This window comes from Actinopolymorpha singaporensis, assembly GCF_900104745.1.
GTDB lineage: Bacteria > Actinomycetota > Actinomycetes > Propionibacteriales > Actinopolymorphaceae > Actinopolymorpha > Actinopolymorpha singaporensis.
Map to the genome: position 1 here is coordinate 4,511,060 of NZ_LT629732.1, position 112,671 is coordinate 4,623,730.

A 112,671-nucleotide genomic window follows, 5' to 3' on the forward strand; every position below is an offset into this window, starting at 1 on the left:
CTGCACCGCAGCGAGGTCGACATCGTGGCCGCCGGCATCAACCACCAGACGTGGTACATCAAGGCTCAGTGGCGCGGCATCGACATGATCCCGAAGATGCTGGAGCTGTTCGAGGGGCACCCGACGTACCCGCAGACGGAGAAGGTCCGCATCGACGTGCTGCGCCGCTTCGGCTACTACAGCACCGAGTCCAACGGCCACCTGTCGGAGTACGTCCCGTGGTACCGCAAGCGGACCGACGAGATCTCGCGGTGGATCGATCTGTCCAGCTGGATCAACGGCGAGACCGGCGGCTACCTCCGGGTGTGCACCGAGGGGCGGAACTGGTTCGAGACCGACTTCCCGAACTGGATGAAGGAGGACCCCAAGCCGATCACCGCCCAGGACCGCAGCGAGGAGCACGGCTCGTACATCATCGAGGCGCTGGAGACCGGACGCGTCTACCGCGGCCACTTCAACGTGCCGAACGACGGCGTGATCACCAACCTGCCGCAGGGCAGCGTGGTGGAGGTGCCGGGCTACGTCGACCGCAACGGCATCAACATCCCCGTCGTCGGTGACCTGCCGATGGCATGTGCGGCCACCTGCGCGGCCAGCATCCGGGTGCAGGAGATGGCCAAGGAGGCGGCGGTGCACGCCGACACCACCCTGCTCAAGCAGGCGATGCTGCACGACCCGCTGGTCGGCGCGGTCTGCGACCCCGAGGAGGTGTGGCAGATGACCGACGAGATGCTCGTGGAGCAGGCGCGGTGGCTGCCGCAGTTCGCCGAGGAGATCCCGGCGGCCCGGGAACGCCTGGCCACCGCCGAACGCGACGGCACGCGGGTCAAGACCGTCACCACCGAGGGCGCGGCCCGGCTGCACACCAAGACCGTGGAGGAGATGGCCGCGGACCGGGAGGCCGCGCGGTCCAACGCCGCCGCCGCCGACAAGGCGGGCATGACGAAGACCGGCTGACCTCGCCGGTCGGGCGTCGGGACCTCGGGTGAGGCGGGAGAGGTTACGGCGACTCCCGGCCGGTTGTCGGTGCTGACCTCTAGGGTCAGCCCAACGGCCGGCCGGGAGTTGCGACGGCGGCTTCCGACAGATTCTCTGGAGGCATCCATGCCCGACGTTCACCCTGGCGCGGCACGCCGCGTGGTTCTGCTGGTTGGCACGACCAAGGGGGCCTTCTTCCTGCACTCCGACGAGCACCGTCAGGACTGGACGCTCACCGGCCCACACCTGGGCGGCTGGGAGGTCTTCAGCCTGCTCGGCGACTCCCGACAGGGCCGCCGGCGGATCTTCGCGGGCACCCACCACCAGTCCGGAGGCGCCACGATCCAGGTGAGCGACGATCTGGGCGCCTCCTGGCGCCCGGTCGAGGAGGGGCCGCGGTTCACCCCGCTGGGCGACTTCGACTGGGAGAAGGGACGGTGGATCCCCAACCAGCCGGGCACGCAGCGGGAGTGGCGGCTCAACCGCTTCTGGCAGCTCGTCCAGGGTCACGACTCCCAGCCGGACACGGTGTTCGCCGGGTCGGAGGAGGCGGCGTTGTTCGTCAGTCACGACGCCGGCGAGCACTGGAAGGAGCTGTCCGGGCTGACCGCACACCCCACCCGGCCCGACTGGGGACCCGGTGCGGCCGGCATGGGCCTGCACACGATCCTGGTCCACCCCGACAACCCCGACCGGATGTGGGTGGCGGCATCGGCGGTCGGGGTGTTCCGAACCGACGACGCCGGCGCGACCTGGCAGACCTGCAACGCGGGGCTGGACCGCCAGCCGGTGGCCGGCAGATCTGCGGAGATCGGCTACTGCGCCCACAAGATCGTGCTCGACCCCGACGATCCGGAGGTCCTCTACATGCAGGACCACGGCGGCGTCAACAAGTCGGTCGACGGTGGCGACAGCTGGTTCCCCATCGAAAAGGGCCTCGGCGCCGAGGGAGACGAGCGGTTCGGCTTCCCGATGGCCGTCGCCCGCAGCGGGGAGCTCTACATCTTCCCGTTGAAGAACAGCGAGCACCGGGTCGCTCGGGACGGCCGGATGATGGTCTACCGCTCCGACGACCGAGGCGAGTCCTGGCAACCGGTCCCGGGCGACTTCGCGGCCACCACCAGCTATGTCAACGTCCTGCGTGACGGCATGGCCGTCGACTCGCTGGAGCCGCACGGCCTCTACTTCGGCACCAGCTCCGGCGACCTCTTCTACTCCCTCGACCGCGGCACCAGCTGGTCCGCGATCGAAGGGCGCTTCCCCCGCATCACCTGTGTCAAGACCTGGTTGCTGCCGGCATGACGACCACCGAGCAGCCAACCCGGCGCGACGCATCGGCCGGAGGGGCCGAGATCACGGTGCGAGTGCCGTCCCTTCTGCGCGACTGTACCGGCGACCGGACGCGGTTTCCGCTCACCGCCGGCACGCTCGCGGAGGCGGTCGAGGCGCTGCTGACCACCTTCCCTCTTCTGCGCCTGCACCTCGTGGACGAGCAACACCGCCTGCGTCCGCACGTACTCATCTACTTCAACGGCGACAACATCGCCTTCCTCGACCAGTCGGACGTCCGGCTCGCACCTGGTGACGAGCTGACCGTGCTGCAGAACGTCTCCGGGGGCTGACATGGCAGGCGTGCCGTCCAGTTCCCCGGTCAACACCGACGCCGCCCCGGTCCCTGACCAGGGCGGCACGGTCGTGCTGCTGGTGGGGACCACCAAGGGTGCCTTCGTGTTCTGCGCCGACCGCGGCCGGATGTCGTGGCGGTGCCTGGGGCCGCTCCTGCCCGGGTGGCAAATCTACGACCTGACGATGCTGCCCACCACCGGCCGGCTGTTGGCCGCGACCAACCACCAGGCCTACGGACCCACCGTGCGGGTGAGCGACGACTTCGGCGCCGGCTGGCGTCCGGTGCAGGAGAGCCCGCGATTTCCGGACGGAGGTGGGCGTAGCGTCCGGGAGATTTGGCGGTTCGGCGGCCCGGAGCGCGGCCCGGGCACGCGCTTGTACGCCGGCACCGCAGACGCCGGGCTGTTCACCTCCGGCGACGAAGGCGAGTCCTGGACGCTCGTGGAGAGCCTGGACGCGCACCCGACGCGGCCCTTCTGGGACGTGCCCGCCACCGCCGGCAGTCTGCACAGCGTGGTGCTGGACCCCGCCGATCCCCGTCGGATGTGGGTGGGTGTCGCCGGCGCAGGCGTGTTCGGCTCCGTGGACGGCGGCGCCACCTGGGAGCCGCGCAACTACGGCCTGCCACCCGCACCGCCCGGACACCCCCATCCGGAGGTGGGCCGGCACGTGCACAAGCTCGCGATCGACCCGACGCCGCCGCACCCGCTCTACCTCCAGCACCGCGGCGCCGTCTCGACGTCGACCGACGGTGGGCATTCCTGGCGGCCCGTGCCCGGGAGACTCCCTGGCGCGTTCGGCTTCCCGCTCGCCGTCGACCGACACGGAGCCCTCTACGTCGCGCCGCTGGCGGGTCCGGCCGAACGCTACATGCCAGACGGCCGGCTCGGGCTGTACCGCTCGACCGATGCCGGGACGACCTGGACCGAATGCCGGCAGGGGCTTCCGGCGACACCGCAGTACGTTTCCGTCCTCCGCGACGCGGTCGCGGTCGACGACCTCGACCCGGTGGGGGTCTACTTCGGCACCACGTCAGGAGAGCTCTACGCCTCCGCCGACGGTGGCGACACCTGGCGGCGGACACCCGGACAGTTCACCCGGGTCACCAGTGTGCGAGCCCGTGTGCTCGACCCCGGTGCCGCCACGTGGTTCGACGCCGAGGCCCTCACCGACCGGCTCGGCGCCGGCACGCCCTGAGCGGGCATGGAGCAACCACCCACCCGGGGGGCTCCCACCACCCACCCAGGGGGCTCCCACCAAGCCGGCTAGGGACCGTCCGGGCCAGCTGCGGGGCGGGGCCGGGCACACGCGGCGACAAGGGCGCGCCGCGCGGCGTGCTCGAGCCGGCGCAGCGCCCGCCGCCGGGAGTCGGCTTCGTACGCCGACGCCGAGCCGCCCTCATCGACCAAAGCGAGCTCGCAGACCAGCAGGCACCGCCGGGCCCGGGTGGCCAGCGCCTCCGCGCGCGGGGCGTATCCGGGCGGCAGCCCGTCGCGGGAACGGCTGCCCACCTCGCGCAGGTCTGTCAGCGCCTCGGCCATCTCCGGCCGCCACCGGGCGACGTCGAGGTCGGCGAGGGTGTCAATCACCTCTTGCAGGGTGTGCGCGAGCTCCAGGGAGGCGTCGCCGAATCCCTCCGGAGGCGCGGGCGTCGCGGCGTACACGCGCCACTGGACGCCGGCCCCGATCACATGCGGCACCAGGCCGAGGCCCGCGCCCTCGCACACGACCGCCTCGCCCGCCTCGATCGCCGCCTCGGTGAACGCGGGCGGGCCGGCCAGCCCGAGCGGGTCGCCGGGCACCGGCAGGGCGGGGGAGACGGCCCGGGTGCCGAGGTTGCGCAGCGTGCCCAGCGACAGCAACAGCGGCACCGGCTCGTCCTGACCCGGCAGGCCGATGACGTGGTGGGCGGCGTCGTCGGCCCGGACGGCCTCGTCGGCCTCGTCCAGGCTGGTCGCGCCGAGCAACCAGGAGTTGGCCCAGGTCGCCAGCCGGACCGCGCGGGGCACCATCGACATGGTCGACATGGGTTCCAGCGTAGGGTCCCGCTCCGACAGGCGCGGACCGGTGGAGGCCGGGCGGTGACGCCCTGATCCGCACGCGAGCACGGCGGCGTCGTGCCGTAGGTTGTGCACCCATGGGGTCTGTACTCGAGCTCACCGACGTCACGATCACCCGTAACGGCACCAAGCTTCTCGACGCGGTGACCTGGTCCGTCGAGGACACCGACCGGTGGGTGGTGCTCGGTCCCAACGGTGCCGGCAAGACGACTCTGCTGCAGATCGCCTCCGCCCGGATGCACCCCACCAGCGGCACCGCGACCATCCTCGGGGAGACCCTGGGGCGGGTCGACGTGTTCGAGCTGCGTCCCCGTATCGGGCTCACCAGCGCGGCGATCGCCGACCGGATCCCCCGGCACGAACGCGTCGACGACGTTGTGGTGTCGGCCTCCTACGCCGTGCTCGGCCGCTGGCGGGAGGCCTACGACGACGTCGACCACGAACGCGCCCGGCAGCTGCTCGCCTGGCTCGGTGTGGGTGAGTACGCCGACCGCACGTTCGGCACTCTGTCCGAAGGCGAACGCAAGCGGGTGCAGATCGCCCGGGCCCTGATGACCGACCCCGAGCTGCTCCTGATGGACGAGCCCGCGGCGGGTCTGGACCTCGGTGGGCGGGAGGCGCTCGTGCGCACCCTCGACGAGATCGCCTCGGACGACTTCGCCCCGGCCACGGTGCTGGTCACCCACCACGTCGAGGAGATCCCGCCGAGCTTCACCCACGTCCTGCTGCTGCGCGGCGGCACCGTGGTGGCCGCCGGCCCGATCAGGGAGACGCTCACCTCCGCGGCGTTGTCGGAGACGTTCGGCCTGCCGCTGAAGGTGGTCCGCTCCGACGACCGGTGGACCGCGCGAGCTGGCCGCTGATCTGCGGGTTGTCCACAATTTGTGACCTGCCGGTGGGCAGAAGAAGGCCGTGATCGCATAGGTTTTGACTATGGGCAACCTGCTCGCCTGGATCAGCGAACACCTGTGGGTGGCGTGGGCGGTGCTCGCGGTGGCGCTGGCGGCCGTCGAGCTGCTCACGCTCGACCTGGTGTTCTTGATGGTGGCCGCGGGGGCGGCCGCCGGGGCGCTGACGGCCCTGGTCGGCGGCGGGCCGGTCATCTCGGTGGTGGTCGCCATCGTCGTGGCGATGGGAATGCTCGCGGCGGTACGCCCGGTCGCGCTCCGGCACCTCAAGGAGGCGCCGACGATCCGCACGGGTATATCCGCCCTGGTGGGCAAGACGGGTGTGGTCGTCGAAGAAGTCAACTCCCACGGTGGGAGAGTCAAAATCGGGGGAGAGGTCTGGTCGGCTCGTCCGTACGACGAGCATTCGACGATCGAACCCGGCAAGTCCGTCGACGTTCTCTCGATCGAGGGCGTCACCGCGTACGTCCATGAATCGGAGCAGCCGTGGCACCTCTGATCTTCTTTCTGGTATTAGCGATCCTCGTGGTCGTCGTCCTGGCCAGGTCGGTCCGGATCATCCCGCAGGCGCGGGCCGGCATCGTCGAGCGCCTGGGCCGGTTCGCCCGCACCCTGGGGCCCGGCCTGTCGATCATCGTCCCGTTCGTCGACAAGGTGCGATACACCATCGACCTGCGTGAGCAGGTGGTCTCGTTCCCGCCGCAGCCGGTGATCACCGAGGACAACCTCGTCGTCTCCATCGACACGGTGATCTACTTCCAGGTGACCGACCCGGTGGCCGCGACCTACGAGATCGCCAACTACATCCAGGCGATCGAACAGCTCACCATGACCACCCTGCGCAACATCGTCGGTGGCATGGACCTCGAGCGGACCCTGACCAGCCGCGAGCAGATCAACACCGAGCTGCGCGGCGTCCTCGACGAGGCCACCGGCAAGTGGGGTGTCCGGGTCAACCGCGTCGAGCTGAAGGGCATCGACCCGCCGCCCTCCATCCAGGACTCGATGGAGAAGCAGATGCGCGCCGACCGCGACAAGCGGGCCGCGGTCCTCACCGCGGAGGGCGTCCGCCAGTCGGCGATTCTCACCGCCGAGGGTGAGAAGCAGAGCGCGATCCTCACCGCCGAGGGTGAGAAGCAGTCGCAGATCCTGCGTGCACAGGCGCAGCGGGAGTCGCAGATCCTGCGGGCCCAGGGTGAGGCACAGGCCATCGAGACGGTGTTCAACGCCATCCACGAAGGCGAGCCCGACCAGCGCCTGCTGTCCTACCAGTACCTCCAGATGCTGCCGAAGATCGCCCAGGGCGACGCGAACAAGCTGTGGATCGTCCCCAGCGAGATCGGCAAGGCGCTGGAGGGCATCGGCTCGATGGTCGGCAAGTTCGCCGAGGAGGGTGAGACCCCGCCGGCACGTCCGGCCGACGGCATCCGCCGCCGCACGCCCAGACCCGAGGTCACCGCGGCGGCGGTCGAGGCCGAGGAGGCCACCGACACCGCCCTGCAGGACGCGGAGTCGGAGGTGCAGGCGGCGATCGCCGCTGCCGAGGACGCGGCCAAGGGCGGCCTGGGCGGGCGGCGCCAGCAGGAGACCGGGACCAACGGGGATTCGGCGGGACCGGCGCAGCCGGCCGCGCAGGAGCCCCGGCCGGAGTGAGCGAACTCGGATACCTCGCCGTCTTTCTCGCGGGGGCGGCCGCCGGCACGATCAACGCCATCGTCGGGTCGGGAACGCTGATCACGTTCCCGACCCTGATCGCGTTCGGGATCCCGCCGGTCACCGCCAACGTCTCCAACACCGTCGGGCTCGCCCCGGGATCGGCCGCGGCCGCCTGGGGCTACCGCGCCGAGCTCGCAGGGCAACGCGCCCGGCTGATCCGGCTGGGCTCGATGTCCGTGCTCGGTGCGGTCACCGGCGCGATCCTGCTGCTGGTGCTCCCCCCGAGCGCGTTCGACATGATCGTGCCGGTCCTGGTGGGCCTCGGCGTCCTGCTGGTGATCCTGCAGCCGTGGCTGTCGCGGTGGCTCGCCGACCGCCGCAAGGAGCCGGTGCACCGCCACCACGGCGGCTGGCTGCTGATGGTGGCGATCTACCTGACCGGCGTCTACGGCGGCTACTTCGGCGCCGCCCAGGGCGTGCTGCTGATGGCCATCCTCGGGATCGGGCTGGACGAGGCACTGCAGCGGGCGAACGCCGCCAAGAACGTCCTTGCCGGCCTCGCCAACGCCGTCGCGGCGGTCTACTTCATCTTCGTCGCGCACGTGGCCTGGATCCCTGCCCTGCTGATCGCCGCGGGTTCCATTCTCGGTGGTCTGTTCGGCGCCCGGGTGGGGCGCAGGCTGTCGCCGATGCTGCTGCGCGGCGTGATCGTCGCTGTCGGCGTGATCGCGATCGTCATGCTGCTGCGCCGGTAGTCCGCCGGCGACGTCGGGCGACCGCCGTTCTCGTTGGCTTCCGGGACGGCCGCGAACCCGATAGCGTTCGGGACGAGTGTCCAGCGAATGGGGGAGCGGTCATGACGGACATCGAGGACCGGCCGGCCCGGTCACGGCTCACGCTCACCGGGGTCAGCTCGCGTGCGTGGGAGCACCCCGCCGACCGCGGTGCTCTGGTCGCCGTCCGCCAGCTCAAGGGCTTCGACGTCGTACTCCGCAAACTGTCCGGCCTGATCAACGAACGCGCACTGCGGCTGATCTTCCTCGGCTCCGCGGTGCGCGCGGGCGACCGGCAGTTCCCCAAGGTGTACAGGGTGTACGCCGAGGCCGCTGCCACGCTCGACGTGCGGGAGCTGCCGGAGCTGTACGTCATGACCGGGCCGATGCCCAACGCCATGTGCATCGGGCTGGACAAACCGTTCATCGTCGTCAACAGCGGGCTGATCGACCTCCTGGACGAGGAGGAGCTGCGGTTCGTCCTCGGCCACGAGCTCGGGCACGCCCAGAGCGGCCACGCGCTCTACCAGTCGGTGCTGGTGTTCCTGATCCGGCTCAGCGGTGCGATCGCCTGGATGCCGCTCGGGGTTCTCGGCCTGCGAGCGATCATCGCGGCCCTGATGGAATGGTCGCGCAAGGCGGAGTTGTCAGGGGACCGGGCCGGTCTGCTGGCCTGCCAGGACCCGGCCGCCGCGCTGCGCACCCACATGAAGCTCGCCTCCGGTGGGCACCTCGAAGACGTCGACGCCACCGCGTTCCTCGCCCAGGCGGCGGAGTACGACGCCAGCGGCGACCTGCGCGACAGCGTCCTCAAACTGCTGCTCCTGGAGGCCCGCAGCCACCCGTTCCTCGCCGTCCGCGCGGCCGAGCTGCGGCACTGGGTGGACCACGGTGAGTACCGCCGCATCCTCGACGGCGACTACCCCCGGCGCGAGGACGACGCCAACGCCCGGATGAGCGACGAGGCCCGCCGGGCGGCCGACTCCTACCGCGAGGCCTTCGCCCGGTCCCAGGACCCGCTGGCGAAGGTCTTCGCCGACCTGGGCGGCGCGGTCGACGGCGTACGCGACAAGGTGAACACCTGGTTCGGAAACCGGTCCGGCTCGAGCTGACCGCCGCCCCGGACGCCCCTCGGCGGCATGGGTGCGCGGCCGGTGGCAAGGTCAGGTTGGCAGCCCGAGGTCGTCCAGCACCTCCGCACCGGGCAACCCGGCGAGCGCCCGGCCCGGAACCAGCAGCTTCGACCGGCGCAGGCCGCTGCCCACGACGACGCCCGCCGACTCGGCCACCCGCCGGTCCACGAGCACCGGCCAGTCCGCGGGCAGCCCGAACGCGGTGATCCCGCCGTACTCCATGCCGGTGCGGGCCACCGCGTCGTCCATCGGCGCGAACGACGCCTTGCGCGCGTCCAGCCGACGCCGGACCACACCGTTGACGTCCGCCCGGGTGGTGGCGAGGACCATGCACGCGGCGTAGCGGGTCTCGCCCCCGCGTTTCCCCGCGATGATCACGCAGTTGGCGGAGGCGTCCAGCGCCACGTCGTACGCCGCGCAGAAGGCAGCCGTGTCGGCGAGTTCGGGATCGATCTCGGCGACCTGGAACTCACCGGCTGGTATGTCGGAGTGGTCCCACTCACGGATGGCAGCGGTGACCGGTGGGGCCAGCAGGTCGGTTCGGTCGAGCGCGGGCACGGCCTTCAGCGTGCCGAACGCGGAGGGGGTGCTCATCGTCCTCATTGTGCCGTCAGCGGCTCCGCACGGTCCGCATCGACCCGGCATCGACCCGGCATCGACCCGGCATCGGGTGGATTCCCTCCGCGGCGGGGACGTGGAGGACCGCAGCTGTCCTGCACGGGTCGTACGGTCAGGCGATGAGCCCGCGAACGGAGTACGACTCGTGACGGCCGCCCTCAAGGTCAGCCGGGTCCAGGCGGTCGCCCACCGGCTGAGGGCACACCATCTGGTCGACCGGATGCCCGCCGGCAGCTACGTCGAGGCCGCTCGGTACGGCCTGCAGGACTCCGCCCCGCGGGCGGCACTGCTGTCACTGCATGCTCGGGTGGACGCCTGCGAGCCGACCGCGTGGGAGGCCGCCGGGTTGCTGCAGACCTACAGCCCGCGGATGGCCGTCCACGTCCTGCCGGCCGCGGACTTCGGCGTGTTCACCGTCGGGCGGGTACCCGACGATCCGGCCCTCAGGCGGGAGGTCGAGGAGGCCGCGGACGAGGCCTGCCGGGTGCTGGCGGGCGAGCCGGTGCGAGGGACCCGCCTGTCGCGGGACGAGGGTCGGCAGGTGCGGGTCGGCGCGGCCAGTGGGCGGATCGCCGTCCGGTGGGACACCCGGTCGCTCACGGTGCGGGAGATCGCCGCACCGGACATCGACCCCGCCGTGGCTCGGGCCGAGCTCGCCCGGCGGCACCTGCACGCCTTCGGGCCGACGACACCGCGGACGTTCGCGTGGTGGGCGGGGATGCACCCACATGGCGCCCGGCAGGTGTGGCGGCAGTTGGCCGGCGAACTGCTTCCGGTCGACTTCGAGGGTCAGCCGGCGTGGATCCTGGCCGAGGACGAACACGCGGTACGCCAGGCCGGGGAGGTACGCGGGGTGCGGCTGCTGCCGGCGGAGGACCTCGGGCTGCTCGGCGCGGACCGGGCAGGGCTGTTCGTGGGCCCGGCGGCGCATCGCAAGGCCACGTCGTACGACTGGTACCACCCCAACGGCATACTGGTCGACGGTCGGCTCGCCGGGCAGTGGGGACGGCGCGGTGGCCGGGTCGAGATCGGCCTGGACCGCGCGCTCGCCGGGGCGGTGCGGGACGCCGTGGCCGCCGAGGCGCTGTCGATGCCCGTACCCGGCGCCTCGATGCGGGTGGAGTTCCTCGACCGCTAGCACCGCCCCGCCCCGGCCCTGGCCGGCCCCGCCCCGGCCCTGGCCGGCCCTGCCCGGTGCCCATGCCTTCTCCCGTTCGCGAGGATCCCGGAGACAGCGGCGACCTACGCCTATGCCTGTACCTATACCGACCGGTATGGCTAGTCGGCTGCTAACCTGGCGCGGGTAAACCGATCGGTTTAGTCGAGGGAGCGGTGCATGCGACAGCCACCCATGGCCGGGCCGGCGACGGCGACGGCGACGGACCATCGGCGCCGGAGCGAAACAGGCAGAACGGACGGCGCGATCGGCCTCGCCGCGGCCGGCATGTCCTTGATCGCGGTCTGTTACGGTCTGGCCCGGTTCGCCTACGGCCTGTTCGTGCCCACCTTCCGTGCCGAGTTCCACCTCGGCGCGGCCACCGCAGGAGCAGTGGCCGCCGGCAGCTACGCCGGCTACTGCGTGGCCATCGTCGTCGCCACCGCCGCCACCTCACGATGGGGCGCGCGGCCCGTCGCGGTCGTGGCCGGAGCATGCGCCACGGCCGGCACGGCGGTCATCGCCGCGGCACCCGGGACCCTCGTGCTCGCCTTCGGTGTCGTCCTCGCCGGGGCGAGCACCGGGCTCGCCTCGCCTCCCATGGCCGAGGCCGTCGCCCGGTCCGCGCCACCGAGCCTGGAGCCGCGGCTGCAGACCGTGGTCAACGCGGGCACCGGCCTCGGCGTGCTCGTCTCCGGGCCGGTCGCGCTGCTGTTCACTGCGAGCTGGCGGTGGGCCTGGGCGGCGTTCTCCGCCGTCGCGCTCGCGGTCACGCTGTGGGTGTGGCTCGCCGTCCCGCGGCGCGCCCGCGCCGCAGGCAGCCCGGCCGCATCTGCCGGCACGGCGTACGACAGTGACCGGGGTGAGGCGCGCCCGTCCCCGATCCGCATCCCCCGCGGCAGCTGGCGCCTTCTCGCCGCGGCCTTCTCGATGGGACTGGCCAGCGCGGCCACCTGGACGTTCGGCCGCGACCTCGTCACCACCGCCGGCAACAGCGCCCTCACCGGCGTGACCATGTGGATCGCCCTCGGTGCCGCCGGGCTCCTCGGCGCCTTCGCCGGAGACCTCGTCACCCGGATGGGGCCGGCGCGTTGCTGGACCATCGGGATGCTGACGCTGGGTGTGGCCACGGCCGTGCTGGCCCTCGCCGCGAGCAGCGCGGTCGTCGCCGTCACGGTCGGCGCCGCCTTCGGCGCTGTCTACATCGCGCTCAGCGGACTGCTGCTGCTCTGGGGTACGCGCGTCGTTCCCCGGCGGCCCGTGGTCGGTGTCGGCGCGGCGTTCCTGCTCCTGGCCCTCGGACAGGCAGTCGGCGCGCCGCTTCTCGGCGCCGTCGCCGACGCGGTCACGCTGCCCGGCGCCTTCGTGGTCGCCGCCGCAGCCGCCGTGCTCGGTGCCGGGGTCAGGCCGCGACGCCTCCCGGGGTGACCCCACGTCCTCAGTGAGCGTCCTGCGCCGGCGCCGCGTACCACCGCCACCGGTCGAGTTTCGCCCGGCCCGGCAGGGAGGTCCTTCCGGTGGCCCACAGCATCGCCGCCCACGGATCCTCGCCCTGCTCCACGTCGGGAAACAGCCTGGTCAGGACCCGGGCACACAGGTCCGGGTCGGGCCGCCACGCCAGCCCCAGCCCTGCGGTCACGTCGTACATGTGCACAAGCACCTCGACGATGCCCATCGCAGCGAACCCCTCCGGATCGGAGAGCCCGAAGATGTGGTGCGCGCGCACCGTCGACGGGACCGTCTTCACCATTGCCGCCAGGAACGCACCGCTCGCCTCCAGCACCTGCACCAGGCCGGCGTTACCTCCTTGCGGATCGGCGAAGACGGTGTTGGCCGGCCCGCCCGGGCGCCGCCGCTCACACACGAACGGCACGTGGGTGTCGCGCGGAGGCCGGCGCGGTCCGAGCTGTGCGGCGTAGGCGAACAGATCGTCCGCGACGTGCTCGACGGTCTCCCAGCAGGTCCACTCCAGGTCACCAGCCGGCATCTGCCAGTCCTGTCCCTCGGCCTGTGCGAGAGTGTCCGCCGCGTACGCCACCACGGTCTCCACGTCGGCCGCACTGATGATGGGTCCCACGTTCGTTGTCAACCTCTCCTTGCCGTCGGTCAGTCGGTGGTCGGAATGTGGGGAGCCTGTGGCGGGCCGGCGAGGAACTCCCGGGCGCCGCGCAGTCGGGTACGAAGAAGTCCCTGGGTACGCCGGCAGTCCAGCCGCACGTCGAGCGGCCCGGGAACCGGCAGGTCTGCCCGCAGCCCAGTCGGCAGCAGCGAGGGGTCCAGTCCGTCCCGCGCGGCAACCAGGCGTCCCAGCTCGTACCTGCTGATCGGGTCGGAGCCGGCGACGTGGACGACTCCGGCGTGGCCGGAGCCAGCGAGTTCGAGCAGAGCTGCCGCCAGGTCGCCCACGTGCACCGGGCACCGCACGTCGTCGGTGAACAGCACGCCTTCGTGCACACCGGTCGCGACGGCGTGCACGAACGCCTCGTGCTCGGACGTCTCGTCGCCGAGGATCAGCGAGGTCCGCGCCACCAGGGCGGCCGGGTCGATCGCGGCGACCGCCGTCTCGGCGGCCGCCTTCGCCGCTCCGTACGGCGTCAGCGGGTCGGGAACGGCGTCCTCGGGGTAGGAGGCCGCGGCTCCGGAGAACACCGCGTCGCTGGACACGTGCACCAGCCGGGCGCCGACCCGGGCAGCGGCAAGGGCCACGTGCGCCGCGCCGTCGGCGTTCGTGCGCCAGTCCGCCTTGGCGTACGCGGCGTTCAGCACGAGGCCCGGCCGTACGTCGGCGACCAGGGCGGCGACGTCCTCACGGCGCCGGATGTCCACCGCGCGCCACCCGACGCCGGACAGGTCGCCGGCCCGGCTGACACCCGGGACCGCCGTGCGCCGGGTCGAGTGCGTGGCGACCACCTCGTGGACGGCGGCCACACCCTGGCGTACGAGCTCGGCGCCCAGGTAGCCGGTGCCGCCGACGACCAGGATCCGGGTCATGTCGTCCGCCAATCGTCGGTGAGTTCGGAGATGCGTTCGGGATGCCCCAGGTCCAACTGGTCGCAGACGTTCTCCGCACGGAGCCCGACGACCGCGGCGCGCACGTCCATCGGCCGGCCCGTCCGGCGTTCGTAGGCGTCGGCCAGCCGGTGCAGGAGATCCGGCGACCCGCCGGCGAAGTACCGCAGGTCTGCGGTCGGCCGGCCGCGGGCCACACAGGAGAAGTCCCACACACCGGTGAGTACGCCGACCGGCGCGTCGAGCACGAAGTTGCCGCCGTGGAAGTCGTTGTGCAGCAGTACGTCCGGACCGGGAACGCCGCCGTCCTCCCAGGCGCGGGCGTACTCCTCGATCAGCGCCTCGACCGGCGGCCGGGCCGCGCGGGGCATGAGGTGCAGGTGCGCGGCGAGGCGTTCGCTCACCGGCCCCTCCGCAGGCTCCGGACCTGTCGCCGGCCGCGTTCCCTCCGGCGACCCCCACGCCGCCGGAATGGCGAGCTCGGCGATCCGGGCGGGGGAGAGGCAGGTGTGCATCGCGGCGAGGAAGTCCGCCAGCGAGGAGGTCAGACGGTCGCGCTCCGCGGAGGAGGCCCGCTCGTAGGCAGCAGGGTCGAACGTCGCACCGGTCAGCCTCCGGTACGCCGCGACCCTCGTCCGGCGTCCGGTCCAGACCACCTCGGGGACGGGAACCGGCAACCGGCCGGCGACCGCGGCCAGGATCGCCAGCTCCCGCTCGAAGTCCACGCCCGGGCGAGGGAAGCGCAGGATCCAGCCGTCGCGGGTCTCCAGCACGAGGTTCTCCCAGCCCGTCCGCAGCACCGCGCCGGTCAGGTCGACGTCCTCCCGGCCCTCCGCGGCGGCCAGCGCCAGCAGGTCGGCCAGGCTGTGTTCGGCTTCGGGAATCGTCATGACAGCAGGGAGGACGGCCGGCTCACACGCCGACGGTTCCGTCGATCCCCTCGCGGAGGAGGTCGGCGTGGCCGCTGTGCCGGGCGTACTCGTGGATCATGTGCAACATCACCAGGCGCAACGAAACGTCCTCGCCCCAGCGCGGGTTGTGCACCACGACGTCGAGGGACTCGGCGGCCGCCTCGATCCGGCGGGAGTGCTCGACCTCGGCCTGCCAGGCCTCGAACGCCTCCGAGCGGGTGGAGCCGCTCGCGTCGTAGGCCACCTGGAAGTCGCCCCCGGCGGACCAGACCAGCGGAACGTCCTCGCCGTCGATCACCCGGCGAAACCACGCACGCTCGACCTCGGCCATATGGCGCACCAGCCCCAGCAGGGACAGCGTGGACGGCGGCATCGACTGCCGGCGCAGCTCCTCGTCGGTCAGCCCCTCGCACTTCATCGCGATCGTGCCGCGGTGGAAGTCGAGGAAGGCGCGCAGCATCTCCCGCTCGCCGGCGATCATGGGCGGGTCGGGGCGTTCGATCGTCACCGGGGCATCCTCTCCTCCGGCGACCGGGCGTTGCAAACGGGTCCGGCCCGATCAGGGCGCCAGGCGGTCACTCCCCGAGCCAGAGGCAGAACGGGTGCCCGTCCGGATCCAGGCACACGCGTACGTCGTCCTGGGGCTGGTGGTCTGCGAACGCCGCTCCACACGCGGCGGCGTGCGCCGCCGCGCCGGCCAGGTCGTCGACCCTGATCTCCAGGTGCATCATCATCTGCTGCTCGGTGGGGGTGGACGGCCACACCGGGCGGACGTAGGCCCGGTCGTACTCGAACGACAACGCCACACCGCCGGCCGGGTTGGCAAGCCTGACCCAGTGCGGCTCCTCGGCCGTGATCTCCCAGCCCAGCAGCCGGTGGTAGAAGCGGGCCAGCCCGGGAGGGTCCGGAGTGGCGAGGTTGACGGTGGTCAGGGTCAGCTCGGCCATGGTGCCTCCCTCGTCCAGGTCGACTGCCGCGGCCTGGGCCGGGGCGGCCGAACATCGTGCGCCACGAGGTCTACGCCCTCACCGGTCCTTCGTGCAAGAGGGGCTGCGGTGCCCGGGCCGGTCACCGATGCCGGCGGCCCGCAGCCGCTGGTACACCTCGGGCCACTCCGGGCCGACCTGCTCGCCGGCACGAGCAGTACTGCCACCGCTGCCGACGGCCCGGTCCTTGAACCCGCTGGAGGTGGACACGCACACCACAGGGCCGCCCAGGTCCGGCGAACTCCCCATGGCCCGGAGAGCACGCAACCCGGCCAGCCCCGCGGCGGCGGACAGCTCGGCCCACAGGCCGGTGCGCGCGAGCTCGGCCTGTGCCGCTGTCAACTGCTCGTTGTCGACCAGGACGACGCGCCCGCCGCTCTCGCGCACCGCCACCACGCCGCGGTAGCCGCCGACGGAACAGGCGATGCCGTACGCATCCGTCGGACCGACGTCGACGTGGGCGGCCGGAACGCCGTCCCGCAACGCCCGGGCCAGCGGGCCGCCCGCCGCCGGTTCGCACGCGTACATCACCGGAACGCGGTCGGTGACCCCGAGCCGGCGTAGCTCGGTGAAGCCCTTCCACACCCCGAAGAGCAGTTCGGCGTACCCGGTGGGTGCGAACACCGCCGCCGGGATCCCGACGTCGGCATGGATCTCGTACGCGATGGTCTTGTAACCCTCGGGCCCGAACGCGTGACCGGTGTGTGTCAACGTCAGGTTGCTCACCGGGTGCAGACCGAACTCCTCCACCACGCGGCGCACCAACGGCCACCGCGCTGCCACCGGTACCGGCAGCACCACCGCGCCGTAGGCGTGCAGGAACGCGTCCACGGCAGGCGGGAGATCCTCCCCGGTGAACACCACGCACCGCAGCCCGGCCCGGGCCGCGTACGCCGCCGCCGACGCGCCGTGGTTCCCGCTCGAGGCGACGACCACGCCCGGTGCGCCGAGCCGGGCCGCCGCGCTGACCGCGACCCGGTTGTACCGGTCCTTGTGGCTCCACGTCGGATTGCGCGACTCGTCCTTCATCCAGACGCCGGGTTCCAACTCCACCAGAGGTGTACCGCCCTCACCGAGGCCGGGCACGTCGAGCGGGGGGAGTAGCGGCGCCCACCGGTCCAGCCCGGCGGACCGGGACGGCGAGGCGCCGGGGGAGAAGAGGCCGCGGGGCGCCTGGTCGTAGGCGTAGTCAACCTCGACCGGACAGGCGATCTCCTCGGTGCTCGTCCGCGGGCACCCGCTGGTCAGTGGCGGCCACAGCGGGTACGTGACGTCCGGGTCACCCAGGGAGCGCTGGCAGGTCGCCAGGCTCACCGCGTCAGCTGCTGGAGCCGATGTTGTCAGGTCCACGCCGCCCGAGCGTACGCGGAACCTCCGACGTCAGCGCCGGGTGAGTGTGTGCCACAGCCTCGCCGTGCTCCGCCACCGTCCCCACGCGACCAATGCCGAAAGGACCAGCAGCCCCACCGGCAGGACGACGCTGCCGCCGGCGACGGCCACCGTCACGACGGCCGCCCCGACCATCAGCGCCACGAACGCCAGCCCGGCCAGGCCCGCCAGCGGCGGAACGAGCAACGCCACCGCGCCGAGAAGCTCCAGAACACCAATGACATAACGGAACCAGTCGCCGAACCCGATTCTGTCGAACGTCGCGACGACCATCGGGTCCCCGCCGAACTTGCCCAGGGCGGCGAGGACGAACGCCAGCGCGGTGACGACCTGAACGACCCACAGGCCGACGTTGACGGCTCGGCCGGTGGACGCGGGTGATGCGGTGGCAGTGCGATTCGTGCCCCGCCGGGAGATGGATTCGGACATCGTGAGTGGCCCTCCTGTGCTCGTCCGGGGCCCGTCATGGGGCCTCGTCTTCGGTCTCGCCATGGGAGCCATTCCACGGCAGACGGCACAGGTACCGACAGGGCTGGGCGTCGGTTCGGCGTACGACGAAAGGAGCCTCCGCGAGCCCCGCGACCGACTTTCGTAGGTTCGCGGCTCGCGGCGGGCCGGATCAGCGGCTCATCGCGGTCTCCCGCTGGATACGGGACAGCTTCTCCGGGTTGCGCACGTAGTAGAACGCGGTCACCAGGCCGTCCTCGACACGCACCGACAAGATGCCGTCGATCTGGCCGTCCAGCCGGGTGAGCAGTGCCGGGCCGCCGTTGACCTGGACCAGTTCGGCCGACATCTGGGCGCCGAACTTGCGCATCCCGCCGATGAACAGGCGGGCCACCTTCTCGGCCCCGACGACCGGCCGCAGGACGGCCTGCTTGATCCCGCCGCCGTCGCCCATCGCGACGACGTTCGGTGCGAGCTGGTCCAGCAGGCCCCGCAGGTCGCCGGTCTCCACCGCGAGCTTGAACGCCTCCAGAGCACGGCGGGCCTGGCCGGCGGACACCGACTCACGCGGTCGGCGGGCGGCCACGTGTGCCCGCGCCCGGTGAGCGATCTGCCGGACGGCGACCGGGGTCTTGTCCACGGCGTCGGCGATCTCGTCGTACTCCACGTCGAACACCTCGCGCAGCACGAACACCGCCCGCTCGGTCGGCGTGAGGGTCTCCAGCACCAGCAGCATCGCCGTCGACACGCTCTCGGCCAGCTCGACGTCCTCGGCCACGTCAGGCGCGGTCAGCAGCGGCTCGGGCAGCCAGGGGCCGACGTAGGACTCCTTGCGCCGGCCGAGGGTACGCAGGTGGTTCAGCGCCTGCCGGGTGGTGATCCGGACGAGATACGCCCGCGGCTCCCGCACCGTGTCCGGGTCGACGCCCACCCAGCGCAGCCACGTCTCCTGCAGGACGTCCTCGGCGTCGGCGGCCGAGCCGAGCATCTCGTAGGCGATGGTGAAGAGGAGGTTCCGGTGAGTGACGAACGCCTCGGTGAGCCGGCTGGTCCGGCCCTCGTCAGCCGCTGACGATCGCGACGAGTCCGTCGTTCGCTCACTCATGGCCGGCTCCTCTGTTCGGTCTGTTCGGTCTGTTCCGTCGCTGTAACTGTTCGGTCGCGGTCCACCGCGGCACACCCACACGATGCCGCTGCGGACCATCCTGTGACACCCGCGGCGCGTGGCGTACGTCACATCCAGCCTTTCCAGCCGGGGAGATCCGGCACGGACGTCGATCCAATGTCACAAACGGCCCGGTTCCTGCGACGTAGGGGAACACCTGCCCACGAACCCCGGAGCCTGATCATGAACGAACACAGCACGCACCAGAAGATCGCTCTCGTCACCGGCGCCAACAAGGGGATCGGCGCCGCGGTCGCCGAGCAGCTCGCCGCGCTCGGGATGACGGTCCTGATCGGCGCCAGGAACCAACAGCGTGGCGAGGAAGCCGCCGCACGGGTGCGTGCGGCGGGTGGCGACGCGCGTGCGGTCACGCTGGACGTCACCGACCCTGCCACCATCCGCGAGACAGCGAAGCTGGTCGACGACCTCCTCGGCCACCTGGACGTGTTGGTCAACAACGCCGCCATCACCGGCTCCGGTCAGGTCTCGCCGGAGAACGCCGTCGACCAGACCCCGAGCACGGTCGACCTGGACATGGTCCGTTCGGTGTTCGAGACCAACGTCTTCGGGGTGATCGCGGTGACCAATGCGATGCTCCCGCTGCTGCGGCGCTCACCGGCACCGCGCATCGTCAACCTCAGCAGCGGTGTCGCATCCCTCACCATCGCCGGCGACCCGAACGGGCCGCTGGCGGGACTTCCGGCCTCGGCCGCGTACGCACCGTCCAAAACCGCTCTGAACGCGCTGACAGTCCAGTACGCCAACGAACTGCGCAAGGACGGCATTCTCGTCAACATCGCCGACCCCGGCTACGTCGACACCGACATCAACAATCACCAGGGGTATCTCACGCCCGCGCAGGCAGCCGCGGTCGTGGTGCGCCTGGCCACCCTCGGAGCGGGCGGACCCACCGGCGGCTTCTTCAACGAGGACGGCCCGTTGCCCTGGTAGTGGGCGCCGAGCGCGGCCCGAGTCGCCGGGTGGCGTACGTCACCCGGCAGCGCCGTCACACACCTCGGCCCGCCGGGGTCTTGTGGTTGTCCAGTACGCAGAACCCATCGCCGCAAGGGAGAACGAAGTGACGGAACCCCGGCTCAACCTGTTCGAGAACGAGATCGGCGCGAGGTTCGCCAAGCGGTTCGCGAACGCCGGCATGGTGGTCATGCAGTCCTCGTTGCCGCACGCCACCCAGGAGCTCGTGTCGTTGCGGGCCAGCCAGATCAACGGTTGCGGCTGGTGCATCGACATGCACACCAAGGAGGCGGCCGCCGCCGGTGAGACCGCGGTACGGCTCCACCTGGTGGCCGCGTGGCGGGAGTCCACGGTGTTCAGCGAGGCCGAGCGGGCCGCTCTGGCGTTCGCCGAGGAGGGCACGCGGCTCGCCGACGCCTACCAGGGCGTGTCCGACGACACCTGGGCCCAGGTGCGCAAGCACTACGACGACGACCAGATCGCCGCGCTGGTCTGCCTCGTCGCCCTGATCAACGCCGCCAACCGGATGGCCGTGATCGTGCACCAGCAGGGTGGTTCGTACGAACCAGGGATGTTCACCGCCGCGATGAGCTGATCGGCGGAAAGTCGGCCCGGCTCGGGGTCACCCGAACCGAGCCGGGCCGACGATCGGGGAAGGGGTCCGGAAGCGCGGGACCCCTTCGTCAGTCCCGGCCGCGCTTCGGGGTCTGCCCGGCGACCCCGTGCCGAAGCGGTGTGCCGGAGTCGGCGCCCGTGCCAGGCTCCACCTGGGACCCACCCGCCGGGGCGCCGGTCTGTTCGGGGCGTACGTCCTGACCACCCTCACTGGGGGAAGCACCGCTGTGCAGCTGCTCGATCCGCGCCTCCAGCACCGTGATCACGGGCAGCCGGTTCCCGTGCTCGCGCTCGTAGTCCAACAGGGTGCCGATCTCGTCGGCACTCAGCGAACGGATGCGGTGTTGCAGGCTTCCCTCTGGCAGGTGGTCGTAGTCGGGCAGCGGCAACGCCTCCCGGTCGGCATGAGCATCCTCCCTGTGCGTACTCGCGTACTTACCTCGATGCTTCTTCGCGTCTGCGGTTCCGCCTACCCGTCGAGAGCGTCGGTACTCGTGGGATAGCGCGCGGGGAGCCGACACGACGCTTGGTGAGAGTCGCAGGGACGTATCGGCAGTGTTCGCCTCGTCTGCCAAACTGCTCAAGTGATCGTCAGACTCGCACGGGAGGAGGACCTCCCTGGCTTTCTCGGGCTGGCGGCACAGGTCGAGCACTGGTTCGGGCCGATGGTCGACAACCCCGGTTTTCACAGAGCCCTGGACAAGCACATTCGTCAGTCCGCCGCGCTCGTCGCCGCCGATTCGGGGCCCAATCTTCTCGGCGGCCTGCTCTTTGGTGCGACGCCACCGACCTACCACATCCACTGGCTCGTCGTCTCCGAACAGGCGCGCGGGATGGGCGTCGGTCGTGCGCTGATGTCGGACGCTACACGTAGGTTCGTGCATGGTCCGGGCAGCATCGAGGTGGTCACCTTTGGATCCGATCACCCGGGCGCCGTTGCCAGTGGCGCACGCGTCTTCTACGAATCCCTCGGTTTCACACCGGCCGAGGCCGCCGACCCCGGCCCGGAAGGTGGTTCCCGGCAGGTCTATCGCCGGGCCAGCACCTGACTCCGGCGACGTTGCACCGGCCACAACGTCTAGCGCACCGTGTAGCTGAGCCGGTAGTGGGCGCCCCGCCGCTTGAAGGTCAGGATGCCCCCGTCCCTGCGCGGCTTGAGTTTGTGCTGACCGAGGTAGTCGTCACTGTCCGGATCGTCCTTCTCGTACAGCCTGACGCGGGCGTTGCCGGTGAACTGGACGGTCTTCCTGATCCGCTTGCGCTCGCCCTGTTCGATGTCGATCGTCCTGCCCACCTTGCTGCCCTCGACGACGACGGCGATCTCGTCGTCGCCGAAGAAGTCCTGCTGCTTCTTCGAGTGCAGCGTGCCCAGCCTCAGCGTGCCACCGGGAATTCCGGTCAGTTCGCCGAGCCGTGCCGTGTGCGTTCCCGGGATGACGTTCTTCGCCCTGCGTCCGCTGGTGCCGTCGAACTCGTACGACCCGGACTCGAAGTTCAGGTACACCCTCCCGCCAGGGGTGACGGCGATGCCCTGCGCCATCGTCGGGGCGCGGAAGCAGCGTGGCGAGGCCCTGTCGAGGTTGGTCTCCGCCGCGTTGGTCACGTAGAGGTTGCTGCGCCTGTCGCGTCCGCTGGAGGTGCTGAACAGGAACCGGTTGCCAGTCTTGGCGACGCCCTGGGTAGAGGCCGGGGTCTCCCATCGAAGACCCCGGTTGGTGCCGGGCTTGGGATCGAGTGTCAACTTCCCGTTGCTCTGGATGGTGTAGCGGTACATCCAGTCGCGGTAGCCGTGGAAGTTGAACCTGCCCGCGTAGAGGTGGCGGCCGTCGGCGGTGAGGAAGGAGGCGCCGTAGACCGTCGTCTGCGCGTCGTGGTCCAGGCTTCCGCCTCCTGCCCTCAGCTCGGCGCGCAGCGCGTCCAGCCGGTAGGAGCTGACGGTGTGCCGGCTCCCGTTCTTCGGCCCGTCGACGAAGAGCCACCGGCCGTTGAGGCCGAGGGCGCCGGCGTGGGTCGGGCCCAGTGCCACGATGCCGACGACCTTGCCCGGCTCACGGGGGTCCAGACCGATCAGGTGCCCGTTCGCGTCGCCCTGGTCGTGGGCGGAGACCAGAAGCAGGTCGTCGCCCTTGCCGTTCCAGTCGCCCCACCAGGCGACGCCCTGCGGGGTGTGGCGGCGCAGTTCCTCGTGCGGGACGGTCGGCCCAGGGGAGAACCTGCGGTCGTACAGGTAGGAGGCGGACGGGCCGTCGTACAGGCGTGCGGTCCTGCCGCTGGAGTCCTTCTCGCACCGGATGGTCGTCGAGGCCACGGTGGGTGGCGGTGGCTTGTCCCCGGCCACAGCTCGCGGCTCCGTCGCAGTGGGGCGCCGGGGCCCGGCGGCTTTCGCGGGCTCCGGCCCGGCGCCGCCGACCACCGCGGAGGCCACCACCAAGGCGGCCGAACCGAGTGCCGCCGCGGCCCTGCTCGGATGCTTGCTCACGATCAATCGCTCCCCGTCAGATTCGATTGCTCGATCCGTACGAAGCTAACACGATTGCCCGAATTGCCGCATTTTGCAGGCCGGGCGGCCGCGCCGTCGCGCCTATCCGAGTTGGTCGCGGCGGCGCTTCAGGTACGCGATCTCGGCGCTGTTGCCCGCCAGTTCGATGGCCCTGTCGTACGCCCCCCGCGAGTCCCGGCCGCGGCCCAGCCGGCGCAGCAGGTCCGCGCGGGTCGCGTGGTAGGCGTGGTAGCCGGCCAGCCTGTCCGCGAGCCGGTCGACGGCCGCCAGCGCCACCTCCGGACCGTCGAGCTCGGCGACCGCGATGGCCCGGTTGAGCGCGACGATCGGGGACCGGTCGATCCGGACCAGCTGGTCGTAGAGAGCGACGACCTGGGACCAGTCGGTGTCCCGCGCGTCCCTGGCGTAGGTGTGCACCGCGTTGATCGCCGCCAGGATCTGGTAGCGACCCGGGGCCACCCCGGCGGCCGCGGCGGCCAGGCGCTCGCGTACCAGCCGATGCCCCTCGGCGATGAGCGCGGCGTCCCAGGCTCCACGGTCCTGCTCGGCGAGGGAGACCAGTTCACCGCTCGCCGAGACCCGGGCGGTGCGGCGGGCCTCGGTGAGGAGCATCAGCGCCAGCAGGCCGGCCACCTCACCGTCGTCGGGCAGGAGGACCCGGATCAGGCGGGTGAGCCGGATCGCCTCGGCGGTCAGGTCGTGGCGTACCGGATCGGAGTCCGGGCCGGTCGCCAGGTAGCCCTCGTTGAAGACCAGGAAGAGGACGGCGAGTACGCCGGACACGCGAGCCGGAAGGTCCTCCGCGGACGGCACGCGGTAGGGGATGCGGGCAGCCTTGATCTTCGCCTTCGCCCGGGTGATCCGCTGCCCCATGGCGGCCTCCTGCACCAGGAAGGCCCGGGCGATCTCGGGCACCGTCAGCCCGCCGACCATGCGCAGCGTCAGCGCCACCCGGGCCTCCATCGCCAGCGCCGGGTGACAGCAGGTGAAGACCAGCCGAAGACGCTCGTCGTCGATGGCGCCCAGAGGCTCGGGCGGGTCGTCGTCGGACAGCATCCGAGCCTCCCTCTGCTTGTCGTCGCGCTTGTTCTCACGCCGGATCCGGTCGATGGCCTTGCGGTTGGCGGTGGTGGTCAGCCAGGCACCGGGATTGGGGGGTACGCCGTCGACCGGCCACCGCTCGACGGCCGTCGCGAACGCCTCGGCAGCCGCCTCCTCGGCGATGTCGAGGTCACCGAAACGCCTGGTGAGAGAGGCGACCACCCGTGCCCATTCCTCGCGATGGGCCCGGGTGATCGCCTCCTGTACGCCGCCCGTGGTCACAGGAACGGCCGCACCTCGACCTTCCGGTTGCACGCCTTCGAGCCCGCGGCGGCGAGCTTGAGCGCCACGTCGAGGTCCGGGGCCTCCATGATCCAGAAGCCGGCGAGGTGCTCCTTGGCCTCCAGAAACGGGCCGTCGGTGACCAGCGCCTCCTCGCCGCGGTTGTCGATGACGGTGGCGGCGCTGGGGGACGCGAGGCCACCGGCGAAGACCCAGTGGCCCTCGGCGCGGAGACCGTCGTTGAACTCGTCGATGGCGGCCATCTCGTCGGAGGTGGCAAGGCCGGCGGTGTCGTCGATCACGGAAACGAGGTACTGCATGCCGGAATCATCCCCTGCGGTTGTGGGCGCCCGTCGTGAGCAGCCGTTCACCCTTGCTACGAACGTCTGCGCCCCGATCCGACACCGTCTCCCGGACTGCTTTCAGGAACCTTCTGGTGCGAACTCCCGGGAAGCGGCTCGTGAGCGATCCGAGACCGACGTTATCCGGCTTCGGCCGGAACGCGCGCCGGGCCCGCTCGAGCCGGTGGGCCTGCTCCGCCCTGATCAGGTCCGGGGTCAACCGTGTACTGAAAATGATGTGCCTCACCTCGGTGGTTCTGGCGCCTCTCGTAGGCGGCCTCGCACCATTGCGACGAACATCCCGGGCGGGATTCGACACGTCTCCCCGGACTTTCAGGGACCGGGCTGGTGAAGAGGGGTCGGTGACGGGGGAGAGGCGGGCAGATCTCACGTTCATGGGCGTCCATGACGCGTCATGGCGTACTTCTGCGTTATGCGACGTGGATGGTCGCTCGGCCCGGACGGTGCGGGATGGCTGGACGTCGCGCTCGGCCACGAAGAAGACGGAGGCAGTGATGTCGTGTCGGCGCGGCCACGAGGGTTCCGCCAGGCGCGGCGTACGTGGGCGTCCACGTACGCCGGTGAGTGCCCACGCCAGCAGGGATTTCGCATCCGAGCGCGAGGCTCGGGCAGAGGAGAGGGTCGGGGCACCAGCGTCCGTCGGTTGACATAATGTTCATTATCGGCGTTCTACCAGGATGGCTCAGGACGGCCGAGAGGGGCTCCGGACGACGGGCCCGGAGCGCTCCATGCAGCACCCGAGCTTCGCACTGCCGGCTCTCCACTTCGGCAGACCGCGCCGTACGTTCCGCCCGTGTTTCCCTGCGTGCTTCCGCTGACGACGCCTGCCGCCTGTGCGTTCGAGTCGTCCGTACACGAACGCCGACGGACGGGCCGTGGACAGGACTCACCGGATTTGGCCCGGGTTCGGCGGCGTCGGCGGTGCGGCCCCGGCGAAGGCGCCGAACCCCGGCCTCGGCGGGCCCCCGCCTGCAGACCACGCGGATCATGGCCGCCAGCGACTTGGTGACGCCGCGTAGCGACAACGCATCCGAGGCGGCGCCAGGCATGCCCGTGACGGAATGTCGAGGGCGGAGATCGGACCGTCACACGATCGAATTCATGTCGTGTAATAGCACTTACACGACATGGTAGGTTCTGGGCCATGAGTGAGCCGAAATCGGTGTCGACAGTGACCGTGCACGATGCCGTGCTGGAGTATCTCGAGGTGCTCGAGCGGCGCGTCATGCGTTCCCAGCTCAGCCCCGCCACTCTGCACGCCTACCGCCGTGACCTCATCGACTTCACCACTCTCCTGGGCCCCGACACGGTGCTCGACTCCATCGAGGCCGACCAACTGGAAGTCGCGTTGACGGCCATCGCCAGGGCGCCCGATCGCCGTTACACGAAGGGCCTGAAGATCGCCGAGGACGGCTCCACTCCCCCAGGTCGCGGCCAGCACCTGCTGGCGCGCTGGTTCGCCGCCGTACGCGGGCTGTTTCGCTGGGCCACCGACAAGGGTTACGTCCAGGTCGATCCCACCACCCGGGTGGCCGCGCCGCGTACGCCGCGGAGGGCTGCCGGTTCCCGGCTCGGGCTTCGGGTCGACGAGGCGCTGGTGCTGCGGGCTTCGCCGAGCCGACGGGCACAGGAACCCCTGCGCGCCGACCAGAAGCTGTCCGTCCGCGACGAGGCGATCCTGCGGCTCCTGGTCGAGTCGGGCCCACGGGTGTCGGAGCTGTGCGGCGCCAACCGCAGCGACATCCGGTTGCACGAGGAAACCCGCACGCCGGTTCTGCACGTACGCGGAAAGGGCGGCAAGACTCGCGACCTGCCGCTGTCGCCGGCGACCTTCAGGACCATCGAGAGGTACCTCGCCGAGGAGCGTCCGCCGCCCCCGCAGCCGACGTCCCTGGACCGCGCGGAGCGCATCAGGGTCGAGGACGCGGCCAGCGCGTTGTTCGTCTCCGTACGCGGGAAGCGGCTCTGTCCACGTGATCTCCAGCGGATGGTCGAGCGCTACACCAAGGGGTACCTCGGCCGCCGGGCGACACCGCACGCTCTTCGGCACACCGCGCTGACCGTGCTGGCCCGGGCCGGGGTGGACATCGCGACGGTCGCCCAGATCGCCGGCCACTCCAGTCTGGCCACGACGTCTGTCTACATGGACGAATCGATGAGTGCCGCTGCCGAGGCCATCGACAGCTCGCCCCTCGCCGCCGACTGAGGAGGCGGTGGGTCACGTGCGGCACCCTTGGCGAACGCCGTGTCCGAGGCCGGAACCCGGCGTTCGCCAAGGGCGGTCGACTCAGGCCGCCGTGTCCCAGGCGAACCCGTCGGGGTCGGTGAACGGCCCCGCGTCGGTGCCGATGACGATACGGTGCGAGCCGGAGCCGTCCGGATCCACGCCGACGTCCTTGGCCGCGGCCTTACGCCCGTAGAGCGCCAGCTTGACCGACGAGGAGGAGCCGTCGAACTCGACGTACTTCCTGCCGAAGCTCCGGCTCACTGTCAAACCGTGGTTGACATAGAATTCCTTGCTGGCCTTGACGTCTCCCACGCCGAGCAGCAACACGATGTCGTCGACGTCTCTGGTGACCGGGCCGGTGTCCTTCTTCGCCGAGGTCGCGACCTTCCAGATCGTGCCGTCCGGCGCCTGGACGACTCCCCCGTAACCCCAGAAGCTCTTCGTGGCGGGCTTGAGCGTCGTGGCGCCCGCCTCCACGGCGGTGCCGATCAGGCTGTCGACGGTGCCCGGTTGGGACACCACCAGCGACAGCGCGCACCCGCGGAAGCCGGCCGTCGGAGCGTCGCCGGCGCGAGTGCGGATCGTGTCGCCCAGCCCGAAAGCCTTGTCGTAGAAGGCGTTCGCCGCGTCGGGGTCGGGTGCCTCGATGATGATCGACCTGATGGCTGCCATGTCAGCGAACCTCCTGGATGCGGACCATGTTGCCCGCGGGGTCCCGGAAGGCGCAGTCGCGTACGCCGTACGGCTGGTCGGTCGGCTCCTGGACGACCTCCACGTCGCCCGACTGGATCTTCTCGAACGTGCCGTCGAGATCCTTGGTTGCCAGCAGGATCCAGCCGTAGGTGCCCTTGGCCATCATCTCCGAGACGGTGCGGCGCTCGTCCTCGGTGATGCCCGGGTCGGCGAACGGCGGCGCCAGCAGGATCGAGGTCTCGGGCTGACCGGGCGGGCCGACGGTGATCCAGCGCATGGTGCCCTGTCCGACGTCCTGGCGGACCTCGAAGCCGAGCCGGTCGCGGTAGAAGGCCAGGGAGGCCTCCGGGTCCTCGTGCGGGAGGACGCTGGTGTGAATGGTGATGTCCATGTCAGTCACGCTAACTACGGCTCCACCAGCCGTGCTTCTTGATTCCTGATCGGTCTGGTCACCTGTTTTGCGACACACGCCGGCAGCTGCGCACTCCCCTGTGCCGCCGCGCGTTTGTAGACGCTGGGCGGCATACCGACAAGTTCTGCGAATCGGGTACTGAAGGTGCCCAGCGACGCGCAGCCGACCGCGAAGCACACCTCGGTGACGCTGAGATCACCGCGCCGCAGGAGTGCCATCGCCCGCTCGATGCGCCGGGTCATCAGATAGCCGTACGGCGACTCTCCGTAGGCCTGCCGGAACTGCCGGCTCAGGTGTCCGGCGGACATGTGCACGCCACGGGCGAGCGCCTCGACGTCCAGTGGCTGGGCGTACTCGCGGTCGATCCGGTCGCGGACGCGGCGGAGCAGGGCGAGGTCGCGCAGGCGCTGCTCGGACGGGGTGTTGCTCACGTTCGAGATCCTGCCATGCCGGGCCGCGCCGGGCGGCTCCACGTCGGCGTCACCAGCCCGGTCGGGTGCCCGGTTCGCCAGGCTCGGGCCGCTTTGCCCGGCCGGGCTGTCAGGGGGCGAAGAGCCGGGACGGCCGCTTGGGGAACAACGCGTTCACCAACGGCCCGGCCTCACCGCCGGTGCCGACGTCTGGGTAGGCGGTACGGAGCTCGTCCAGCGACGCGTGCCCGAACAGCGACCGCAGGAACACCAGCGGCGGGAAGCCGGCCCGCGGAGTCCGGTCGTGCCGGCCTGCCGGGCCCTGGTCGCGTACGTCGCCGAGCCGGCCGTCGGTGAAGGTCAGTCGTACGGCGGTGCGGTAGAAGTCGAGCAGCAGGTCGCCGTCGTAGCCGGCCACTGACGATTCCGCCAGCCGGCGTTCGAGAACGGGGGCGATCCGGCGCAGCACAGCGGGCAGGTCCGGCACCCGGACGTACCACGCGTACGGCGGCTGCTGCCGGGGTTCGTACTCGTGCGGGATCACCTGGTAGAACGGATGGTCGCGGCCGAGTTCGAAGACGAGTCTGGTGATCGGCTCGTCGTCCGGTGTGAGCTTGTCCGCGGAGAGGTTCACCAGCGCCCGCACAAGTGAGGGCCGAATTCGGGCCAGGTTGGTGCCGGGGGTGAATTCCATCAGGGCGACCCGGAAATGCGTGCCGCTCCCCTGCGCCACCACCAGCCCGCAGAACTCTCCCGTGCCGGACTCGACAATCCGTACGCGGACAAAGCCCAGCATGGCGTCGGGTTCGTTCTCCGCGTCGATGTTGTACGTCCAGAAGCGTTCATCCAGCCGGGAGACCACCAGACTCCCCCGCTGGCTCTGCTCGTAACAGGCGATCAGCGCGGGAACGTCTTCCCTGGTTGCCTTCCGCAGCCGGTACGGCTCGGCCTCGCCGTCCTTCGCCTTCGGCAGCAGCGAGACCGGGACGGTGACGCTGCCGCCGAGATCGACGGCGTACTCGTAACCGAACTGCCGGTAGAAGTTGGGAATCCCGGTGATCGACTGGACGAGTTTGCCGTCGTGTTCGCACCGGTCGTGGATGGCGCCGAAAAGCGTTCGGACAAGTCCTCGCCGACGGTAATCCGGGTCCGCGGCGACGATTTCCGGTCGGCCCACCGGGAGCGAAACGCCGTCGTAGGTCCATTCCTCGTGCTGGTAACACGCACAGGCGACGAACCTCTTCCGGTCGGCGCGGGTGTCCTCGACCACGATGTAGTCGTGGGGCCCGAGCAGGGGATGGTCGCCGCGCATGTGGCGGCGCACCATGTTCATCAGGAACGCGTTGGGCGGGCCGTCGTCGTTGTCGCGGAACACCGCGCCGGCGAGGTCCGCGATCGCGTCTGTGTCCGCGGGTGTCGACCAGCGCAGCACCAGGCCGTCACCCAGGTCGCGGCGGAGGTCGCCGGTGGGGTCGCCGGTGGTGTCGTCGGTTCGTACGGTCGAAGTCATCGCCGCCGACACTAGGGCCGCGAGACGGTGCGGGCCACCCCTTATCCGCGCGGCCGTCGCGCGGAGATCCTTACCGTCAGACGCCCACGTCGCGGGGCGGGTCCTCCCAGCGGCCGGCGAGGATTTCCGGGAACAGCTCGGGCAGCCGGCGGGGCGCGAACACGGCCGCGTCGGCGGGACCGGCCTCCAGGTCGCCCCGGCTCCACCACCGGTAGGCCTGGTGGCCGTCACGCGCCGACCACGGGTCTCCGATGGCGTGGATCGCCGGAGTGTTGGGCGCGCGGTAGACGAAGAACTGCTCGCGTTGGTCCAGCAGGTCCCCGTCGCTCCCAGTTCCCTCGCCGCGCTCGACGACGGCCGCACGCGGGTCCTCCGTGCCGCCGACAGGGACGACGTGCCGGCGGGTCCACACCGGACCCCGGATGCGGTCGGGGTCGACCTCGAGACCGGTCTCCTCCCGCAGTTCGCGGGCAGCCGCCTCCAGCGCCGACTCCCCCGCCTCGACGCCTCCCCCGGGACAGAACCAGAACCCGTCCCCTGGACCGGGTCCGGGGTGTGCGTGGAAGAGGAGGAGCCGGTCCAGCGGGTCGACGACCAGCAGGCGCACGGCAGAACGTATGCGGGATCCGGGCACGTGCCGAACGATATAACCGAGATCAACTTCTTCCGAATTCCGTCCGCCGCCGGACGTGGCTCGACACCCGCGGTGCAGCCGTCGAGGATGGGCGGCACGCCGCGCCCGGTCGGGCCGGCCCGGGCCGGCGGCTGGAGTGTCGGCTGGGCGGCCGAGTAGGACGGGAAGGAGCAGGTGCGGTGACCAACCCGGTGTTCGTGCTCGACGCCGTGCGTACGCCGATCGGCCGGTACGCCGGAGGGCTGGCCGACGTACGCCCGGACGACCTCGCCGCCCACGTCGTCGGCGAACTCGTCCACCGCAACCCTGGACTGGACCCGGCACGCGTCGACGACGTGGTGTTCGGTGCCGCCAACGGCGCGGGCGAGGACAACCGCAACGTCGCCCGGATGGCTGTGCTGCTGGCGGGGCTGCCGAGTTCGGTGCCCGGCGTCACCGTCAACCGGCTGTGCGGCTCGGGGATGGAGGCGGTGATGGCGGCCAGCCGCACCATCGCCACCGGTGAGGCGTCCCTGTGCGTCGCGGGCGGGGTGGAGTCGATGAGCCGCGCGCCGTGGGTGATGCCCAAGCCCGAGCGGGGTTTCCCGCGTGAGTCGCAGACGCTGCACTCGACGACGCTGGGCTGGCGCATGGTCAACCCGGCGATGCCGCCCGAGTGGACCGTGTCGCTGGGTGAGGCCACCGAGGCGCTGGCGGGCGAGTACGGCATCTCGCGGGCGGCGCAGGACGCGTTCGCCGTAGGAAGTCACCGGCGGGCCGCCGCCGCGTGGGCGGCCGGGGAGTTCGCCGAGGAGGTGGTGGCCGTGCCCGGCTGTGACCTGGACCGCGACGAGAGCGTCCGTCCGGACACCTCGGTGGAGGCCCTCGCCGCGCTGCGGCCGGCGTTCCGCCCGGACGGGTCGGTCACGGCGGGCAACTCCTCTCCCCTGAACGACGGGGCGGCGGCGCTCTTGCTCGGCGACCGGGACGCGGCCCGCTCGATCGGGGTGGAACCGCTGGCCCGGGTGGTGTCCCGGGGCGTCGCCGCGGTCGAGCCGCAGTTGTTCGGTATCGGCCCGGTGCGCGCCGCCGAACAGGCGCTGGCCCGGGCCGGACTCGGCTGGGCCGACCTGGACGTGGTGGAGCTGAACGAGGCGTTCGCCGCCCAGGTGCTGGCGTGCCTGGCGCATTGGCCCGATCTCGACCCCGAGATCGTCAACCCGCGCGGCGGTGCCGTCGCCCTCGGGCACCCGCTCGGGGCCTCGGGTGCGCGGATCGTCGCCTCGCTGGCCTGGCAGTTGCGCCGTCGCGGCGGCGGGCGCGGCCTCGCCGCCCTGTGCATCGGGGTCGGGCAGGGACTCGCGGTCGTCCTCGAGGCCTGACTCTCGGCCCCTTCCGGATTAGTCAGGGTTGACTATATCCAGCCGGTTAGTCGATCCTGACCAAGTGAAGAAACGCAAGGTCAACAATCTGCTGGCGCTGGCCGTGTTGTCGTACCTCACCCAGCGGCCGATGCATCCGTACGAGCTGAGCAGGTCCCTGCGCGACAACGGCGACGACCGCAGCATCAAGTTCACCCACGCCTCGCTCTACATGGTGGTCGGTCAGCTCGCCAGGGCCGGGTTCGTCACCGAGCACGAGACCACCCGCGAGGGCGGGCGCCCCGAGCGGACGGTCTACGCCCTCACCGACGCCGGGCGGGAGGAGCTGCACGACTGGATGCGCGAGCTGGTCGGGGAACCGAGCCACGAGTACCCCCAGTTCGTCGCCGCACTCTCCCTGATCGCGGCCCTGCCGCCGCAGGAAGTGCTCGACCTGCTCGACCACCGTCTCGCCCGCCTTGCCGAACAACGGGCCGAGATTCGCGAGCTGGTCGACCGGGCGGTCGCGGGTGGCGTCCACCCGCTGTTCCTGGTCGAGGAGGAGTACCGCCTCGCGCTCCTGGACGCCGAGGCCGAGTTCGTACGGGACTTCGTTCGGCGCATCACCGATCCCGAGGCCGGCTGGGGGCCCCTGTGGGCGACCTTCCACGACCGGACGGGCGATCTCGAGGAAAGGCAGAACTCATGACACCTCCCCGTACCGCTCTGGTCATCGGCGCCGGCATTGCCGGTCCCGCGGTGGCCATGGCACTGCAGAAGGCGGGCATCGAACCCGTCGTGTACGAAGCGCACCCCTCCGGCGCCGACGACCTCGGTGTCTTCCTCACCCTCGGCTCCAACGGTGTGCACGCACTGCGGGTGCTCGACGCGGCCGAACCCGTGCTGGCGCTGGGCTTCCCCACGCCGGGCGTCACCCTGCGCAATCACCGGGGCAGGCGGCTGGGCAGCAGCCGCATCGGGGTGCCACTGGCAGACGGCACCACCAGCCAGACCCTCAGGCGGGCCGATCTCTACCGCGTGCTCCGCGAGATCGCCGTGGCCCGGGGTGTCCGATTCGAGTACGGCCGGCGGCTGGTCGCGGCGCACGACACCGGTGACGCCGTGCACGCGGAGTTCGCCGACGGCAGTGAGACGTACGGCGACGTCCTCGTCGGCTGCGACGGCATCAACTCGACCGTGCGGACGATCATCGACCCGGCGGCTCCGGCGCCCACCTACACCGGGCTGGTCGGCACCGGCGGCTACGCGCGCGGTGTCGCGGTGGACGTGGAGCCCGGAAGCTACGAGATGGTGTTCGGCCGGCGGGCGTTCTTCGGCTACGCCCTGGAGCCGGGCGGTGAGGTGTGGTGGTTCGCCAACCTGCCCCGGCCGCACGAACCGGCACGGAGTGAGCTCGAGGCGACCACGGAGTCGCGGTGGCGGGAGGAACTCGAGTCGGCCTTCGCCGCAGACCGCGGTCCGCTGCTCCCGCTGGTCCGGGCCACGCCGCGGTTGCTGGGCACCGGCCCGATCCACTCGATGCCGCATCTGCCCCTCTGGCATCGGGGCCGGATGGTCGTGGTGGGCGACGCCTCGCACGCGCCCTCGCCGACGTCCGGCCAGGGTGCCTCGCTCGCCGTCGAGGACGCGGTGGTGCTGGCGAGGTGCCTGCGCGACCTGCCGGATCCGGTGGCGGCGCTGCGGGAGTTCGAGCAGGCCAGGCGGCCCCGGGTCGAGCGGATCATCGCGCAGGCGGCCCGCGTCAACAACGCCAAGGCGCCGGGACCGGTCGGCCGGGTCGTCCGGGACGCGATGTTGCCGCTGGTCCTCCGGCTGACCGCGGACAGCAAGGCGCTACGCGAGTCCTACGGGTATCGCGTGGAGTGGGCGGCTCCGGCGACGACGGCGGGCTTTGGGGGTGGTGCCTGAGAAGGTGTCCCGGCGTCGAGGGGCGACAGCTTGCCCTCAACCATGGTTGGGGTTCTAGCGTCGCCCTCGTCGACCTCCGTACGACGTCGACGTCTGCCCCCGGCAGACGATGCGCGGGCCACCGAGGTGAAGGGACCAAGCGGGCATGGACATGGAGACCACCGCGTGGATGTCGCTGTACCACGCGATGAACGCCGAGGACGAACGCCGGCCGTTCTCCCGTGCGACCCTGCGGCGGATCGGCCGGTTCGCCGCGCCGCACCGTGCCCAGCTCACGAAGTTCCTGATGCTGAGTGTCGTGACCGCGGTCCTGACCGTGGCGACCCCGGTGCTGGCCGGGCGGGTCCTGGACGCGATCGTGGAACGCTCCTCCCTGCGGGTGGTTCTCACCCTGGCCGCGGTGATCGCGGTCATCGCCGTCGCCGAGGCAGGGCTCGGGATCCTCACCCGGCTGCTGTCCGCCCGCATCGGCGAGGGACTGATCCTCGACCTGCGCACGGCCGTGTTCGACCACGTTCAGCGGATGCCGGTCGCGTTCTTCACCCGCACCCGGACCGGCGCGCTGGTGAGCCGGCTCAACAACGACGTGCTCGGCGCGCAGCGTGCCTTCAGCGACACGCTGTCCGGGGTGGTGAGCAACCTCGTCACCCTGGTCCTCACCCTCGCGGTGATGGTCGGGCTGTCCTGGCAGGTGACCGTCCTCGCGCTGGTGCTGCTGCCGATCTTCGTGGTGCCGGCGCGGCGGATGGGCAACCGGCTGGCCCGGCTGGAGCGCGAGGCGGCCAACCACAACTCCGCGATGAGCACCCAGATGACCGAGCGCTTCTCCGCGCCCGGTGCCACACTGGTCAAGCTGTTCGGGCGGCCCGACAACGAGTCCGCCGAGTTCGCGGTGCGTGCCCGGCGGGTGCGCGACATCGGCGTGCGCAGCGCGATGGTGCAGTGGGTCTTCATCGCCGCGCTCACACTGGTCTCCGCGCTGGCCCTGGCGCTGGTCTACGGGCTCGGCGGCTACTACGCCCTCGCCGGCTCGCTCGATCCCGGCGACGTGGTGGCGCTGGCGCTGCTGCTCACCAGGCTGTACGCCCCGCTGACCGCGCTGGCCAGCGCCCGGGTGGAGGTGATGAGCGCGCTGGTCAGCTTCGAGCGGGTCTTCGAGGTGCTCGACCTGGCGCCGCTGATCGACCAGAAGCCGGACGCCGTACGCGTCCCGGACGGGCCGGTGTCGGTGGAGTTCGAGCATGTCCGGTTCGCCTACCCGGCCGCCGACAAGGTCTCCCTGGCATCGCTGGAGGAGGTCGCGAAGCTGGACGCGCGCGGCGGTGAGGAGGTGCTGCACGACGTGTCGTTCCGGGTCGAGCCGGGCGCCATGGTCGCGCTGGTGGGCTCCTCCGGTGCGGGAAAGTCCACCATCGCTTCGCTGATCCCCCGGCTGTACGACGTGGACGGGGGCGCGGTACGGCTGTCCGGCGTCGACGTACGCGACCTGACCTTCGATTCGCTGCGGGAAACGATCGGAATGGTCACCCAGGACGGCCACCTGTTCCACGAGTCGCTGCGGGCCAACCTCCTGCTCGCCCGGCCGGAGGCCGGCGACGACGAGCTGTGGGAGGCGCTGCGCCGGGCTCGGCTGGACGACCTGGTGGCAAGCCTGCCCGAGGGCCTGGACACGGTGGTCGGCGAACGCGGCTACCGGCTGTCCGGGGGCGAACGCCAGCGGCTGACCATCGCCCGGCTGCTGCTCGCCCAGCCGCGGGTGGTGATCCTGGACGAGGCGACCGCCCACCTCGACTCCACCTCCGAGGCCGCCGTACAGGCCGCGCTCGGTGAGGCGCTGGCCGACCGCACCGCCGTGGTCATCGCGCACCGGCTGTCCACGGTCCGGGCCGCGGACCTGATCCTGGTGCTCGAAGCCGGCCGGGTGGTCGAACGCGGCACCCACCACGAGCTGCTCGGCCGCGGCGGCCGCTACGCCGAGCTGCACCGTACACAGTTCGACGTCGAGGAGAGCGCCGCCGACGACGACCCCGCCGGCGGCCCCACCGGCGGCCCCGTGACCGTCTCGCCGGAGCCGTCCACGGCGGCGAGCGTCGCGACCCCAGCCGGGTAGTGTCGGCGCCATGCCGACTGCACCCCGTCCCGAGCAGCGTCCCTTCGTCCACCGCCACCACGGTGACGAGCGGGTCGACGAGTACGCCTGGCTGCGCGACCGGGAGGACCCGGCCGTGCTCGCCCACCTGAAGGCCGAGAACGCCCATACCGAGGAATCCCTCGCACATCTGGCCGGCCTGCGCGAGGAGCTGTTCGAGGAGTACCGCTCGCGGATCAAGGAGACCGACGAGGACGTCCCGGCCCGCGACGGCGCGTGGGAGTACTTCACCCGCACCCAGGAGGGCAAGCAGTACCCACTCTTCGTGCGGCAGCCGGTCGGTGGGGTCGACGGGGACAGCGCCGGAGCCGGTGACCGGGAGGAGGTGCTGCTGGACTGCAACGAGGCGGCCGAGGGCACCGACTACTTCGCGCTGGGTGCGTTCGCGGTCTCGCCGAGCGGCCATCTGCTCGCCTACTCGGTGGACACCGACGGCAGCGAGGAGTTCCGGATGCGGGTGAAGGACCTCCGCACCGGCGAGCACCTGCCCGACACGATCAGCCCCACGGGGTACGGCGCGGCCTGGTCGGCAGACGAAGGTTTCCTCTTCTACACCACCCTCGACCCGGCCCACCGGCCGTGGAAGCTGTGGCGGCACCGGCTGGGCACCGACCAGTCCGAGGACGTGCTGATCTTCACCGAGGAGGACGAGTCGTTCTACCTCGGCATCTCCCGGACCCGCTCACGGGAGTGGCTGGTGCTGGACCTGCACGCCACCGAGTCCAGCGAGGTGCACGTCCTGCCCACCGACGACCCCGAAGGACAGTGGCGCCTCGTCGCCGCGCGCCGGCCCGGCGTGGAGTACTCCCTGGAGCATCACACCGACCGGTTCCTGTTCGTCACCAACGACCAGGGCCCGGACTTCCGCCTGGCCCAGGCGCCGGTGGAGGACCCCAGCCCGGAACGCTGGACGGACGTGATCCCGCACCAGGAAGGTGTTCGGATCGTGTCGGTCGACGCCTTCACCGACCACCTGGTGGTGGCGTTGCGGGCCGACGGGCGCACCGAACTCGATGTGATCACCGTCGCCGACGCCGAGCGCCGCCGGATGATCTTCGAGGAGCCGATCTACACCGTCGACGTCGGCACCAACCGGGAGTTCGACACCACCACACTGCGGATCGACTACACCTCGCTGACCACGCCGAACTCCGTCATCGACGTCGACCTGGCCACCGACGCGCGCCGGCTGCGCAAACGGCAGCCGGTGCTGAACGTCGACCTCGACCGGTACCAGTCGACCCGGGAGTGGGCCACTGCCCCGGACGGGACCAAGGTGCCGATCTCGCTGGTGTGGCGCGACGACCGTCCCGAGGGCGGGCCCGTGCTGCTGTACGGCTACGGATCGTACGAACACTCGATGGACCCGTGGTTCTCCACCCTGCGGCTGTCGCTGCTGGACCGGGGTGTGGCGTTTGCCATCGCGCATGTGCGCGGCGGCGGTGAGCTCGGCCGGTCGTGGTACGAACACGGCAAGCGGCTGGAGAAGGCCAACACCTTCACCGACTTCGTGGCCGCCGCCGACTACCTCGTGGACAACGGCTGGACCACCCGGGACGGACTGGCGATCCGGGGCGGGTCGGCGGGCGGGCTGCTGGTCGGTGCTGTGCTGAACCTCCGGCCGGACCTGTGCGCCGCGGCGGTGGCGGAGGTGCCGTTCGTGGACGCGCTCACCACCATCCTCGACCCGTCGCTGCCGTTGACGGTGCGGGAGTGGGACGAGTGGGGAAACCCGGTGGCCGACCCGCGGGTGTACGCCGCGATGAAGGCGTACTCGCCCTTCGACAACGTCTCGGCCAGCCGCTACCCCGCGATCTACGCCACCGCCGGGCTGAACGACCCGCGGGTGAGCTACTGGGAGCCGGCGAAGTGGGTCGCCCGGCTGCGTGACCGGATGACCGGTGGCGGACCGGTGCTGCTGAAGACCGAACTCGGCGCCGGCCACGGCGGTCCTTCGGGCAGGTACGACGCCTGGCGGGACGAGGCGCAGGTGCACGCGTTCGTCCTCGACCAGGTGGGCGTCGCGAAGACGTCCGCGTAGGCGCCGAGGGCGTCCCGCGTAGGCCAGGCCTGGTCGATTTAGCCCTTGCGGGGTCCGCGCGGAGGTAACCTCCCGCCAACCGCGAGGAGGTGGCCGCATGGACCCCGACGTACACCGGTCCCTGGTCTGGTGCAAGGACGCCGGCGCTGAGCTCGCCGAGGTGAAGCTGGCGCGCGGGCACCTGTCCGCGGTCGGTTCGGCGATCGGGGCGGACCCGGTGCCGTATCGGCTGGAGTACGCCCTCACCACCGGCGACGACTACGCCACGTCGTCGCTGCGGGTGCACGCGTTCGGCGTCGGCTGGCGTCGGGTGCTGGAGCTGCGCCGCGACGGCGCCGGCCGCTGGGAGATCTTCGCCGACGCCGAAGGACACCTGGACGCACCGCCGCCCGGTGGCCAGGCAACCCGCTACACCGAAGCGCTGGACTGCGACCTGGGGTTGTCCCCGCTCACCAACACCATGCCGGTGCGGCGGCACGGGCTGCTCACCGGAGGTGGCCCGGTCGAGCTGCTGACGGCGTGGGTGTCGGTGCCCGACCTGTCGGTACGCCCGAGCCGGCAGCGCTACACCCACGTACGTGCCGATGGTGACGGCGTGGTGGTCCGCCTCGACAGCGACGACTTCACCGCCGACATCACCTTCGACCGGGACGGCCTGGTCGTCGACTACCCGGGAATCGCCCGCCGTGTCGGCCCTGCCGAGACGACGGCGGCCAGCATCGAACTCGCCGGCCGGGCGCACCTCACCAGCAGCGCTCGGCCGGGCGACGAGCCGGACGGCGCCACCGGCGACGTCCTCGCGGCGACCTAGGTTCTGTTGTCAGGACGGACGGACCGGCTGCCGAGCTAGTTGGTGCCGCTCTGCGGGCCGGGCGCCGGCATGTGACGCTGGTTCCCGCGCGGGTTCCCGCGGAGGTTCGCGCGCTGCCCGAGATCGGCCAGGTCGACGATCCGGACGGCGGTCGAGGTGTCGCCGCTGACAGTGGCGACGACAGCGACCTGCTGGCCCTTACCGATCGACCCGATGCCTTCCCGGCGCGCGTCGACTCTGGTCCTGGCGTCGACGACATAGGAGTGGGTGTAGCCGTCCGTGCTCTTCACCGTGATCGCGGTGGAGCTGACCGACTCGACGCTGCCTCGCTGGATGGCGACGGTCCGGTGGCCTCCGCCCGGCTTGGCGACGACGAACTCACCGTGCAGGGCCCGGCCGGCCAGCCCGATGCCTCCGGGCCCGAACCGCTCGGCCCCGAACCGGTCAGGCCCGAACCGGTCAGGCCCGCCCAGCCGGCCGGGGTGCCGCGAGGTGCCGCGTTCCCTCGGTGCCGGCACCGCGGTCGGTTTACCTGTCGGCGTGGCGGTGGGCGTGGCGGTGGGCGTGGCCCGCGGCTGCGCGGCGACCTTGGCGTGGGGGCCGGAGTCGTTGTCGGCAAGCGCGATGCCGCCCACCACGAGCCCGGAGACGGTCGCCGCGACGACGGCCACCCCGACCACAGTGGTCCGACTGACAGTGCGTCCTGCAGGGCTCATGCTCAGCTCCGTTCGTCGGGCGGCTCTGGCCACCTGTCCGTACGCCGGCCGTGCGGCGACAGCCGCGCGGAACAGCACACCAGTGATCGCGCACCAGTATCGGTTCCGAACCTGGGAAACACCTGAAGAAAACCTGGGAGTTGCCGATGCGGCATGCTGGGCAGTCATGCGTTCGGTGTACCTGTCCCACGTCGGCTGCTGGGTCCGCTACCTCGACCTGCCCGGCGACTCCCCCGGCCGCGACGGCGCCGGTTCGTCGAATGCCTCCGGTCCACCCAACGCCTCCGGATCCCGGGATGCCACCGATTTCCCGGACCCGTTGTTCGTCTACGTCGCGGGCCTCGGAGCGGCCACCTCCGCCGACTTCCCGCACGTGGCGACTCACCCGGCACTGCGGCGTCATCGGTCGCTGCTGGTCGACCTGGTGGGCACCGGATGGAGCGACCAGGCCGACTCCGAGCGGTTCGGATACACCGTGGAGGACCATGCCGACGCGGTCGCCGCGGTCCTCGACGCCGACGGCGTCAGGGGCGCCACAGTTGTCGGCCACAGCCTCGGCGGTTCGGTGGCCATCGCGCTCGCCCACCGCCGGCCCGAACTCGTGGGCACCCTGGTCGCCTGCGAACCCAATCTCGACCCCGGCGTGGGAGACCTCAGCGCACACGTCGCCGCCCAGACCGAGGAAGCGTTCGTCCGCCGCGGCTACGACGCCCTGCGCGCGGTCGTCGCCCGGGACGAACACGCCGCCGGCAAGTCGGTGCTCCACGCCACCACCGGACGCTGGACGGCGGTCGGGATGCACCGTACGTCGGTGTCGATGCTGGCCGACCGCGATCCGACGTTCCGTACGCAGTTCGCACAGGCGACCATGCCGCGGGCCTTGCTGGTCGGCGAGCGGACCACCGACGTGGACCTGACCGGATTGGAGCCGGCCGGTGTGGCCGTGCACGTCGTGCCGAGCGCCGGTCACGTGATGACGTACGACAATCCCGCCGGCTTCGCCGCCACCATCGCGGCAGCGGTCGAGCAGGCTCACTGAGCCTCCGTTCCGCGTACGTCCCATGAGGGCTTCGGCGCGGGGAGCATCCGGCCCAGGCGGGCGAGCGGGGACACCGCCATCAGCGCCGGAGACAGCAGCATGCCGGCGGCCGTCACCAGCAGGCTGGTGCGCAGGTCCCAGCGTTCGGCGAGGAAACCGCCGAGCAGGGAGCCGAGAGGTGTCAGCCCCATGCCCACGAACGTGATCGTGGCGGCCGCGCGGCCCTGCAGCGCGGCCGGGGTCACGGCCTGCCGGACGGCCATCACGGTGACGTTCACCAGCTGCCCGAAGGCTCCGAAGACGAAGTTGACCGCGAGCAGTACGGCGACCGTCGCCGACGACGAGCCGTGCAGCGCCGGCACAGCGAGGAACGCGCCGTCCCCGAGCGCTGCCGCGGCGACGAGTACGACGCCGTATCCGAACCGGCGCGGGAGGCGCGCGGCCAGCAGGGCGCCCACGAGCGCGCCCGGACCGACGGCCGCGAGGGTCAGCCCTACGGCGGTTCCGGACAGGTGCAGCACCCGCGGCACGAACAACAGGTAGCCGGTCATCGTCGCCGCCAGCCAGAACTGGAAAGCGGCCGAGGCGAGGCACACCGTCCGCAGCGAGGAGTCGGCGGCGACGAAACGGAGGCCTTCCCCGATCCGCCGCCAGACCGGTTCGCGGGTGCCGGTGCGCTCGCCTGTACGCCCGCCGGTGTCCTCGCCGGTGCGGTCCGGCAGCTGTTCGCGGTGCCGGATCCCCCGGATCGACAGACAGGACACGGCGAAGAACGCCGCGCTGGTCGCGGCGCCGACCGGGACGGACAGCAGCGACACCATGGCGCCGCCGAGGGCGGGCCCACCGATCTGAGCGGCCGAGCGGCTGCCCTCGAGCGCGCTGTTGCCCCACACCAGCTGGTCGCGGCGGGCCAGCCGGGCCAGCGCCGTCTGGTAGGCGACGTCGAAGAACACCGACAGGGCGCCCACGGCGAACGCGACGACGACCAGCGCCGGCAGGCCGAGGAGACCGAGCAGGCCCGCGACCGCGGCGGCGCCCAGCGCCATGGCGCGGCCGGCGTCGGTGGCCACCATCACCGTTCGGGTGCGCCACCGGTCCACCCATGCACCGGCTACGAGGGAGAACAGCAGGATCGGCGCCTGGCCCACCGCGCGGAGCAGGCCCAGCTGGCCCGGGTCGGCATGCAAGGTCAGCACGGCGATCAGCGGCAGGAGCATCAGGGCCGAGTGTTCGCCGAGCTGGGAGGCGGCCTGCCCGGCCCAGAGCCGGCGGAAGTCCCGGTCGCGCCACAGATCCGGCGTACCGGAGGAGCCGGCAGCGGTCGCGGACGGAGTGGCTGGGATGGGAGGAGTGGTTGGGGTGGGTGGAGTGGTTGGGGTGGGTGGAGTGGCTGGGGTGGGTGGAGTGGCTGGGGTGGACGGCACGGGCGGGAACCCCTCGGAGTGAGATGACAGGCCCGGTGACCGGCACGCGAAACGCGCCGGTGGTTTCGGGCAGCGGCGGATTCGCTGTGCCGCGCGTCAGGGGCAGCACGCGATGACAGGCCGAGTACGGCCCAGGAGGTCAACGCGTGCTCGAACGACCGGGCATGTTCGCAGCTCCTCGGGGGTTCACTTCTGTCCGGGACCCTAACCCGGGCGGGCCGGATGGGGAAAGGCCGTTTCCGCCGTCCGGCGCCCCTTCTCCGCCGGACGAACGCCTGTCAACTGCCGCTTGCGGCGTGGTGGTCGTCCCACCAGGGGCCCAGCGCCTGCGCGACGGCGACGAACCGGCGGTAGGCGTCGGCGAGCACCGCCTGCCGGGCGGGATCGGGCACGTGCCGGCGCACGATCCGTACGGTCTGCGCGGTCTCGGCCAGCGAGGAGTACCACCCGACGCCGAGCGCCGCCAGCAGCGCCGCGCCCCGAGCACCCAGCTCCGTGCCGGCGGCGACCTCGATCTCGAGGTCCAGGGCGTCGGCGAACATCTGTGACCACACCGCGCTGCGTGCCGCGCCACCGGACAGCCGGGCGACGTCGGCCAGCGCGAAGCGTTCCCGCAGCGCGTCCACGTGCACCCGGTGGCCGAGCACCACGCCCTCCAGCAGGCCGCGGACGAGGTCGCCGCGGGTGTGCCAGCCGCGTACGCCGAGGAACGCCGCGCTGGCGGTCTCGCCGTACGGCGAGCCGTACAGGAACGGGTGGTAGACCAGCTGGCTCGGACCGGCGAGCGCGTCGGCGGCCTCGCGTTCCAGCGTGGCGTACCCATCATCGGTCCCGGGCACGCCGAACGCCGTGCGCCACCAGTCGAGGTTGGTGGCCGAGGAGGCGGAGGTGGACATCGCCAGCCAGCGTCCCGGTTCGACGAACGTACGCGCCTGCCAGCGTTCGTCCACCACGACGTCGGCGCTGACCACCTGGTTGATGCTGAACGTCCCGGCGACCAGGCTGAGCAGCCCGGGTTCGACCGCGCCGAGCCCCACTGCTGTGCCGTCCACGTCGTGCGCCCCGGTGACGACCGGCGTGCCGGCGGCCAGGCCGGTGGCGGCCGCACCGGCGGCGTTCACCTCCCCCGCGACCGCGGCGCTGGGCAGCAGCGGCGGCAGCCGGTCGGCCAGGCCGAGCCCGCCGGGACCACCCAGCTCACCCAGCCCGTACAGGTCGAGTGCCTCGGGCGCGTAGTCCTGGGTACGCACGGAGGTGAACGCGCAGCTGGCCTCGCTGGGGTCGGTGGCGATCGCGCCGGTGAGGCGGTAGCGCAACCAGTCCTTGCAGAACAGCACCCAGCGCGTGCGGTCGAGCACGTCCGGGTCGTGCCGGGCGAACCACGCCAGCAGCGTGGACGGCGAACCCGCGTACGGCACCTGCCCGGTCAGCTCCAGGGCGCGGGCCCACACCGGGCCGGCGCGCCAGTCCCGCAGCACGTCGTGCGCGCGGGTGTCCATCGCGGTGACCGCCGGGCGCACCGGACGGCCCGCCCCGTCGAGGAGGTACAGCCCGTCGTTGTGGCCGACGATGCCGACCGCGCCCACGCGGGCACCATTCACCCCGGCGGCAGTCAGCGCCGCGCCGATCGCGGCGACGGTCGCCGTCCACACCTCGTCGAGGTCGCGTTCGACCCAGTTCGGCCGCGGGCTGTGCACCCGGACCCGGGCGGTCCCGGCGCCGAGTTCGCGGCCCTCGCGGTCGAAGACACACGCCTTGGTGACGGTCTGCCCGGCGTCAACCCCGAGTAGCAGGTCGGCTGCCCCGCCCCTCGTCGCGGTCACCGGGTCAGGCCCAGCCGAGCGCGGACGCGTTCACCGCCGACGCCACCTGCCCGGTGCGGTGCAGTTCGGCGATCGCCTCGGCCACCAGCCGGGCCGAGCGGGTGTTGGTGGTGTGGGTCTCCCCACCGAAGTGCGTGGTGAGCGTGACGTTGTCCAGGGAACGCCAGGGACTGTCGGGCGGCAGCGGCTCGCTGTCGTACACGTCCAGTCCGGCACCGGCGATCCGGCCCTCGGCCAGCGCGTCGTACAGCGCGTCGTGGTCGACCAGGCGGGCGCGGGAGGTGTTGACGAAGTACGCGGTCGGCTTCATCAGCGCGAACTGCGCGGCACCGACGAACCGCTCGGTCTCCGGGGTGAGCCGGGCCAGCACGTGCACGAAGTCGGACTCGGCGAAGACTGTGTCAAGGTCCACCCGGGTGGCGTCGTGCGCGGCGAGTACGTCGTCGTCGACGTACGGGTCGGCGACCAGCAGCCGCACGCCGAACCCGCGCAGCCGCCGGGCCAGCTCCCGGCCCACGTGGCCGAACCCCACCAGGCCGACGGTGCTGCCGCCGATCTCGGTGCCCGGCCCGCCGAAGTCCTTGCGCCACCCGCCGGCCTTCACCGACGCGTCGGCGCGGGCCACGCTGCGGCCCTCGCTGATCATCAGGCCGATGGCGAGTTCGGCCACGCCGGAGGCGTTGCGGCCGGCGATCGGCACCACCGCGATGCCGCGGGCGGTGGCCGCCTCGATGTCGACGTTCTCCAGTCCGGCCCGGGCCACCACGACCGCGCGCAGGTCGGGGCCCGCGTCCAGCACCGCGGCGGGCACCGGCGCGAAGTGCAGCGCCAGTGCCTGCGCGTCACCCACTGCGGCGACGATCTCGGCGGGCACCGGTACGACGCCGGGCCCTTCCTTCTCCATCCGCTGCTGGGCGGCGTGCTGGTCGGCCTTCCCACCGGACCAGTCGACGGTACGGACGCCCGCGGGGTCCAGGCCAGCCCCGGCGAGGGCCTCGACGTAGGCGGAGGCCGGGATGTAGTGGTCGCCGATCACGAGTGTGCGCACGTCCGGAACCTACCCGACCACGACCGGCCGGCTCTGCTCACCCGTGATCAGCGGAGCACACCGGAGCACGCTCACCCGAGCACGACCAGCGCGCGGTCGTCGTCTGTGACCGGGCCGGCCAGGCTGCGCGGGCTGCGCACAGCCGCGGTGCCCCACGCCACCGCCTCGCGCAACCGGTGGGCGGGGGGACCGTCCACCGCGAGGAAGCCGGCCAGCAGGTTGTCCCCCGCCCCGACGGTGCTGGCGACCCGAACGGGCTTGCCCGCCCGGGCGCGCAGCGGCGGCCCGCCCCCGACCAGCACCGCACCCTCCTCACCGAGGCTCACCAGGACGTCGGCGCCGGAGGTACGGCGTACCTTCGCCGCGGCGGTGAGCACGTCGCCGAGGGTGGACAGGGTGTCGCCGGTGAGTTCGGCGAGCTCCTCCCGGTTGGGCTTGACCAGCGCCGGCCGCCCGGCCAGTCCCTTCCGCAGCGCCGCGCCGCTGGAGTCCAGTGCGAACCGCCCGCCGGCCAGGCGTACCCGTTCGGCGAGGTCGGCGTAGAAGTCGTCGGAAACCCCGCGCGGCAACGTGCCCGCGCCGACCACCCAGTCGCCGCGGCCGAGGTGGGTGAGCACGGCCTCCGCGAGCGCCTCGGCCTCGCCCCAGCTGAGGATGGGACCCGGCTCGTTGACCTTGGTGACGACACCGTCGGGGGTGCGCAGGGAGATGTTGACCCGGACCGGCTCGGTCACGGGCACGCCGACGTACGCCACCGACTCCTCCTCCAGCAGCCGGCGCAACTGGTCGCCCTCGGTGCCGCCGATGGGCAGGACCGCGCGCGACCGGACGCCGTTGGCTGCCAGCGCACGGGTGACGTTGACGCCCTTGCCGCTCGGCTCGACGTGCGCACCGGTCGCGCGGTTGACCGCACCGGAAACCAGGGAGGTGACGTCCAGAGTGCGGTCCACACTCGGGTTGGGGGTCACGGTGACGATCACGGCACTCACGCCCGCACCACGGTGGGCCCGGCCGCCTCGACCTCGGCGACCGCGTCCTCACCGAGCTCGGTGCCGGTGACCACCACGTCGAAGTCCGCCAGGTCGGCGAACCGGCAGAAGCTGGTACGGCCGAACTTCGAGTGGTCGGCGAGCAGCACCCGCCGCTTGCCCGCCGCCACCATCGCCGCCTTCACCGCCGCCTCGGTCGGCAACGGCGTGCTCAGCCCGTGGCTCGCGGTCACACCGTTGGTGCCGAGGAACGCCACCTCCACCGACAGCTCCTCCAACTGCCGCCGGGCCCAGTCGTCGACGGTGGCGTAGGTGCGCCCGCGGACCAGACCGCCGAGACTCCACACCGACAGCCGGGGCCGGTCGGCGAGCAACGTGGCGATCGGCAGCGAGTTGGTCACCACCGTGAGCTCGCGGTCGGTGGGCAGCAGGCGGGCCAGCGCCTCCGGGGTGGAGCCGCTGTCGAGGAGCACCGCGCCCTCGGCGGGGAGCTGGTCCAGGGCCGCCCGGGCGATCCGCGCCTTCTCCTCGCGCTGTTGTTCGCGGCGGGTGGCGAGCCGGGGTTCGTAGCCGAGCCGCTCCACCGGGATCGCGCCGCCGTGTACCCGTCGGAGCAGGCCCTGGCGTTCGAGCACGGTGAGGTCGCGCCGCACGGTCTCCTGGGTGACCTTCAGCGCGTCGGCCAGCCCCGCCACCTCGACCCGCCCGCGCGCCCGGGCGCGGGTGAGGATCTCGAACTGGCGCTCCTCGGCGTACATCCCGGCTGCCCGACCGAGCCCGAGTCTGTCCGGTCGGTTGTCCGCCTCGACCATCACCCGCCGAGCATGCCGGAAACCTCGGCACCTCCACAAGGGTAGTCCATGTGGTTTCCGGCCCGGACTCCTGTGGTTGTGTGGGTTGTCAGCTTGACTTGGATACGAACCCGGGTGGATGGTCGGTGGACCTGCCCGTACTACGGAGGTTCGGACATGAGCGGAGCCACCCACAGATCCAGCAGGAGAGCCGAACCGGGGGCCGGCCCACCTCCCGCCGCCGTCGGCACCACCCGCCGGACCCTGCTCCGCGGCCTCGCCGGCGCGGCCGGCGCCGGGCTCACCGGAGCCGCGCTGTCCGGCTGCTCCTCACCCAAGGACGTCGCCCGTGCCTCCACGAGCGATCCGTGGCGGCAGTTCGCCGGGACCACGCTCAACTTCATCTCCGAGAACACCGCGCCCACCGCGGCCATCGCCGCCAACCTCGCGCCGTTCACCGAACTCACCGGCATCCGGGTCAACATCGTGACGCTGGAGCTCACCGCGCTGGTGCAGAAGGTCGCCCTCGACCTGGCCTCGGGCCAGTCGCAGTACCAGATCATCTACGCCGACCCCTACCAGGTGCTCGCGCCGTACTCCAAGGGCCTGGTCGACCTCCGCGAGCTGGCGGCGGACTCCTCGGTCCCCCACCTGACCGGCGGGTTCGGCGACTTCATCCCCACCCAGCTGGAGGCGGCGGGCAAGTTCGAGGACCGCGACAAGGTCTTCGCCCTGCCCTACGACTGCCCGACGATGATCTGGCACTACCGCAAGGACCTGTTCGACAAGCACCACGACGCGATGTCGAACGACCTGGGCTTCGACCCCACCCCGAGCGCGGACACCACCTGGGACCAGTACGCCGCGATCGCGAAATGGTTCAACGACAAGACCGACGACATCCCGTACGGCACCGGCCACCAGGCCAAGCAGCACGACTCGCTGATGTGCGACTTCTCCAACGTGTTGTGGTCCTACGGCGGCGACTACTTCGACAACGGCAAGGCGGTCGGCAGCCTGGGCACCACCGACCCCGGCAGGTGCCGGCTGGGCAGTGACGAGGCAGCCGAGGCGGCCGCGTTCTACGACCGGCTGCTGGCCTCCGCCGACCCGGCGTCGCGCACGTGGGACTGGGACGGCGTCGGCGCGGCCTTCCGGGCCGGCCGGATCGCGATGTGCCCCAACTGGCACGAGTTCGCCGCCAGCAACGAGGCCACCATGCCGGGCAAGGTCGGCTACGCCCGGCTGCCGAAGGGGCCGGCCCGTTCGGCCAGCCACTACGGCGGCACCGGCATCGGCATCAGCGCCAACACCCTGCCCAACGAACGCCGGGCCGCGTGGCTGTTCACAGTGTGGGCGACCGCGCCGCGCACCCAGCTCGCCAACCTCAAGAGCAGGGCCGGCGGCGGGACACCCACCCGTACCTCGGTCTATGAGCTGCCGGAGGTGCGCAAGGCGGAGAAGCGGCCGTCGGCGATGCCCAACATGCTCACCGCGAACGCCGTCGACGAGGCGTGGAAACCGGCCAACATCGGCCTGCGGCCGAAGATCCCGATGTGGAACGAATGTGACACCGCCATCTACACCCAGTTGTCACGCATGCTGCTCGGCGACGCCAAACCGGCGGAGGCGATGCGCGACACCGCCGACCGGATCGACCGGATCGTTGCCCGAGGGTGGGTGAGCTGACGATGAGCGACACCCTCACCGGCGTCTCCGAGAGCGGCGCCCAGCGCACCGGCCGGCGCCGATCCCGGCTTGCCTTCGAGGGCCGGCTGATGGCGCCCGGCGTCATCCTGCTGGCCGCCCTGTCGATCGTGCCGTTCCTCGCGATCATCTGGATGAACTTCTCCCAGGTACGCCTGCTCGGCGGGGTCGCCACCAGCTGGGTCGGTCTCGACAACTGGGCGCGGTTCTTCACCGACGTCGACATGGCCGCCACCTGGCTGCGGACGGCCGCGTTCTTCCTCCTCACCGTCGGCCTGGAGATGGTCGGCGGGGTGGTGCTCGCGCTGTGCCTGTGGCGGGTGGTGCGCGGCCGCAATCTCGTCCTCAGCCTGCTCCTGCTGCCGATGTTCGTGGCACCGGTCGTGGTCGGCCTGCTCGGCAGGTTCCTCACCGACTCCACGTTCGGCCTGTACGCCTGGCTGCTGCGCGGCGCCGGCTACACCGGCGACATCCTCGGCGGGAAGTACTCCGCGTTCGCCGCCGTGGTGGCGATGGACGTGTGGGAGTGGACGCCGCTGATCGCGCTGATCACCCTGGCCGGGCTGTCCTCGGTGCCGCTGTCGGTGCGCGAGGCGGCCGCGATCGACGGGGCGAGCGGCTGGAAGTCGCTGCGCCACATCGTTCTGCCGTCCATCTCCAACGTGTTGCTGGTGGCGCTGCTGATCAGGTCCATGGACGCCATCCGCTACTTCGACATCATCTGGGTCACCACCAACGGCGGCCCGGCCGACGCCACCAAGACGGTGCCGGTGCGGCTGTACGAAACGGCGTTCCGGTTCTTCGACCTCGGGTACGCCGCGACGATCGGCCTGGTGATGCTCGCGGTCTCGATCGCGATCGCCCGGACCTTCGTCCGGCTCCTCGACCAGAAGGGACTCACCCGATGAGCGCCACCGCCCCCACCAGCCCACTGGAGCGGGGCACCAAGAGCTCCCGCACGCTCGCCTGGGTGCTGCTCGCGGTCGGCCTGGTGTGGACGCTCGTGCCGCTGGTGTGGATGCTGTCGTCGTCGCTGAAGTCCAAGGCGGACGTGACCTCGGGTACGCCGAAGTTCTTCTTCGCCCCCACCCTGGACAACTACCGCAACCTGTTCTCCGGCGCCAACGACCTCACGCCGTACCTCCTGCACAGCATCGTCGCGGGCGGTGTGTCGGCCGTGCTCGCCGTGGCGCTCGGCGCCCTCGCCGGGTACGGCCTGTCCCGCACCCGGATGCGCGGCCGCCGGCACCTGTCGTTCTGGATCATCTCCACCCGGATGGCGCCGATCGCGGCCGTCGTGCTCCCGCTGTTCCTGATCTTCCGGCAGCTCGACCTGATCGACTCGGTGTTCGGGCTGGTGCTGGCCTACCTCACCTTCGACCTGCCGTTCGCCATCTGGCTGATGAGCGCGTTCTTCGCCGACGTGCCACCCTCGCTGGAGGAGTCGGCGCTGGTCGCCGGCTGCTCGCGCTGGCAGGCGTTCTGGCGGGTGGTGCTGCCGCTGACCAAGGCCGGACTGGTGACGACGTTCGTGCTGTGCCTGGTGTTCGCGTGGAACGACTACGCGTTCGCGCTGGTGTTCAGCGGCCCCAACTCCCAGACGCTGCCGATCGCGGCGAGCCAGCTGGTGACACAGACCGGCATCGACTGGGGCCAGCTGTGCGCGATCGGTACGTTCGTGGTGGTCCCGATGATGCTGGCGGGGCTCGCCGTGCGCCGGTGGCTGGTCACCGGGCTGACGCTCGGCGCCGTCACCGGAGAATGAGCCGGAACTGAGAGGGAGTACGACGATGGGCGAAGCGGTTCCCCCGACCATGCGGGCCGCGGTCCTGCGTTCGGTGAAGGACCTCGCCGTGGAGGAGCGGCCGGTCCCGACGCCGGGTCCGCGCGAGGTGCTGATCCAGGTGCGCTCGGTGGGCACCTGCGGTTCCGACGTCCACTACTACGAACACGGCCGGATCGGCGACTTCGTCGTCCGCGCGCCGCTGGTCCTCGGGCACGAGGCGAGCGGGGTCGTGGTGGGGCGCGGCTCCGCCGCCACCCGGCACGAGGTCGGGCAGCGGGTGTCACTGGAACCGGGCGTGCCCTGCTTCACCTGCGCGCAGTGCCGCGCGGGCCGTTACAACCTCTGCCCGGACATGCGGTTCTTCGCTACTCCGCCGATCGACGGGGCGTTCTGCGAGTACGTCGTCCTGCACGAGGAGTTCGCCCACCCGGTGCCCGACACGCTGTCCGACGACGCGGCAGCGCTGCTGGAGCCGCTGTCGGTCGGGGTGTGGAGCTCGCAGAAGGCGAGGGTCGGCCCGGGCACCCGGGTGCTCGTCACCGGTGCCGGGCCAATCGGCCTGGTCGCCCTGCAGGCCGCACGCGCGTTCGGGGCCACCGAGGTGGTGGTCACCGACGTACGCGCCCAACGGCTGGAGACCGCGCGGGCGCTCGGCGCGACCACGGTGAACGTGAACGAGACCTCCCTCGCCGACGCCGGTGTCGAGGCGGACGTGCTGATCGAGTGCTCCGGGTTCCCGTCCGCGATCGGCGAGGCGATCCGGCGGGTGCGCCCAGCCGGCCGGGTGGTGCTGGTCGGCATGGGCGGGGACGAGATCCCGCTGCCGCTGGCGCACGTGCAGAACCGCGAGATCGAGGTGACCGGGACGTTCCGGTACGCCAACACCTGGCCGACCGCGATCGCGCTGGCCGCCGGCGGCGAGGTCGACCTGGACCGGCTGGCCACCCACCACTTCGGGCTGGCCGGCACCGAGCAGGCGCTCACCGCCCTGGCCCGCGACGAGAGCACCATCAAGGCCATGGTCCACCCGTCCCAACCCGAGAAGGAGTCCCGGTGAAAGCCGCCGTCATCAGTGCACCCGGTGAGGTCAGTGTCGAGAGTGTTCCGGACCCCACCCCGGGACCGCGCGACGTGGTGGTCAAGGTCGCCGCGTGCGGGATCTGCGGCACCGACCTGCACATCCTGGAAGGCGAGTTCGCCCCTACTCTGCCGGTGGTGCCCGGCCACGAGTTCGCCGGCGAGGTGGTCGCGGTGGGTGCCGACGTCACCGAGTTCGCCACCGGTGACCAGGTGGCGGTCGACCCGTCCCTGCACTGCGGGGAGTGCCACTACTGCCGCCGGGCACGGGGGAACCTCTGCGAGAACTGGGCCGCGATCGGGGTGACGACCGCCGGTGGCGCGGCCGAGTACGCCCTCGCCCCGGTGAAGAACTGCTACCGGCTGCCCGACAGCGTCCGGACCGGCGACGCCGCGCTGATCGAGCCGCTGTCGTGCGCGGTCCGCGGGTTCGACGTACTCCCCCGCGTCCTCGCCGACCACTACCTCATCTACGGCGCCGGCACGATGGGCCTGATGATGATGGAACTCGCCAAGCGGGCCGGAGCGGGCAGTGTCAACGTCGTCGACCTCAACCCCAAGCGCCTGGAGACCGCCCGCGAACTCGGCTGCTCGGCAACGGCCACCAGCGCCGACGAACTCGCCGAGGGGTTCCCGCGCGGCTGGGACGTCGTGGTCGACTGCACCGGGGTCGCGGCCGCGATCTCCGACGGGCTGTCGCGGGTCGGGCGGGGCGGGACGTTCCTGCAGTTCGGGGTGGCCGCCTACGACGCACGGGTGCAGATCGAGCCGTACAAGATCTACAACCAGGAGATCACGATCACGGGTTCGATGGCGGTGCTGCACAGCTTCGAACGCGCCGGCGACCTGTTCGTCAACGGCGCCCTGCGGCCGGACGTGATGATAAGCGACCGCTTCCCGCTGGCCGACTACGCCGCCGCGCTCGAGCAGTTCAAGGCAGGCGTGGGGCGCAAGATCCAGGTCGTCCCCTGAGCCGTCTGCCCTGACGGGCCCGGCGTTTCGCAGGCTCGGCGTTTCACCGGCTCATACGCCACGGAGGTCCCGGCACCCCTCGGTGGGATGCCGGGACCTCCGTCGTTGCGGTCCCCTACGTCCGGGCCACTCGCCGGCCTGTGCGCCTGGTCCGCGTCACTTCGCGGGGCTCACGGTGTCGTTTGCGCAGCGCAGCACCGGCCGCCCGCTGACCTCCGCCACGTCCACCGGCCTGGTGAGCCCGCTGATCCGGAACGTGTGCGACTCTCCCGGCAGCAACGTGACCAGCATGTCGTCCACGCCGGCGGCCGGGTCGAGCCGGTCGGCGAACAACGCGAGGTCGCGCACCAGCGTCCGCGCCGTCACGGTCACCCGGGTCGCCGGGCCGTCGGCGGTGACCTCGACGTCCCACTCCGGTGCGGGGTAGGCCAGGTCCTTGTCCGCGGCGAAGAACCACGTCGTACGCCGGTCGCCCGCGACGACCAGGACGTACTCCCGGGACGGGTCGGTCGTGGTGGCGACGTCGACCGGCACCCGCACCGACGCCGTGGCCGCCGGGTCGACGCTCACCGAGGTCGACCAGTGTGCGAGCACCTCGCCGGTGAACGTACGGCGCTCGACCGCGAGGTCGGTCCGCCACACTCCGCCGGCCCGGGCGCCGTTGTCCCCGCCTGTCAGGCCCTCGTTGACAAGGAACACCGTCAGGCCCTCCGGGCGAGGCTGGACGGTGACCAGCCGCGGGTCGTACACCTTGCGCAGCGCGTACCACAGCGGCTTGGGCCGGGCGTCCCCGTCGACGGCCGCCCAGGAGGTGACCGGCCAGCAGTCGTTGATCTGCCACACGACCGTGCCCATGCAGCGTCCCCGGTGGGAGCGGTAGTGCTCGATCCCCACCGTGAGCGCACGGGCCTGGTTGAGCTGGGTGGACCAGTGCCAGTCCTCGACGTCGGCCGGCTCGGGGAAGTGCGGCGTGAGGCCGCGGGCGAGCTTGGCGTTGCCGTCGGTGGCCTTCTGGTGGCTGAGTACGCCGGGAGAGTCGGCCGCCAGCGGGTCGTCGTGCACCGCGCGGGTCAGCGTGGCCCAGGTGGGCGGGCCCTGCCAGCCGAACTCGGCCACGAACCGCGGCACGTAGGTGCGGTAGACGGAGTAGTCGACCTGGTTCCACACGTCCCAGACGTGCTTGCAGCCGTGCTCGTCGGTGTTGGGGTGGCGGTCCATGGAGCCGGAGTACGGGCTGCCCGGCCAGTACGGCCGGCTCGGGTCGGTCTCACCGACCACCCTCGGCAACAGGTCGAGGTAGTAGCCCGCGCCCCAGGTGCGGTCGCCGACCTTCGGCTGCCAGCCCCAGTCGAACCACGCCCAGATGTTCTCGTTGTTGCCGTTCCAGAGCACCAGGCTCGGGTGCGGCATCAGCCGGGCGACGTTCTCGCGGGCCTCGGCCTCCACCTCCTCCGCGATCGGCGACTCCTCCGGGTAGGCCGCGCAGGCGAACAGGAAGTCCTGCCAGACGAGGATGCCGAGCTCGTCGGCGGCGTCGTAGAAGGTGTCCTGCTCGTACAGGCCACCGCCCCACACCCGCAGCAGGTCGATGTGGGCGTCCTTGGCCTGCTGGAGCCGGGCGCGGTAGCGGGCGGCGTCGACGCGGGACGGGAAGCAGTCGTCGGGGATCCAGTTGGCGCCGCGGGCGAAGACCGGCACGCCGTTGACGACGAGGGTGAACGCCGAACCGGCCTCGGGGTCCGCGGCGTCGTCGGGTTCGGTGTCAAGCTGCACCTGACGGAACCCGACGCGGCGCGACCAGCCGTCCAGCGTGCCTTCGGAGCCGCCGGAGAGTTCGACCGCCAGGTCGTACAGCGGTTGTTCGCCGTGCCCGTGCGGCCACCACAGCCTGGGGTTGTCGACGCTCAGCTCCACCTCGGCGCTGGTGGCGCCGGCCGGAACCTCCACCTCCGCCCGGGATCCCGCCACGCTCGCGGTCAGCGTCAAGCCAGCCTTGACGCCACCGCCGGCGGCACCGCTGTCGCCGTCGCTGCCTGCCAACGCGGGACCGGCGTACTCCACGTCGGCCAGCACCCGCACCCGGCCGGCGGTCGCGACGTCGCGCTGCTCACCCAGGTCGACGTCCACCACGGGACGGACCCGGGCCAGCCGTGCGCCGCTCCAGCTGTGCAGGCCGATCGACTTCCAGATGCCCGCGGTGACCAGCACCGGGCCCCAGTCCCAGCCGAAGTTGCAGGCCATCTTGCGGATGAAGTTGAACGGCTCCGGGGTCGCGGAGTTGGGGCCCGGCAGGTCGCCGAGCTCGTCCCGCAGCCGTTCGGCGTACGCCTGGGCCGACGCGAACGTCACCACCAGCTCGTTGCGGCCCTCCCGCAGCCTGCCGCCGACGTCGAACCGGTAGGAGCGGTGCATGTTCTGGGTGGTGGCCACCACCTCGCCGTTCAGCTCGACGGTGGCCACGGTGTCCAGCCCGTCGCAGACCAGGTCGACGCGGTCCGAGCCGTCCGGCGTCCAGTCGAAGGAGGTGGCGTAGCGCCAGCAGGCCCGGCCGATCCAGGCCAGGTCGTACTCGTTGCGGTCGAGGTAGGGGTCTGGGATCAGGTCCGCCGCGAGCAGGTCGGTGTGCACACAGCCCGGTACCGTCGCCGGCACCACCGCGTCCGCGACCTCGCGCGGAACGCCGTCGGCCTCCCCCACCACCTGCAGCGTCCAACCCTCGTGCAGCTCTCGCCACTGACTCATCCGCGAATCCTCCTGCCCGCTACACCGGTCCTGGCCGACGGCCCGTCGACCCGGATGACCTCGAGGCCGCAACCGAACGGTCCTCGTCGACCGGCCGGAGATCGACCGCTCTTACCTTCCCGCATCCGGGCCGTGAAGTCGTCACCGGGCGAGCCCCCTTGCGCCGCGGACATCGGTCAGCGCACTATTGTGCCAAGTGCTCGGTACAAACGAGTCCGGTACTCACCGGCTCGGCGCGAACGGGGTTCGACGATGGGTTCCAGGGGACTGGCGGAGCTGGTGATCTACGGCGCCGTCGTGGCCGTGGTAGGCGTACTCGCCTGGAAGTTGGTCATTCGGGTCGGCCCGGTGCAGGGCTTGGTGATGCTGCAGCGGTGGGGCATCGCCGAGCCGACCCGGGAGCAGGGCGAGGCCGCCGCGGACTACCTGCGCGAGCGGCGCCGGCTCTGTCTGCTCGTCCTGATCGCGCTCGCGATCCTGCTGTCGATCGTCTACCGGCTCGCAGGTCAGGGTTCGATCGGCGAGTCTCCGGTCGTGCTGGGCGCGCTGCTGGGCACCCTGCTGGTCGGTGAACTCGTCGCGGCCCTGCGCCGCCCGGCGTCCACCGCCCGGGTCGCCACCCTGGTGCCGCGGCGGCTGCCCGACCTGGGGCCATGGGCATGGCTCGCCGCCTCCGCCGGTCTGTTCGTACTCGCCGTCCTGTGTGTCGTTCCCGCACTCGCCGCGCAGGCGTGGGTGGACGACGTACGCGCGTGGGTCGCCCGCCACCTGGCCACCGGAACGTCGGTCCTGCTCGTACTCGGACTCTCCGCCACGTTGACGGACCGGATCATCGTGCTGGTCAGGACGGATCCGCCGGCCGGTCTCGGCTTCCCGGTCCTCGACTCCTGGCTGGTGTCGACCTGGTCGGCCGTCAACACGATCGGCATCATCTACCCGCTCCTCGGCCTGGCCGTCTGGTGTGCGCTCGTCGCGCCGTGGCGGCGGCAGCGGTTGGTGGAGGCCACCCGGTGAGCTCCTCCTCAGGTCCGGTCGCGCGGATCACCGTCGACGTGGCCGGGGGCGTCGCGCCCTGGCGGCAGGTACGCGACCAGATCCTCGGCCTGGTCGAACGCGGCCAGCTCCCGATCGGCGCCCGGCTGCCCGCGATCCGCCAGCTCGCCACCGACCTCGGCATCGCCCCTGGCACGGTCGCCCGCGCCTACAGGGAACTGGAGGGCGAGGGCATCCTGGCCACGGCCCGCCGGCACGGGACGGTGGTCGCCGCCGCTCCGGCCGGCGCGGCCGACCCGCTGCGGTCGGCGGCACAGGAGTACGTCGACACCGCGCGCTCCCTCGGCGCCGACGCCCGTACCGCGACGGCCATGGTGCAGCGGCTCTTCGATCGGCCAGACTGATCGACATGCCGACCGGAGCGCCCCAGTCCGAACTCTCCCAGGCCGAACTCTCCCAGGCCGAACTCTCCCAGGCCGAACTCTCCCAGGCCGAACTGTCCCAGGCCGAACTGTCCCAGGCCGACGTCCGAGCCGACGCGCGACCCGACGCCGAACACAGGGCCGGAGTCAGCGCCCAGCTGAAGGCCGAACTGGATGCAGAGCTCGACGCGTTGCCGGGCCGGGCGTCGGTGTGGTTCGGCCGGCCCGGCCAGGCACCGGCGTACGTCCGGGAACCCGACGCCACCCACTACGCCGCCAGCACCATGAAGGTCGCGGTGCTGGCGGCGGCGTACCGGCTGGCCGACGAGGGCCTGCTCGACCTGGACGAGCAGGTGCCGGTGCACGACGACTTCGAGTCCGCGACCGGCGACGGCACCAGCTACCACGCCACCGCCGACTACGACAGCGATCCCGAACCCTGGGCGCTTCTCGGCCGGTCGGCCGGCCTGCGCTGGCTGGCCCGGCGGATGATCGTACGATCCAGCAACCTCGCCACCAACCTCGTTCTGGAGCGGGTGGGGCTGCCGGCCGTGGCCGCGGCGTGGGCGACCGCAGGGGCGCGGTCCTCGGTGGTGGCCCGCGGAATCCAGGACTACGGCGCCGAGCAGGCCGGCCTGTCCAACCTGGTGACCGCCGCCGACCTCGCCGGCCTGTTCACCGCCCTCTACGACGGAACCCTCGCCTCTGCCCCGGCGTGCGCGCAGATGCTGACCGTGCTGCTCGGCCAGGAGGTGACCCAGGACGTCGTACGCGGACTGCCTCCCGGCACGCCGGTGGCCCACAAGAACGGCTGGGTGGAGGGGATCCGGCACAGCGCGGCGCTGGTGCTGCCCGGGGACGCGCCCCCCTACGTCCTGGTGACGTGTGTGAGTGCCGACCTCGACGAGGACGCCGGTTGTGCCGTGGTCGCACGCGTAGCCGCCGCCACGTGGAAGGTTCGGGCGGATGCCGGTACCTCCGAAACCGGCGCGGCGTCCCCCGTTCCCCGCGATTGATAACTCACTGTTACCGAATCTCTGAAAAATGTCACGGAAAGTCTTGCGCGCGATCGCGTGCTGTTGGTAGTCGTATGAACACCTGAAGTGTGCGTGAGTGTCGACGGAGGAGGGAGCCGCCGACATCCACCACGACCGGCAGGTGGCACGGTCGCCGAAACCCCGGGCGGCGCCGGGCCGCCTGGGTTTCCGGGTGCGCGCGTGACTGCGGGAGGACGAAACACCGGTGACGCCACACGAGGACGGCCCGCCTGAGGTGCGCTCACGACTGCTGCGGCCTCAAACCCGGCCCGGGGGTTGGTTCCGGTCCCCGGACTCGCTCCGACTTCCGGGGAGGTGCTGACTGTGTACCCACCCGACGACGCGGTATTCGCCCGAATCGATGTGGTGTTCACCCGAATCGCCACCCGGATGGGCGCCGAGTTGCGGGCAGCTGCCCGGCCCCGGCTCCGGACCGCCCAGACCGAGGTGCCCGGCCCGCGCGGGCTGGCCCGGTCGGCGGTGGACCCGCGGGCGGGTTCGGGACGGGGTTCGCCGGGGGCCGCCGAGAACGGCTTCTGGGTCAGGCAGTCCACCGGGGACGACCCGGCCGAGGAACCCCCACCAGGTGAGACCCTTCGGCAGTGGGTACGCCGCCACTGCGCCGGCGGCGCGGGCGTACCCGCCGACCTGGCCGTGATGATGGCCCGCCGCCTGGTCGCTGTCGTCGGCGCCGCCCACCGGGCCGGTTGCCCGCTGGGCGACCTGTCACCGGACCGGTTCGTGGTGCACGTCGACGGCTCGCTGACGGTCTCGGATCCGTCGGTGCCGACCACCTCCGCGTCGACCTCCTCTACGTCGACCGCACGTCTCGCGTACTCCGCGCCTGGCCGCGACGCGGCGTCGCACGGTCTGGCTTCCGTCGCCGGGGACCTCTACGGCTTGGGCTGCCTGTTCTTCCTGCTCGCCACCGGCACCGATCCGCTGCTTCCGCCCGACGACCCCGACGCCGCGCTCCACCGGTGCCATCGCGACCGGCTGGCGGCCTGGCTGGCGGTGATCGCACCGTACGGCGACACGGCCCGGCTGTTCGCACCGGCGATCGGTGAACTGCTCGCCCCGCACCCCGCCGACCGATGCGACCTCGCGGCACTCGAGCGCCTGCTCTGCGACGCCGTGCCCGAGCCGTCCGTGCCGGCGGCCATGCCGACGCCTGGTGCCCCGGTGAACGGCCAGCCGAGCGGGGAGGATCTCCTCGCCGACGGCCTCGACCATCTCACCGTGCGGATGTGCCCCGACGGCGACCGGCTGTGGGTCACCGGCGCCGAGGGAACCCGCACCGACCCGTGCGACGTCCAGCACGGCGCCGCCGGAGTCCTCGCCGTACTCCTGCGTGCACACGGCCACGGGGCCTCCTTCGACCTCGCACCCGTCACGCTGGACGCCGCCGCACGCAAGGCCGCCGGCTGGCTGGCCGAGCGGGCGGAAGGTGCCGGCCGGATCGGCCCGGCGCTGCCGGGCCTGTACTCCGGACGGGCCGGAGTGGCCTGGGTGCTGGCCGAGGCGGCGGCCGTCCTCGGTGAACCCCCGCTCTTCGGCCAGGCTGAGCGGCTGGCTCTGCGGTTGCCGACCAGTTGGCCGACCGCCGACGTCGCGCACGGACTGGCCGGGGCAGCCCTGACCCACCTGCACCTGGCGGCGCTCACCTGTGACGACGCCAGGCCGACCGTGCGCGACACTCGCTTCGGTGCGCGTGCCGCCGCCTACGCCCAGGCTCTGTGGTCGGCGGCCGAGCCCGGGCCGCACGGTCCCACCTGGCCCGCCCGGGTCTCCTCCACCGGTCCCGAACCCGCCTGCGGGCCGTACGGCTTCGCCCACGGCGTCGCCGGCATCGGGTACACCCTGCTCGCCCTGGGTACGGCGCTGGGCGACTCGGCGGCGCTCACCCTGGCGGGCGAGGCGGGCGACGCGCTGTGCCGGGCGGCGCACACCGACGAGGACGGCGCCGCCTGGTGGCCGGCCGGTCCGCACGAGGCGGGCTGGCGGCCGCACTGGTGCAGCGGGTCCTCCGGCGTGGGCACGTTCCTGCTCCGGTTGTACGCCGTCACCGGTGAGCAGCGCTTCGCCGAGTACGCCCGTGCGGCCGCCGGCGCCGCCTACCGCGCCCGGTGGACGGCATCGCCGGTCGCCTGCCACGGCCTCGCCGGGGACGGGGAGTTCCTGCTGGACGCGGCCGAGCTTCTCGACGACCCCACCTACCGCGCCTGGGCGGAGGACCTCGTGCCGCTGCTCGCGGCCCGGCACTGCCGGCGCGGCGGCAAGGCGCTCGTCGCCGACGACACGCTGACCGGTGTGGTCGCCGACTACAACGTCGGCCTGGCCGGGGTGCTGGCCTTCCTCACCCGGCTGCGCTACGGCGGACGGCGGATGTTCCTGGTCGACGAACTGCTGGTGGAGGACCACCTCTGGGGACGCCCCGCCCGGCGGTGACGCGCTCCGTGCGCCGCCGGTCGCCGCGGCTGCGGTGATGTCACGGGCACGGCGGGTTCACCGTCTGACGGGTGTACTCACCGACATACGCACCGACGTAGACCAGGAGGAGCCCAGACCATGGCCGAGACATCCTCGAGCACCGTGGAGGCGCCGTTCGCGCGGTTCGCCCGGCAGCGCACGGTCGTGCTGACCACCTTCCGGCGCGACGGCACCCCCGTACCCACGGCGGTCCATGTCGTCGTCGACGGGCCACACGCCTACTTCCGTACCTACTCCGCGGCGGGGAAGGCCAAGCGGCTGCGCCGCGACCCCCGGGTGGAGATCGCGCCGTCCACCGCGGGCGGGCGGCCGACGGGGCCGGCGGTCGACGCCACCGCCCGGCTGCTCGGCGAGGCGGAGGCCAGGCCCGTTCGCCGGCTGCTGCGCCGCAAGTACCCCCTGCTGCAGGGGGTCGCGGTGCCGGTGTTCCACCGCCTCGCCCGATACCGCACGCTGCACTACGAGCTGAGCAGGACCGAGTAGGGCGACCTGGCCGGGCCGGATTCGTGGAGCAGATGTCGCGTGCCTGCCGGCGATCTGGTCTGCTGGGCCATGTGGGTGACCCCGAGCACGGGTGGCCGGACGCCCCGGCCGAACTCGCCGAGCTGCAGGCCGAACTCGGCGCCCGCTCCCCCGTGCCCTGGCGGCCGCCGACGGACCGGCCGACCCGGATCGGCGGCTGCTTCTGCTGCTTCCCGCGCGGGGTGGAGGGCTTCGGCGAGCGCGGTGATCCGCTGTGGGTCGCGGCGGTGACGTATGAGGAGAGGCGTCGGCTCGCCTCGGTCGTGCGCACCGACCGGGCCCGCGCCCCCTACGTCGCCGGGCTGCTGGCCATGCGGGAGGGCCCCGCACTGGCGGCCGCGGTGGCGGAGCTCACCGTCGCTCCGGAGGTCCTGCTGGTGAACGCCACCGGGCGCGACCATCCTCGCGCGGCCGGCCTGGCGTACCACCTCGGCGCGGCCCTGGACCTGCCGACCGTCGGAGTCACGCACCGGCCGCTGCTCGCCACCGGCGACTGGCCCGCGGACGCTCCGGGGGCCGCCGCCACGTTGACGCTGTCGGGCACTCCGGTCGGCGCGTGGGTACGCACCCGTGCCGGTCGCCGTCCTCTGGTCGCGCACGCCGGCTGGCGGACCGACCCCGGCACCGCCGTCGAGGTCGTACGACTGGCCACCGGAACCGCCCGAACCCCCGTACCGCTGCGGGAGGCGCGCCGACTCGCCCGGCGCGCCCGGGCACTACGGTGACGTGCATGCCCGCTCCGGATCTTTCCGTCTCCGCGACGTCGGCCGTCCGGGTCGCCGCCACCGTGTTGTGGACCGGCCCCGACGCGCACCGCGAGATCGACGCCCCGATCGTGGCCGCCGTACCCGACCCGCGTGCCTGGGCAGCGGGTCTGGACGTACCGGCCCGACGCGACCTGGACAACCGGGTGCTCACCCAGCTCCTGGCCGGCGAACCGGTGGACGTACTCGAGGAGCGCGGCGACTGGCTGCGGGTGGTCGCGCCCTGGCAGCCCTCCGACCTGGACCCGCGCGGCTACCCGGGCTGGGTGCCCCGTGCCCACGTGGCGCCGGCCGCGGCACCGGCGCGCAGGGAGGCCGCGGTCACCGTCGAGGCCGTACGCCTGGAGCCGGACCCGGGACGCCGCGGAGACGACCTGCCCGCCGAACTCACCTACGCCACGATCCTTCCCGTACTCGCCGAGACCGGCGACGCACAGCACACCGAGCACACCGGATCCGGTGAGGCCGCACCCGGCGCGCGGGTGCGGGTGGCGCTGCCCGGCGGCAGTTCCGGCTGGGTGGACGCGCGGGCCTGTGCGGTCCGGCCGACCGGCGACGGCAGGCCGGTGCGGCCCGAGGCCGTGCTCGCACAGGCACGCCGGTTCGTGGGGCTGCCCTACCTGTGGGGCGGGATGTCGGCATTCGGGCTGGACTGTTCGGGACTGGTGCACATCGCGTTCCGGGCGCTCGGCCGGATCGTCCCTCGCGACGCCCACGACCAGGCCGAGGCGGCCGGGCGGGTCCCGGTGGGCGAGGCCCGGCCGGGCGACCTGTACTTCTTCGCCCGGCCGGAGAAGTCGATCCACCACGTGGGGTTCGCGGCAGGGCAACCGGGTTCGGACGGCGTACTCCTGCACGCGCCTGGTACCGGCGAGCAGGTCCGGGAGGAGCAGTTGAACGCCGACCGGCGGGCGACCCTGGTCGACCTCGCCGGCCGACTGGCCGACTGAGCCGGCCCACCGAACCAGGTCGCGGACCTCCCGGCCCGCGGTCAGTCGGCGGACCGGGAGCTGCGGGCCGGCTCCTCCTGCTTGCGGCGCTCGGTCTGCCGGCTCTTCATCAGGCTGGCCACCGTGGTCACCAGCAACGTGCCGACGATCACCGACAGGGACACGGCGATGCCGATGTCGGGTACGGAGTGCATCGGCTCGCCGCCGTTCAGGAACGGCAGGTTGTTCTCGTGCAGCGCGTGCAGGATGAGCTTGACGCCGATGAAGCCGAGGATGACCGCGAGCCCGATCGGCAGGTAGACCAGCCGGGTGACCAGCCCGCCGATCAGGAAGTACAGCTGGCGCAGCCCCATCAGCGCGAAGACGTTCGCCGCGAAGACGAGGTAGGGCTCCTTGGTCAGGCCGTAGATGGCGGGGATGGAGTCCAGCGCGAACAGCAGGTCGGTGGTGCCGAGCGCGATCATCACCATCAGCATCGGCGTGACCAGGCGCCTGCCGTTCTCCACCAGGGTGAGCTTCACGCCGTTGTACTGGTCGGTCGCCGGGAGGTGGTTCTTCGCCCAGCGGATCAGCGCGTTCTCCTTGTAGTCGGAGTCGTGGTCGTTGCCGCTGCGGACGAACTGGATGGCGGTGTAGATCAGGATGGCGCCGAAGATGTAGAAGACCCAGGCGAACGCGTTGATCGCCGCGGCGCCGAGCGCGATGAAGATACCGCGCATGATCAGCGCCAGGATGATGCCGATCAGCAGGGCGGTCTGCTGGTATGCCCTGGGTACGCCGAACCTGGTGAGGATGACCAGGAAGACGAAGAGGTTGTCGATCGACAGGCTGTACTCGGTGATCCACCCGGCGAAGAACTCCCCGGCGTACTGCCCGCCTGCGAAGAAGAAGACGCCTATCCCGAAGAGCACCGCCAGCCCGACGTACATCCCGATCCAGGTGGTGCACTCGCGCATCGACGGCTCGTGCGGCCGGCGGCCGATCACCAGGACGTCGACGAGGAGGATGGCGACCAGGACGCCGATGGTGGCGAACCAGACCCAGGGGTGGACAGTCACGCGCTGAACCTCCGAGAGAAGTGACGATTGCTCCCTCGGAGGTCTCTTCCGCCCGGATTGCGGGCCGACGGCACCGGGCAGGTCGACGCGGAGGCCGTACTGACCGTGATGACGATGCCGCCGCGAAGGAATACTCCCCTCACGATGCGCCCCCATTGTCACGTACCCGCGGCGATCAGGCCAACCGGGGTACGGGAAGCACCTCGGGATGTGTCGCGAAGTGGGTGCCCGCTTCACGGCACACCTAAAGTGGGGCCATGACGCCCACCGTGCTCGAACTGGACCTGACCGTTCCCCTGCTGGAGGCGCCGCCGCAGGACGCCATCGGCGCGGTGCTGCACCGGCGCCGGCCGTTGCTGCGGGATCTGGTCGAGGGGCTTCGGCTGGCGGCGTACGACCCCTCGGTGACCGGGCTGGTCGCCCACGTGGGCGGTCAGGGGCCGACGTTCGCACAGGTACAGGAGTTGCGGGCGGCGGTGCGCGTGTTCGCCGACGCGGGCAAGCCGACGGTCGCCTGGTCGGAGACCTACGGCGAGTTCGGTCCGGGGACGCTTCCCTACTATCTCGCGTCGGCGTTCGACCAGGTGTGGCTGCAGCCGTCCGGTGACGTCGGCCTGACCGGCATCATGGCGGAGGCCGTCTTCGTCAAGGACGCCTTGACAAAGCTCGGTGTAGTGCCGGAGATGTCGCGCCGGCACGAGTACAAGAACGCCGCGGACACCTTCCTGGCAACGCAGATGAGCGATGCGCACAGGGAGGCGGCCGGGCGGCTGGCGGCCTCGGCGATGGAGCAGGTCGTCGAGGGAGTCAGCACCCACCGGAAGCTCGCGTCCACGCAGGTGCGCGAGCTGGTCGACCGTTCGCCGCTGTCGGCGAAGGACGCGCTTGCCGCCGGGCTGGTCGACAGGTTGGGCTACCGCGACGAGGTGTACACCGAGCTGCGCAAGCGACTCGGGGAGGTCACCTTCCGCTACGTCCAGCGTTACCGCCAGGCCCGCCAGCGGGAGCCCCGCCAGGCGCTGAGCAGGCTCCAGCGCTCCCCCGGCGTCGCCGTCGTGTACGGGACCGGGCCCATCCACCTCGGCCGGTCCAGCCGCCGAGGTCTCAGCTCCACCTCGATCGGCTCCGACACCGTGACCGGGGCGCTGCGGTCCGCCGCCGCCGACCCGAAGGTCCGCGCGGTGGTCCTGCGCGTGGACAGCCCCGGCGGCTCCTACGTCGCCTCCGACGCGGTACGCCGGGAGGTCGTCCGGCTCCGGGAGGCGGGCAAGCCCGTGGTGGTGTCGATGGGCACGGTCGCGGCCTCCGGCGGGTACTTCGTGTCGATGGCGGCCGACAGCCTCGTCGCCCAGCCGGGCACCCTCACCGGGTCGATCGGGGTGTTCGGGGGAAAGGCGGTCGTCCGCGACATGCTCGACCGGGTGGGCATCGCCCGGGACGGAGTGGCCGAGGGCCGCAACGCCGCGATGTTCTCCGCGTACCACCGCTTCACCGCCGACGAGTGGCGCCGGCTGGAGGAGTGGCTGGACCAGGTGTACGACGACTTCACCGCCAAGGTCGCCGCCGACCGCGGCCTGTCGCGAGAGCACGTGGAGAAGGCCGCCCGGGGCCGGGTGTGGACTGGTGCCGACGCCCGCGAGCGCGGCCTGGTCGACGAGTTGGGCGGGTTCGAACGCGCCGTGGAGATCGCCTGTGCCCGGGTCGGCATCGGGCGGGAGGAGGCCACGCTGCGGTTCCCCGCCCGCGTCGGCGTGGTCGAACGCCTGCGCGGGCCGGAGTCCAGCGAGCGCGCCGCGGCCAGTGCCGGTCTGGGTTCCGGCCTGGGGTTGCCGGCGGCGTCCGGCCCGGCCCGGATGCTCGCCGAGCTGACGTCGGCGCTCGGCCTCGGCCACGCCGGGGTGCTGACCGCGCCGGTGCTGTGGGAGCTGCGCTGACTCCGCCGCGTTGCGCTGAGTGCCGAGAATGCGGAGCTGCGCTGAGGAACGCCGTGCGTGGTGGACCCCGCTCGGTGATCGTCCGCCCGGTGATCGTCCGGTCGCGGCGTTCGGGGTGACCCGTGCGCGGCCCGGCCCCGCCCGTCAGGAAGGATGGCGGGTATGGCTACCCGCTCCGACCTCCGTAATGTCGCGATCATCGCCCACGTCGACCACGGAAAAACCACCCTCGTCGACTCGATGCTCTGGCAGTCCGGGGTGTTCCGGGACAACCAGGACGTAGCCGAACGAGTCATGGACTCGATGGACCTCGAACGCGAGAAGGGCATCACCATCCTCGCGAAGAACACCGCGGTCCGCTGGCAGACCCCCGACGGTCCGGTGACGCTGAACATCGTCGACACCCCGGGCCACGCCGACTTCGGCGGCGAGGTCGAACGCGCCCTGGAGATGGTCGACGGCGTGCTGCTGCTGGTCGACGCGTCGGAGGGCCCGCTCCCCCAGACCCGGTTCGTCCTGCGCAAGGCGCTGCGCAAGCGGCTGCCGGTGGTCCTGGTCATCAACAAGGTGGACCGGCCCGACAGCCGGATCGCCGAGGTGGTCGACCAGACGTACGAACTCTTCCTCGATCTGCTGGACGACCCCTCGGCCGACGCCGCCGCGCTGGACTTTCCGATCGTGTACGCCTCGGCGCGTGCGGGCCGGGCCACGCTGGAGCAGCCGGCCGACGGGACCCTTCCCGACAACACCGATCTGCAGCCGCTGTTCGAGACGATCCTGTCCACCGTGCCGCCGCCCACCTACACCGAGGGCGCGCCGTTGCAGGCGCACGTCACCAACCTGGACGCCTCGCCCTACCTCGGCCGGCTGGCGCTGTGCCGGGTGCACCAGGGTGAGCTGGTCCGCGGCGCGACGGTCGCCTGGTGCCGGGCCGACGGGTCGGTCGAGCGCGTCCGGATCACCGACATGATGATGACCGAGGCGCTGGACCGCGTTCCCGCCGACAAGGCCGGCCCCGGTGACATCGTGGCGATCGCGGGCATCGCCGACATCACCATCGGCGAGACGCTGGCCGACCCCGACGACCCGAAGCCGCTGCCGGTGATCCGGGTCGACGAACCCTCGATCTCGGTCACCATCGGCATCAACACCTCGCCGCTTTCGGGACAGAGCGGGGACAAGGTCACCGCGCGGCTGGTGAAGAACCGCCTGGACGCGGAGACCATCGGCAACGTCTCCATCCGGGTGCAGAACACCGAGCGTCCCGACACCTGGGAGGTGCAGGGCCGCGGCGAACTCCAGCTCGCCGTGCTCGTGGAGCTGATGCGCCGCGAGGGGTTCGAGCTCACCGTCGGCAAGCCGCAGGTCGTCACCCAGGAGGTCGACGGCAAGCGGATGGAGCCGGTGGAACGGGTCACCATCGACGTCCCGGACGAGTACGTCGGCGTGGTCACCCAGCTGCTCGGCCTGCGCAAGGGCCGGCTGGAGCAGATGGTCAACCACGGCACCGGCTGGGTACGCCTGGACTACCTCGTACCCGCTCGCGGCCTGATCGGGTTCCGCACCGAGTTCCTCACCGAGACCCGCGGCACCGGCCTGATCCACCACGTGTTCGAGGGGTACGAGCCGTGGGCGGGTGAGCTGCGTACGCGTCCGCGCGGCTCGCTGGTGGCCGACCGGCGGGGTGCGGTCACCGCGTACGCCTGCTTCAACATGCAGGAGCGCGGGACGCTGTTCGTCAAGCCGGGCACCGAGGTCTACGAGGGCATGCTGGTCGGGGAGAACTCCCGGCCCGAGGACATGGACGTCAACGCCACCCGGGAGAAGAAGCTGACCAACGTCCGCTCCTCCACCGCCGACGAACTCGAACGTCTGGTGCCGCCGCGGGAGATGGCGCTGGAGCAGGCGCTGGAGTTCTGCCGCGAGGACGAGTGCGTGGAGGTCACCCCGGCGGCGATCCGGCTGCGCAAGACGGTGTTGGCGCAGACCGACCGGGAGAAGCTGCGCGCCCGGGCCCGCCGCGGCTGAGCCGAGTACGGCCGGCCGGGATGCCGCGGCCGGTCGTCCTGTTTCCGGGGTCTCGGTCGGAGCTAACGATCCGCTCCGCGGAACTCTCCCGACCGCAGCAGTCGCACCCCGGGCCGCATCCGCACGCATCGGGGGCGGCGACCCGACCGTCGGGGAGTTGGGCGACCGGAACCGCACAGCAGGCGTCGCCCTGCCATGCCTCCCACCCCTCCTTGACCGCCACCGCGGCGATGACCAGTGCGGCCAGGGGGTCGGCCCACCACCAGCCGAACAGACTGTTGACCGCCAGGCCGACGAGGAGAACGCCGGACAGGTAGGTGCACAGCAGGGTCTGCTTGGAGTCCGCGACAGCGCTCGCCGACCCCAACTGCCGGCCCGCGCGGCGTTGTGCGTAGGACAGGCCCGGCATGACGGCGAGGCTGAGGGCCGCCAGGACGAGGCCGACGGTGGAGTGCGCGGCCTGGTCCCCGCCGATCAGGGCCCGGAGGGACTCGACGGTGACGTAGGCGGCGAGCGCGAAGAAGGAGGTCGCGATGATGCGCAGGGCGACCTTCTCACGGGCCTCGCGTACGGCATGGTCGCTGGCGGAGAACTGCCAGGCCACCACCGCCGCGGAACTCACCTCGATCACCGAGTCCAGCCCGAACCCGATCAACGCGGTGGAGGAGGCGCCCGCGCCGGCCGCGATGGCCACGACCGCCTCGACCACGTTGTAGGTGATGGTCGCCGCTACCAGCAGCCTGACCCGGCGTGCCAGCCGGCTGCGGCGTTCGGTGTCGGTGGCCACGGGAAGCCGGCTGGTGGAGATCCTGCCGGCGAGCCGGTCGGTAAGGGCCGCCATCAGCAGCATCCTTCGGTCTCGGCGGTCGGACAGGCCGCCGGGTCGACCGCGAGCACCAGGCCGAGCAGGTCACCCAGGGCGTGGCCGATGCTCGGCTCGGCCAGTTCGTACCGTGTCCGGCGTCCGTCGGGCACCGCGGCGACCAGGCCGCAGCCGCGCAGGCAGGCCAGGTGGTTCGACATGTTGGTCCGCGACACGCCGAGCGTCTCCGACAGTTCGGCCGGATAGCCCGGGCCTTCTCGCAGTGCCAACAGGATCCGTGACCTCGTGGGGTCCGACAGCGCGTGCCCGAACCTGGACAGCACCTCGGCGTGGGTGGCGACCTTGAGCATCCCAGGACGGTACACGGAAAACTGAACTCAGCTCAAACTGAACTCAGCGGCTTTGGCAGCACAGTTTCGCCGGCCGCCGGCCGGGGCAGGTCCGACCCGGAATGCGAGACCATCGACTACTGCTCACCGTGCTGGTGCTGCCGGGCCTGCTCGCCGTGCTCACCACCGCCGCGGTCGCGGTCACCGGCTACCGGCCAGGACCGGCCACGCCCCAGGCCCCTGCTCCCGACCCGTGCACCGGACCGACCGGCGCGGTCGCCGGCGACGTGGTCCACCTCGAGGACGCCGGCGGCCGGGCCGGTGGCTGGTCGTGCCCGGCGCCCGAGGCCGCGGTGAACGCCAAGGAGGCGTTGACGCTTCGCCACGGACCGGTGATGGCCGCGCTGCTGGTGAAGTACGGCGATCGCTACTGCCTGCCCGTCGGTTGCTGGACCCGCCTGTCCCAGGAGCGGGCCGAGGGTGATTTCACCATCCGGTACGGCATCGAGGACCACGGTCGGCGCGTCACGCTCGGCACGGTGACGTTCTTCGTCGAGGACTGGATCGACGGACCGCGCATCATCAGCCGGCGGCAGGTCCTGACGGCCAGGGGGCTCGGGATCCGCGACGTCGGGGTCGAGGGTGAACGGATGTACCTCTCCGGCCGATGCCGGCAGGGATGCGCCATCGGGCATGGGAGGACCTACGCCTACCGTGGCCTACCCGTCGACCGGACGCAGGACGGGCGGTTCGCCTGGGCCGGCCCTGCCTACGAAGGTGAGGCGGAGGTGGCGTACGGGACCGTCGTCCACGAGTTCACCTGGCACGACACGACCGGCCGGCCGGGGCGGTGGTTCTTCTGGGTGAAGGGCGTCACCGTCCTCCGCGAGGACGACGGGGTGTTCCTGTACGCGAGTCCGGATCGGCTGCCGGGTTCCCCGTACCAAACGTCCTGGCGCCCGGACTGACAGCCCAGTGCCGTTCACGAGGTCGCGCGCTCGGCCAGCCGAGCGAACTCCCACGGGTCGTGCGCACTGAAGACGGTGACCTCATCCGCGTGCCGGCGATGGAGAGCGCGTAGTCGGTCGCGGGTGGCGACGCGAGCCGCGACATCGGTCTGTGCTCCGCGCTGGACAGGATCGAGATCGGGATGCGACACGGGCTCGGGGTAGTCGAGTTCGCCGTGGTACATGTACGCGTCTCCCGCGTGCAACAGCCACCTGCCGTCGCCGTCGCGTACGGCGACTCCCACGTGTCCGGCCGAATGACCGGGCAGAGGCACCATCAGGAGCTCGTACGCCAGTCCCTGCGGCCGTGCCACGTCGGCGAAGCCGAACCACTCCGTCGGCTCCTCTACGGTGGTGGGCGTCAGCAACGGACGGTGAGCCCGATGCGCCGGCATGAAGCGTTCGAGGCTGTGCCGGTGGTGTGCCGATGCGGGGTCGGTGACGGCCTGGTACTCGTCGGCGTGCACGTGGACCCGCGCGTGGGGGAAGTCGGGCAGCCCTCCGGTGTGGTCACGGTGCAGATGGGTGAGCACGATGTGCCGTACGTCCTGCGCCGCATGGCCGAGACGGACGACCTGGGACAGGGCGCATTCCCGGGGGTCGAGGGCGGGTTGGGCGAAGGCCACCCAGTCCGCGCCGAGATTGGCGTCCGGGTTCTCGACATCGGCGGTACCGAGGCCGGTGTCGACGAGGACCAGGCCATCGGAGTCGGTCTCGATCAACAGGCAGTGGCACACCGCGGGCAGGTCGTGGTTCACGACCTCCGCAGCGGGATCCTCACCGAGCGTGGGCCGGTCGCGCAGCAACGGAATCCTGCGAAGGGATCCGCAGTTGAGGTGGTGGACACGCATGGGGGCCTCCTGAGGGCAGGTCGCCGAGCTGTACGCAGCGACGTTAGGAGGGGTGTTCGAGACTAACCAAACGGTTGGAGGCGCGGCCACGGCGCGGGACCACGGTCGGTTGGCGGACTGTGCTCTCGGACCGCTTCGCCCAGTTGACCGGTGCGGGCGTCATCGAACGCCACCACTCGAGCGCCTGGCCTCCCCGGGTCCGCTACGTCCTCACCGACCGGGGCCGAGAGCTGCTACCGGTGCAGCACAGCATGTGGGTGTGGGGCACGCGACAACCGGACGCCACCCCTTGTGGCTGATGGACCTTTCCCTGGCATGCGTCAGGCCGCGGCGGGGGTGCCGGCCCGGCACTCCCGGGTGAGTACGACGACCGGGCACTGCGCCTGGTGCAGCAGCGCCTGGCTCACCGAGCCGAGCAGCATTCCGGTGAAGCCGCCGCGCCCGCGCGCGCCGACCACGACCAGGCTGGCGGCGGCGGACAGTTCGATCAGGTGCCCCGCGGCGTGGCCCATCAGCACCCGCTCCTCGATCGGCAGGTCGGGGTACTTGTGCCGCCACCCCGCGAGCGCCTCTTCCAGCAGCCGCAGCCCGGCGGCGGTGTCGGCGGCACCGGACCGTGCGGTGACCCCCTGCCGGACGACGTGCACGGCAAGGAGTCGCGCGCGCCGGCGGGCTGCCTCCTCCACCGCGACCTCGACCGCGACGGCTGCGAGCGGGGACCCGTCCACCCCGACGACGACGAGGTTGTCCGTGCGCTCGGGAGAAAGCGTGCCGCGGACCACCACGACCGGCGCCTGGGATCGGGCGGACAGTTCGATGGTGAGCGAACCCGCCAGCACGTCCGCCACCGAGCCGCGGCCGGCCGTACCGACCACCACGTACGTGGCGTCCCTGCTCAGATCCACCAGCAGTGGAAGGGGAAAGTCGGTCTCCACCGTGGTCGTGATCTCGATGTCCGGCGCCGTGTCCCGAGCCGTTCGTACCGCCTCCTCCACCAGGGAGTCCGCGTGCGCGCGCAGGCCGTCTTCGGGGCCGAGTTGCCACATGGCGGCGGGGATGTGCAGCAGCGGCCAGGCGAACGCGTGCACCACCCGCAAGGGCACCTTGCGCAGCGTCGCGGCGTGCGCCGCCCAGGCCACGGCGTCAAGCGAGCCTTGCGTACCGTCGACGCCGACCACGACCGGTCTCGGTGTTTCGGTGGACATGTGGGTCACTCCTCCGGGTCCTGCGGTGCTCGCGGCTCGGGCACGTTCTGGTCGGACGTCTGCGGTGCGGGGTCGGGGTCGCCTTCGGCCAGGACGAACTCCGCCACCGGCCGGCGCGGGGTCGGTGGGACCTCCGGCCCGTACCCGAACCGGAGCAGGATCTGTGGCTCGGTCCAGCCCGACCGCGGGTCGCGAACCAGCCACCGCAGGTCGGCGTGCTCGATCGGCTGGTTCAGCAGGGACGCCGCGACGCCGTGGGTGGTGGCGGTGAGCAGCACCCGCTGCAGGGCCTGTCCGGCGGTGACCCAGTCCTGCGGGGTGTCGCGGGTGGTGGACAGGACGGCCAGCGTCGGTGTCTCCTCGAACTTCCCCTTCGGGCGGAGCCGGTCACCGGGATCCACGGCCAGGTCGCGGACCGGAGCACTGCCCTCGGCACGTGGCCCGAGCGCGCTGGACGGTACGCCGCTGCTGGTGCGCTGCCCGCCGACCCACACCTGACGCTCGACCAGGCGGCGCGGGTCGTCGGCCTCGGCGATGTCGGCGTCGGTGGCCAGTTCCATCAACCAGCGCTGCCGGTCACGGTCGTCGATCCACTCCAGCCGAACGCCTTCGCCGGCGGCCGCCTGGCTGATGTCCGCGCGGACCTCCGCCGGCACCGCCCGCTCGCTGAACGGCTGCCGGTTGGTGCGCCTGCGGGGCAGGAAGGGGAACAGGGCAGCCAACTGGCCGGCGTCCTCACTCGGGTTGCCCACGCTCACCAGGGCGACGAACGTCGGGCGGTCCGGGTCGGGAAAGAGCAACGTCGTGGTGTGCGCCCCGATCGCGGCGGCGGCGACCCGCAGGTTCAGCAGCGCTGTGCCCGCCCCGATGAGCGTCATCCGTCCTTCCGGGTCCTCGGCGGCAAGCTCCCGGGCGGGATCGCGGTGGACCTCCACCGACCGGCCGCGGAAGCGGAAGCACCACGGCTGGGCGTTGTGCATGGACGGAGCGAGTACGGCCGCCCCGACGAGCGTGTCCCGCTCGGTCTGGTCGAGCTCTCCGACGAGCAACGCACACCTCCACGGTTGGCCGGCCCGCTTACAGGGTCGTTTCGCACCACACTGCGGGGCAGCGGGCGAAGGTCCCGGCGCCCCGTGACCGAAGCCTCTCCCCCACTCCGCCGGGCGGCCGCCACGCTGAGCGGGTGGTCAGGCAGGTACGTCGAGAACGACAGGTGCGGCAGTGCGGATGAACTCGCCCACCCTCCACCTGGACCGGCTCGACGCCGCGTTGTTCGGGCTGGACGACGTGGTGGTCGACACCGCGCTCCTGCACGCCACCGCCTGGCAGCGCACCTTCGACTGGTTCCTGCGCCGCCGCGGGCGCCGGGCCGGTCTGTCCAGCACCGACCGAGCCGACAGTGCCGGCAGGGCCGCCGACGACGCCGAAGCCGGCGGCGAGACGCGGATCCCGCCGTTCGAACTGCCCGGTGACTACCTCCGCTACGCCGCCGGGCGGACCACCGCCGAGGGAGTACGCGGCTTCCTGACCGCCCGCGGCATCACGTTGGCCGACCACTCCGCCGAGCCCGGTGAGGAGACGGTACCCACGCTGGCCGACCACAAGGACGCCTGCTTCGCCGAGGAGGTGCGGCGGATCGGGGTCAGCGCCTATCCGTCCTCGGTGGACCTGCTGCGCGACCTCGCCGCCCGCGGGGTCCGGCTCGCGGCCGTGGAAGGCGACCGGGGCTGCGAGCAGCTGCTGGCGGCCGCGGGGATCGCCGACCTGTTCGACGTGTGCGTGGACGGCGGTGACGCCGCGCTGCTCGGCGTGCCGCCGCAACCCGACCCGGGCCTGTTGCTGGAGGCGACCCACCGGCTGGGCGTCTCCCCGAGGCGTACGGCGGTGGTGAGCGGCAGCCTGGTCGGGGTGGAAGCCGGCTGGCACGGGTGTTTCGAACCGATCGTCGCCGTGGACAGGTACGCCCGCGCCGAGGACTTCTACCGCCGGGGCGCGCACGTCGTGGTGCGCGACCTGACCGAACTCGTACTCTCCGGGCGGAGCCGGCAGGAGCTGCTCGCCCATCGGTAAAGCCCCCTTTCGCCCGCCCGACGCAGCGGACCAGGAGGTACGCGCCGATGACTTCCGAGCCGACGGTTCTGCGACTCGACCGGATCGGTGCCGTGGTGTTCGAGGTCGACGTCGTGGTCCCCGACACCGCCAGGGCGCACGCCGCCGCCTGGAAGCGCTGCCTGGACGCGTTCCTGCGCCGGCACGGCCGCATGGTGGGGGTGGCGTTCGCGCCGTTCGACGTACGCGAGGACTATCTGCGGCACTTCGCCGGCCGTCCCCGGATCGTGGGCCTGCGCGGTTTCCTCGCCGATCGGGGCATCGACCTGCCCGACAACGGCGCGGAGGACAGCGTGTCGTCGCTGGCCGACTGCGAGACGCGCAGCTTCCTGATCGAGATCGCGCGGTACGGCGTACCTCCGCATCCGGTCGCGGTGAAGCTGCTGTACGAGCTGCGTGCCCGCGGCGCCCGGACGGCCGCGGTGTGCACCGGTGGCCACTGCGCCGAGATCGTGGCAGCGGCGCAGGTACGCCGGTTGTTCGACGCGGTCCTGGACGGCGCGCGGGAGGCCGCGGACCCGGGATCCACCGGCGGCCCGGCCGTGCCGGCGAAGGTCTTCCGCGGCGGCACCGAGGTGTTCGCCGCGGCGGCCCGGCAGCTGGCGATCCCACCGGCCCAGGCCGGCCTGCTGGTGGCCTCGGCCGACGGCGAGCGTGCCGGACGGCGGGCGGGGTTCGGGACCGTGCTCACGGTCGCCGGCCCGAACGGTTCGCCGGCCCCCGCCCAGTCGGCGATCCCCGCCGGCGCCGGTGACCGCGGCTCCGCAATCGCCGCCGCGGATCTCGCGCAGGTGAGGGTCTTCGGGAGACGACGTGAGCCATTCGGTCTTGACCTATGACGGGTACGACCCGGCGCGGGAGGGGTCGCGGGAGGCCCTGTGCACCCTCGGCAACGGCTACGTCGGCACCCGCGGCGCCGCCCCCGAGTCCCACGCCGACGGCGTGCACTATCCCGGTACCTACCTGGCCGGCTGCTACGACCGGCTGGAGTCCTGCGTCGCCGGCCGGGTGGTGGAGAACGAGGACCTGGTAAACGCGCCCAACTGGCTGCCGCTGACCTTCCGCCGCGTCGACGGCCGCGCGGACGGCCGCGGCGGCGGCCCGGACGGCGAGTGGTTCGACCTGGACCGGGTGCAGGTCCTCGACTTCCGGCAGGAGCTGGACATCGGCCGCGGCGTACTGACCCGGCGGGTGCGGTTCCGCGACGACGGCGGGCGGACCACCCAGCTCGCCCAGCGGCGGTGGGTCTCCATGGACGACCCGCACCTCGCCGTTCTGGAGACCGTGGTCGAGCCCGAGGACTGGTCCGGGCGGCTGCAGGTGCGGGCCGCGCTGGACGGCACAGTCGCCAACCGGGGCGTACGCCGCTACGCCGACCTGGCCGGTGACCACCTGCGGCCGGTCACCGGTGGGTACGACGGGCAGGACCTGCTGTGGCTGCAGGTGGAGACCGCGCAGTCGCGGGTGCGGATCGCCGAGGCCGCGCGGGTGCGGGTGCACGGTGCGGCGGAAGGGCCGGTCGAACGCCGGTACGACGCGCGGCCGCGCTGGGTGGGGCTCGACCTGACGTTCGCGGTGGAGCGCGGTGTGCCGGTGACGGTGGAGAAGACGGTGGCGATCCACACCTCCAGGGACCGCGCGACCACCGAGAGCCTGACCGCCGCCTGCGACGCCGCGAGCCGCGCCGCCCGTCCCGAGCACCTGCTGGCCCGGCACGAGCTCGCCTGGTCCCGGTTGTGGCGTGGCTGCCGCACCGTGGTGGACGGCGGACCGCAGCAGACGCTGGACCTGTGCGTGTTCCACCTCCTGCAGACGCTGTCGGAGCACACCGTCGAGCTCGACGTCGGCGCACCCGCCCGCGGGCTGCACGGCGAGGCCTACCGCGGTCACGTGTTCTGGGACGAGCTGTTCGTCTTCCCGTTCCTGCTCCTGCGGCTGCCCGAGGTGGCCCGGGCGCTGCTGATGTACCGCTGGCGGCGGCTGCCCCAGGCGCGGCTGGGCGCCCGGGGTGCGGGACACCGCGGCGCCATGTATCCCTGGCAGAGCGGGAGCGACGGCCGCGACGAGACGCAGCGGCTGCATCTGAATCCGCTGTCGGGGCACTGGGTGCCGGACAACACCCACCTGCAGCACCACGTGGGGCTGGCCGTCGCGTACAACGTCTGGAAGTACTACGAGGCGACCGGCGACGTGTCCTTCCTCGTCGGCCACGGTGCGGAGATGCTGGTCGAGATCGCCCGCTTCTGGAGTGGCCTGGCGACCTACGAGCCGATCAGCGGGCGGTACGAGATCCGGGGCGTGATGGGGCCCGACGAGTACCACGACGCCTATCCCGGCGCCACCCGGCCGGGCATCGACAACAACTCCTACACCAACGTCATGGCCGCGTGGACGCTGCGCCGGGCGCTGGACGCGCTCGCCGCGATTCCCGCGTACCAGCGAACCGAGCTCACCGCGAGGCTCGGTCTGCGCCATGCCGAGCTGGACCGGTTCGAGGAGGTGAGCCGGCGGCTGCGGGTGGTGTTCCACGACGGGATCATCGGGCAGTTCGAGGGGTACGACCAACTCGCGGAGCTGGACTGGGCCGGCTACCGCGCGAAGTACGGCGACATCCGCAGGCTGGACCGGATCCTGGAGGCCGAGGGCGACTCGGTCCGGAGGTACCAGGTCTCCAAGCAGGCGGACGTTCTGATGCTGTTCTTCCTTCTCGGCAAGGACGAGTTGACACAGGTGCTGAACCAGCTCGGCTACGACCTGGACCCGGCGACGATCCTCCGCACGATCGAGTACTACCTCGACCGCACCTCCCACGGCTCCACCCTCAGTGCCGTGGTGCACGCGTGGGTCCTCGCCCGCACCGACCGGCACGGGTCGTGGGCGTTCTTCCTGCAGGCGCTGGGCTCCGACGTGCGGGGTGGCGAGCAGGGCACGACCGCGGAGGGCGTCCACCTGGGTGCGATGGCCGGGTGCGCCGACCTGCTGCAGCGTTGCTACACAGGGATCGAGACCCGCGACGACGTACTCCGGCTGAACCCCCGGCTGCCCCGCGAGCTCACCGAACTGGAGCTCCAGCTGCGTTACCGCGGCCACTGGGGCATCACCGTGCACTGCACTCAGGACGAGGTGCGCATCGGTCTGCGGCGGTCGGCGGCCGCGCCGATCACGGTGGCGGTGAAGGACGAGCACACGACGCTGCGTCCCGGGCGGTCCTGGTGGGTACGCCATCCCCGGGCGCCGTCGCACGGCGCACCCGGGAGGCGTCCTAGCGGCGCAGCAGCTCCGCCACCGGCCGCCGCGGCGTCGGAAGCGGCAGGCCGGCGACCGGACGGCCGAACCTCAGGATGAGCTGGGCGAACCCGGGCAGCTCCAGGTCGTCGCGTACGCGGGTGCGCAGGTCGGGGATTTCCAGCGGCTGGTTGAGGTACGAAGCGGCCAGGCCCTCCACGCTGGCCCACAACAGCACGCGCATCAGCGCCTGCCCGCACCGCAGCCATTCCACGGGACGGTCCCCGTCGGTGAACAGGATGGCGATCACCGGGTCCCGCTCCGGCCGGCCCGGTGAGTGAGACAGCCGGCGCCGGCCGCCGGCGAAGTCCCGCATCGGGAAGTCCGCCTCGTGCCCGGCCTTGGCGGATACGCCGAGCACCGCCTCGGGCAACCCGGTGCCGTACAGCGGCGCCTCCCCGCCCACCCAGCGGGCCAGCTCCCGCCGGAACTTCGGGTCGGCCTGCTCCCGGCGTTCGGCGGCGGTGATCAGCCGGGACAGCACTCCGCGTTCTGCATGTTCGGTGATCCAGCGAAGCTGGGCGCCCTCGAGCTCGGCCTCCCCCGCCAGCACACTCCTGGTCCGCGGCGGCACGTCCGGGTCCAGCCGGGACCTGATCGTCCGCCGCAGCGGCACGTGCTGGAGCAGCCTGGTCTCGGCCATCGACGGCAGGTGGTCCGGGCCGAGGGAGACCACCGCGGCCAGGTCGCCGTGCTCGTCCCCCGGCATCAACGTCACCGTGGGTTCGGATCCGAGCGCGCTCACCGCCAGCCGGACCGCGAAGATCGCCGCGCCGACGCCGATCAGCATCTGCCGGTCGTCGGGGTCGACCACCGCCACCGCACGCGAGCGGTCGACGTACACCTCGACGCTGCGGGCGTTGACCCGGAACGCCCACGGCTGGGCATTGTGGAGCGAGGGCGCCAGCCGCGCGGTGCTCACCAGTTCCTCGGTGTGCTTGCGCAGGTCCAGAGTCACGAACATCCCGAACTCCTCGTCATCCCTTCCCGGCCGGTGACGGACCCGGGTAGATCAGTGGTACTTGCGGCTCCAGCGCGGCGCGACCCGTTCCCACTCCTGCCCCCAGGCGGCGAGCCGGCGCCGGTCAAGCGACCAGCGGGCGAGCAGCGAACAGACGACGATGCCGAGTTCGAGACCCATCAGAGCGGTGATCGCGGTGGCCACGCCCTTGTCGGACAGCTGCGACGGCGTGAGCGGAGGCCGGGTCACCTGACCGGCGGCGTCCACCCAGACGCGCACCGTCGAGCCCGCGTCCGTGCCGGCCCGCACCGGCACGTCCCCCTCCGACCAGGAACCGTTCGGCCCCTGCCAGCGCGCCCGGGCGTAGGTGGTCACCGGGTTGGGTGCGTCCTGACCGGGGTCCGCCGAACCCGGCGCGGATTCCAGCAGCCTGGCCGTACCCCAGTGGCCGGCCGCCTGCTGGGCGGCCGCCCTGGCCGCGCCCTCGGCGTACGCGCCGCGGCCCATGCCGATCGCGACCGGTATCGCCACCAACGCCGCCACCAGGGTCGCGGCGATCAGCAGGCCCTCCACGCGGTCCGACGGACGACACAGCGGGCTGCGGCTCCAGCCCAGCCGACGAATCGCCAGGACCGTCCATCGCCTCAGCCGGCCTCGCGCCATGCGGACCTCCCCGGCGCGTCCTGCGCGCGATGCGCGTTCTGTCCGCTGCCTCCAGGAAATGCCTCGTGCGGGTACCGGCCCGGTGGTGTTCGCCCGGCGGCTCCACACCTCTCCACCGTTCAGGGTCATCAGCCGCCGCGGGTGACACCCAGGGCACTTGGTCCGTGATCCAGCGCCGACCGTCCCGCACCGCGAAGTGTGCGTGACCTCGCCCGGAATCTCCTGCCAGGGTTGAGCGGAAGCCGGTGTCCACAGAGCCGGCCGAGGGGGACGCGCAGATGCCGCGACCGGGGAACAACCCGGCCATCGTGGTCGGGGTCGACGGATCCGACAACGGCCTGCGCGCGCTGGACTGGGCCCTCGAGGAGGCGGCCGCGCACCGCTGCCCGGTCCGCCTGGTGTACGCCTACGTGCCCTCCGCCCACCGGCAGGGCGAGCGCGTCCACGGCGCCTCCCCGAGGATGATCGCGATGTACGAGGAGGGCCGGGAGGTGTTCGCGGCAGCGCGGGCGCACCTGGCCGGGCACCGGCACGCGGACCTGGTGGTCGGCACGGCGCTGTACGAGGGGCCTCCGGCGCAGGTCCTGATCGAGATGGTCTCCCGGGCCCGGATGTGCGTGGTCGGCCGGCGGGGGCGCGGCGGGTTGTCGTCCCTGCTGCCCGGTTCGACCTCGATGAGCCTTGCCGTGCACGCCCGGATGCCCGTGGTGGTCGTACCTCCGCGGGGTGGGCAGCCGGCCGACGCGAACGGAGCGGGCGAGGCGAACGGAGCGGGCGGGACGGCCGGCCCGAGGGTCGTCGTGGGTGTCGACCTCCCGGCGGCCGGCGAGACGGCGGTGGAGTTCGCGTTCGAGGAGGCGCTGGCCCGTGGGCTGCCGCTGCTGGCCGTGGCCGCCTGGGACCTCGCCGAACCCTACGCCTACAACCCCGCCGCGGTGGCCGAGGCGGTGGCCGAACACCAGGCCCGGACCACCCGGTCGCTCACCCAGACCCTCGCGCCATGGCGGGAGAAGTACGCCGAGGTGCCGGTGACCACGCTGGTCGAACAGTCGCGTCCGGTGACCGCACTGGTCGGTCACAGCGGCCCGGCCGACCTGCTCGTGCTGGGCGGCCGGGCACATCCGCGGTCGCAGGTGGTCGCCGGGTCGACGACCCGCGCGGTCCTGCGCCGCGCGTCCTGTCCGGTGGCCGTCGTGCACAGCCCGGAACTCCCGCAGGCTTCCCGCAACCCGGCGTGACCGAAGTTTCTCCGGAATCGGCACGCCTCGGGTGTCGAGAACTTCGCGCCGGCTCCGTCCCAGGGCATCAGCGGTCATCGAGAGGCCACTGAGAGACCACTGAGAGACCACGCGACGAAGCCCGACGAAGCCCGACCAAGCCAGGTAAGGGAGTACCGACCGTGCGGCAGAACGAGATCACCGAGATCCTGAACCACCCTCACAGCCGGAAGCTGCTGAACCGCGACCTGACCCGGCTCGCCTACGTCGCCGAGGACGGCACCCCGCGCAACGTCCCGATCGCGTTCACCTGGAACGGTGCGCAGATCGTCATGTGCACGACGAAGAACGCCCCCAAACTGCCTGCCCTTCGGCACAACCCGGCGGTGGCGCTGACGATCGACACCGAGGTACACCCGCCGAAGATCCTGCTGATCCGGGGCCGGGCCGAGCTGGATGTCGTCGACGGCATCCCGGAGGAGTACCTCCGGATGAACGGCAGCTACCAGATGACGGCCGAGCAGCGCGTCGAGTGGGAGGCCGAGGTGCGGTCGCTGTACGACGGCATGGTCCGGGTCGTGGTGACACCGACGTGGGCGAAGCTGATCGACTTCGAGACGACCCTCCCGAGCGCGGTCGAGGAACTGGTCCGGCAGCGCGCCGAACGCCAGCACACCGAACGCCGGCACACCGAACGCCCGCACACCTGATCGCGGCGCCGACGGCACGTCCGGAAGAATCCAGGAAAGAAAGACACGAGGAGAACCACCATGAAGTACCTGCTGCTGAAGCACTACCGAGGTGGCCCGGCCCCCGCCGTCGACCACGGGCCGATGGACCAGTGGACGCCGGAGGAGGTCGACGCACACGTGCAGTACATGCGCGAGTTCGGCGACCGACTGCAGGAGAACGGCGAGCTCGTCGACGTCCAGGCACTGGCGCCCGAGGGGACGTTCGTACGCTACGACGGCGAGGGGCGCCCACCGGTGACCGACGGTCCGTTCGCCGAGACCAAGGACCTCATCGCAGGCTGGTACGTCATAGACGTGGAGTCCTGGGACCGTGCGGTCCAGCTGGCCGGGGAGCTGTCCGCAGCACCCGGACCCGGCGGCAAGCCGATCCACGAGTGGCTCGAGGTCCGGCCGTTCATGTCCGAGCCGCCCACGGTCACCGAGTGAACGAGCCGCTGCTGCGGGAGCTCGTTCCCGCGGTGATCGGCGTCCTCGTCCGGCGCGGAGCCGACTTCGCCTCGGCCGAGGACGCCGTGCAGGAGGCCCTCATCCGGGCCCTGGAGACCTGGCCGGACGACCCGCCGCGCGACCCGAAGGCGTGGCTGGTCACCGCCGCGTGGCGAAGGTTCCTCGACGCCACCCGGGCCGAGGCGGCGCGGCGGGGCCGCGAACTCGCCGTGGAGGTGGAGCCGCCCGCCGGTCCGGCGCCAGCCACCGACGACACGCTGCGGCTGTACTTCCTGTGCGCCCACCCCGTCCTGCCGCCGGCCTCGGCGGTCGCGCTGACGCTGCGCGCGGTCGGCGGCCTGACGACGCGGCAGATCGCGACGGCGTACCTCGTACCCGAGGCCACCATGGCGCAGCGGATCAGCCGGGCCAAGCGGCGGATCTGCGGGCTGGCCCTCGACCGGCCCGGTGACCTCGGCACCGTGCTGCGGGTGCTCTACCTCGTCTTCAACGAGGGCTACGGAGGCGACCTCGACCTGGCCGCGGAGGCGATCCGCCTCACCCGCCAACTGGTCGCCCTGACCGGCGAGCCCGAGGTCGCCGGGCTGCTCGCGCTGATGCTCCTGCACCACGCGCGCCGGTCGTCCCGCACCGGCCCGGGCGGTCGGCTGGTGCCCCTTGCCGAGCAGGACCGTTCGCGCTGGGACACCGGCCTGATCGCGGAGGGGGTGACGGTCCTGCAGACCGCGCTGGCCCGCGACCGGCTGGGTGAGTACCAGGCGCAGGCCGCGATCGCCGCGCTGCACGCGGACGCTCCGACGGCCGCCGAGACCGACTGGGTGCAGATCGTCGAGTGGTACGACGAGTTGCTCCGCCTCACCGGCAGTCCGGTGGTACGGCTCAACCGCGCGGTGGCGGTCGGCGAGGCCGACGGGCCGCGTGCCGGGCTGGCGGCGCTGGGCGAGGTGAGCCCCGACCTGCCGCGGTACGCCGCGGTGACGGCGTACCTCCGCGAGCGTGCCGGCGACCTGGAGGAGGCCGCGACGCTGTACGCCGAGGCGGGCCGGGCCGCCACCAGCGTGCCGGAGCGCGACCACCTCACCCGGGAGGCCGCACGGGTGCGCCGGCTGCTGCGTGGGTGAGAGCGCGGGACGCTCCGGGGGCGAGGGTCCGTTCTAGCGATCCGGGCGTACCAGCCGGCCGCGCAACATCGCACTGACCGGCTCGTCGGGAAGGTCGGGCGGGCCGGCCCCGCCGACCTCGTCGGCGAACTCCACCTGGCCTCCCTGCTGCACGACCCGGGCGAGCAACTCGTCCACGAGGTCGTACACCGGGCGCAGCGGCCCGCCGCAGTGCGGGCAGCTCGCCACCGGCTTCGGTGTCAGCTCACCGCAGGTCTCGCAGTCGTAGCCCGCGACGACGGCGTCGCCACGTACGACGAGCATCGCGGCCTGCCCGCGGTTGACCGCCTGCCCGCACGCCTCGATCCCGCTCACCGCGAGCCCGTTCGCCTCCCGGTCGGCGACCTCGGCCAGCACCCGGCGTTCGTGCTCGCGCCGGCACCGGTCGCGGGCCCGGGCGCTGAGGTCGCGGACGTCGCCCGCGGTCATCGTGTGCGGGTCGACCACGAACGTACCCACCAGGCGCCGTCGCACGGCGTCGGGTAGCTGGCCGACGAACTCCACGATGCCGACCTCGTGACCGCCGACGACCAGATCGCGGCCGTTGGCAGCCAGCAGCTTCTCGACTGTCGCGGCGGTCGACCGGTAGTGGCGCCGGGCGAGTTCGGCCGCCCGGTGGCGGGTGTTGTACTCCTCATAGCCTGCCCAGCCGGCGTGGGAGGCGTCCCGCACGCCGTCTCCGACCAGCTTGCTGACCGATTCGATGCTCTCGCCGTCCACCCGGAAGATCCACGCCTCGCGGCGTTCCACCACCACGACGTAGTACGGCCGGGCGTGGTGGAGCGCCGACAGCAGTGGGCGCACGTACGGACGGGAGCCCGCCACCACCTGCGTGTGCACCGGCCAGGAGACGGGCATGGCCTCCTTCAGGCCGAGGGACGGCGCGGCCAGCAGCGCCACGCCGTGGCCGAGCCAGTCCCGTACGTGCGTGGCGAGCGCCTCGTGCACCTGCGTACGGGCGTCGGCGAGCTCGCGCCGCACGGCGTGCGGCGCGTCCCGTGAGGAGTCGGCCTGCTCGGCGAGCAGGTTGTCCACCCGGACGAACATCTCCCGTACCGCGACCGCCTGGGCCGGTACGTCGACGTAGAGAGAGACCACCGCCCCGTCGGGGTCGCGGTAGCCGAGGAGCCGTTCCACCTGCCTGGCATCGATCATGCTCGCTCCCATGGAGCCTCAATGGGTCCGAAAGTTGTGCGGTTCGTGTGCGGTTCGCGCGCCGAGTCAGGGCGTCGGATACTTCGCGAGGATCACCTTGAGCTGGTCGACCAGGGCGAGCGCGTCGTCCCAGGGCCGCTGCCAGACGTTGCGGCCGAAGATCAGGCCGAGCGCCCCGGCGTCCATCGCCATCCGCGCCTTGTCCAGCATGGCCGCGTCGTCGGCCTTCTCCCCGCCCGAGACCAGCACGTAGGTGCGGCCGGCCGAACGCACGACCGACTCGATGGCCTGCGACGGGGTGACGTCGGTGTCGTACTCCGCGCGCACCCCCTTCCGCAGCTCCGGACGGGGAAAGTTCACCTTGACGATGTCGGCGCCGAGTTCGGTGGCGGTGCGGGCGGCGTAGTCGACGGCGTAGAAGGAGTCCTTGCCGCCCTTGGCGTCGACCGCGGAGCCACGCGGATAGGCCCACACGATCAGCGGAAGGCCGTAGTGGTGGGCATCCTCGCGTACCTGGCGAAACTGCGCGAAGTCGTCTTCCTGCGCGGGGGATCCGACATACATCGTGTATCCCACGGCGTCCGCGCCCAGCCGTACGGCGTCGGCCACGTCGGCGTTCAGCGGCGACACCGGGTGGTCGGCCGCGGGGATCTCCGTACGCCCGTTCAGCTTCAGGACCAGCGGCACCTCGCCGGCGTAGTCCCAGTAGAACTTCTCCGCCAGGCCGATCTGCACGGCGATGCCGTTGAAGCCGCCGCGCAGGGCGAGCTTGACGATGTAGGCGGGGTCGCCTGCTGCCGGGTTGGCGAAGAAGTCGCGCGGGCCGTGCTCGAGTCCCTGGTCGTAGGGCAGGAACATCGCGGTGCCGTTGCCGACGCCGTGCTGGTGGAGAATGCGGTGCAGGCGGGCCTTCTTGCCGGTGTTCAGGCCGAGTTGACGAAGCTGTGGGCGGCTGGCCATCGTGGTGATCCTCCCCGCTGTGTCGATCTCAGGTCCCGCACAGGACCGGGCTCTTCTCCAGGTTTCTCAGCCGATGCCCCTGTTGGGACAGGGGCGAAGGTCCGGTCTGGCCCGGGCGCGGCGAGCCGTTCGGGTGAGTGGCGGCGCACGAAGTCGAAGATCCCGCCAGGGTAGACCGGGCGGAACAGCAGCGAGATTCCGGCGAACAGCTCCAGCAGCCCGATCTGGCCGAGTCCCATCCGCCCGGACCCGGCCGAACCTGAATGGCGGGTATTTGTCACAACCGAGCACGAGGGCGTAGAACGCCACCCGCCAACTCCATCGCAAAACACCCTCGGTGAAGCCGAAGATCTGCGGCGGATAGCGGCCGGTGAAAAGTACGGCAATTCCGGCGACCACGGTCAGGACCAGCGTGATCAACCACAAAATCCACAGGGTCACGAAATGTGGAATGGCAGGAATCCACTTCACCGGCCACAGCCACCGGGACAGTTCCGGCTGCAGGTGACCTTCGATTCGCAGCGGATACCGACGGTGTGGTTGATCCGCGTGATCCGGATCCGGTCGATCCGAGTGATATGGCCGATCTGGCTGGTTCGGGCCCACCATCACAGCTCCCTCCTTCTCAGCGGATGCGGTCGGTGACGTCGTACGGGTGACGCCGGCAGTGACGCCGGCCGGGGGGAGCACGGTGGACAACCGTAAGGCCCACCGCCGCGAGCAGTACGCCGCCGGCCAGGAACGCGGCGAGCACGGGCCACCGCGGCCACTGCGGCGTACCGACCGACATGCGGACGTCCACACCGCGGCCGGCGTCGGCGTTCATCACCACGAGCTCCCACTCGCCGCGACGCAGGGGCCAGGTGAGGGTCCGCGCACCGGGCCCGACCGACCATGCGGCCCAGATCCCTTGCTGGGCTGGGACTCCTACCCGGCGACCGGCCGCGACAGGCGCGTACCGTACCCCGACCGGCGACCCTCGGAAGTCGGCGTGTGCGACTCCTGTCCCGGCCAGGTACTTCGCCAGGTCGGCCGACCTGGCGATCCCGACGAACACCGGTCCGCCGTCCACCCGAGCCGCTGTGATCCTTGCTGCGTCGGCGCGCCGGGAGATGAGCCGGTCGAGGGCGCGTGGTGGCTGCCGCAGCTCGCGCTGGCCGGCGACGAGCGCGGTCGAGGGCACCGCGAGGCGGGTGCCCGCCTGCCCCGTCTGTGAGCTCGGCCACCGCGCGAGCTCACCCCAGGCTGACACCAGCCCGGGCAGGCCCAGCGCGATCCCGGCGAGCAGGGCAACTCCGGCCGAGACGCGCCGGGTGCGACCCCGGTCAGGTGCGCCCGTTGCCGAGTTCCCCTCGAACCAGATCCTCACAACGCCGCCGAAAAACAGGCTTAGTGCCCGGGGAAAATACCTACGAACATGGACCCACGCTATCGACCGGGACACCGCCCACGGGAGGGTTCGTTTTCAATCCGAATTCAGTTTGTCGACGGACAGCCCGCGGGGAGCTTTCTCCAGTCAGCAAAAACTGAGACCGGCCTGCTCAGGCAACCAAGGGAGTGACACAAAGTGTCGAGGAAATACCTCGGAAAGGTCGCAGCCGGCGGCGCACTGGCCAGCGCGGCGCTGTTCGTGGCCACCCCCGTCATCGCGTCGGCGAGCGTCACGCCGTCCACCTGGGGTGGCGGCCACAAGGAACAGCACAGCTTCGTCAAGACCTTCCCGAGGTGGGTCCACCCCGGTGACGAGGTGAAGATCATCGAGGTGTGCTCGGGGGAGCTGGAGTACGCCAAGGTCTGGTCCAAGACGACCGGCAAGGTCGAGCTCGAGCCCTGGCAGCCGGACGAGATGGTCGACAGCGCGGCACCAGACGAGCACGGCAACGGCGACCACGGCGAGAAGCACTTCGTGTACGTCGGCAAGGCCCAGATCAAGGGCGACGCCCGCCCGGGCCGGTACAAGGTTCGCGGCGACTGCGGCTACGGCACGATCAAGGTCGTGCCTGAGACTCCGGAGGGCCCGGTGGCCGGTGGTGACGGTGGCGTGACCGGCGCCGGCACCGACCTCGCGGCCGGCGGTGCCGCTGCGCTGGCGGGGGCCGCGCTCGGCGGCGTCTTCATGGTTCGCCGGAGGCGGACCGATGGGGCGCAGGCCTGACCAGGTGACGAGCGAGGCCGGCGGCCGGCGCGGGAAACTGCGCCGCACTGTCGGCTTCGGCCTCGTCACCCTGCTCGGGCTCGCCGGAGCGACCATGCTGGTCGCTGCGTTCAACCTGCCCGCGGACCGGCCTCCGATGCCCGCCGGCGACGCCGCACCGGCGTTCCTGGCCACCCCCACGACCGCTTCACCGGCGAGCCCTTCACCGGCGACCGGCGCCACCGCGACGCCCACACCCTCGGCCTCGCCCACCGGGTTGCCGCCTTCGACGCCGGTGAGTCTTGCCATCCCGCGCATCGGCGTGGACACCAAGCTCCTGCAGCTCGGCCTGAACAAGGACAACACCATCCAGGTACCGACGCCCGAACGCGCCAATCTCGCGGGGTGGTACAAGTACGGGCCCACTCCCGGTGAGATCGGCAACACCGTGATCGTCGGGCACGTCGACTCGGTGAAGCTCGGCCGCGCGGTCTTCTTCCGGCTCGGCCAACTCCGGCCCGGCGACAAGCTCAGCGTCGTCCGCACGGACGGGTTGACCGTGCCGTACCGCGTGGACGGGGTGAAGGCGTACCCGAAGGCGAACTTCCCGACGGACCTCGTCTACGGCGCCTCGGACAAGTCGTCGTTACGCCTCGTCACCTGCGGCGGGCCCTGGTCGAAGACGACGTCCTACCGGGACAACATCATCGTCTTCGCGACCCAGTCCTCTCCTGCCCGAAAGGCAGCCCAGGTAGCCCGGGCCAGGTAGGCAGAGCCGGTTCGGGTCAGCGGTGCAGGTCTGCCGGGCGGGCGGTGACGCCCTCGATGTCGTCGGCGGCGGCGTGCAGCAGCCGGTGCGCGAGCTCGGACAGCGCACGCGCGACCGCCAGCTCGTCGCCGATCTCCGGCACGCTCGGATCCGCCGGATTACGGCGGGCCCGGCCGGCGCCGGACAGGTGCGTCCGGTCACCGGAGACCAGCCGGGCCTCCGCGCGGGTCTGGCCGTCGTGCTCGTCGATGAAGATGTCGACGTTCCAGTGCTTGGTGACTTGTGCGGTCTCGGTCATCGTGGTCTCCTGCGACTCCTGGCCCCTGTCAGGCCGTGGTTGACACGCGCCCCTTCCCTCGCAGTCCAGCCCGACCTGGTGCGAGCCGGACAGGGGCGTTCGGCCGTACGGTCCGACCCTTTGGTCACGGTCGGCGAACCGCCCGGACCAACTGCGCACGCCGAGCCCGCTGAGCAAGCCAGGAACAAGCAGGAGGCCGCGAAAGCCGGAAGGGGCAAGCGGGAAAGGCCACGAAGGCCGAGGGCATGACGGCCGGCAGGACGCCGAGAGGAACAGGTGCGGCCCGTGCGCGCGGGCCGCACCTGCCGCATCGGACGCCCCCCGGAGCCGATGCGGGTCCCCCCATCCCCCTCAGCCGGTGCGCTGCACCGGAATCGCGCGCGCCTCCGGGCGTTTCTGGCTCACAGGCATCCGAACCTCGAGGATGCCGTCGGTGTAGCGCGCACTGACCTCGGACTCGTCGGCTCCCTCGGGCAGGGCGAGCCGGCGGGTGAACTTTCCGTAACGGAACTCGGTGCGTCCGCGCTCGCGCTTCTCCTCCTGGCGCTCGGCGTGGATCACCAGCATGCCGTTGTCGATCTGGAGGTCGATGTCCTTGTCGGGGTCCAGTCCCGGGAGTTCCGCCCGGGCGACGAAGGTGCCGTCCTCGTCGATGAACTCCTCCACGCGGATCCCCCGCATCCCCGCGGTTGCCGGCCAGTTGGTCCAGGTCAGCGATTCGGGAAGGTTCTCCGCCCAGTCCAGCAGGTCTGGCAGCGAACGGCGTTCGCGCCGGACCTCGGGTGTCCCACCTGTCATACCGATCGCCTCCTCAGTCGTACATCAGCCCATCACCGCGGGCCCCGCGCCCAGCAGGGTCCACCGGCCCGGGAGTGGGGGTCCTTCGCCCGAACGGTCCCGATGTCCGGTAATTCGGTCACTCGGCCGCCATGCGCGCCGCGGCCACCGCGGCCTGGCCGTAGCTCACGCCGCTGTCGTCAGTGGGCACCTGCTCGGGCAGGAGAACCTCGAAGCCCTCCCGGCCAAGGGCGTCCACGACGGCGCTCGTGAGCAGCCGGTTGGTGAAGGTGCTGCCGGCCAGGCACACCGTCCGCACGCCGGCCTCTCTCCCCGCGTCCTTGCACAGGGCGACGGTCACCGCGACGAGCGTGGCGTGGAACGCCGCGGCGAGCCGTCCGACGGACACGCCGTCGGCCACTCCCGACAGCACCGCGGCCAGGGTGACCGCCGGGTCGTACACCCGCACTTCGTCGGCGGTGACGATCCGCCACGGGAGCTCCTCCTCCCGCCGGCCCCGAGCGGCGGTTTCCAGGACGGTCGCGGCCTCGCCCTCGTACGCGGCGTCCTCGCGCAGTCCCAGCAGTCCGGCCACCGCGTCCAGCAGGCGGGCGGCGCTGGACGCCGGCGGGCTGTTCACCCCGCCGGTGACCATCCGTCGTACGGTCTCCAGTTCCCGCGCGGACAGCCGTTCGGTGCGGGCGGCGATCAGGTCCGGGTCGATCGGCGCGCCGCCGAGGCGTTCACCGGCGAGGAGATAGCCCAGTGCGGTCCGGAGGGGGGTGCGGGCAGCCAGCTCTCCTCCGGGAAGCGGGGCGCGACCGAACCGCCCGGCCCGGCGGTAGCCACGCAGGTCGGCGACCAGGACCTCACCGCCCCACAGCGTGCCGTCGTCCCCGAGTCCCGGGCCGTCGTAGGCGACGCCGAGGAAGGTTCCGGTCACCCCGTGCTCGGCGGCACAGGCCGCGACGTGCGCGTGGTGGTGCTGTACGGCGATCCGCCGGTCCCGCGGCCAGCGCCTGGCGTACTGGCTGGCGAGGTAACCCGGGTTCAGGTCGTGCGCCACCGTCGTGGGAGTGCCGCCGACCAGCGGAACGAGCCGGCTCAGCTCCCGTTCGAAGGCGTCCAGCTTCGCCGGACTCGTCAGGTCACCCAGCTGTTCACCGACGTACGCCCGCGAATCGCCTGCCACCGTGCAGGTGTGGGACAGTTGCGCGCCGACCGCAAGCACAGGTTGACGGGCCGGGACCGGCAGCCGGACCGCGCCGGGTACGAGCCCCCGGCCGCGGCGCAGGACCGCGGGCCGACCGCGCAGGACCCACAGAACCGAGTCCCTGGTCCGGGTACGGACAGGCAGGTCGTGGCCGAGGAACCCGTCGGCCAGTCCGGCCAGCCGGGCCGGGGCGTCGGCGTCGTCGACCACCACCGGCTCCTCGGCGGGGTGTGCGCCGGTCACCACCAGCGGACGGTCCAGGTCGTGCACGAGCAGCGCCTGCAACGGCGTGGAGGGCAGCGCCAGCCCCACGTGGTCCGAGCCTGCGCTGACTCCGGCGGCGATCGGCAGCCGGCTGCGCCGCAGCGGGGCGAGCACCACCGGCCGGGACGGTGAGACCAGCAGGTCCAGCTCGGCGGAGGCCAGGTCGGCGACCGCCCTGGCCACCGACAGGTCCGGGGCCAGCACAGTGAGCGGACGGGTCCACCGGTGGGTCCGCGAGCGCAGCCGGGCCACCGCCCGCGGAGCCGTCGCGTCACAGACCAGCTGGTAGCCGCCGGGCCCCTTCACCGCGACCACGCCGCCGGCCGCGACGGTCTCCACGGCGGCCGCCAGCGCCTCGGCGTCGGAGAGGCGGTCACCCGAGCGACCGGCCCAGAGCCTGCCGCCCGTGTCGCCCCATCCGCTGCCGTCACCACTTGGTGCGGTACGCCAGGTGAGGTGCGGACCGCAGTCGGGACAGGCCGGCGCCGGTGCGTGGTGACGCCGTCCGGCCGGGTCCTCGCGTTCGGCCGCACAGGCGGCACACAGTGCGAACCCGGCCAGGGCGGTGCCCGCCCGGTCGTCGGGTCCTTCGCCGTGGGCGGGGAACATTCCGTCCGGTGGCAGCTCGGCCAGCAGAGAGTGCCGTGGGCCGCAGTGCCGGCAGGACAGGAACGGGTAGCGGTACCGCCGGTCGGCCGGGTCGAACAGCTCACGAAGGCAGGCGGGGCAGACAGCGCGATCGGCCCAGGGCGGCAGCTCACCGGCCGGTTCGGTGCCGGAGGACGGCAGGCCGTGGCGGCTGGTGCGGCCGGCACCGGAGGTGGAGGTACCCACGTGACCGCCCGCCACCGGCGGGTCCACGTCGTCGAACAGCACCCGAAAGCCCGTACCCGGGTGCGGCGTCATCCCTTCCAGCTCCACGACGTCCACCAGGCTCACCCGGGCCGGCCGCGGTGCCTGCGTGCTGACCCGGTGGACGAACTCCGTCAGCGCGGCCGGTGGGCCAGCCACCTCGACCACCACCTGGTCGCGCACCGTCCGCGCCGTACCGTCGAGCCCGCACTCGCCCGCGACCAGGCTCAGGTGCCGGCGCAGCCCCACGCCCACCACGGAGCCCGCGACCAGCACACGCTGCGCCTGCCGGGCCGGTAGCTCACTTTCGGGGACGGGGCGTGTGATCGCCCCGCTCATCGCCGCCCACCGTCACGGGTGCACAACGCCGGTCCGGCCATGGTCTCCCCCTCGTTCCCCGTCGCCCCGCAGTTTCGCCCAGCAGTTCGCCCGGCACTTCCACCCGGCAGCCGCCGGACAGCTCGCGCTGTCGGACCGTCGTCCTCACATCACCTGGTCGGCGGACCGACGTGGCGTCGGTACCGCCTCTCCACGGGGATACCCAAGCCGCAGCACCATCTGCGGATGGTCCAGCCCCGGCGCCGCACTGCGCAGGCGCCCCCTCTCGGTGAGCTCCTCGATCGGTGCGTTGAGGAAGGATGCCGCCACGCCGTGCTGGCCCGCGGTGAGGAGGACCCGCTCCAACGCCATCCCTGCTCGTACCCAGTCCTTGTGGCCGTCACCGGGGGTGGACAGGACGGCGAGGGTCGGCCGGTGCTCGAAGATCGCCACGTCGCGGGGGCCGGCGTGCCGATGCGGGTCCAGGTCGCGGACCGGAGCCCGGGAGTCGGCCGACCGGGGCCCGAGGGCGCCGACCGGGATGCCGTCCGCGCTGTCCCGCGTGCCGATCCAGGGCTCCATCTCCTTCTCCAGGGGCTCGTCGGCCTCCTGGGCCTGCTCGGCCTCGATCACCAGGTGGCGTACCCGCTCGACCTCGCTGGAGGTGAGCACCCGGATGAAGCCGCCCTCGGCCTCCGCAGCCTCCTCCAGCCGGGTCACCAGCGAGAACGGCAACCGCCAGTCCCGGTAGGGCCCGCGGTTGGTGTGCCGCTCGGAGATCATGTCGTACCGGGCGAGGTCGTCGGCGGCGATGGGCCGGCGGATGCCGAAGTGGACGACCGCCGCGAGGAACGGGGTCTGCGGCCGCGGCTGGGCCTGCACCCACGCGTCATGGCCGACGTACCGGACCCCCAGAAGCGCGTTGTACGCCGCCGCTCCGCACGAGATCGCCATGAACCGGCCCTCGGGGTCGGCCGTGGTGAGCTGGCGCGCCGGGTCCGCCCAGATCTCCAGCAGGTCGTCGCCGAAGCTGAACCGCCACGGCTGGGTGTTGAGAACCGACGGTGCCCGCACGGCGGCGTCCACTACCAACCGCTCCGCGCGGTCGGTCAGAACGTGGCGTCGAGGCATGCTTCGAGCGTTGCGGCAACGCCGATCCGGCCCCAGAGTCCTCGGCACCTGCGCCCGCAGGCCAAAGACCCGGGAGCCGCACCGGCCGGCTCGACGCCGCTCATGCCTCCTGGAAGTCCAGGGTGCTCTGCGTGTTGTGGACCACCGCGCGCACCGCGTCCTCGAGCTCCTCGGCGTCGCGGGCTTCGAGGTCTGCCTCCAGCAGCGGCAGGACGATCTCGTCCTCGACGGTGAAGTGCAGGCGGGCCACGGCGTACAGCCCGTACAGCGCCTGTCGTACCTGGCGCCACGCGTGGTCCTCGCCGAGCGGCAGGGCACGCCGCGCCTCGTCCAGGTCGGCGGCCAACCGCTCGATCTCGGCGTGGTGGGCACGAAGGACGTCAATCGGGGTGGCAGTCTCGGCGGCCACGGTCAGGGCGGGGTAGAGGATCTCGTCCTCGACCGAGATGTACGGCACCAGATCGTTCACGAAGAAGGTCACGTGACCGGTGATCCGGTCCCACAACTCCAACATCGTGGCGTCGTCCATCCAGGCGGCAGTCGCCTGCAGAGCCTCCACCTCGGTGCCAAGCTCCATGTGTCGACTGCGCAGCCACGTCAACTCAGCCATACTTCCTCCCAGCAACATCCCGTTAGATCTCTCTCAGGATGTGCTGTGGACAACCGCCCGCGCGCTGGGCGATGGTCCCGGCCGGAACGACGATGGTCCCCGCGGAGCTGACGATGGTCCCGGCTCGGGCGGAATCCCCGTCCTGCGGTGGCTGGATGTGCATCCACCACGACACGGAGTGTTGTGATCCCGGTCTCGATCCGGGTCCGCGGCGTCAGGGAGCCGGATGGACGACCGCGATCGGGCCGACGCCTCCCGCTGCACCCCCGGGCTGACCGAGCCGAGGAGGGTGCCGGCCAGGGCGTGGCGCCCGCGGGTGCCCACGACGAGGAGGCGCGCTCGCGCGGACTCCTCGACCAGTCCGTCCACCGGCCGGCCGTGTACATCGGGGTACTTCTCCCGCCACCCGGCCAGGGCCTCCGCGAGGGCCCTCGCGGGCTCCTCCGCGTCCGATACGGCATCCGACGTGGAGCAGAGCACAGCCCGCAGGCCGACGCCGTGCCGGGCGGCCTGTACGAAGGCGAACGCCAGCACGGTGTCGGAAAGGTCGGTTCCGTCCACGCCCACCACGACCCGGGCGCCCGGTGGACCGCCCGGGCCGCGCACCACCACGACCGGGCAGTGGGACCCCGGCGCTGCAGGAGCCGAGGACTCCCCCGCCCGCCATCCCCGGCCGCAAGTGCCGACGACCACCAGAGCAGCGGCGCCGCGTAGTCGCCGGGCGGATACGCCGCCGACGCGATCGGCATCTGGCACGCGTGCACCACCCGTAGCGCCGCGTCGCGGGGTCCAGCCCTCGGCCGCGGCCCAGCGCAGAGCCTGGACGCCGCCCGGACGTCCGTCCACGCCGACGGCCACCGGCCGACCACCGCTGAGGCTCTCGACGGAGCCTTCAGGACAGCCTGCAGGCAGGCCCTCGGTCAGCCGCTCGCGCACCTTGTCAACTGCGCCTTGCCTACAGCTCCTACCGCGCCTGCCAACTGTGCCTTGCCTACTGCGGAGGCGGGCCGACCGCGCGTTCCTTCCGGCTGCGTTCCACGGCGAACACGGCCGCTTCCGTACGGCGTTCCATGCCCAGTTTGCGCAGCATGCCCGACACGTAGTTCTTCACTGTCTTCTCGGCCAGGAACATGGTCTGGGCGATCTGCCGGTTCGTCATGCCGGCTGCGATCAGGTCGAGGATGCGCCGCTCCTGGTCGGTCAGCGCCGCGTACCGGGGGTCCTCCTGGTCGGGGCCTCGGCGCAGGCGTTCCAGCACAGCGGCGGTCAGCGCCGGGTCGACCATCGACTCCCCCGTCGACAGCCGGCGGACCGCGCCCACCAGGTCGTTACCGCTCACCTGCTTGAGCAGGTAGCCGGCGGCACCGGCCATGATCGCGTCGAAGAGCGCCTCGTCGTCGGAGAAGGACGTCAGCATCAGGCACGCCGGTGGAGGCTCCATCGAGGAGCGGATGTCCCGGCAGACGGTCACCCCGTCACCGTCAGGAAGCCGGACGTCGAGAACCGCCACGTCGGGGCGAAGCGCGGGCACCCGGGCGCGTGCCTGCGCGGCAGTGGACGCCTCGCCCACCACCTCGATGTCGTCCTCCTCCTCCAGCAGCTGGCGCAGCCCGAGCCGGACCACCTCGTGGTCGTCCAACAGGAAGACCTTGATGGTCATCCGGTTCCTCTCTCCCCTGGTGCGGTCACCAGCGCTGTCCCCCAGTGTTCAGCGGGGTGTACACCTCGGTGCCCACCCCGTTCGGCCGGTAGTCGCTGCGGCCGTGGCCCGCCGACGAGGTCGCGTCCGCACACCGGCACCACCGCGACGGGGGACGCCAGCCCGCGCAGCAGTCCGGGCCCGAGAACCCTTGCCAGACTGGCGGGCGGCGGCGGCTCCGCGACCTCCCCGGTGACGCCGGAGGACGTCACGACCGGTGCGCCTACCCCGATCCCGGTGTTCTCATCCCCGGGCCTACCCACCACGAGCAGGTCGGCATCCTGCGCTGCCGCCGACAGCGACTCACAACCTGCCGGTGAGGACAGGGCGAACGCCGCCAACGGGACTTCGCGGACCTCGCCGCCCCAGGCGAGAGCCTCCTCCGCGGCGAACCGGCGTACCTCCTCAGCGGACCGCCCACCCTCGGCGGCCACCACGACGCGGCCCGCGACCCCCCGGCGCGAGCCGCGTCGTTGGCGACGCGGCCGCCGTGTCAACCCGCGCTTGCGGGCTGGTACGGCGACCACCGGGCACGGCCCGAAGGCCCCACCCCACTGGCCGAACGAGGCGACGAGCTCCGCCGCCTGCCGGCCCTCCCCCCGGACACCGACGACCAGGAACTCCGGGTCCCGCACCGCCCCCAGCAGGACCTGCGCGACCGACCCCTCCTGCACCCAGGGCACCGCACGTACGCCGGGAGCGGCGGCCGCCGCCTGGCGGACACCGTCCCTCGCGGTCCGCCAGGCACGGTTTCGGGCCGCGCAGTGGAGTTCGTTGTCGCCACGTGGGCCGTCGCCACCGGTCTGGTAGGCGTGACACACGACGAGGGGGAGCCGGCGTGCCCTTGCGGCCAACGCCGCCCAGCCCACCGCACCATGGGCCGAGGCTCCCTCGCTCGCTCCGACGACAACAGCGCCCGTGGGCGCACCACCAGGTCCGATCATCAGCACCTTTCCGCAACCCCCCGAGTCCCCCGGCCGGAGACTCAGCCGCAACCCTTCCGTGCCACACAAAGGGCGGGCAGGGCACAAAGTCCCGATCAGGCGGGTACTTCCCCGCGGCCGGTCGCGTGCCGGTACGCCCGGGCAGGACCTTCGCCTCTGCGCGTGGCCGTGACCGAGGCGGCAACGTGGAGACACCGAGCGGGCGCGACCGGTCCCGAAGTTCGGTGTGTCTGGCGTGTTCCGAGGCGTTCCGGCCGCCTGTTCGATGGCATGGATGTCCGGTGTCACGGATGAGGAGCAGATGTTCGACAGCAAGGGGTTGGAGGTGCTCCCGCCCACGGAGTGTCTGCGGCTGCTCGGCCAGGCGCCGATCGGGAGGATCGTCTTCACCGAGCAGGCGCTGCCGGCGGTCCAACCGGTCCACTACGCACTGGACGGCGACTCCGTCGTGATCCGTACGACCGTGGGCTCCAAACTGGCCGCCGCGGCGCGGAACTCGATCGTGGCCTTCGAGGTGGACCAGATCGACGCGGGTCACCAGGTGGGCTGGAGCGTCACCGTCGTCGGGCACGCGGAGATGGTCACCGAGGCCAAGGAGATCGACCGGCTCGCGGGACTCCCCCTCCAGTCGTGGTCACCGTCCGAACCGACCCACTTCATCCGGGTCCGGATGGAGATGGTCCGTGGCCGCCGGCTCGTGCCGCCCACGGCGGCGCAGACACAGGAGCCGGCGCCGGAGACAGCCTGAACACCTGGCCGGCCGCTCAGTGCAACCAGGGATTGCGGCGTACGACCGGAACGTTCGCCCAGGCCCGCCCGACCCCCCACACCTCACCGGCCGCAGTGCCCGCGCACACCATCAGCGCCACGACCGCCAGGAGACCGGGAACGACCCAGCCACCGGAGCCGGCCACTCCCAGCACCAACGCCCCGCCCACCAGTGCGGCACCCCGCAGGCACACGCCGAGCAGGACCGCCGCGGCGACCACGGCCAGTCCGGCGAGCACGGCGACCCGGAACCAACCGGGCTCCCCTACCCAGCCCACATGATTCGGGGCGATCCCCTCCGGGTATCGGCTGGCGAGGGTGTCCTCCACGAGCATCCAGACACACAGAGCGCCGGTCGCCAGACGGAGCACGGCGAGCCAGCGCCCCGCGCCGGTCCCCGGCCGCGGCCGCGGCCGGGAGGTGGCAATGGGGATCAGCCGCGAGCCCGCTCGGTGGCCGGGTCGCGCCGGGGCGAGGGCCCGATCGGCCCACCGCTGCGCCCCACCGTGCGTCTCGTGCCCCCCGCGCACGCCGTGTCCGAGCTGCCCGGCCCGGCCTCCGCGCGGCCGGCCTCCGTGGCCTGGCCGACTCGGCGCCGGCCGAGTGACGGCTCCAGCCGTACGTACGGACTCCACGGGGAAGTCCCGGGTTCGTTGCCGGGGAATGGCCGGCCGTGCGGCGTCCCCACCGGAAGCGGACATGGCCCCTCCTTCGGCCCGTGGGCGGTACACGACAGGACAACTCTGGGAAAGTCCGGGTCTGTGTGGCCGGAGCCCAAGGTCACAGGAAACGCGCCGATGGTCCCCCGGCAGGTCCGGTGACCGGTCCGATCAAGGCCCTGATGCGACGGAGTTCGCGGGTAGCCTTGGCGATAGAACACCGCGGGAAATCGAGTGTTTCATCATTTCCGGACAATCCAGGCCCGAGAAGAGAGTACCGGCGGAGCAATTTTGCGCTCACGCCGGTTCTCCTACGGCAATTTGCTCCGAAGCCGAGTTGCCGCGCCGGTCCGTGGATATATCCGAACCGACACGATCGCGTACGCGGTTCGGGTCGCCCAGGGCTTTTTGTCCGTCAGATTGCCGAACAGGCCGTCGGCAAGGCTGTTCGCCGGTTTCCCCGCCGGATTCGGTGACGGACAAGGCCACGCACTCGTGCCGTAGTGACCGACGTCGCGAAATGCGGGCGTGGTCTAGCCTGAGATGTGGCTTCAGCGGGAGGAGGCTCGATGGACACGGAGACGACGCCGGGTCCTGAGCGACCCATGGAAGTCCAGTCCGCACAGGACCTGTTGCTGCCGGACCTCAGCAGGCTTCGGCTGGAGACCCTGCTGCGCGAACTCGTCGACCGCGCGGACCAGCTGGTCGAGAACGAACGCCGCGTGCACCGCCTTCTGGACGCTGTCGTCTCCGTGGCGAGCAATCTCTCCCTCCCCGAGGTTCTGGAACGAATCGTGCGTTCGGCCTGCGATCTGGTGAGCGCACGTTACGGCGCGCTCGGTGTGATCGGTCCCGACCGCACCCTCAGCGAGTTCACCTACACCGGCTTCACCGAGGAGATGCGCCGCAACATCGGCCACCTGCCGACCGGCAAGGGAATCCTCGGCCTTCTCATCAACGAGCCCCACCCCATTCGGCTGCACGATCTTTCCCGGCACCCGAACTCCTCCGGCTTTCCGCCCAACCACCCGCCGATGAGGTCATTCCTCGGCGTTCCGGTCATGGTGCGCGGAGAGGCGTTCGGCAACCTTTATCTGACCGAGAAGCAAGGCGGCGGTGACTTCACCGACGAGGACGAGGAAGTCGTCGTCGCACTCGCCGCGGCGGCCGGGATCGCGATCGAGAACGCCAGCCTGTACGACATGTCCCGGCGGCGCGAGGCCTGGCTCATCGCGTCCACCGAGATCACCGCCCACCTGCTGTCCGGCGCGTCGCTCGGGGAGACCCTGGACCTGATCGTCGAGCGGGCCCGCGCGGTGGCCAGCGCCGAGCTGGCGATGCTCGCACTGGTCGACGAAGAGGGCGGCGACCTGGTGCTGGAGGCGGTGGCCGGCCCGCAGGCCGACCGGTTGCGCAACGAACGGGTCTCCACCGTCGGCACCCCGATTGGTGACGTCCTGCTCACCAGCCGGCCCTATGTCTACGACGGCGACGCGGCCTCGCTCGGGTGGGACGGCGGCGGTGGCCGCACGGCGCAGCTCAAGGGCGGCTCGATGCTGTTCGTCCCGCTCGCCTCCGGCCCGCACATGCTGGGCGTGCTGATCGTCACCCGGCCCGACGGCCAGGCCGGCTTCGACTCCACCGACATGCACATGGTGACGACGTTCGCCGGGCACGCGGCGCTGGCGCTGGAGTTCGCCCGGGCGCAGGAGGACCGCGGCCGGCTGGCGGTGTTCGAGGACCGCGACCGGATCGCCCGCGACCTGCACGACCACGTGATCCAGCGGCTGTTCGCGGTCGGCCTGGGGCTGCAGGGCATCTCCCGCCAGGTGGTGCGCGTCGACCTCGCCGACCGGGTGAGCGGGTATGTCCGCGACCTCGACACCACCATCCAGGAGATCCGTCGGACCATCTTCTCCCTGCAGGAACGCGCGGGTGACCGGCGCAGCCTGCGCGGTCAGGTGCTGGAGATCGCCCAGGACGCCGCCTCCTCGCTGGGGTTCGAACCGCGGGTGGCGCTGGAGGGGCCGCTGGACTCCGCAGTGCCCGACAGCCTGCGCCCGGAGGTTCTGGCCACCCTGCGCGAGGCGCTGGCCAACGTCGTACGCCACGCTCACGCCAGCCACGCCGACGTCCTGATCCAGGCCGACGTGGGACACCGGATGTTCCAGCTGCACGTCACCGACAACGGTGTGGGCATCCCCGAAGACCCGCCGCGCCGCAGCGGCCTCACGAACATGGCCGAGCGGGCCCGCCGATGCGGCGGCCACCTCACGGTGGAGCCGGGGGCCCAGGGCGGAACGGTGCTCATCTGGCAGGTGCCGCTCAAGCAGTGACACCCTGCCTCCCGCCGGGTGGCGGGATGATCACCACCGGGCAGACGGCTGCCCGCGCGCACTCCTGGGCCACCTCACCCAGAAGCAGGCCGCGGTGCCGGCCGGTTCCCTCCGCGCCGACCACCAGCAGCTCGGCGTCCTCCGACGCCATGATCAGCACCTGCTCCGGCGTACCCTCCTCCACCTGACCCTCGGCGTCGACCCGGCTTTCCCGCAGTTGGTTCACCTGCTCCCACAGGTCGCCCACGGTGTCCCCCACCGACCGAGCCCGGTAGCGACGGGACTCCACCGTGAGTACCGAGCCCACCACCGGCTCCCGGACGTGCAGCAGGACCAGCCGGGCGCCCCGCCGGGCACACTCCTCCGCGGCCCAGTCCACAGCCGCCTCCGCCGAGGCCGAGCCGTCCACGCCGACCACCACGAACGGGCGGCCGTCGGAGGAGCCGACGGCCGCCGGAGTGGTCTGCACCGCCGGCCCATTCTCGAGCCGGGACTCGGCCCCGGGCCGGGACTCGCGCCGGGGCGCCGGGACTGCCGTGGTTTCGCTCATGGTCGTCCTCCCACACAGGAGGGGGTCCCCCGCGCCACCACCCTCCCGCGGGATGCGGGCGGCCACTCAGAGCCCTAGTGCCCCACCGGGGCACGCCGATGGTCGAGATGGTCGCCGGGCGCATGTCCGCTCAGAGCGCGGACCGGTCGCGGTCCGGTAACGAAACTGCGGCCCCCGTAACGGTTCGGCCAAAACTCACATCGCGATGGGACGCTCACCGACCGTCGTTCGGATCCGGAGCAACACTGTCCACGTTGGGAAACGGTTTGCGGGCGGTTGTACCCTTCGCCCGGTGCCCTGCGAGATGGACGCCCCGCAGGAAGGGGTGCCTGATTTCTCACTCAGCACAACAGGCCTTACCGTGTTCCAGTTCAATCAGCTCGACATTGTTGTGTCCGCGTTGCGCGCGCATGCCCCGCATGCGCCGGCGCTCGCCGGCACCGCAATGCCCCCAAGGAGGTGACAAGGCCGTATGTTCGCTTCACGGAACGGCCAACGTCGATACCGGCATTGGGCGGCCGTGAGTGGTTTGTGCGTCCTCGCCCTGGTAGCTGCCGCGTGCAGCCAGGGCACAACGCCTTCTGCTCCGACGACCACTGCGGCCGGAAAGCCCGTCAAGGGCGGCACGCTCAACATGTTGGGCTCCGGCGACGTTGACTACATGGATCCCAACGTCAGCTACTACTCCATCGGCTACCTCGGCCTGCGGATGTGGAGCCGGCAGCTGTTCACCTACCCCGCCGAGAACGGCAAGGTGACGACGTCCGTGCCCGACCTGGCGGAGGAGATTCCGACCGCCGACAACAAGGGCATCAGCGCCGACGGCAAGACCTACACGATCTCCATTCGCCAGGGCGCGCAGTGGAACAGCTCCCCCGCACGGCAGGTGACCGCCGCCGACATGGTCCGGGGCGTCAAGCGCACCTGCAACCCCGTCCAGCCCTTCGGTGGCATCCCGAACTTCGCCGACCTGATCGTCGGCTACCAGAAGTTCTGTGACGGTTTCGCCAAGGTCGGTCAGAAGCCCGCCGACATGGCGAAGTACATCAACGACACCCCGCTCCCGGGTGTCGTCGCCAAGGACGAGCGCACGGTGGTCTTCAAGCTGAACCACCCGGCGACCTACTTCGTGGACATGCTGACGCTGCCGGCGTTCTCCCCGGCGCCGAAGGAGTTCCTGAAGTACGCCCCGGCCAGCCTCGACCTCGCCAAGAACACGCTGTCGAACGGTCCGTACGCCATCAAGACGTACTCGCCGACCAAGCAGATCGTGTTCGAGCGCAACCCCGCCTGGAAGGCCTCCAGCGACCCGGTGCGCAAGGCCTACGTCGACAAGATCGTCGTCAACCAGACGGTCAGCCAGGAGTCCACGCAGCAGCAGCTGCAGACGGGCAGCCCGAGTGCGGACATGGAGTGGGACAACTTCCCGCCGCCGTCGCAGCTGCCGCAGCTGATCGCCAAGAAGGACCCGAACCTCAACCTCGGTGAGACCGGTTCGTCGAACCCGTACATCGTGTTCAACACGGTGTCGCCGAGCAACAACGGCGCCCTGAAGAAGCCCGAGGTCCGGCAGGCGCTGGCGTACGCGATCAACCGCGCCAACATCATCCAGGCGCTCGGTGGGCCGAAGGTCAACCCGCCGCTCACCCACGTCCTGCCGAGCAGCATCGTCGGCAGCAAGGACTTCGACCCGTACCCGCACAACGTGGCCAAGGCGAAGCAGCTGCTGGCCAAGGCGGGCTACAAGAACGGTCTGACGCTGAAGTTCGTGTACCGCAACGCCTCCGAGGGCAGCCGCAAGACGTTCGCGACTGTGCAGCAGGACCTCAAGGCGATCGGTGTCAACGTCAAGGGTGTCGCGGTTCCCAACGCCGACTTCTACACGAAGTACATGCAGGCGCCGAGCGTGACAAAGCGCGGTGTCTGGGACGTCTCCCTGGCCGGATGGGGTTCGGACTGGTACGGCAACGCCGCACTGTCCTTCTTCGCCCCGCTGTTCTCCGGCAAGCCGTCGTTCCCGCCGGTCGGGAGCAACTTCGGCTTCTACGAGAACCCCGCGGTCAACAAGCTCATCACGCAGGCCTCCACCGCCAAGGAGGAGTCCACCGCGGGGAGCCTGTGGGCGCAGGCCGACCAGCAGGTCATGAAGGACGCGCCGTTCTTCCCGATCACCAACCCGGTGCAGGCCAACTACCACGCATCGCAGACGAAGAACACCGTCTACCTTCCGTCCTTGCAGAACTTCGACCCGACCAACATCTGGTTGGAGCAGGGCAAGCAGGGCGGCTGACCCCCACGGAGGAGGGCGCCCGGCCGGGCCGGCCGGTGCGCCCTCCTTCGCCTGATGGAGATTCCCGTGGTCGACAACATCGACAACTCCGCCAACGCCGCGCCGGACACCCTCCGAGCCGGCACCTCCCCGCTGCTTTCCGTCCAGGACCTGAAGGTGTCGTTCAGGACATCGGACGGTGTCGTACAGGCCGTACGCGGCGTGTCGTTCGACGTGGAGCGCGGCAAGACCCTCGCCATCGTCGGCGAGTCCGGTTCGGGCAAGAGTGTCTCCACCCAGACCGTCGTGGGCCTCACCCGGGGCGCGAAGGTCAGCGGACGGGCGCTCTTCGAGGGCCGTGACCTGCTCACCATGAGCAAGGAGGACCTGCGACAGGTCCGTGGCGCGAAGATCGGCATGATCTTCCAGGACTCCCAGTCCAGTCTTCACCCCTACTACCGCGTCGGCTGGCAGATCAGCGAGATGATCCGCGCCCACGACCGGTCGATCTCGAAGTCCGCGGCACGCGAACGCTCGATCGAGCTGTTGCGCCGGGTCGGCATCCCCAAGCCCGACCGCCGCGTCGACGACTACCCCCACCAGTTCTCCGGCGGCATGCGCCAGCGCGCGATGATCGCGATGGCGATGGCGCTGGATCCCGTGCTTCTGGTCGCCGACGAGCCCACCACCGCCCTCGACGTCACCGTCCAGGCGCAGGTGCTGGAGGTCATGGCCGACCTGCAGGCGGAGTTCGGCACCGCACTGATCATGATCACCCACGACCTCGGCGTGGTGGCCGACGTCGCCGACGAGGTGGCGGTGATGTACGCCGGGCGCATCATGGAACGCACCACCCGGCGGGAGCTGTTCTACCACCACCACCACCCCTACACCGAGGGTCTGCTCGGCTCGCTGCCGGCCGAGAGCGGGGAGCGGCGCCGGCTACGGCCCATCGCGGGCAGTCCGCCGAGCCTGATCAGTCCCCCGTCCGGCTGTCCCTTCCACCCGCGGTGCCCGTACGCCTTCGACCAGTGCCGGTCGGAGACCCCGCCGCTGCGCGAGGTCTTCGGCGACCGGGCGCACCACAGTGCGTGCTGGTTGCCGACCGACGAGGCCGGTCGCGGCGAGGCGCGGGCGGCCCTAACGTCCAGCACGACGAGCACCAGGTGAGGCGATCGGTGAACGCCAGCGACACATCGAACAGCACGCCGAAGGCCCCCGCCACCGCCCGCGGAGGCACCGACCACGACGTGCTTCTGGAGGTCGAGAACCTCCAGAAGTGGTTCCCGGTCTCCTCCGACCGGCTGTTCCGGCGCGGCAAGGAGCACGTGCAGGCCGTCGACGGAGTCGACCTGCAGGTGCGGGCGGGTGAGACGCTCGGCCTGGTCGGTGAGACCGGCTGCGGAAAGTCGACCCTCGCGCGCTGCATGACGCGGCTGTACGACGTGACGTCGGGCCGGGTGACCTTCGACGGCACCGACATCACCTCCCTGTCGCGGCGGGAGTTGCGGCCGCTGCGCCGGGAGATCCAGATGATCTTCCAGGACCCGTACGGCTCGCTGAACCCCCGGCGCCGGGTCGGCTCGATCATCGGTGACCCGTTCGCCATCCACGGAGTGGGCAAGGGAGCCGAGCGCAAGCGCAAGGTCCAGGAGCTGATGGAGCTCGTCGGCCTCAATCCCGAGCACTACAACCGGTTCCCCGCGGAGTTCTCCGGCGGCCAGCGCCAGCGCATCGGTGTGGCCCGGGCGCTGGCGATGCGGCCCAAGCTGATCGTGTGTGACGAGCCGGTCTCCGCGCTGGACGTCTCCATCCAGGCGCAGATCATCAACCTGCTGGCCGACCTGCAGCAGGAGTTCAACCTGACCTACGTCTTCATCGCCCACGACCTGTCGGTGGTGCGCCACGTCAGTGACCGGATCGCGGTGATGTACCTCGGCAAGGTGGTCGAGGTCGCGGAGGCCGACGCCCTGCACGAGGCGCCACGCCACCCCTACACCAACGCGCTGCTGTCGGCGGTTCCGCTGGCCGACCCGGACCTTTCGGACCGGCGCGAGCGGATCATCCTGCGCGGCGACGTACCCTCGCCGCTCAACCCGCCGACCGGCTGCCGGTTCCACCCGCGCTGCCCGAAGGCCGCCGACACGTGCGCCGCCGAGGTGCCGCCGTTGATCAGCCGGCTGAACGACGGTCCGGACCACCTCGCCGCCTGCCACTTCCCGGTGGAGATCGGCGAGAACCTCGTCGAGGCACGGCCAACGATCGCCGCGGAGCGCACCGAGTTCGCTCCTGAGCTGGTGAACGGAGACCAGTCGTGAGCACCACCGAGACCCCGTACGACCTGGAGACCGAGCAGCCCAAGAGCTCGATCGAGGGCCGCAGTCCCTGGCGGCTGGCCTGGGAACGCCTGCGCCGCGACCGGGTGGCGCTGATCTCCTTCGTGGTCATCCTGCTGATCGTCGCGATCGCGGTCTTCGCGCCGGTGGTGGCGGCGATCACCGGCCATGGCGTGAACACGCAGTACCGCGCCAACGGCCTGACCCCCGACGGCATGCCCAAGGCGCCGAGCGGTGAGTTCTGGTTCGGCACCGACGACCTGGGCCGCGACATCCTGGTCCGGATCGCCTACGGGGCCCGGATCTCCCTGCTGGTCGGCGTCGTGGCGACGCTGCTGACCGTGGCCATCGGCGTGGTGGTCGGGCTCGCGGCCGGCTACTTCGGCGGGATCATCGACACCATCCTCGCCCGGTTGGTCGATGTCGTCCTGTCCTTCCCGTTCCTGCTGTTCGCCCTCGCCCTGGTGTCCATCACCGGGCCGAGCCTGAAGGTCGTGATCATCGCGATCAGTGCGTTCAGCTGGGCCTCGGTGGCCCGGATCGTGCGCGGCCAGGTGCTGTCGTTGCGAGAACGCGAGTTCGTCGAGGCGGCCAGGTCGCTCGGCGCGAGCGACAGCCGGATCATGTTCGTGGACGTGCTCCCGAACGTCATGGCACCGGTGATCGTCTACACCACGTTGCTCATCCCCACGGTGATCGTCGTGGAGGCGACGCTGTCGTTCCTCGGTCTGGGTGTGCCCGCGCCCACCCCGACGTGGGGCGGCATGCTGAACGAGGCGATCAACTACTACCAGGTCGCCTGGTGGTTCATCGTCTTCCCCGGACTCGCGCTGCTCATCACCACGCTGGCGTTCAACCTGCTCGGTGACGGCGTACGCGACGCCTTCGACCCGGGATCGGACCGACTTCTCAACGCACAAACGGAATCGGAAAAGGGTGAGTGACGGTGGCCCGTTTCCTCGTCAAGCGGATCCTGCACGGCGCGTTGGTGCTGTTGCTCATCACCATGGGCGTGTTCGCCATCTTCTTCGTGGCGCCCAACAACGTCGCCCGCACCCTTGCCGGCCGGCAGGCCACGCCGGAGACCGTGAAGCTCATCGAGCAGCGGCTGGGTCTGGACCAACCGGTCTGGAAGCAGTACCTCGACTTCTTGTGGAAGGCCCTGCACGGCGACCTCGGCTTCGACTACTACCACCAGGTGCCGGTGACGCAGATCATCGGCGACGCGCTGCCGGCCACCATCGGGCTGGCCCTCGGCGCGGCGGTCATCTGGATGCTGCTCGGGGTGTTCAACGGCATCGTGGCGGCGGTCCGGCCGCGGTCGATCGCGGACCGGGGCATGACCGGTTTCGCGTTGTTCTTCTACTCGATGCCGACGTTCCTGCTGGGTCTGCTGCTCCTGTACTTCCTGTACTTCCAGCTCACCCTCGCCGGATACCCGATCTTCCCGGCGGGCGGCTACGTACCCATATCGCAGAACCCGCTGGACTGGGCGCGCCACCTGGTGCTCCCCTGGCTCACCCTGGCGCTGGTCCTGGCCGCGACGTACACCCGGTTGACCCGCGGTTCGATGCTGGACGTGCTCGGTGAGGACTACATCCGCACCGCGCGGTCCAAGGGCATCTCCGAACGCCGGGTCGTCTACCTTCACGGCCTGCGCAGCGCGCTCACCCCGGTCGTGACGCAGTTCGGCATCGACCTCGGTCAGCTCGTCGGCGGTGTGGTGGTCACCGAGACGGTGTTCAGCATCGACGGCCTGGGCAAGACGGCGATCGACGCGATCAACCAGCAGGACCTGCCGGTGATCATCGGGATCGTCATCTTCGCCGCGGTGGCGGTCATCGTCGCCAACATCCTGGTCGACGTCGCCTACGCCTTCCTCGACCCGCGGGTACGCCTGAACTGACAGACAGACAGCGGAGGCAGGTTGGGCCGGAAGTCCTCGGTCGCGCGGCCGCCGGATTCTTCCTCGCGGGACCCGGATCCGTGCTGCACAAGGTGTTCGCGAGCAGGTTTCGGGATCGGAGCGCACGGGCAGGCGTGCGTGGCCGGACTTCGCGGTCGTCTCCCTCAGCAGGTGTGAGCGGGGATACCGTCGGAGAGGAGCCCGGAGAGAACGACCTGTGAGCAGGTGGGCGATGGACGCGTGGGTCGTGTGGTTGGTAGTGGCGCTGGTTTTCGGTATTGCCGAACTCCTCCGGCTCACGCTCTACCTCGCCCCGATGTCGGGCGCGGCACTGGTGACGGCACTGGTGGCGGCCACGGGCCTCGGGGTGTCGTTCCAGTTCGCGACGTTCGCGCTTGCCGCCCTGCTGCTGGTGGTGTTCGTTCGCCCACTCGCCCAGCACGCGCTGCGAAGGGTCCCGGAGATGCGGTCGGGAACGGCGGCGCTGGTGGGGCGGGAGGCGCTGGTGCTCCGGGAGGTGACCCGGCATGCCGGGCGGGTCCGGATCGGCGGTGAGGTGTGGAGCGCTCGCGCGTACGACTCCACGCTGGTGATTCCTCCCGGCGCCACCGTGGACGTGATCGCGATCGAGGGCGCGACGGCGCTCGTCTATCCGCGTGAGGACCCCTGGTCCGTCTGATCCCCGGCCCGGCCTCGGCAGCCGGGCGGCTACTGGCCCGGGCAGGTCCCAGCGATCGTGGTGCGCAGCGACTCCGCGGCGGTGGCGACGGCCATCGCCGCGGTGGTGATCCCGTCCACCGCGGGCGATGCGGTCGCCTTTGCGCTGCCGACCTGCTTGATCGCGGTGCTCAGGCCGCCCAGGGCGGCCGAGAGCGCGTCCAGCTGCGGCCGCCAGGCCGAGGAGGCGGCGGCCCGCAGGCCCTTCAGGTCGGCGCGGACGGCGTTCAGCTTGCGTTCCACGCCGTTGGTGCCCTCCGCGCGCACGTCGACGTTCTTCAGCGCGACCAGTGAGGACTGCAGCTTCTTCGCCTGCGCGCACACTGCCGCGTTGGCAGTGTCCGCAGGAGACGCCGAGGACGCGGCCTGCGTGGTCGGGCTCGCCGTGGACGACGAGTTCCCCGAGCCGCCGCAGCCGGCGAGGACGACCGCGCAGAGCAGGCCGAGACAGACCAGCGCGGCGAGCATCGCCGCCCGTGGCGTACCGGCCGCGGCCGCGCGTACCGAGGACCTTCGCATGCCGGGCTCCTTCCCCGTGGGCCGAACTGGATCGTTGATACCCAGAGTGCGGCGAGCCGACCCTTTGTGCACCCGGCCACCTCCGGGTCGCGCCCCGTCGCCCGGTCTCGGCGGCGGATCGGATTCTGCGCGAGGATCTGGTCATGAGCCGACAGCCCGGGCAACCCGACCCCACTGACCTGCTCGACGTCGCCGCGTTGCTCACCGACGAGGAGCGGGCGATCCAGGCGACCGTACGCCGCCTGCTGGCCGAGCACGCCGAGCCGTACGCCGGCGAGTGGTTCGAACGCGCGGAGTTCCCGCGGGCGCTCGTGCCCCGGTTCGCCGAGCTGGGCCTGCTCGGCATGCACCTGGACGGCTACGGCTGTGCCGGCACCAACGCCGTTAGCTACGGCCTGGCCTGCCTGGAGCTGGAAGCGGTCGACAGCGCGCTGCGCAGCTTCGTGTCGGTGCAGGGTTCGCTGGCGATGTACGCGTTGTGGCGGTTCGGGTCACCGCGGCAGAAGGAGGAGTGGCTGCCGGCGATGGCCGCCGGCACCGCCATCGGCTGTTTCGGCCTGACCGAACCCGACCACGGCAGCGACCCCGCCGCCATGGCCACCACCGCCCTGCGCACCGACGCCGGCTGGGTGCTGGACGGCACGAAGATGTGGATCACCAACGGCGGCATCGCCGACGTGGCGATCGTGTGGGCTCGTACGGACACCGGCGTACGCGGGTTCTGCGTACCCCGCGGCACGCCTGGGTTCGCCACCCGCGACATGCACCACAAGCTGTCGCTGCGGGCGTCGGTGACCTCGGAGCTGATCCTGTCCGGCTGCGAGGTGCCCGACGAGGCGATCCTTCCCGAGGCCACCGGCCTGCGCGCTCCCCTTGCCTGCCTGAACGAGGCGAGGTTCGGGATCGTGTGGGGCGCCCTCGGCGCGGCCCGGTCCTGCCTCGCGACCGCGGTCGACTACGCGCGTGAGCGCACGCAGTTCGGCCGCCCGGTGGCGGCGTTCCAGCTCACCCAGGAGAAGCTCGTCGAGATGGCGCTGGAGCTCAACAAGGGGATGCTCCTCGCGCTCCACCTCGGCCGCCGCAAGGACGCCGGGCAGCTGCGACCGGACCAGGTGAGCTTCGGCAAGCTCAACAACGTCCGCGCCGCGCTGCAGATCGCCAGGACCGCGCGGACGATCCTGGGCGCGAACGGCATCTCGCTGGAGTACCCCGTCCTGCGGCACGCCAACAACCTGGAGTCGGTCCTCACCTACGAGGGGACCAGCGAGATCCACACCCTGGTCCTCGGTGAGGCGATCACCGGGCTGCCGGCGTTCCGCTGAGGGGCCCGGCGGCCTGGCGGCCGGCCGGACGCGGCTACCAGCGGTCGTGCACCTGCGGGCGGATCAGCTCGTCGTAGACCGCGCGGATCTCGTCGTGCGCACCGGCGGTGAGCCGGGGCAGCTCGGCGGCACCGGCGTTGGACCACACCTGTACGGGATTACGCGCGCCCGGGATGACGACGCTCACCTCCCGCTGGTCGAGGATCCAGCGCAGCGCGACCTGGGCCAGCGACGCCTTGGGCGGCACCAGCGGCTCCAGGCGGGCGGCCGCCTCGACCCCGGTGGCGAAGTCGACACCGGCGAACGTCTCCCCCACGTCGAAGGCCGAGCCGTCGCGGTTGTACGTGCGGTGGTCGTCGTCGCCGAACTGCGTGGAGGCGTCGTACTTGCCCGACAGCAGGCCGCTGGCCAGCGGCACCCGCGCGATGATGCCCACCCCCGCCCGGGCGGCGGCCGGCAGCACCTCCTCCAGCGGCTTGCGCCGGAACGCGTTCAGGATGATCTGGACGGTCGCCACGCCCGGACGCTCGATCGCGGTCATCGCCTCCGCGCAGGTCTCCACGCTCACGCCGTACGCCGCGATCCGCTCCTCGGCCACCAGCGTGTCCAGGGCGTCGTAGACCGCGTCGTTTCCGTAGACCGGCGTCGGCGGGCAGTGCAGCTGCACCAGGTCGAGCCGGTCCACGCCGAGGTTCTCCCGCGAGCGGTCGGTCCAGGCGCGGAAGTTGTCGAGGGTGTAGTGGCTCGGCTCCAGCGGTGCACGCCGGCCCATCTTGGTGGCGACCATGATGTCCGCCTCGGGCCGCTGGCGGAGCAGGCGTCCGATCACCCGTTCGCTGCGGCCGTCGCCGTAGACGTCGGCGCTGTCAATGAACGTCACTCCGGCGTCGACGGCGGCGTTGAGCACCGCGAGCGCCTCGGCCTCGGTGACCTCTCCCCAGTCGCCTCCCAGCTGCCAGGCCCCCAGCCCGACAACTCCCACCTTGCGACCCGTTCGTCCGAGAATACGTTGTTCCACGGGCGAGAGCCTACGGCCCGTCGGGCGTACTCGCAGGTGCGGGAGGGAACCCCCGGCCCCCGCCGAACGTTCTGACGCTCCGCCCGCGATGACCGGGGGCCCGTCGCGCAGGACCTTCGGCACTACGCCCGGTGGTGGCAGCAGACCAGGATCGGGTCGCGAGGGGGGATGGACATGACCGAGACCCAGGCGCAGCCGACCCGATCCGACACCCAGCAGACGACCGCCCGCAAACAGCCGGCCAACAAGCGGGCCCCGCGCGCAACGACCGCTCGGAAGCGGACCGCGGGCCCCGCCATCCCGGGCCAACGCGCACCGCACCCGGAGGAACACCCCACGCCGGGCGCCCGCACCGGCACCGGGAGGGCCACCGCCAAGAAGGCGGCGACCGGGCGAGCGGGCGCCAAGAAGGCCGCGACCACCCGAGCAGGAACGAAGAAGCCCGCGGCCAAGCGAACCACCCGGAAGACCGCGACGACTCGCACCCGCGGTGCCGAGCGGACGGGCCTGTCCGGGCTACCCGGGCTGAGCAGGCTGCCCGAGGTCGCCGGCCGCGCGCACCTTCCCGAGGTGCACGCTCCCAGGAACCTGCCCACCCCGTCGATGCCTTCCATGCCGTCGCTGCCCGAGGTCGGCATCGACGAGAGGACCGGTCGGATGCTGTGGTACGGCGGACTGGCGGCGGTGGCCGCGCTCGGCGTGGTCGACTGGCCGGTGGCCGGCCTGGTCGCGGTCGGCTCGTTCGTCCTCAACCGCCAGCTGCAGGCCACCCGTGAGGAACAGGCACGCGGACGGCGCTCGGTGACCCGGGCACGCTCGCGCACCCGCCCGCAGAGCAGCACCCGCCGGCCGCGTGGCCGGGCACAGACCGGGACGAGCGGCCGCGGACGTACCCGGTCCGCGCAGGGAGCCTGAACGCCCTTCGGCGCGAGGGTGCGAATGCCGCGCGACTCTGGTTTGCTCGGCAGTTCGCACCGGGTTGGGAGTGCGTTCCGCCCGCATTCGGTCAGTGTTGGTGTGCGCTGTCCCCGATGTGACATGGACCTCAGTAGCTTTTCTTCGAGGGCCACGCACGCGAGGATCGGGTTCGAACGTGAACACGAATCCGGCGCGCCGTGGCAGTCGGGCGACTGTAGGAGGGACGATGACGGACACCGCCGAGGTCGTCTCGTGCGACTCGGTGCACGGCCACATCGGGCGCATCTGCTTCAAGACCGGGCCGCCCACCACCGTCGGCACCGAAATCGAATGGCTCGTCGTCTCCCCGGACCACCCCCGCGAGCTCGTCCCTCTCGACCTGCTCCGCACCACGCTCGACCAGGCCGGGCCACCGCCCGGCGGCAGCACCGTCACCTTCGAACCCGGCGGCCAGGTGGAGCTGAGTTCAGCTCCCGCCCCCGGCCTCGGTGCCTGCTGGTCCACTCTGCAGTCCGACATCGACCACGTACGCGCGGCGCTCGCCGCGCTCGACCTCCGGCTGCTGTGGACCGCCATCGACCCCTTCCGCGAACCCCGCCGGCAACTGTCCCATCCGCGCTACGACGCGATGGAGGCCTACTTCGACCGGCGCGGCCCCGAGGGCCGGCTGATGATGTGCTCGACCGCGTCCGTCCAGGTCAACCTGGACGCCGGGGCCGACGCCGACGACATCGCCAGGCGATGGCGGATCCTGCACGCGATCGGCCCGGCGATGGTGGCCACGTTCGCCAACTCCCCCTGGTTCGCCGGCCGGCAGACCGGCTGGAAGTCCGCGCGTCAGGCGGTCTGGCAGCGGCTGGATCCCCGGCGCACCCGATCGCCGCACGGGCACGACCCGGTGGCCGCCTGGGCCGACTACGCGCTGGACGCGCCGTTGATGATGCGCCGCGACGGCGACCGGTGGCACAGCGATCCGGGGTTGACGTTCCGGCAGTGGCTGCACCTGCGCCCCGACGACGAGCACGCCGGGAACGGCCGGGCGGACCATGCGGCGAACGGCGCGGCGAACGGCCGGGCCGACGGCCGGGCTGCTCGCCGGGCCGACGCTCGGGCGGACGGTGGGGCGGACGGCTCGCCGACCGCGCACGACCTCGCCTATCACCTGACGACGCTGTTCCCGCCGGTCCGGCCGCGCGGGTGGTTCGAGATCCGCTACCTCGACGTGGTGCCGGCGGCGTACTGGCCGGTCCCGATGGCCGTGCTGACCGCACTGGTGGACGATCCACGGGCCGGTGAGCGCGCCCTGGCCGCCACCGCACCGGTCGCCGGCGCGTGGTGGAACGCCGCCCGCGACGGCCTGGACCACCGCGGGCTGGCTCACGCCGCGCGGTGTTGCTTCGAGGCGGCGCTGGAGGCCCTGCACCGGCAGGGCGCCGAGCGCGCGCTGGTCAACCTCGTGGACGACTACCGCATCCGCTACGTCGACCGCGCACGATGTCCGGCCGACGACGGCGCCGACCCGCTCACGTCCGATTCCGACCGGGAGGAGTCCCGATGAGCCAGTACGCAGACCTGCGCCCGTCCGCCCGCACTGCCGCCCTGCTCGCCGACGGCGACCACGTTGCCGCCGACGAGTTCAAGTCGCTGGTGGCCGGGGAGCTGGAACGCGCCCGCGACCGCAGCTTCGGCCTCACCACCAACGTCCTGGAAGAGGCCGACCTGGTGGCCCAGCACTCGCGGCTGATGTCACCGCTGGTCTGGGACCTCGCGCATGTGGGCAACTACGAGGAGCTGTGGCTGCTGCGGGCCGCGGCCGGCATCGATCCCATGCGCCCGGAGATCGACAGCCTCTACGACGCGTTCGAGCACCCCCGGTCCGAGCGGCCGAAGCTGCCGTTGCTCAGCCCGGCCGAGGCCCGCGGCTACATCGACCTGGTACGCCGCAAGGTGCTCGACTCCCTGGAGTCGATCCGCCTCTCCCCCGACAAGCCGCTGCTGGACTCCGGGTTCGTCTACCGCATGGTGATCCAGCACGAGCACCAGCACGACGAGACGATGCTGGCCACCCACCAGTTGCGTCGCGGCGAGCCGGTCTTCCCGGCCGGTGACCAGGCCCCCGCCCCACACGACCACCGGGTGCTCGCACCGGAGGTGCTGGTGGAGGCGGGCGAGTTCGTCATGGGCACCTCCGCCGACCGCTGGGCGCTGGACAACGAACGCCCCGCGCACACGGTGTCGCTGCCGGCGTTCTGGATCGACACCACCCCGGTGTCCAACGCCGCCTACCGCGCGTTCGTCGCCGCCGGCGGCTACGACGACGAACGACTGTGGGATCCGGCGGGCTGGCAGTGGCGGTGTGCCTCGG

Annotated in this window: 109 protein-coding genes (2 of these 109 only partly in view); 59 read left to right on the plus strand and 50 right to left on the minus strand. The window is 71.7% G+C overall.

Features of this window, described 5'->3' with window-relative positions:
• From melA to BLU27_RS20300, 4 genes are all read left to right on the plus strand, one after another.
• On the plus strand, positions 1-957 hold the 3' portion of the coding sequence (melA, locus tag BLU27_RS20285; RefSeq protein WP_092655243.1) for an alpha-glucosidase/alpha-galactosidase. 597 nt of this gene lie to the left of the window's left edge; 957 of the gene's 1,554 nt are visible here — the last part of the coding sequence; its start codon lies off the left edge, out of view; it ends in the stop codon at positions 955-957.
• A gap of 147 nt (positions 958-1,104) precedes the next feature.
• A complete protein-coding gene (locus BLU27_RS20290) occupies positions 1,105-2,280 on the plus strand; it encodes a WD40/YVTN/BNR-like repeat-containing protein (RefSeq protein WP_157728716.1) in 1,176 nt (391 codons plus the stop codon).
• Positions 2,277-2,600 carry a MoaD/ThiS family protein gene (locus BLU27_RS20295; RefSeq protein WP_092655245.1) on the plus strand — a complete coding sequence of 108 codons (324 nt, stop codon included), beginning with the start codon at positions 2,277-2,279 and terminating at the stop codon, positions 2,598-2,600. Before BLU27_RS20290 ends, BLU27_RS20295 begins: the two co-directional genes overlap by 4 nt.
• 10 nt (positions 2,601-2,610) lie before the next feature.
• Positions 2,611-3,801: a WD40/YVTN/BNR-like repeat-containing protein gene (locus BLU27_RS20300; protein ID WP_157728718.1), complete on the plus strand. Its 1,191-nt coding sequence runs from the start codon at positions 2,611-2,613 to the stop codon at positions 3,799-3,801.
• A gap of 68 nt (positions 3,802-3,869) precedes the next feature.
• Here the strand turns inward: BLU27_RS20300 and BLU27_RS20305 are convergent, their stop codons facing one another.
• Positions 3,870-4,631: a hypothetical protein gene (locus BLU27_RS20305; protein WP_241827533.1), complete on the minus strand. Its 762-nt coding sequence runs from the start codon at positions 4,629-4,631 to the stop codon at positions 3,870-3,872.
• A 110-nt stretch (positions 4,632-4,741) separates the two neighbouring features.
• Here BLU27_RS20305 and BLU27_RS20310 point away from each other — a divergent pair, with 110 nt between their 5' ends.
• The 5 genes from BLU27_RS20310 (at position 4,742) to BLU27_RS20330 (ending at position 9,113) form a co-directional block, all read left to right on the plus strand.
• Complete coding sequence (locus BLU27_RS20310; protein WP_092655247.1) at positions 4,742-5,527, plus strand: ABC transporter ATP-binding protein; 786 nt, start codon at positions 4,742-4,744, stop codon at positions 5,525-5,527.
• 70 nt (positions 5,528-5,597) lie between these two features.
• A complete protein-coding gene (locus BLU27_RS20315; RefSeq protein WP_092655248.1) occupies positions 5,598-6,071 on the plus strand; it encodes an NfeD family protein in 474 nt (157 codons plus the stop codon).
• Positions 6,059-7,225 (plus strand): SPFH domain-containing protein, encoded by a 1,167-nt coding sequence (locus BLU27_RS20320; protein ID WP_092655249.1) that lies wholly within the window; start codon positions 6,059-6,061, stop codon positions 7,223-7,225. The genes BLU27_RS20315 and BLU27_RS20320 overlap by 13 nt, the downstream gene beginning before the upstream one ends.
• The gene (locus BLU27_RS20325) at positions 7,222-7,983 is read left to right on the plus strand and encodes a sulfite exporter TauE/SafE family protein (RefSeq protein WP_092655250.1); all 762 of its coding nucleotides are present in this window, start codon (positions 7,222-7,224) and stop codon (positions 7,981-7,983) included. The genes BLU27_RS20320 and BLU27_RS20325 overlap by 4 nt, the downstream gene beginning before the upstream one ends.
• Positions 7,984-8,084: 101 nt before the next feature.
• Positions 8,085-9,113 carry a M48 family metallopeptidase gene (locus tag BLU27_RS20330; RefSeq protein ID WP_092655251.1) on the plus strand — a complete coding sequence of 343 codons (1,029 nt, stop codon included), beginning with the start codon at positions 8,085-8,087 and terminating at the stop codon, positions 9,111-9,113.
• A 51-nt stretch (positions 9,114-9,164) separates the two neighbouring features.
• Here BLU27_RS20330 and BLU27_RS20335 read toward each other — a convergent pair whose 3' ends face one another.
• Complete coding sequence (locus BLU27_RS20335; RefSeq protein WP_092657925.1) at positions 9,165-9,728, minus strand: YbaK/EbsC family protein; 564 nt, start codon at positions 9,726-9,728, stop codon at positions 9,165-9,167.
• Between the two features lie 169 nt (positions 9,729-9,897).
• Here BLU27_RS20335 and BLU27_RS20340 point away from each other — a divergent pair, with 169 nt between their 5' ends.
• Both BLU27_RS20340 and BLU27_RS20345 read left to right on the plus strand, forming a co-directional pair.
• Positions 9,898-10,890, plus strand: coding sequence for a DNA glycosylase AlkZ-like family protein (locus tag BLU27_RS20340; RefSeq protein WP_157728719.1), 993 nt, complete (start codon positions 9,898-9,900; stop codon positions 10,888-10,890).
• 198 nt (positions 10,891-11,088) lie between these two features.
• Positions 11,089-12,336 (plus strand): MFS transporter, encoded by a 1,248-nt coding sequence (locus tag BLU27_RS20345; protein WP_197681504.1) that lies wholly within the window; start codon positions 11,089-11,091, stop codon positions 12,334-12,336.
• A gap of 10 nt (positions 12,337-12,346) precedes the next feature.
• Here BLU27_RS20345 and BLU27_RS20350 read toward each other — a convergent pair whose 3' ends face one another.
• From BLU27_RS20350 to BLU27_RS20385, 8 genes are all read right to left on the minus strand, one after another.
• Positions 12,347-12,997 (minus strand): hypothetical protein, encoded by a 651-nt coding sequence (locus tag BLU27_RS20350; RefSeq protein WP_206744625.1) that lies wholly within the window; start codon positions 12,995-12,997, stop codon positions 12,347-12,349.
• A 17-nt stretch (positions 12,998-13,014) separates the two neighbouring features.
• Positions 13,015-13,899: an SDR family oxidoreductase gene (locus BLU27_RS20355; protein WP_092655255.1), complete on the minus strand. Its 885-nt coding sequence runs from the start codon at positions 13,897-13,899 to the stop codon at positions 13,015-13,017.
• Positions 13,896-14,807 (minus strand): phosphotransferase family protein, encoded by a 912-nt coding sequence (locus tag BLU27_RS20360; protein ID WP_092655256.1) that lies wholly within the window; start codon positions 14,805-14,807, stop codon positions 13,896-13,898. Before BLU27_RS20360 ends, BLU27_RS20355 begins: the two co-directional genes overlap by 4 nt.
• Positions 14,808-14,829: 22 nt before the next feature.
• Positions 14,830-15,336 carry a DinB family protein gene (locus tag BLU27_RS20365; protein ID WP_092655257.1) on the minus strand — a complete coding sequence of 169 codons (507 nt, stop codon included), beginning with the start codon at positions 15,334-15,336 and terminating at the stop codon, positions 14,830-14,832.
• 67 nt (positions 15,337-15,403) lie between these two features.
• A complete protein-coding gene (locus BLU27_RS20370; RefSeq protein WP_092655258.1) occupies positions 15,404-15,775 on the minus strand; it encodes a VOC family protein in 372 nt (123 codons plus the stop codon).
• A gap of 78 nt (positions 15,776-15,853) precedes the next feature.
• The gene (locus BLU27_RS20375) at positions 15,854-17,164 is read right to left on the minus strand and encodes a threonine synthase (RefSeq protein WP_241827534.1); all 1,311 of its coding nucleotides are present in this window, start codon (positions 17,162-17,164) and stop codon (positions 15,854-15,856) included.
• Positions 17,165-17,194: 30 nt separating this feature from the next.
• A complete protein-coding gene (locus BLU27_RS20380) occupies positions 17,195-17,632 on the minus strand; it encodes a DoxX family protein (protein ID WP_092655259.1) in 438 nt (145 codons plus the stop codon).
• A gap of 190 nt (positions 17,633-17,822) precedes the next feature.
• The gene (locus BLU27_RS20385) at positions 17,823-18,755 is read right to left on the minus strand and encodes an RNA polymerase sigma-70 factor (protein WP_092655260.1); all 933 of its coding nucleotides are present in this window, start codon (positions 18,753-18,755) and stop codon (positions 17,823-17,825) included.
• Between the two features lie 243 nt (positions 18,756-18,998).
• On the opposite strand from BLU27_RS20385, the gene BLU27_RS20390 reads away from it, so the two are divergent.
• Together BLU27_RS20390 and BLU27_RS20395 are read left to right on the plus strand one after the other, a co-directional pair.
• Positions 18,999-19,766: an SDR family NAD(P)-dependent oxidoreductase gene (locus BLU27_RS20390; protein ID WP_092655261.1), complete on the plus strand. Its 768-nt coding sequence runs from the start codon at positions 18,999-19,001 to the stop codon at positions 19,764-19,766.
• 127 nt (positions 19,767-19,893) lie between these two features.
• Complete coding sequence (locus tag BLU27_RS20395) at positions 19,894-20,382, plus strand: carboxymuconolactone decarboxylase family protein (protein WP_092655262.1); 489 nt, start codon at positions 19,894-19,896, stop codon at positions 20,380-20,382.
• Between the two features lie 88 nt (positions 20,383-20,470).
• Here BLU27_RS20395 and BLU27_RS20400 read toward each other — a convergent pair whose 3' ends face one another.
• Positions 20,471-20,791, minus strand: a complete 321-nt coding sequence (locus BLU27_RS20400; protein WP_092655263.1) for a DUF8129 domain-containing protein — start codon at positions 20,789-20,791, stop codon at positions 20,471-20,473.
• A 195-nt stretch (positions 20,792-20,986) separates the two neighbouring features.
• Between BLU27_RS20400 and BLU27_RS20405 the strand changes: the two genes are divergently transcribed.
• A complete protein-coding gene (locus BLU27_RS20405) occupies positions 20,987-21,451 on the plus strand; it encodes a GNAT family N-acetyltransferase (protein ID WP_092655264.1) in 465 nt (154 codons plus the stop codon).
• A gap of 29 nt (positions 21,452-21,480) precedes the next feature.
• Here the strand turns inward: BLU27_RS20405 and BLU27_RS20410 are convergent, their stop codons facing one another.
• From BLU27_RS20410 to BLU27_RS20420, 3 genes are all read right to left on the minus strand, one after another.
• Positions 21,481-22,881, minus strand: a complete 1,401-nt coding sequence (locus tag BLU27_RS20410; RefSeq protein ID WP_157728720.1) for a hypothetical protein — start codon at positions 22,879-22,881, stop codon at positions 21,481-21,483.
• Positions 22,882-22,983: 102 nt separating this feature from the next.
• Entirely contained in the window at positions 22,984-24,225 is a 1,242-nt protein-coding gene (locus BLU27_RS20415) for an RNA polymerase sigma factor (protein ID WP_092655266.1), read from the minus strand.
• Positions 24,222-24,545: a YciI family protein gene (locus BLU27_RS20420; protein ID WP_092655267.1), complete on the minus strand. Its 324-nt coding sequence runs from the start codon at positions 24,543-24,545 to the stop codon at positions 24,222-24,224. Before BLU27_RS20420 ends, BLU27_RS20415 begins: the two co-directional genes overlap by 4 nt.
• Before the next feature lie 1,186 nt (positions 24,546-25,731).
• Here BLU27_RS20420 and BLU27_RS20425 point away from each other — a divergent pair.
• The gene (locus tag BLU27_RS20425) at positions 25,732-26,793 is read left to right on the plus strand and encodes a tyrosine-type recombinase/integrase (protein ID WP_092655268.1); all 1,062 of its coding nucleotides are present in this window, start codon (positions 25,732-25,734) and stop codon (positions 26,791-26,793) included.
• Positions 26,794-26,874: 81 nt separating this feature from the next.
• On the opposite strand, the gene BLU27_RS20430 is transcribed toward BLU27_RS20425, so the two are convergent.
• The 5 genes from BLU27_RS20430 to BLU27_RS20450 form a co-directional block, all read right to left on the minus strand.
• Positions 26,875-27,486: a VOC family protein gene (locus BLU27_RS20430; RefSeq protein ID WP_092655269.1), complete on the minus strand. Its 612-nt coding sequence runs from the start codon at positions 27,484-27,486 to the stop codon at positions 26,875-26,877.
• A gap of 1 nt (position 27,487) precedes the next feature.
• The gene (locus tag BLU27_RS20435) at positions 27,488-27,898 is read right to left on the minus strand and encodes a VOC family protein (RefSeq protein ID WP_092655270.1); all 411 of its coding nucleotides are present in this window, start codon (positions 27,896-27,898) and stop codon (positions 27,488-27,490) included.
• 14 nt (positions 27,899-27,912) lie between these two features.
• A complete protein-coding gene (locus tag BLU27_RS20440; protein WP_092655271.1) occupies positions 27,913-28,350 on the minus strand; it encodes a helix-turn-helix transcriptional regulator in 438 nt (145 codons plus the stop codon).
• Between the two features lie 109 nt (positions 28,351-28,459).
• A complete protein-coding gene (locus BLU27_RS20445; RefSeq protein ID WP_157728721.1) occupies positions 28,460-29,839 on the minus strand; it encodes a GNAT family N-acetyltransferase in 1,380 nt (459 codons plus the stop codon).
• Between the two features lie 76 nt (positions 29,840-29,915).
• A complete protein-coding gene (locus BLU27_RS20450) occupies positions 29,916-30,473 on the minus strand; it encodes an NUDIX hydrolase (protein ID WP_157728722.1) in 558 nt (185 codons plus the stop codon).
• A 179-nt stretch (positions 30,474-30,652) separates the two neighbouring features.
• Here BLU27_RS20450 and BLU27_RS20455 point away from each other — a divergent pair, with 179 nt between their 5' ends.
• The 6 genes from BLU27_RS20455 to BLU27_RS20480 all read left to right on the plus strand — a co-directional run bounded on the left by BLU27_RS20455 (position 30,653) and on the right by BLU27_RS20480 (position 38,743).
• On the plus strand, positions 30,653-31,834 hold the full coding sequence (locus BLU27_RS20455) for a thiolase family protein (protein ID WP_092655273.1): 1,182 nt from the start codon (positions 30,653-30,655) through the stop codon (positions 31,832-31,834).
• A gap of 64 nt (positions 31,835-31,898) precedes the next feature.
• Complete coding sequence (locus tag BLU27_RS20460) at positions 31,899-32,522, plus strand: PadR family transcriptional regulator (protein WP_092655274.1); 624 nt, start codon at positions 31,899-31,901, stop codon at positions 32,520-32,522.
• Complete coding sequence (locus BLU27_RS20465) at positions 32,519-33,742, plus strand: FAD-dependent oxidoreductase (RefSeq protein WP_092655275.1); 1,224 nt, start codon at positions 32,519-32,521, stop codon at positions 33,740-33,742. Before BLU27_RS20460 ends, BLU27_RS20465 begins: the two co-directional genes overlap by 4 nt.
• 145 nt (positions 33,743-33,887) lie before the next feature.
• A complete protein-coding gene (locus BLU27_RS20470) occupies positions 33,888-35,852 on the plus strand; it encodes an ABC transporter ATP-binding protein (protein ID WP_092655276.1) in 1,965 nt (654 codons plus the stop codon).
• 10 nt (positions 35,853-35,862) lie between these two features.
• Positions 35,863-37,932, plus strand: coding sequence for a S9 family peptidase (locus BLU27_RS20475; protein ID WP_092655277.1), 2,070 nt, complete (start codon positions 35,863-35,865; stop codon positions 37,930-37,932).
• Between the two features lie 97 nt (positions 37,933-38,029).
• Positions 38,030-38,743, plus strand: coding sequence for a putative glycolipid-binding domain-containing protein (locus BLU27_RS20480; RefSeq protein ID WP_092655278.1), 714 nt, complete (start codon positions 38,030-38,032; stop codon positions 38,741-38,743).
• 35 nt (positions 38,744-38,778) lie between these two features.
• Here the strand turns inward: BLU27_RS20480 and BLU27_RS29250 are convergent, their stop codons facing one another.
• Positions 38,779-39,459, minus strand: coding sequence for a hypothetical protein (locus BLU27_RS29250; RefSeq protein ID WP_157728723.1), 681 nt, complete (start codon positions 39,457-39,459; stop codon positions 38,779-38,781).
• A 166-nt stretch (positions 39,460-39,625) separates the two neighbouring features.
• On the opposite strand from BLU27_RS29250, the gene BLU27_RS29255 reads away from it, so the two are divergent.
• On the plus strand, positions 39,626-40,498 hold the full coding sequence (locus BLU27_RS29255) for an alpha/beta fold hydrolase (RefSeq protein WP_157728724.1): 873 nt from the start codon (positions 39,626-39,628) through the stop codon (positions 40,496-40,498).
• Here the strand turns inward: BLU27_RS29255 and BLU27_RS20495 are convergent.
• From BLU27_RS20495 to BLU27_RS20515, 5 genes are all read right to left on the minus strand, one after another.
• Positions 40,492-41,922 carry an MFS transporter gene (locus tag BLU27_RS20495; RefSeq protein ID WP_241827535.1) on the minus strand — a complete coding sequence of 477 codons (1,431 nt, stop codon included), beginning with the start codon at positions 41,920-41,922 and terminating at the stop codon, positions 40,492-40,494. The two genes, BLU27_RS29255 and BLU27_RS20495, sit on opposite strands and share 7 nt — an antisense overlap.
• Positions 41,923-42,200: 278 nt before the next feature.
• Positions 42,201-43,745 (minus strand): FGGY-family carbohydrate kinase, encoded by a 1,545-nt coding sequence (locus tag BLU27_RS20500; RefSeq protein ID WP_092655281.1) that lies wholly within the window; start codon positions 43,743-43,745, stop codon positions 42,201-42,203.
• Positions 43,746-43,749: 4 nt separating this feature from the next.
• Positions 43,750-44,793: a 2-hydroxyacid dehydrogenase gene (locus tag BLU27_RS20505; protein ID WP_092655282.1), complete on the minus strand. Its 1,044-nt coding sequence runs from the start codon at positions 44,791-44,793 to the stop codon at positions 43,750-43,752.
• A gap of 71 nt (positions 44,794-44,864) precedes the next feature.
• Positions 44,865-45,782, minus strand: a complete 918-nt coding sequence (locus tag BLU27_RS20510; protein ID WP_197681505.1) for a 1-phosphofructokinase family hexose kinase — start codon at positions 45,780-45,782, stop codon at positions 44,865-44,867.
• A complete protein-coding gene (locus BLU27_RS20515; protein WP_241828039.1) occupies positions 45,779-46,594 on the minus strand; it encodes a DeoR/GlpR family DNA-binding transcription regulator in 816 nt (271 codons plus the stop codon). The genes BLU27_RS20510 and BLU27_RS20515 overlap by 4 nt, the downstream gene beginning before the upstream one ends.
• Positions 46,595-46,750: 156 nt before the next feature.
• Between BLU27_RS20515 and BLU27_RS20520 the strand changes: the two genes are divergently transcribed.
• Genes BLU27_RS20520 through BLU27_RS20540 form a run of 5 tightly spaced genes read left to right on the plus strand, consistent with a single transcriptional unit; the run spans position 46,751 to position 52,115 of the window.
• Entirely contained in the window at positions 46,751-48,262 is a 1,512-nt protein-coding gene (locus tag BLU27_RS20520) for an ABC transporter substrate-binding protein (RefSeq protein WP_092655283.1), read from the plus strand.
• Positions 48,263-48,264: 2 nt separating this feature from the next.
• Positions 48,265-49,188 carry a carbohydrate ABC transporter permease gene (locus tag BLU27_RS20525; RefSeq protein WP_092655284.1) on the plus strand — a complete coding sequence of 308 codons (924 nt, stop codon included), beginning with the start codon at positions 48,265-48,267 and terminating at the stop codon, positions 49,186-49,188.
• The gene (locus tag BLU27_RS20530; RefSeq protein ID WP_092655285.1) at positions 49,185-50,045 is read left to right on the plus strand and encodes a carbohydrate ABC transporter permease; all 861 of its coding nucleotides are present in this window, start codon (positions 49,185-49,187) and stop codon (positions 50,043-50,045) included. Before BLU27_RS20525 ends, BLU27_RS20530 begins: the two co-directional genes overlap by 4 nt.
• 25 nt (positions 50,046-50,070) lie before the next feature.
• The gene (locus tag BLU27_RS20535) at positions 50,071-51,123 is read left to right on the plus strand and encodes an NAD(P)-dependent alcohol dehydrogenase (RefSeq protein WP_092655286.1); all 1,053 of its coding nucleotides are present in this window, start codon (positions 50,071-50,073) and stop codon (positions 51,121-51,123) included.
• Complete coding sequence (locus BLU27_RS20540; protein ID WP_092655287.1) at positions 51,120-52,115, plus strand: zinc-dependent alcohol dehydrogenase family protein; 996 nt, start codon at positions 51,120-51,122, stop codon at positions 52,113-52,115. Before BLU27_RS20535 ends, BLU27_RS20540 begins: the two co-directional genes overlap by 4 nt.
• A gap of 156 nt (positions 52,116-52,271) precedes the next feature.
• Here the strand turns inward: BLU27_RS20540 and BLU27_RS20545 are convergent, their stop codons facing one another.
• On the minus strand, positions 52,272-54,857 hold the full coding sequence (locus tag BLU27_RS20545; RefSeq protein WP_092655288.1) for a glycoside hydrolase family 2 protein: 2,586 nt from the start codon (positions 54,855-54,857) through the stop codon (positions 52,272-52,274).
• A 252-nt stretch (positions 54,858-55,109) separates the two neighbouring features.
• Here BLU27_RS20545 and BLU27_RS20550 point away from each other — a divergent pair, with 252 nt between their 5' ends.
• From BLU27_RS20550 to BLU27_RS20580, 7 genes are all read left to right on the plus strand, one after another.
• Complete coding sequence (locus tag BLU27_RS20550; RefSeq protein WP_092655289.1) at positions 55,110-55,871, plus strand: hypothetical protein; 762 nt, start codon at positions 55,110-55,112, stop codon at positions 55,869-55,871.
• Positions 55,868-56,254: a GntR family transcriptional regulator gene (locus BLU27_RS20555; RefSeq protein ID WP_092655290.1), complete on the plus strand. Its 387-nt coding sequence runs from the start codon at positions 55,868-55,870 to the stop codon at positions 56,252-56,254. Before BLU27_RS20550 ends, BLU27_RS20555 begins: the two co-directional genes overlap by 4 nt.
• A 5-nt stretch (positions 56,255-56,259) precedes the next feature.
• On the plus strand, positions 56,260-57,288 hold the full coding sequence (locus BLU27_RS20560) for a serine hydrolase (protein WP_092655291.1): 1,029 nt from the start codon (positions 56,260-56,262) through the stop codon (positions 57,286-57,288).
• A gap of 345 nt (positions 57,289-57,633) precedes the next feature.
• On the plus strand, positions 57,634-59,757 hold the full coding sequence (locus BLU27_RS20565; protein WP_092655292.1) for a lanthionine synthetase LanC family protein: 2,124 nt from the start codon (positions 57,634-57,636) through the stop codon (positions 59,755-59,757).
• Positions 59,758-59,877: 120 nt separating this feature from the next.
• Complete coding sequence (locus BLU27_RS20570) at positions 59,878-60,282, plus strand: PPOX class F420-dependent oxidoreductase (RefSeq protein WP_092655293.1); 405 nt, start codon at positions 59,878-59,880, stop codon at positions 60,280-60,282.
• A 71-nt stretch (positions 60,283-60,353) separates the two neighbouring features.
• Positions 60,354-61,046 (plus strand): endonuclease V, encoded by a 693-nt coding sequence (locus tag BLU27_RS20575; protein ID WP_241827536.1) that lies wholly within the window; start codon positions 60,354-60,356, stop codon positions 61,044-61,046.
• Positions 61,047-61,051: 5 nt separating this feature from the next.
• Entirely contained in the window at positions 61,052-62,035 is a 984-nt protein-coding gene (locus tag BLU27_RS20580; RefSeq protein ID WP_092655294.1) for a C40 family peptidase, read from the plus strand.
• A gap of 41 nt (positions 62,036-62,076) precedes the next feature.
• Here the strand turns inward: BLU27_RS20580 and BLU27_RS20585 are convergent, their stop codons facing one another.
• Positions 62,077-63,093: a TerC family protein gene (locus BLU27_RS20585; protein WP_172805004.1), complete on the minus strand. Its 1,017-nt coding sequence runs from the start codon at positions 63,091-63,093 to the stop codon at positions 62,077-62,079.
• A 257-nt stretch (positions 63,094-63,350) separates the two neighbouring features.
• Here BLU27_RS20585 and sppA point away from each other — a divergent pair, with 257 nt between their 5' ends.
• Together sppA and typA are read left to right on the plus strand one after the other, a co-directional pair.
• A complete protein-coding gene (sppA, locus tag BLU27_RS20590) occupies positions 63,351-65,027 on the plus strand; it encodes a signal peptide peptidase SppA (protein WP_092655296.1) in 1,677 nt (558 codons plus the stop codon).
• 162 nt (positions 65,028-65,189) lie between these two features.
• On the plus strand, positions 65,190-67,055 hold the full coding sequence (gene typA / locus BLU27_RS20595; protein WP_092655297.1) for a translational GTPase TypA: 1,866 nt from the start codon (positions 65,190-65,192) through the stop codon (positions 67,053-67,055).
• Here the strand turns inward: typA and BLU27_RS20600 are convergent.
• Together BLU27_RS20600 and BLU27_RS20605 are read right to left on the minus strand one after the other, a co-directional pair.
• Positions 66,970-67,896, minus strand: coding sequence for a cation efflux transmembrane domain-containing protein (locus tag BLU27_RS20600; RefSeq protein WP_092657939.1), 927 nt, complete (start codon positions 67,894-67,896; stop codon positions 66,970-66,972). The two genes, typA and BLU27_RS20600, sit on opposite strands and share 86 nt — an antisense overlap.
• Complete coding sequence (locus BLU27_RS20605) at positions 67,896-68,228, minus strand: ArsR/SmtB family transcription factor (protein WP_092655298.1); 333 nt, start codon at positions 68,226-68,228, stop codon at positions 67,896-67,898. Before BLU27_RS20605 ends, BLU27_RS20600 begins: the two co-directional genes overlap by 1 nt.
• A gap of 101 nt (positions 68,229-68,329) precedes the next feature.
• Between BLU27_RS20605 and BLU27_RS20610 the strand changes: the two genes are divergently transcribed.
• The gene (locus BLU27_RS20610) at positions 68,330-69,175 is read left to right on the plus strand and encodes a hypothetical protein (protein ID WP_092655299.1); all 846 of its coding nucleotides are present in this window, start codon (positions 68,330-68,332) and stop codon (positions 69,173-69,175) included.
• A 14-nt stretch (positions 69,176-69,189) separates the two neighbouring features.
• On the opposite strand, the gene BLU27_RS20615 is transcribed toward BLU27_RS20610, so the two are convergent.
• A complete protein-coding gene (locus tag BLU27_RS20615; RefSeq protein ID WP_092655300.1) occupies positions 69,190-70,065 on the minus strand; it encodes an MBL fold metallo-hydrolase in 876 nt (291 codons plus the stop codon).
• A gap of 119 nt (positions 70,066-70,184) precedes the next feature.
• Here BLU27_RS20615 and BLU27_RS31340 point away from each other — a divergent pair, with 119 nt between their 5' ends.
• Positions 70,185-70,364 (plus strand): winged helix-turn-helix transcriptional regulator, encoded by a 180-nt coding sequence (locus BLU27_RS31340; protein ID WP_157728725.1) that lies wholly within the window; start codon positions 70,185-70,187, stop codon positions 70,362-70,364.
• 21 nt (positions 70,365-70,385) lie between these two features.
• On the opposite strand, the gene BLU27_RS20625 is transcribed toward BLU27_RS31340, so the two are convergent.
• Both BLU27_RS20625 and BLU27_RS20630 read right to left on the minus strand, forming a co-directional pair.
• Entirely contained in the window at positions 70,386-71,270 is an 885-nt protein-coding gene (locus BLU27_RS20625) for a universal stress protein (RefSeq protein WP_092655302.1), read from the minus strand.
• Positions 71,271-71,275: 5 nt separating this feature from the next.
• Complete coding sequence (locus BLU27_RS20630) at positions 71,276-72,319, minus strand: Acg family FMN-binding oxidoreductase (RefSeq protein WP_092655303.1); 1,044 nt, start codon at positions 72,317-72,319, stop codon at positions 71,276-71,278.
• A 178-nt stretch (positions 72,320-72,497) separates the two neighbouring features.
• Here BLU27_RS20630 and BLU27_RS20635 point away from each other — a divergent pair, with 178 nt between their 5' ends.
• From BLU27_RS20635 to BLU27_RS20645, 3 genes are read left to right on the plus strand one after another with little or no spacing between them, the layout of a single operon-like run.
• Positions 72,498-73,340, plus strand: a complete 843-nt coding sequence (locus BLU27_RS20635) for an HAD family hydrolase (protein WP_172805005.1) — start codon at positions 72,498-72,500, stop codon at positions 73,338-73,340.
• A 47-nt stretch (positions 73,341-73,387) separates the two neighbouring features.
• The gene (locus BLU27_RS20640; protein WP_092655305.1) at positions 73,388-74,218 is read left to right on the plus strand and encodes an HAD family hydrolase; all 831 of its coding nucleotides are present in this window, start codon (positions 73,388-73,390) and stop codon (positions 74,216-74,218) included.
• Entirely contained in the window at positions 74,193-76,724 is a 2,532-nt protein-coding gene (locus tag BLU27_RS20645; RefSeq protein WP_092655306.1) for a glycoside hydrolase family 65 protein, read from the plus strand. The genes BLU27_RS20640 and BLU27_RS20645 overlap by 26 nt, the downstream gene beginning before the upstream one ends.
• Here the strand turns inward: BLU27_RS20645 and BLU27_RS20650 are convergent.
• Both BLU27_RS20650 and BLU27_RS20655 read right to left on the minus strand, forming a co-directional pair.
• Entirely contained in the window at positions 76,642-77,628 is a 987-nt protein-coding gene (locus tag BLU27_RS20650) for an Acg family FMN-binding oxidoreductase (RefSeq protein WP_092655307.1), read from the minus strand. The two genes, BLU27_RS20645 and BLU27_RS20650, sit on opposite strands and share 83 nt — an antisense overlap.
• 48 nt (positions 77,629-77,676) lie before the next feature.
• Positions 77,677-78,288: an Rv1733c family protein gene (locus BLU27_RS20655; protein ID WP_157728726.1), complete on the minus strand. Its 612-nt coding sequence runs from the start codon at positions 78,286-78,288 to the stop codon at positions 77,677-77,679.
• A gap of 245 nt (positions 78,289-78,533) precedes the next feature.
• On the opposite strand from BLU27_RS20655, the gene BLU27_RS20660 reads away from it, so the two are divergent.
• The 4 genes from BLU27_RS20660 (at position 78,534) to BLU27_RS20675 (ending at position 81,825) form a co-directional block, all read left to right on the plus strand.
• Positions 78,534-79,526, plus strand: a complete 993-nt coding sequence (locus tag BLU27_RS20660) for a universal stress protein (protein WP_092655309.1) — start codon at positions 78,534-78,536, stop codon at positions 79,524-79,526.
• A 161-nt stretch (positions 79,527-79,687) separates the two neighbouring features.
• On the plus strand, positions 79,688-80,215 hold the full coding sequence (locus BLU27_RS20665) for a pyridoxamine 5'-phosphate oxidase family protein (protein ID WP_092655310.1): 528 nt from the start codon (positions 79,688-79,690) through the stop codon (positions 80,213-80,215).
• 60 nt (positions 80,216-80,275) lie between these two features.
• Positions 80,276-80,683, plus strand: a complete 408-nt coding sequence (locus tag BLU27_RS20670; RefSeq protein ID WP_092655311.1) for a YciI family protein — start codon at positions 80,276-80,278, stop codon at positions 80,681-80,683.
• A complete protein-coding gene (locus BLU27_RS20675) occupies positions 80,680-81,825 on the plus strand; it encodes an RNA polymerase sigma factor (RefSeq protein ID WP_092655312.1) in 1,146 nt (381 codons plus the stop codon). Before BLU27_RS20670 ends, BLU27_RS20675 begins: the two co-directional genes overlap by 4 nt.
• A 33-nt stretch (positions 81,826-81,858) precedes the next feature.
• Here BLU27_RS20675 and BLU27_RS20680 read toward each other — a convergent pair whose 3' ends face one another.
• The 4 genes from BLU27_RS20680 to BLU27_RS20695 form a co-directional block, all read right to left on the minus strand.
• Positions 81,859-83,019, minus strand: coding sequence for a baeRF10 domain-containing protein (locus tag BLU27_RS20680; RefSeq protein WP_157728727.1), 1,161 nt, complete (start codon positions 83,017-83,019; stop codon positions 81,859-81,861).
• Positions 83,020-83,085: 66 nt separating this feature from the next.
• Positions 83,086-83,979, minus strand: a complete 894-nt coding sequence (locus tag BLU27_RS20685) for a class I fructose-bisphosphate aldolase (protein WP_092655314.1) — start codon at positions 83,977-83,979, stop codon at positions 83,086-83,088.
• A gap of 66 nt (positions 83,980-84,045) precedes the next feature.
• Positions 84,046-84,588: a DUF4389 domain-containing protein gene (locus BLU27_RS31345; RefSeq protein WP_092657941.1), complete on the minus strand. Its 543-nt coding sequence runs from the start codon at positions 84,586-84,588 to the stop codon at positions 84,046-84,048.
• A gap of 16 nt (positions 84,589-84,604) precedes the next feature.
• Positions 84,605-85,348, minus strand: coding sequence for a hypothetical protein (locus BLU27_RS20695; protein WP_092655315.1), 744 nt, complete (start codon positions 85,346-85,348; stop codon positions 84,605-84,607).
• A gap of 198 nt (positions 85,349-85,546) precedes the next feature.
• On the opposite strand from BLU27_RS20695, the gene BLU27_RS20700 reads away from it, so the two are divergent.
• Together BLU27_RS20700 and BLU27_RS20705 are read left to right on the plus strand one after the other, a co-directional pair.
• The gene (locus tag BLU27_RS20700; protein ID WP_092655316.1) at positions 85,547-86,134 is read left to right on the plus strand and encodes a hypothetical protein; all 588 of its coding nucleotides are present in this window, start codon (positions 85,547-85,549) and stop codon (positions 86,132-86,134) included.
• Positions 86,118-86,882 (plus strand): class F sortase, encoded by a 765-nt coding sequence (locus tag BLU27_RS20705; RefSeq protein WP_092655317.1) that lies wholly within the window; start codon positions 86,118-86,120, stop codon positions 86,880-86,882. The genes BLU27_RS20700 and BLU27_RS20705 overlap by 17 nt, the downstream gene beginning before the upstream one ends.
• A 16-nt stretch (positions 86,883-86,898) precedes the next feature.
• Here BLU27_RS20705 and BLU27_RS20710 read toward each other — a convergent pair whose 3' ends face one another.
• The 8 genes from BLU27_RS20710 to BLU27_RS20745 all read right to left on the minus strand — a co-directional run bounded on the left by BLU27_RS20710 (position 86,899) and on the right by BLU27_RS20745 (position 94,988).
• Positions 86,899-87,180, minus strand: a complete 282-nt coding sequence (locus BLU27_RS20710) for a DUF1876 domain-containing protein (RefSeq protein WP_092655318.1) — start codon at positions 87,178-87,180, stop codon at positions 86,899-86,901.
• A gap of 351 nt (positions 87,181-87,531) precedes the next feature.
• Positions 87,532-87,978 (minus strand): Hsp20/alpha crystallin family protein, encoded by a 447-nt coding sequence (locus BLU27_RS20715; protein WP_092655319.1) that lies wholly within the window; start codon positions 87,976-87,978, stop codon positions 87,532-87,534.
• Between the two features lie 118 nt (positions 87,979-88,096).
• Complete coding sequence (gene hypF, locus BLU27_RS20720) at positions 88,097-90,625, minus strand: carbamoyltransferase HypF (RefSeq protein WP_092655320.1); 2,529 nt, start codon at positions 90,623-90,625, stop codon at positions 88,097-88,099.
• 144 nt (positions 90,626-90,769) lie between these two features.
• On the minus strand, positions 90,770-91,735 hold the full coding sequence (locus BLU27_RS20725) for an Acg family FMN-binding oxidoreductase (RefSeq protein ID WP_092655321.1): 966 nt from the start codon (positions 91,733-91,735) through the stop codon (positions 90,770-90,772).
• A gap of 100 nt (positions 91,736-91,835) precedes the next feature.
• Positions 91,836-92,345, minus strand: coding sequence for a hemerythrin domain-containing protein (locus BLU27_RS20730; protein ID WP_157728728.1), 510 nt, complete (start codon positions 92,343-92,345; stop codon positions 91,836-91,838).
• Between the two features lie 33 nt (positions 92,346-92,378).
• Positions 92,379-93,281 carry a universal stress protein gene (locus BLU27_RS31350; protein ID WP_092655323.1) on the minus strand — a complete coding sequence of 301 codons (903 nt, stop codon included), beginning with the start codon at positions 93,279-93,281 and terminating at the stop codon, positions 92,379-92,381.
• Between the two features lie 55 nt (positions 93,282-93,336).
• A complete protein-coding gene (locus BLU27_RS20740; protein ID WP_092655324.1) occupies positions 93,337-94,005 on the minus strand; it encodes a response regulator in 669 nt (222 codons plus the stop codon).
• Positions 94,002-94,988 (minus strand): universal stress protein, encoded by a 987-nt coding sequence (locus BLU27_RS20745; protein WP_157728730.1) that lies wholly within the window; start codon positions 94,986-94,988, stop codon positions 94,002-94,004. The genes BLU27_RS20740 and BLU27_RS20745 overlap by 4 nt, the downstream gene beginning before the upstream one ends.
• Before the next feature lie 274 nt (positions 94,989-95,262).
• On the opposite strand from BLU27_RS20745, the gene BLU27_RS20750 reads away from it, so the two are divergent.
• Positions 95,263-95,736: a pyridoxamine 5'-phosphate oxidase family protein gene (locus tag BLU27_RS20750; protein WP_241827537.1), complete on the plus strand. Its 474-nt coding sequence runs from the start codon at positions 95,263-95,265 to the stop codon at positions 95,734-95,736.
• Between the two features lie 16 nt (positions 95,737-95,752).
• Here BLU27_RS20750 and BLU27_RS20755 read toward each other — a convergent pair whose 3' ends face one another.
• Entirely contained in the window at positions 95,753-96,127 is a 375-nt protein-coding gene (locus BLU27_RS20755; RefSeq protein ID WP_092655326.1) for a hypothetical protein, read from the minus strand.
• An 857-nt stretch (positions 96,128-96,984) separates the two neighbouring features.
• On the opposite strand from BLU27_RS20755, the gene BLU27_RS20760 reads away from it, so the two are divergent.
• Complete coding sequence (locus tag BLU27_RS20760) at positions 96,985-98,751, plus strand: GAF domain-containing sensor histidine kinase (RefSeq protein WP_197681506.1); 1,767 nt, start codon at positions 96,985-96,987, stop codon at positions 98,749-98,751.
• Here the strand turns inward: BLU27_RS20760 and BLU27_RS20765 are convergent.
• Positions 98,741-99,301 carry a universal stress protein gene (locus tag BLU27_RS20765; RefSeq protein WP_092655328.1) on the minus strand — a complete coding sequence of 187 codons (561 nt, stop codon included), beginning with the start codon at positions 99,299-99,301 and terminating at the stop codon, positions 98,741-98,743. The two genes, BLU27_RS20760 and BLU27_RS20765, sit on opposite strands and share 11 nt — an antisense overlap.
• Positions 99,302-99,962: 661 nt before the next feature.
• On the opposite strand from BLU27_RS20765, the gene BLU27_RS20770 reads away from it, so the two are divergent.
• From BLU27_RS20770 to BLU27_RS20795, 6 genes are all read left to right on the plus strand, one after another.
• The gene (locus tag BLU27_RS20770) at positions 99,963-101,591 is read left to right on the plus strand and encodes an ABC transporter substrate-binding protein (RefSeq protein ID WP_157728731.1); all 1,629 of its coding nucleotides are present in this window, start codon (positions 99,963-99,965) and stop codon (positions 101,589-101,591) included.
• Between the two features lie 54 nt (positions 101,592-101,645).
• A complete protein-coding gene (locus BLU27_RS20775; protein WP_092655330.1) occupies positions 101,646-102,740 on the plus strand; it encodes an ABC transporter ATP-binding protein in 1,095 nt (364 codons plus the stop codon).
• Positions 102,741-102,748: 8 nt separating this feature from the next.
• Positions 102,749-103,888 (plus strand): ABC transporter ATP-binding protein, encoded by a 1,140-nt coding sequence (locus BLU27_RS20780; RefSeq protein ID WP_092657945.1) that lies wholly within the window; start codon positions 102,749-102,751, stop codon positions 103,886-103,888.
• A complete protein-coding gene (locus BLU27_RS20785; RefSeq protein WP_092655331.1) occupies positions 103,885-104,850 on the plus strand; it encodes an ABC transporter permease in 966 nt (321 codons plus the stop codon). Before BLU27_RS20780 ends, BLU27_RS20785 begins: the two co-directional genes overlap by 4 nt.
• A gap of 2 nt (positions 104,851-104,852) precedes the next feature.
• Entirely contained in the window at positions 104,853-105,812 is a 960-nt protein-coding gene (locus BLU27_RS20790) for an ABC transporter permease (protein WP_092657947.1), read from the plus strand.
• 232 nt (positions 105,813-106,044) lie between these two features.
• Positions 106,045-106,491, plus strand: coding sequence for an NfeD family protein (locus BLU27_RS20795; protein WP_092655332.1), 447 nt, complete (start codon positions 106,045-106,047; stop codon positions 106,489-106,491).
• A gap of 29 nt (positions 106,492-106,520) precedes the next feature.
• Here BLU27_RS20795 and BLU27_RS20800 read toward each other — a convergent pair whose 3' ends face one another.
• Complete coding sequence (locus tag BLU27_RS20800) at positions 106,521-107,048, minus strand: hypothetical protein (RefSeq protein WP_092655333.1); 528 nt, start codon at positions 107,046-107,048, stop codon at positions 106,521-106,523.
• A 143-nt stretch (positions 107,049-107,191) separates the two neighbouring features.
• On the opposite strand from BLU27_RS20800, the gene BLU27_RS20805 reads away from it, so the two are divergent.
• On the plus strand, positions 107,192-108,370 hold the full coding sequence (locus BLU27_RS20805; protein ID WP_092655334.1) for an acyl-CoA dehydrogenase family protein: 1,179 nt from the start codon (positions 107,192-107,194) through the stop codon (positions 108,368-108,370).
• 34 nt (positions 108,371-108,404) lie between these two features.
• Here BLU27_RS20805 and BLU27_RS20810 read toward each other — a convergent pair whose 3' ends face one another.
• Positions 108,405-109,388: an aldo/keto reductase gene (locus BLU27_RS20810; RefSeq protein WP_092655335.1), complete on the minus strand. Its 984-nt coding sequence runs from the start codon at positions 109,386-109,388 to the stop codon at positions 108,405-108,407.
• Between the two features lie 174 nt (positions 109,389-109,562).
• Between BLU27_RS20810 and BLU27_RS20815 the strand changes: the two genes are divergently transcribed.
• The 3 genes from BLU27_RS20815 to egtB all read left to right on the plus strand — a co-directional run.
• Positions 109,563-110,303, plus strand: coding sequence for a hypothetical protein (locus BLU27_RS20815; RefSeq protein WP_157728732.1), 741 nt, complete (start codon positions 109,563-109,565; stop codon positions 110,301-110,303).
• A 229-nt stretch (positions 110,304-110,532) separates the two neighbouring features.
• On the plus strand, positions 110,533-111,864 hold the full coding sequence (locus tag BLU27_RS20820) for a glutamate-cysteine ligase family protein (RefSeq protein WP_092655337.1): 1,332 nt from the start codon (positions 110,533-110,535) through the stop codon (positions 111,862-111,864).
• Positions 111,861-112,671 carry the 5' portion of an ergothioneine biosynthesis protein EgtB gene (gene egtB, locus BLU27_RS20825; RefSeq protein WP_092655338.1) on the plus strand. It continues 563 nt past the right edge of the window, so the window shows 811 of its 1,374 coding nt (coding positions 1-811); it begins with the start codon at positions 111,861-111,863; its stop codon lies beyond the right edge, outside the window. Before BLU27_RS20820 ends, egtB begins: the two co-directional genes overlap by 4 nt.

What these genes read in the sequence shown, in the direction of transcription:
- BLU27_RS20345 (WP_197681504.1), top strand. Translation starts at nt 11,089, where the DNA reads ATGCGACAGCCACCCATGGCCGGGCCGGCGACGGCGACGGCGACGGAC.
- BLU27_RS20685 (WP_092655314.1), bottom strand. Translation starts at nt 83,979, where the DNA reads ATGGCCAGCCGCCCACAGCTTCGTCAACTCGGCCTGAACACCGGCAAG.
- BLU27_RS20615 (WP_092655300.1), bottom strand. Translation starts at nt 70,065, where the DNA reads ATGCGTGTCCACCACCTCAACTGCGGATCCCTTCGCAGGATTCCGTTG.
- BLU27_RS20475 (WP_092655277.1), top strand. Translation starts at nt 35,863, where the DNA reads ATGCCGACTGCACCCCGTCCCGAGCAGCGTCCCTTCGTCCACCGCCAC.
- BLU27_RS20355 (WP_092655255.1), bottom strand. Translation starts at nt 13,899, where the DNA reads ATGACCCGGATCCTGGTCGTCGGCGGCACCGGCTACCTGGGCGCCGAG.
- BLU27_RS20725 (WP_092655321.1), bottom strand. Translation starts at nt 91,735, where the DNA reads ATGCCTCGACGCCACGTTCTGACCGACCGCGCGGAGCGGTTGGTAGTG.
- BLU27_RS20650 (WP_092655307.1), bottom strand. Translation starts at nt 77,628, where the DNA reads ATGTTCGTGACTCTGGACCTGCGCAAGCACACCGAGGAACTGGTGAGC.
- BLU27_RS20570 (WP_092655293.1), top strand. Translation starts at nt 59,878, where the DNA reads ATGGCCGAGACATCCTCGAGCACCGTGGAGGCGCCGTTCGCGCGGTTC.
- BLU27_RS20535 (WP_092655286.1), top strand. Translation starts at nt 50,071, where the DNA reads ATGGGCGAAGCGGTTCCCCCGACCATGCGGGCCGCGGTCCTGCGTTCG.
- BLU27_RS20640 (WP_092655305.1), top strand. Translation starts at nt 73,388, where the DNA reads ATGACTTCCGAGCCGACGGTTCTGCGACTCGACCGGATCGGTGCCGTG.
- BLU27_RS20295 (WP_092655245.1), top strand. Translation starts at nt 2,277, where the DNA reads ATGACGACCACCGAGCAGCCAACCCGGCGCGACGCATCGGCCGGAGGG.
- BLU27_RS20740 (WP_092655324.1), bottom strand. Translation starts at nt 94,005, where the DNA reads ATGACCATCAAGGTCTTCCTGTTGGACGACCACGAGGTGGTCCGGCTC.
- BLU27_RS20605 (WP_092655298.1), bottom strand. Translation starts at nt 68,228, where the DNA reads ATGCTCAAGGTCGCCACCCACGCCGAGGTGCTGTCCAGGTTCGGGCAC.
- BLU27_RS20290 (WP_157728716.1), top strand. Translation starts at nt 1,105, where the DNA reads ATGCCCGACGTTCACCCTGGCGCGGCACGCCGCGTGGTTCTGCTGGTT.
- BLU27_RS20315 (WP_092655248.1), top strand. Translation starts at nt 5,598, where the DNA reads ATGGGCAACCTGCTCGCCTGGATCAGCGAACACCTGTGGGTGGCGTGG.
- sppA (WP_092655296.1), top strand. Translation starts at nt 63,351, where the DNA reads ATGACGCCCACCGTGCTCGAACTGGACCTGACCGTTCCCCTGCTGGAG.
- BLU27_RS20330 (WP_092655251.1), top strand. Translation starts at nt 8,085, where the DNA reads ATGACGGACATCGAGGACCGGCCGGCCCGGTCACGGCTCACGCTCACC.
- BLU27_RS20430 (WP_092655269.1), bottom strand. Translation starts at nt 27,486, where the DNA reads ATGGCAGCCATCAGGTCGATCATCATCGAGGCACCCGACCCCGACGCG.
- BLU27_RS20705 (WP_092655317.1), top strand. Translation starts at nt 86,118, where the DNA reads ATGGGGCGCAGGCCTGACCAGGTGACGAGCGAGGCCGGCGGCCGGCGC.
- BLU27_RS20600 (WP_092657939.1), bottom strand. Translation starts at nt 67,896, where the DNA reads ATGGCGGCCCTTACCGACCGGCTCGCCGGCAGGATCTCCACCAGCCGG.
- typA (WP_092655297.1), top strand. Translation starts at nt 65,190, where the DNA reads ATGGCTACCCGCTCCGACCTCCGTAATGTCGCGATCATCGCCCACGTC.
- BLU27_RS20680 (WP_157728727.1), bottom strand. Translation starts at nt 83,019, where the DNA reads ATGATCGATGCCAGGCAGGTGGAACGGCTCCTCGGCTACCGCGACCCC.
- hypF (WP_092655320.1), bottom strand. Translation starts at nt 90,625, where the DNA reads ATGAGCGGGGCGATCACACGCCCCGTCCCCGAAAGTGAGCTACCGGCC.
- BLU27_RS20370 (WP_092655258.1), bottom strand. Translation starts at nt 15,775, where the DNA reads ATGGCCGAGCTGACCCTGACCACCGTCAACCTCGCCACTCCGGACCCT.
- BLU27_RS29250 (WP_157728723.1), bottom strand. Translation starts at nt 39,459, where the DNA reads ATGAGCCCTGCAGGACGCACTGTCAGTCGGACCACTGTGGTCGGGGTG.
- BLU27_RS20815 (WP_157728732.1), top strand. Translation starts at nt 109,563, where the DNA reads ATGACCGAGACCCAGGCGCAGCCGACCCGATCCGACACCCAGCAGACG.
- BLU27_RS20520 (WP_092655283.1), top strand. Translation starts at nt 46,751, where the DNA reads ATGAGCGGAGCCACCCACAGATCCAGCAGGAGAGCCGAACCGGGGGCC.
- BLU27_RS20425 (WP_092655268.1), top strand. Translation starts at nt 25,732, where the DNA reads ATGAGTGAGCCGAAATCGGTGTCGACAGTGACCGTGCACGATGCCGTG.
- BLU27_RS20610 (WP_092655299.1), top strand. Translation starts at nt 68,330, where the DNA reads ATGCGAGACCATCGACTACTGCTCACCGTGCTGGTGCTGCCGGGCCTG.
- BLU27_RS20775 (WP_092655330.1), top strand. Translation starts at nt 101,646, where the DNA reads ATGGAGATTCCCGTGGTCGACAACATCGACAACTCCGCCAACGCCGCG.
- BLU27_RS20445 (WP_157728721.1), bottom strand. Translation starts at nt 29,839, where the DNA reads ATGACTTCGACCGTACGAACCGACGACACCACCGGCGACCCCACCGGC.
- BLU27_RS20465 (WP_092655275.1), top strand. Translation starts at nt 32,519, where the DNA reads ATGACACCTCCCCGTACCGCTCTGGTCATCGGCGCCGGCATTGCCGGT.
- BLU27_RS20385 (WP_092655260.1), bottom strand. Translation starts at nt 18,755, where the DNA reads ATGAGTGAGCGAACGACGGACTCGTCGCGATCGTCAGCGGCTGACGAG.
- BLU27_RS20420 (WP_092655267.1), bottom strand. Translation starts at nt 24,545, where the DNA reads ATGCAGTACCTCGTTTCCGTGATCGACGACACCGCCGGCCTTGCCACC.
- BLU27_RS20470 (WP_092655276.1), top strand. Translation starts at nt 33,888, where the DNA reads ATGGACATGGAGACCACCGCGTGGATGTCGCTGTACCACGCGATGAAC.
- BLU27_RS20525 (WP_092655284.1), top strand. Translation starts at nt 48,265, where the DNA reads ATGAGCGACACCCTCACCGGCGTCTCCGAGAGCGGCGCCCAGCGCACC.
- BLU27_RS20670 (WP_092655311.1), top strand. Translation starts at nt 80,276, where the DNA reads ATGAAGTACCTGCTGCTGAAGCACTACCGAGGTGGCCCGGCCCCCGCC.
- BLU27_RS20765 (WP_092655328.1), bottom strand. Translation starts at nt 99,301, where the DNA reads ATGAGCGAAACCACGGCAGTCCCGGCGCCCCGGCGCGAGTCCCGGCCC.
- BLU27_RS20380 (WP_092655259.1), bottom strand. Translation starts at nt 17,632, where the DNA reads ATGTCCGAATCCATCTCCCGGCGGGGCACGAATCGCACTGCCACCGCA.
- BLU27_RS20560 (WP_092655291.1), top strand. Translation starts at nt 56,260, where the DNA reads ATGCCGACCGGAGCGCCCCAGTCCGAACTCTCCCAGGCCGAACTCTCC.
- BLU27_RS20480 (WP_092655278.1), top strand. Translation starts at nt 38,030, where the DNA reads ATGGACCCCGACGTACACCGGTCCCTGGTCTGGTGCAAGGACGCCGGC.
- BLU27_RS20770 (WP_157728731.1), top strand. Translation starts at nt 99,963, where the DNA reads ATGGATCCCAACGTCAGCTACTACTCCATCGGCTACCTCGGCCTGCGG.
- BLU27_RS20800 (WP_092655333.1), bottom strand. Translation starts at nt 107,048, where the DNA reads ATGCGAAGGTCCTCGGTACGCGCGGCCGCGGCCGGTACGCCACGGGCG.
- BLU27_RS20310 (WP_092655247.1), top strand. Translation starts at nt 4,742, where the DNA reads ATGGGGTCTGTACTCGAGCTCACCGACGTCACGATCACCCGTAACGGC.
- BLU27_RS20580 (WP_092655294.1), top strand. Translation starts at nt 61,052, where the DNA reads ATGCCCGCTCCGGATCTTTCCGTCTCCGCGACGTCGGCCGTCCGGGTC.
- BLU27_RS20635 (WP_172805005.1), top strand. Translation starts at nt 72,498, where the DNA reads ATGAACTCGCCCACCCTCCACCTGGACCGGCTCGACGCCGCGTTGTTC.
- BLU27_RS20730 (WP_157728728.1), bottom strand. Translation starts at nt 92,345, where the DNA reads ATGGCTGAGTTGACGTGGCTGCGCAGTCGACACATGGAGCTTGGCACC.
- BLU27_RS20655 (WP_157728726.1), bottom strand. Translation starts at nt 78,288, where the DNA reads ATGGCGCGAGGCCGGCTGAGGCGATGGACGGTCCTGGCGATTCGTCGG.
- BLU27_RS20750 (WP_241827537.1), top strand. Translation starts at nt 95,263, where the DNA reads ATGTCCGGTGTCACGGATGAGGAGCAGATGTTCGACAGCAAGGGGTTG.
- BLU27_RS20625 (WP_092655302.1), bottom strand. Translation starts at nt 71,270, where the DNA reads ATGTCCACCGAAACACCGAGACCGGTCGTGGTCGGCGTCGACGGTACG.
- BLU27_RS20795 (WP_092655332.1), top strand. Translation starts at nt 106,045, where the DNA reads ATGGACGCGTGGGTCGTGTGGTTGGTAGTGGCGCTGGTTTTCGGTATT.
- BLU27_RS31345 (WP_092657941.1), bottom strand. Translation starts at nt 84,588, where the DNA reads ATGGTGGGCCCGAACCAGCCAGATCGGCCATATCACTCGGATCGACCG.
- BLU27_RS20820 (WP_092655337.1), top strand. Translation starts at nt 110,533, where the DNA reads ATGACGGACACCGCCGAGGTCGTCTCGTGCGACTCGGTGCACGGCCAC.
- BLU27_RS20715 (WP_092655319.1), bottom strand. Translation starts at nt 87,978, where the DNA reads ATGACAGGTGGGACACCCGAGGTCCGGCGCGAACGCCGTTCGCTGCCA.
- BLU27_RS20335 (WP_092657925.1), bottom strand. Translation starts at nt 9,728, where the DNA reads ATGAGCACCCCCTCCGCGTTCGGCACGCTGAAGGCCGTGCCCGCGCTC.
- BLU27_RS29255 (WP_157728724.1), top strand. Translation starts at nt 39,626, where the DNA reads ATGCGTTCGGTGTACCTGTCCCACGTCGGCTGCTGGGTCCGCTACCTC.
- BLU27_RS20710 (WP_092655318.1), bottom strand. Translation starts at nt 87,180, where the DNA reads ATGACCGAGACCGCACAAGTCACCAAGCACTGGAACGTCGACATCTTC.
- BLU27_RS20305 (WP_241827533.1), bottom strand. Translation starts at nt 4,631, where the DNA reads ATGTCGACCATGTCGATGGTGCCCCGCGCGGTCCGGCTGGCGACCTGG.
- BLU27_RS20550 (WP_092655289.1), top strand. Translation starts at nt 55,110, where the DNA reads ATGGGTTCCAGGGGACTGGCGGAGCTGGTGATCTACGGCGCCGTCGTG.
- BLU27_RS20515 (WP_241828039.1), bottom strand. Translation starts at nt 46,594, where the DNA reads ATGGTCGAGGCGGACAACCGACCGGACAGACTCGGGCTCGGTCGGGCA.
- BLU27_RS20360 (WP_092655256.1), bottom strand. Translation starts at nt 14,807, where the DNA reads ATGACGATTCCCGAAGCCGAACACAGCCTGGCCGACCTGCTGGCGCTG.
- BLU27_RS20805 (WP_092655334.1), top strand. Translation starts at nt 107,192, where the DNA reads ATGAGCCGACAGCCCGGGCAACCCGACCCCACTGACCTGCTCGACGTC.
- BLU27_RS20390 (WP_092655261.1), top strand. Translation starts at nt 18,999, where the DNA reads ATGAACGAACACAGCACGCACCAGAAGATCGCTCTCGTCACCGGCGCC.
- BLU27_RS20545 (WP_092655288.1), bottom strand. Translation starts at nt 54,857, where the DNA reads ATGAGTCAGTGGCGAGAGCTGCACGAGGGTTGGACGCTGCAGGTGGTG.
- BLU27_RS20745 (WP_157728730.1), bottom strand. Translation starts at nt 94,988, where the DNA reads ATGATCGGACCTGGTGGTGCGCCCACGGGCGCTGTTGTCGTCGGAGCG.
- BLU27_RS20760 (WP_197681506.1), top strand. Translation starts at nt 96,985, where the DNA reads ATGGACACGGAGACGACGCCGGGTCCTGAGCGACCCATGGAAGTCCAG.
- BLU27_RS20530 (WP_092655285.1), top strand. Translation starts at nt 49,185, where the DNA reads ATGAGCGCCACCGCCCCCACCAGCCCACTGGAGCGGGGCACCAAGAGC.
- BLU27_RS20435 (WP_092655270.1), bottom strand. Translation starts at nt 27,898, where the DNA reads ATGGACATCACCATTCACACCAGCGTCCTCCCGCACGAGGACCCGGAG.